Source organism: Achromobacter sp. JD-1, assembly GCF_038594925.1.
GTDB lineage: Bacteria > Pseudomonadota > Gammaproteobacteria > Burkholderiales > Burkholderiaceae_B > Achromobacter > Achromobacter spanius_C.
The window spans coordinates 172,342-284,514 of the sequence record NZ_JBCGCS010000006.1; the positions used below are offsets into that span (position 1 = coordinate 172,342).

Genomic DNA, 112,173 nt, shown 5'->3' on the forward strand with positions numbered 1-112,173 from the left:
TCAACCCTTTAGTGCTGGCCAGGGAACTGTAGTTGGTGACGTCGCTATTCAGGATCTGAGAATTCGGAATCGTGATTTCCTCATTCTTGTTCGTTCGAAGATGGGTCACTTGCAGGCGAACGGCAACGACCTCACCAATCACCTCCCCCACCTTGACGCGGTCACCCACCTTGAAGACCCTGCGATACGTCATCAGATACCCGGCGATGAAATTCGAAATCGCGGTTGACGAACCCAGCGACACCACCAGGCCGATGAAGATGGAAATGCCCTTGAAGGCCGGCGTTTCGGAGCCGGGAATGTAGGGGTACGCCACGATAAAGGCGAATGCCAGAATCAACACCCGCACCAGCTTGTAAGTCGGAAGCGCCCATTCCGCCTCGAACTGGGTAAATGCCACGCGGCGCTGGTCCACCGCCTCGAAGAATTTCCTGACTCGCCGCAGGACGAACCGTGCCAGGTAATAGATGAGGACAAGAATGACCAGATCGGGAATCACGGCCGCCAGGGATTTACCCAACCTTTCGCCGGCGCCCGCGGCCAGATCGAACAGGTCATTCGAGATAGCGCGAGTCCAGGGAAACAACGCCAGCACGTATTGCAGGTAGGCATACACGGATACGACGATGGTCACCGCGCCAACCGCCAGCACCAGGCCGTGCAAGGCTTTCCAGATGGTATCCATGCGCAGGATTTCAAACGACTGGATGTCGACCGAACGGACCCGGCTCTTCAGCAGCTTGGACACCGCCTTGTCCAGCCACCGGTTGAGCATCAGCAGAATGGCAATTCCCAGCGCCAGCAAGACGGTGGCCCCGGCGCTATACAGCCCCGCCTTCAGCAGCGTGTCGGGTTTGCGCGCCTGCCGGAAATCGTCAATGGCGCGTTGAATACGCAACAGGTGCAGCGCCGCAAGACTGTCGCGCGTGGTCTGCTCAAGTTGAGCATCCGCGTCGGTGACGAGCATCAAGGGGTTCCCGCCTGCCCTGATTACCGTGCCGTTCTCTATAACCTCGGTTCGCAGGTCGCCGCTGGGAAACGTGGCCTGGGCCGCCACGCTCTCGATTCTTTCCCTGATGGTCTCGGCGCGCTTCTCAGCTGGAAAAGAGGACAGCCCGCGCACCTTGAACAGCACTTGGCCATCGATCTCTACCGGGGCGGTTTCAAGCGTTACTTCAAGAGAAGAGGACGCTCCCGGACGCCCATCATCCGTCGCCGCGCGAAGCGGAGTCATCATCATCAACAACAGCAGCGCGGCAAGGATGGAGACTTGAATGGTTCTAGTCATGGTGTCCTCTCTTGCCGATATCGCTGTATTCGTCCGCCCGTAAGCGACGATTCTCTTGGCGGGCACGATCGCCCGCCGGCTGATTCAAGCAGTTTGATCTTAGCGCTATCGACGCGCAAAAACAGTTAATAATGCGGGTCCTCGAAACCAAAATAGAGAGACCCTGCGATATGAGTCAGCACACACCCGGCCTATGGCACCGACTGCGGCGCCCGTTGTTCGCCCTGCTCTTGGGCATGCTGCCTTTCTGGCTATTTCTGGGCACCACCCAGCAGGCCTCGGTGAACGGCATCAAGGTGCAAGATTCCAGCTTCAATATCCTGGGTTTGGTCCTGGCCATCGCCGGTCTGGTCATGGCGGTAAAAATGCTGAAGAACGACGGCTCGTATGGCGAGCCGTCGCGGTGGTGGGCACGCTCCGTGCTGTGCATTGCGGCGGCTTTGCTGTGCGTGTTCCAGATTGGCCAATCCGCGGGTCTCTACAACGTCAATGTCGGCCAGTCGATCCAGGAGTTGCAAGCCAGGCTCTTCGGCCCGAGCGAACCGCGTCCGCAATCATTGGCAAACGAGCTAGACAAGGAAATGCGCGCGCGCACCGAACAGCGCGCGGCGACCGTCAGCCAGGTACTGCTGCAAGACGACATCACCACATCACTGGCCCGCATTCACGCAAATGGCACGCTGTACAACCTGTATGCCGAAAAGTGCAACAACCCAGGCAAGCGCTTTGTGCTGGACGAGATCCCGGCACTGCTGAACGAACAAGACAAGACGTACATCGCCAACGCCCAGAAGTTGGCGGCGCGAAATGCGTCGGATCGCTTTGATTGCCAAGGCGCGCAGATGCGCGACTTCATGACGAACTGGCTGGCTGGCGACGTGCTGCGCGACCGTGCCAACCTGGCCGTGCAAACCGCCGCCTACCGCGAGCGCTTCGGCGACAATCCCGCCGGCGCGGGCGACGATGCGCTCACCACGAACGGACTGGGCGTGTGGCTGGGCGACACGATTGCCCAGGTGCAGACCGCCTTCGGCACCACCCGCATGCCCGAGCCAGCAGGCAAGTCCGGCAAGACCAAGCTTGACTTTCCCGAGCGCGGCATTGAACTGATGTTCAGCTTCGCCGGCCAGGTCGATTCCATTACCGTGCGCGCACCGTTCAAGGGCAGCATCGTGGGCCTGAAGGTGGGCGACAGCCGCCGCACCGTCAACCGCCTGCTGGGCGAAAGCTGGATAGACGTGCGCCTGCCCTACGACAACGCGGCGGCCGACTACGACATCCAGTTCCGCAAGAAAACGCCGGGCACCCTGTCGCAATGGCTGGACCGCCGCAACGGCAACCCGCAAACGGTGCTGCTGCTGCAAGGCGCCAGCTATGCCAGCCAGGTGGATGAGATCAGGCTAGTTACGCCGCGTAGGCCGGGATAAGTCGGGGGCAACTACGGGTGATTTCGGGGTAACTCCGGGGGCGCGGCAACCCGCGTCACCGTGATGCCGCGATGACTGCATTGATCAGATTTTTATATTCCGCGAGCGCTTTTTTATGTAGGCTACGAAACTGTATTGATTAGCAGATGCCCCTTCGCCATCACTCGAAACAATTAGTTTCGTCATATTGCCATTGCGTTTTCCTCTGCCAGGGGCTGCTGATTTCCACTCCGTAGTTGCGTGACTTTATTGCCCGATAGAACCTCGTTTACGACGCTGGCCCAGCCCGTCAATGTATGGAGAAATCGTCAACATGAAGCCCACTCGCGGTACGAACGCCCCCTGGTCAAACTCCCCTCATGTCGGCAGCCCGCTCAAGCGCGGCCGCTTGGCGTCCGCCACCTTGGCGGCGCTATTTTTTGCCACCGCAAGTTCGGCCTGGGCGCAACAGGCGCCCAAACCTGCCGAAGACGCCACCAAGCAGGCAAATGCCGCGCTGCTGAAAGAGCTGCCATTTTCAGACAAGACGTCTTTCGAACTTGCGCATAAGGGTTTCATCGCCCCGCTGCCCGCTGCCATGATCAAGGGCGAGCAAGGCAATCTGGTATGGGACCCCACCAAATACAACTTCATTAAAGAAGGCTCGGACGCCCCGGACACCGTCAACCCCAGTCTGTGGCGGCAATCGCAGCTTTTGAATATCTCAGGCCTGTTCCAAGTCACGGATGGCATTTACCAGGTTCGCAATCTGGATCTGTCCAATATGACGATCGTGGAAGGCAAGGAAGGCCTGACGATCATGGACCCGCTGATTTCTACCGAAACCGCCAAGGCGGCGCTGGATCTTTATTATCAGCATCGGCCAAAGAAGCCGGTGGTGGCGGTCATCTACACCCATAGCCATGTGGATCACTACGGCGGAGTGCGCGGCGTGGTGGACGAGGCGGACGTCAAGGCCGGCAAGGTCAAGATCTATGCGCCCCTGGGCTTTCTTGAACACGCCGTGGCCGAAAACGTCATGGCGGGTACGGCAATGAGCCGGCGCGCCAGCTACATGTACGGAAACCTGCTGCCGCCCAGCCCGACGGGCCAGGTAGGCGCGGGCCTGGGCACCACCACGTCCGCCGGCACCGTCACCTTGATCGCGCCGACGGACATCATTGAAAAGACCGGTGAAACGCGCACCATCGACGGCCTGACGTATCAGTTCCTGTACGCGCCGGGCAGCGAAGCCCCCGCCGAAATGCTGTACTACATCAAGGAAAAGAAGGCGCTGAATACGGCGGAGGACTCCACCCATACGCTGCACAACACGTATTCCCTGCGCGGCGCCAAGATTCGCGACCCGCTGGCGTGGTCTAAGTATTTGAACGAAGCCCTGGCGCTGTGGGGTGATGATGTGGAAGTCATGTACGCCATGCATCACTGGCCGGTGTGGGGCAAGAAGGCGGTCCAGGAACAGATCGGCATGCAGCGCGACATGTACCGGTACATCAACGACGAGACGTTGCGGCTGGCCAACATGGGCTACAACAAAGAGGAGATTGCCGAGCAGGTGAAACTGCCGAAGTCCATCGCCGACAAGTTCTCGAACCGGGGCTATTACGGGTCTTTGAATCACAACGTGCGCGCCACGTATGTGCTTTATCTGGGCTGGTTCAATGGCAACCCCGCTACCTTGCATACACTGCCTATCGAACAAGGGGCAAAGCGCTATGTCGACATGATGGGCGGAACCGACGCCTTGCTGAAAAAGGCGCGCGAGTATTACGCCAAGGGGGATTACCGCTGGGTAGCCGAAGTGGTCAATTACGCGGTCTTTGCCGACCCGAAGAACCAGGCCGCGCGCGACCTTCAGGCCGACGCGCTGGAGCAGATGGGCTATCAGGCCGAAAGCGGTCCGTGGCGCAATTTCTATCTGACAGGCGCCAAGGAGCTTCGTGAAGGCGTGAAGAAGCTGCCCGTGCCCGACACCGCCAGCCCCGACACAGTGCGCGCCATGACGCTGGACATGCTCTTCGACTATTTCGCCGTCCGATTGAATCGCGAGAAAGCCGCCGGCAAGCACGTCGTCCTGAATGTGGACTTCACCGACACCAAGCAGCAATACACGCTTGAAATGGTGAACAGCGTGCTCAACCACACCGAGGGCAAGCCGGCGAAAGAGCCTAGCGCCAGCGTATCGCTCACGCGAAACACCTTGAACGACATCATGTTGAAGCAGACGACCTTGAAGGACGCCATGGCCAAGGGCGACGTCAAGATCACCGGCGATCAGTCAAAGCTGAACGATGTGTTCGGCTCGCTGGATGACTTTGAATTCTGGTTCAACATCGTCACGCCGTAGCAAGGGCATTTGGCGTGAACGGGGCCGACGTGAACAAGCGTCGGCCTCGCAGTCCCTCCCCCGGATTGCGGTCAGTTGCTGTTGACCCAGTCCTTCGTGTCCTGGATGAACCAGGGCAGGTTCAACCTTTCGCCTTCGCCAGACTGTATGGTCAAGCGTTGGCCTGATGAGCCTGGGGTGCTGTTCTTGCCTTGCGCCGAGGAAGGCGGCCGGCTTTGATAGTCCATATCGGTCGACTGGGGTTGACTGCCCGCGCAGGCGGCAATCGATGCGCACGCGGCCGTGGCAAGCGCCAGGCGCAGTGCTAAACGAGTTATCTTCATGAATTCAGTTTCCGCTGATGGCACAGGCCCACGTGCCGGACAAGCCAGGCCTTGATTCCGTAACCTTACTCGCAATGCGGGACGGCTTGATAGTATTCACCCTGCCCCCGACTTAAGATCAGATCCATGCAGCCCATCATTTTCGAAGGCCTGGTTATCCGAGAGTTCCTTGATGACGACGCCGAAGCGTTCGCGAACGCCGCGCGCGAATCCGTCAATACCGTAGGCAAGTGGATGCCGTGGTGTACGTCTGCGTTTTCCGAGCAGAATGCGCTGGACTGGTTTGAGCTGTGCCGTAGCGGCCGCAGTTCCCAGGCTGGCTACGAATTCGGCGTGTTCGCCCAAGCGTCAGGCAAGCTGATGGGCGGCGTGGGCCTGAATTCGATCAATCATCAACATCTGTTTTGCAATCTTGGCTACTGGGTACGACAGTCCGCGCAACGACGCGGGGTGGCGTTGCGCACGGTGCAGGCGATGCTGCCCTATGCCTTCAACACCTTGGGCATGCAACGCGTTGAGATCGTCATTGCCGAAGGCAACACGGCAAGCGAGGCGCTGGCTCGGAAAATCGGCGCGCAATTTGAAGGCAAGGCCAGGAACCGGCTCCAGTTGCATGGGCGGCCGGTGTCGGCGGCAATGTTCTCGCTTGTGCCCTAGCCCGCAACAGCGGGTTTTGCCCGGCGTCAGGCTACCGCCTGCGCGTCCAGCAGGTGCGCCTGAAAGGCCGCCACGCTGCGGTTACGGGGTTCAACACGGCTGACCAACCCCAAAGGCGGCAGCGATTCGGCAAGCGTGCAGTCCAGCCGCACCAGTGTGCCGGCGTCCAGCCCTTCGCGCACGAAACTCAAGGGGCCCATCATCAAGGCCTGGCTGGCGCCCAGGTAATGCACCATGGTTGCAAATGACCGCGTACTAAGCGGCTGCTGGGCGGGCAGTTCGCCGCATGCGGCGAACAAGGCTTCGAACGCGCGATAGGTCTGGCTGTCCAGCGGCGGACTGGCCCAGGGAAAGCGCAGCAGGTCGGCGGCTTGCAGATTGCGGCGCCCTACCAGCGGATGCCCGGGGCCTGAAGCCACCACGCAGACGTCGGCCAGCAAGGCCTGGAACTGAGAATCCGGCGCCAGTTGCGCGGGTTCGCGCGTGACCAGGAAGTCCTGCTCGCCGTCGGCATAGCGCCCCAGCAGCACGGGCAGCGCGTCTTCAAACAATTCCAGCCGCACCTGCGGCTGGCTGGCAAAGAACGCCGGCAGCGCCGGGTTGATCACGCCCGTGACGCCGGCGGTGATTGCGCCCACGCGCACCGTGCCGTCAAAACCCGCCCCCGCCGCCGCCAATGATTCGGCGCAGCCCGTCAGGCTGTTCATGACGTTGCGCAGCAAAGGCAGCAAATCCCGGCAGGCAAAGGTGGGCCGCATGCCGCGCGCATGCCGTTCGAACAAGCGGGCTTCAAGCACGCGCTCTACCTCCAGCACCATTTTGGTGGCGGCCGACTGGCTCAGGCCGATCTGCGCCGCCGCGTGCTGCACGCTACCCAGTTCCGCCACCAGCACGATCAATTGCAAATGCCGCAAGCGCGTGCGCGCGAGCAGGCGGTTCAACAGGGTTGCGGCCGACGAGGGGCTGCTGGGAATGGCGGTGGACATGGGCTTATCTATTCCAAAACGGCATATCTATGCCTGATATTTCACTGTTCAAGTATAGCTATTCAGGGCGCAATAGCAGCCTGACACCAACAACACAAGGGGTTCCACATGCTGCATTTCCTTCGTCGTGCGCGCACGCGCGCGGTGCTGTCCGCCGCGCTGGTATTGGGTACTACGACCGCGCCCGTTCAGGCGCAAACCTGGCCCGACAGGCCGGTGACCATCGTCATTCCCTTCCCGGCGGGCGGGTCGATCGACGCCGTGATGCGGGCAATTTCGCCGCAACTGAGCGACCGGCTGGGCCAGACGGTCGTCATCGAGAACGTGGGCGGCGCCAGCGGTGCAATCGGGGCCGGCCGCGTGGCGCAGGCCAAGGCGGACGGCACGACGCTGCTGGCCGGCAGCATCAACGACGTGGTTTTGCAGCCGATGCTGAACCCCAACCTGCGTTACGGCACCGACAATTTCGAACCGGTTTCCCTGGTGTTCACCTCGCCGCTGATTCTGGTGGCGCGCAAGGACTTGCCGCAATCGAATATCGATGACGTGGTGCAGGCGCTGCGCACCAACCCCGAAAGCCTGAGCTACGGCAGCCCGGGCCAAGGCACGTTCCAGCAGGTGGTGGTCGAAGACCTGCAACGGCGCACTGACACGAAAATGCTGCACGTGCCCTACAAGGGCGCGGCGCCGCTGGTCAACGACCTGCTGGGCGGCCAGATCGACATGGCGGTGATGGCCCCGCCCACCGCGTTGCCGCACTTGCAGCAAGGCCGCATCAAGTCCTTGGGCGTCATCAGCCGTGAGCGTCTGGCGGCCTACCCCGACCTGGCCACCATCAATGAAAGCAAAAGCGTGCAAGGCATGGAGATGGTGGGTTGGGTAGGCGTGCTGGCGCCCAAGGGCGTGCCGCCCGAGCGCCTGCAACGGGTGCGCGAGGCGCTGGCCGCCGTGCTGGACAAGCCCGAGGTGCGCGAGCGCGTGCTGTCCATGGGCATGGTGTCGGCAACCGCCTACGACAAGGCCAGCTTCGACGCCCGCATCCGTGACGACCTTACCGCCCTGCGCGCCTTGAACCTGCCGACGCAGCCCTGAGGCCAGGCCGTTGCAGCAAGCCGGTTGCGGCAAGCCCCTTGAACCCTTAAGGACCCGAATGAACCCGCATCGCGACATTCAAGACATTCTGAAAACAATCAGCGCCACCCCCGCGTTTCGCGACATCCGCCGTGATCTGCACGCGCATCCGGAAATCGGCTTTGAAGAACATCGCACCGCCTCGTTGGTGGCGCGCGAGCTGACAGCCTGGGGTTGGCAGGTGACGACGGGCATCGGCGGCACCGGCGTGGTCGGCACGCTGACACGCGGCACGGGTTCCCGTCACATTGGCCTGCGCGCCGACATGGACGCGCTGGCCATGCCCGAAGCCAATGCCTTCGCGCACAAGTCGCAGCACGACAACCGCATGCACGCCTGCGGCCACGACGGCCACACCGCCATCCTGCTTGCCACCGCCTGGTACTTGGCGCACCACGCCGATTTCGACGGCACCATCCACTGCATCTTCCAGCCCGCCGAGGAAGGCGGCCAGGCGGGTGCGCGCGCCATGATCGAAGACGGCCTGTTCCAGCGCTTTCCCTGCGATGCCGTCTTCGCGTTGCATAACTGGCCCGACCTGCCCGTGGGCAGCCTGGGCGTGCGCGCTGGGCCGTTCATGGGGTCCAGCAACCGCTTCCGCATCGACATCGCCGGCAAGGGCGCCCATGCCTCGCAGCCCGAGTTAAGCGTCGACCCGCTAGTCTGCGCGGGCCACATCCTCTTGGCGCTGCAAACCGTCATCTCGCGCAATCGCGCGCCCGACGAACCGGCGGTGCTGTCCGTCACGCAGATTCACGGCGGTGACGCGGTCAACGTCATCCCGCAGCAGGCGTGGCTGGGCGGTACGGTGCGGACCCACCGCGACGACACACTGGACATGATCGAACGGCGCGTCGGTGAAATTACAGACGGCGCCGCCACCACCTTCGGCTGCACGGCAACGCTGACGTTTGAACGCTGCTACCCGTCGCTGGTGAACGACGAGGAACAGACGCGCTTTGCGGTGGACGTCATGCGCGAAGTGGCCGGCGCGGACCGCGTGTCGGACAACATGGCCCGGCTGATGGGGTCCGAGGATTTCTCGTTCATGCTGGCCGAAAGGCCGGGCTGTTATGTGCTGCTGGGCAACGGCGCCGGTGCGCACCGAGAGCCGGGACATGGCCCCGGGCCTTGCCGTTTGCATAACCCGTCGTATGACTTCAATGACGACGCCATCCCCTTGGGCGCGGCGTATTTCGTGCGGCTGGCGCAGCGGTTCCTGGCGCGGGACGAAGGCTGAAGCGGTCAACGCGGTAACGGTGGGGGCTGCGCAAGCCGCCGCTCACCGGCCGCCTTTATCCCTCAATTCCTGAAGCATCACCGGTATCTTTGCGCAGATATTGTTATGTTATAACGTTTTGAATTAGAATCCCTGCCGAGTTGGAGCGGCCCTTTCCCGTAGCCCTTCCCTTTACCGCCCCATGCACTCGCGCGATGAAAACAGACACCTCACTCTCTACCCAGAACAAGCTGCCCGTCACTGTCCTGTCCGGCTTTCTCGGCGCCGGAAAAACCACGCTGCTGAACCATATCCTCAACAATCGTGAAGGCCGGCGCGTGGCCGTGATCGTCAACGATATGTCCGAGGTCAACATCGACGCCGCGCTGGTGCGCGAAGGCGGTGCGGCGCTCTCGCGCACCGACGAGAAGCTGGTCGAAATGAGCAACGGCTGCATCTGTTGCACCTTGCGCGAAGACCTGTTGATAGAAGTCGAGCGCTTGGCTCGCGACGGGCGTTTCGATCACCTGGTCATCGAATCCACCGGCATATCCGAGCCGCTGCCGGTTGCCGAGACCTTCACCTTTGAAGGCGAAGACGGGCGCAGCCTGAGCGAAGTGGCCCGCCTGGACACGATGGTGACCGTGGTGGACGCCTTCAACTTCCTGCGTGACTACAGCTCGCAAGACAGCCTGCAAAAACGCGGCGAGTCGCTGGGCGAAGACGACGAGCGCACGGTGGTCGACCTGCTGATCGAGCAGGTTGAATTCTGTGACGTCATTGTGCTGAACAAGGTCGATCTGGTTTCGGCTGACGAGCGCGAGCGCCTGATGGCCATCTTGCGCACCCTGAACCCACGCGCCCGCATTGAAGTTGCCGAGTTCGGCAAGCTGCCGCTGGACCGGGTGCTGGAGACGGGGCTGTTCGACTTTGCGCAAGCGTCCGAAGCGCCAGGCTGGCTGCGCGAGCTACGCGGCCAACACACCCCCGAGACGGAAGAATATGGCATCCGCAGCTTTGTCTATCAGGCGCGGCGGCCCTTGCATCCCGAGCGCTTCTTGGCCTGTGTCGAAAGCGAATGGCCGGGGGTTGTGCGTTCCAAGGGTTACTTCTGGTTGGCCAGCCACCCTGACATGGCGGGTTCCTGGTCGCAGGCTGGCGCCGTCGCCCGCCACGGCGCGGCCGGCTATTGGTGGGCGGCGATGCCGCCCGAACAGTGGCCGGATGATCCCGAGGCAGCCGCCATGATCCGGCAAAAATGGGCGGACGGCGTGGGCGATGCGCGCCAGGAAATCGTGCTGATCGGTATCGACATGGATGAGCCGGCGCTACGCGCCAAGCTCAATGCCTGTCTGCTGACCGACGACGAAATGGCCCTGGGCCCGCTGGTGTGGAAGACCTGGAAAAACCCCTTTCCGAACTGGCCTTGAGCCTGCAACCCGCAAATACTTCATCGAATGCCGTGATCAAGGACGCGACACTGCGTCCTCAAAGGCCAGCCTTGCCTTTGCTCAATGCAGGATGCGCTCAAGAAATGCGCGCGTGCGTTCATGCCGAGGGTGGTCGAAGAATGCGTCCGGCGCGGCCGACTCCAGGATGCGGCCACCGTCCATGAACACGACCCGGTCGGCCACGCTGCGCGCAAAACCCATTTCGTGCGTGACGCACAGCATGGTCATGCCGTCGTCGGCCAGCGCAGTCATGGTGTCGAGCACCTCTTTGACCATTTCCGGATCCAGGGCGGACGTGGGCTCATCAAACAGCATGATGCGGGGCTGCATGCATAACGAGCGCGCGATGGCCGCGCGCTGTTGTTGGCCGCCGGACAACTGGCCGGGATACTTGTCCGCCTGGTCCAGGATTCGCACCCGCGCCAGGTATTGCAGCGCCAGTTCGGCGGCCTGCGCGCGCGCCATGCGCTTGACGTGCATGGGCGCCAGGATGCAGTTTTCCAGCACGGTCAGATGCGGAAACAGATTGAAGTGCTGGAACACCATGCCTGCATCCGCCCGCACCTCGTCAATGGCGCGCAGGTCGTCGGCCAGCGCCACGCCGTTGACCACGATGCTGCCTTCCTGATGGCGTTCCAGCCGATTGATGCAGCGGATCATCGTGGACTTGCCCGAGCCCGATGGCCCGCAGATCACCAGGCGTTCACCAGCGGCCACTTGCAGGTCTATGTCATGCAGCACCTGAAAATCGCCATACCATTTGCTCATGCCGGCAATGCTCACTGCCATCGGCGCAGCCGCGCCGCCTTGTTGTTGGTTCAACGCAGTTCCCCTTTTTTGAAGCGATGCTCCAGCCACATCGAATAGCGCGACAGGCCGAAGCAGATGCAGAAATAAATGCCCGCGATAAAGAGATAGGTCTCTACATAGGGCGTGGGCCAGGCCGGATCCGTCAAGGCGGCGCGCCCCGAACTGAGCAGGTCGAACAGGCCCACGATCAGCACCAGGCTGGTGTTCTTGATCATCACGATGGCGGTATTGGTAAGCGGCGCAATCACCTTGCGCATCGCCTGTGGCAACACCACCAGCCGCGTCATCTGCCACCACGACAGGCCCAGCGCGCGCGAGGCTTCCATCTGCCCCGCCGGCAGCGACTGCAAGCCGCCACGGATCACCTCGGCCAGGTAGGCGGCCGAAAAAATCGTCAGCGCGATGCCGGCGCGCAGCAGGCTGTCGATGGTCATGCCGGCCGGCAGCATGATGGGCAGCACGATGGACGCCATGAACAACAGGCTGATCAACGGCAGGCCACGGATCAGTTCGATGACGCAGGTCGCGATGAAGCGCGCCATCGGCAGCGACCCGCGCCGCGCCAATGCCAGCAGGATGCCCAGCGGCATGCCCAACCCCAGCGCGCACACGGCCAGCAGCAGCGTCACGGGCAGGCCGCCCCACGACGCGGTGGGCACTTGGGTCAGCCCCGCCCAACCGCCCAGCATCAGCGCCAGCGAACCGGCCATCCCCGCCAGCCACAGCCCGACCGTGCGCAGTCGCCATTGGCGCGGGTCGAGCGACACGACCACCATGGCCAGAATGGCCACGCACACCACGGCTGGCCGCCATTGCTCGGCGCGCGGATAAATGCCGAACAGAATCTGATTCAGCTTTTCGGCCAGGAACGCCCAGCACGCCCCGCTGGCCTGCCGGCACATGGCGCCGGGTTCGCCCGGCCACACGGCGTTCAACAGCGACCAATCAATGAACCGCCCCATGGCATAGAGCGCCAGGCCCAACGCCAGCACGGTGGCGATACTGCTGGGAATATTGCCAAACAGGCGCTGGGCCACGCCCGCCCGGCGATCCACCGGCGCGGGCCGCGACGGCATATCTGTAGAGATCACGGTCGTATTCATTTGCGTTCCGTTCGCAGGATGCGCCGGTTGTAGAGATTCATGAAGAGCGACACGCTCAGGCTGATGCACAGATACACGCCCATCAGAATCGCCAAGCCTTCGATGGCCTGCCCGGTCTGGTTGATGGTGGTCGTGATCACGAACGACAGGTCCGGATACCCCACCGCCAGCGCCAGCGTGGTGTTCTTCACGATAGACAGGTACTGGCTGGTCATGGGCGGCACGATCACGCGCAGCGATTGCGGCACGATCACGTGGCGCAGCGTGGTCCAGGGGCGCAACCCAAGCGACTGCGCCGCCTCCCATTGCCCTTGCGCGACGGCCTCGATTCCGCCACGGATGATCTCGCCCGAAAAGGCCGCCGAATACAACGTCAGGCCGACCAGCAGCGCGGTGAATTCGGGAGTCAGCGCGGTGCCGCCGACGAAGTTCAGCCCGCGTAGTTGCGGCGCGGTGCTGCTCAAGGTAAGGCCGCCCCACTGCCAGGCCGCCACACTAGCCAGCGCCGTCACGACGAGCAGGATGCGGCCTATCGGCAGGGCCGGACGCTGCTTGCGCAGCGGGCGCAAGCCCCACCAGGCCAGCAGCGCCGCCAACAGCACGCACAACAACGGCAGCCAATCGCCCTGCGACTGCACACTGGGAAAGAACAGGCCACGAATCGACAGGAATACGCCGGGCAACGGGTTGAGCGCTTGCCGCGGCGACGGCAGATTGATGGTGACCAGGCTATACCAGAACAGCAGTTGCACCACCAACGGCGTGTTGCGCGTGATTTCCAGATAGAGCGTGGCGATGCCATGCACCAGCGGATGCCGGCTGCGGCGCGCCAGCGCCAGCAGGAACCCCAGCACCGTCGAGGCCACGATCACCAGCGCCGAGATATACAGCGTGTTGACCAGCCCGACGACAAACGCGCGCCCATAACTGTCGGTGGGCCGGTAAGCCAGCAGGCTTTCCGACACCGGGAAGCGCGCCGCGTCCCCCAGATACCCAAAACCGGTGGTGATGCCGCGCTGGGTCAGGTTGGCGTGCGCGTTCCACACCAGCCAGGACAGCGTGCCGAAGAAAACGCAGGCAATAAGCACCTGCGCCAGCACGGACCGCGCCCGCGCGTCGTACCAAAGTCGCTTGAACATGAATCAGCCCCGCCCGGCACTCGGGTCAGTTGAAAACGTAGGGGTACATCAGGCCGCCATCGCGATACAGCCGGTTCAGGCCGCGCTCAAGCTTCAACGGGCTGTTCTTGCCGACGTTGCGTTCGAACATCTCGCCGTAGTTGCCCTGCGCCTTGACGATGTTGTAGGCCCAGCGTTCGTCCAGCCCCAGCGCCTTGCCGTTGCCCGGTTCCACGCCCAGGAAGCGGGCGATGCGCGGATCGCCCGACTTGAGCATGTCATCGACGTTGGCCTGCGTGATGCCCATGTCTTCGGCCGCGATCGGCACCTGGACCACGAACTTGACGATGTCGAACCAGCGGTCATCGCCATGGCGCACCGCGGGTGTCAGGGCTTCGCTGTTGCCGCTGGCAGGAAAGATGACGTAGTCATCCGGGTTCTGCGCCTGCGTGGCGCGCACCGCCGCCAGCGCCGACGAGTCCGTGATCAAGCCATCGCAGCGACCCGTGAAAAAGGCTTGGCGCGAAGCGGCCACGTTGTCGAACAACACGGTCTTCAGGCCCAGTTTGAACTTGCGCGACAGGTCGGCCACCGTCACTTCGTTGGTCGATCCGGTCTGCACGCAGATGGTGGCGCCCTGCATGTCCTTGGTGTGCGTGATACCCAGGTCCTTGCGCACCATGAAGGCGTCGTACTCGTAGTAATTGGGATAGGTGAAGTTGATGCCGTTGGCATCGCGCCGCAAGGTCCACGAGGTGGTGCGCGGCAGCACGTCGATCTGGCCCGTCTGCAATGCGGTCAGACGCTGCTGGCCGGTCAACGGCACGAAGCGCACCTTGGTGCCGTCGCCCAGCACGGCAATCGCGATGGCGCGGCAGGTTTCCACGTCCAGCCCCTTCCAGTTGCCGTCTTTGTCTGGCGCCGAAAAGCCGGTGGTGCCGTGGCCCGATCCGCAGATCACATAGCCACGGGCGCGGATCTGGTCCACGGTCGGGCTGTTGCTGGGCGCGGAGACCACCGGCGAGGCGGCGGGTGTGGCGGTGGGTGTGGCGGGTGTGGCATTTTGCGCGCCGGCCAAAGCGGGCAGCATGGCGGCGGCGCCCAGGATGAGCGCGCGCGACAGGGTACGGATACGGTACATGGCAATTCCCCTTGCAATGTGTTGGCGGGCCATGAAGCTCTTGTTGGCGGCTGGCCCAGGATGAATATCAGCGTGCCTGGCGGGCGTAGGCGTCAAGCGCCCGGCGCAGGTCTTCCTTCAGGATGTCGACACCTTCAAGTCCGATCGACAGGCGCACCACCGGCTGATCCGTGGCCGGATGCACGCGGCCGGCCTGCAATGGCGCCGGGTAGTACGCGGCCAGGCTGTGCACACCGCCCCAGCTCGCGCCAATGGCGAAGTGTTCAAGCGTGTCGAAGAAACCGTTGAATGCCTGCTCGGGCGCCGGCTTCAGGATCAACGAGAACAGGCAGCCGTTGGTGCGGAAATCACGCCGCCACAGGGCATGGCCGGCGTCGCCTTCAAGCGGCGGATACAACAGGCGTTCAACCTGCGGTTGCGCCTGCAGCCACTGCGCGATTTCCAGCGTGGCGGCGCTTTGCGCGCGCACGCGCAGGTCCAGCGTTTCCAGGCCGCGCAGCACCAGAAAGCAATCTTCCGGGCTGACCTGCTGGCCCAGAATGCTCTGCGTCTCGCGCAGCACGGCGTAGTGGTCGGCATCATTCAGGCTGATGCTGCCCATCAGTACATCGGAATGGCCGCTGAAGAACTTGGTGGCGGCCTCCACGCTGAAATCCACGCCATGCGCCAGGGGCTGGAACCCCAGCGGGCTGGCCCAGGTGTTGTCCATCATGGTCAGCACGCCATGGCGGCGCGCCACCTCGGCAATCGCCGGAATGTCGGCCATTTCCATCGTGACGGTGCCGGGCGCTTCCATGCAGATCATGCGGGTGGTGGGCCGGATCAGCGCCTCGATCTCGGCGCCAATGGCGGGCTGGTAGAGCTCGACTTCCACGCCCATGTGGGCGAGCCACTTCTCGGCAAAGGTCTTGAGCGCGCCATAGCAGGCCGCCGACACCAGCAGGTGATCGCCGCCGCGCACGAATCCCATCACCACGGTCATCAACGCGGACGCCCCCGAGGGGGTGATCACGCAGTGGCGGGCGCCTTCGAGCGCCGCGATGCGCTGCTCCAGGAGCCGCGCCGTAGGCGTGCCGGTAATGCCATAGCTATAGCCGTCGGGCTGGCGCTGCTTGCGGTTGACGAAGTCGGCGAGCGAGCCGAACACCACCGTGGAGGCGCGTTGGACAGCCGGCGACAGGCTGGCGAATTCAGTATTCGAGGGGTGTTTAGTGTTCATTTAAACTGTTTTCGGCACGTGGGAGAGATCTCGATGACACGCAGTCTGGACGCTCAGACCAATTCCCTCAACAATTGAACCGACTTAGTCGATAAGCAGGGCTTATATATGGATATGCGTGAAATCCAGGTCTTCCGCGCCGTCATGCAGGCCGGTACAACCAGCAAGGCCGCCAACCTGCTGGGGGTGTCGCAACCCGCCATCAGCCAGTCAATCCGCAAACTTGAAGACAGTTCGGGGCTGCGCCTGTTTGAACGGGTGCGCGGCCGGCTGGTCGCCACGCCCGAGGCCGGCGCGCTGATGGAAGAGGTAGATCGCTGCTTCGCCGGTTTCGAGTTGATCGAACACCGCATCCGCAGCCTTAAATCGTTTGGCGTGGGCCGGCTGGCGATTGGTTCGTTGCCCGCCTTGGGCACCGGCTTCATGCCACGCGCCATCGCCGCCTTCGGCCTGGCCGACCGCCGCCTGCAGATGTCGTTTCAGATCATGAGTTCGCGCGAAGTGCTGCGCCAGGTGGCGGCCGGCCAGCTCGACTTCGGGCTGATGGCCGACGAGCTCTCGGTGCTGGGCCTTGAACACTCGGAATTCCTGCGCACACCGGGCGTGATCGCCATGCACAACCGCCATCCGCTGGCGCGCAAGAAAGTGATCGACCCGCAAGACCTCGTTGAACACCCTTTCATTGCGCTCAACCCGGAAGACGCCAGCCGACGACGCCTGGAAGCCGCGATGCAGGCGGTGGGCCTGAATCTGCGGCCCATGTTGGAAACGCCCTATTCCAACTCGGTCTGCGAGTTCGCGCTCAATGGCGTGGGCATCGGCATGGTGCATCCCATCATGGCGTTGGATTATCTGTCGCGCGGGCTCACGATCAAGCGCGTGTCGTTGGAAATCAGCTTTACCAGCCTGCTGGTGTTCCGCTCGGGCATGCCCATGTCGGGCAACGCCCGCGAGTTGCTGAAGGTGATGCGCATCCAACTGCAAAACGATCTGAAGAAGATGCAGGCGGCCTTGGGCTAAACAGACGGCGCGACCGCAATCGCGATCTTTCCCTGTAGGCCATTGTTGGGCGCCTCAAGCCGGGCATGGGCCTGCGCAATGTCGGCCAGCGGATAGACGGCGCCCACATGCGGCCGCAACTGGCCGCGCTCGATCAACGCGCTCAGCTCATCAAGCTTGCCGCGGTTTTGCCGGGTGAAGACGAAGTGATAGCTGGCGTTCTTGCCCCAGGCTTGCAACAGGTTCTGCGGTTGCGCGATGTCCACGATCGAGACCACGCGGCCCAGTTGTGCAAGCACGTCGGCGCTGCGCGACAAGGTGTCGCCGCCGATGGTGTCGAATACCACGTCGACCCCACGGCCCCCGGTTTCCCGCAGGATGGCGTCGACATAATCTTCCTTTGCGTAGTCGATGACGGCATCGGCGCCCATGCGTCGCGCAAACTCGAAGTTGGCTTCGCGCGCGGTCGTGTACACCTTTGCGCCGATGGACTTGGCAAGCTGGATCGCCACATGGCCGACCCCGCCCGCACCTCCGTGTATCAAGATGCTTTCGCCGACTCTCAAGCCCGCGCGCACCACCAGCGCTTCCCACGCCGTTCCGCCAACCAGCGTCAGGCTTGCCGCTTCCAGGTGGCTCAGCGACGGCGGCTTCTTGCCGACTATGCTTTCGGCGGCAACGTGGTATTCGGCATAGCTTCCTTGTCCGTCGAATATCTGCGGCGTGTACCAGACCTCGTCCCCGGGCACGAATGCCGTCACGCCCGGCCCCACGGCTTCAACCACGCCGGATACGTCGTGCCCGGTAATGGCCGGCAGTGGCACCAGGTCGGGATAGTCGCCTCGCCGGACCTGGTAATCCAAGGGATTGATGGACGTGGCGTGGACGCGCACCAGAACTTGCCCCGCCTGCGGCACTGGCTTGGGCAGTTCTTGCAGCGCGAACGATTCCGGGCCACCAAATGCGTTCAGTACGACAGCTTTCATTGCATCACCTCTTATCGATAAAGTGGGATATCGGGATATTCCGATATCTAGGAGTAAAAAAATTACAGGTCTTTCCCGATGATCTCGGCAAGAGCCTTGATGTTTGCTTCGTTGCGTTTGTAATACGTCCACGGACCAATGCGCGTGGCGTCGACCAAGCCTGCGCGTTGCAACGTGGCCAGGTAATCAGACACCGTTGACTGCGACAGCCCGACGCCCTCTTGAATGCTGCTGACGCAGACGCCCACCGTATGAACATCGCCTTCGTCCTGGGGCGGGAAGCTGTTCACCGGGTCCTTCAACCCTTTCAGGATTTCCAGACGCGTACGGTTCGAGAGGGCTTTGAAGATGTCGAGTAATTCCATGGCGTGATGATATCTGGATTTCCCGATATGTCAATACGATGATTGTCGATGTTGTGGGGTTGGTCGCCCGTTATCATGGCCGCCCAATAAGGAGAAACGATGGAAGACAAATCGTACCGGGCGCGCATGGTCGCCGAACTGATGGTCAAGAACTTGGCGCGCAGCCGGCAATTCTGGATCGACCTGTGCGGCTTCGAAGTGGTCTATCAGCGCGAAGAGGAAGGCTTTGTCTTCCTGGATCGGGACGGCGCGCAATTCATGCTGGAAGAGGTGCGCGGCGACGACGGCTGGATCACCGCGCCGCTGGAAGCCCCCTTGGGCCGTGGCGTGAACTTCGAGATCAAGGTGAAGTCCATCGACGCGCTGCACAAACGCCTGGTGGATGCGGACTGGCCGCTGTACCGGCAGATGCAGGAACGCTGGTATCGAAGCGACGACGTCGAGATCGGCGTGCGGCAGTTCCTGGTGCAGGATCCCGACGGCTATCTGTTGCGATTTTCTGAATGGATTGGCGACCGCCCCGCGTGACGGGGGCGATCGGGCAACGGCGTAACGCGCTGCCTCACACCTAGGCAAACCGCTTCAACAACACCGCAGCGGCTTCCAGGGATGACGCCGGGTTCTGGCCGGTGATCAGCAGGCCGTCGCTGACGACATACGAGCCCCAGTCCGGGCCCTTCGAGTACACCCCGCCCTTCGCCTTGAGTTCGTCTTCCACCAGAAACGGCACGACATCGGTGAGGCCGACGCCGTCTTCCTCGGTGTTCGTGAAGCCGGTCACCTGCTTGCCGGCGACCAGCGGCTTGCCGTCGGCTGCCTTCACGTGGCGCAGCACGCCCGGCGCGTGGCAGACCAGCGCGACCGGCTTGCCGGCTTCGATAAATGATTCGATCAAGGAGATGGAATTGCCGTCTTCGGCCAGATCCCACAGCGGGCCATGACCGCCCGGGTAAAACACGGTGTCGAAGTCGGCTTGCGAGACGCTGTCCAGGCGCAGGGTGTTGGCCAGTTGTTCGTTGGCCGCCGGGTCAGCTTCGAAGCGGTGGGTGAATTCGGTCTGAAACGAGGGTTCGTTGCTCTTGGGGTCCAGCGGCGGCTGCCCGCCTTGGGGCGAGGCCAGCACGATGTCGGCGCCGGCGTCCTTGAACGTGTAGTAAGGGGCGGCCAACTCTTCGAGCCAGAAGCCGGTTTTGCGGCCGGTAGTGCCAAGCTGATCATGCGAGGTCAGAACGATGAGGACTTTCATGGTGATGCTCCTGTCTAGGAATGAACTTGAAATATTAGACCGGTCGTCTAGATTCCGGTGGATAAAAAAGCACTTCTGCCTGAAGTGCTATATAGGCTTGCTACATAGGCTTGCTTCACAAACCTGCTTCGTAAATCTGCGCGTCCTTAGCGAGCAAGATGCAAAACCTGTGTTGTCGTGCTCAAGGCGTTTTCAAAGGGCTGCGTGTTGCGCACGATCTTGACCATCACGCTCGCCCCCAACCAAAGTTGGTACAGGCTTTGCGCGGCGGCTGTTGAATCGCCCTCTACCGATAAAGAGCCCTCTTCCACGCCCGCCGCAATCGCGCTGGCCAGACGTTCGATGATTGCCGACGTGCCGCGTTTCAGGGCGGCGCGCATCGCGTCGGAAAGGTCTGCGACCTCGGCACCCAACTTCACCGCCAGGCACTTGCCCTGGCAGTCCTCGAAGGACTGGTTGTCTTTCCAGGCCAGGAAATAGTTGCCGAGCTGCTGCGCTTTGGTCTGATCCGCTTGGCTGAATATACCGTCCATGTCGGCCAGGTAATCCTGGAAGTAGTTCTCCAGCAAGGCCTCGCCAAACGCTTCTTTCGATCCAAAGTAGTGATAGAACGACCCCTTCGGCACCCCTGCGGACGTCAGCACTTCATTCAAACCCACCGCCGAAAACCCTTTGCCGCCCATGATCCGTTGGCCCGTGGCCAGGATCTTGTCGCGGACGTCAGTAGCTTGGGAGGTGGTGGCTGAGTTCATGGGTTCGCACTTTACATTCGATTAGACCGGTCGTCTACAAATATTTGCGCAAGTATTTTTCTACGACCGACTATCCACCAGCCAGAAGCAAGGACCGAAGACGCGGACGGATGGCGCCTTATGGCCCCTGCCCTGACCCTCCCACTACTGCGCCGCCGCAACCGGCTGCGGCGACTGCGCTGCCTGCGTTGGCGTTACGCGCCAGATGGTGTTCGACAGATCATCCGCAACAATCAGCGCGCCCTTCGGATCCACTGTCACGCCTACCGGACGGCCGCGTGTGGTGCCATCGCTATCGCGGAACCCGGCGACAAAATCGACAGGGTCGCCAGACGGCCGGCCGTCCTGAAACGGCACGAAGACCACTTTGTAACCGACCGGATCGCTGCGGTTCCAGCTACCGTGTTCCCCGACAAACACCCCGTTGGCGAACTTGGCGCCCATCGCCTCGTTCGAGAAATCCACGCCCAGCGCCGCCACGTGCGAACCCAGGCTGTAGTCCGGTTTGATGGCCGCGGCGACCTTTTCCGAATCTTGCGGCCGCACGCGCTCGTCCACGTTTTGCCCCCAGTAGCTGTAGGGCCAGCCATAGAAGGCGCCTTCCTGAACAGAAGTCAGATAGTCGGGAACCAGATTGGGGCCGATCTCATCGCGTTCGTTCACGACCGCCCACAATTGGTCGGTGCCGGGCTGGATGGTCAGCGCGGTCGGGTTGCGCAAGCCGGTGGCATACGACTTGTGTTCACCGGTTTGGGCGTTGATCCGCCAAATGCGGGCGCGGTCGACTTCCGCCGTCATGCCGCGTTCGGTGATGTTGCTGTTGGACCCGATGCCCACGTACAGGTACTGGCCATCGGCGCTGGCAGTCATGGCCTTGGTCCAGTGGTGGTTGATTGCCGATGGCAGGGGCGTCACGGTTTCGGGGGGGCCGCTGGCCTTGGTCTGCCCTGGCTGGTAGTCGAATCGCACCACGGCGTCCTGGTTGGCGACGTACAGATTGTTGTCCACCAAGGCCAGGCCGTAGGGTGCGTTCAGGTTCTCGGCGAACGTTGATACTTCATAGGTGCCGTCGCCGTCGGCATCGCGCAGCAAGGTCAGGCGGTCTCCGCCCTTGACCGAGCTGGTGCCTTGGGCCTTGATGATGCCGGCGATCACGTCTTTGGGTTTCAGGCTTGGGGCATTGCCGCCCTTGCCCTCGGCCACCAGAATGTCGCCGTTGGGCAGTATCAAAGTCTGCCGTGGGATTTTCAAATCGGTGGCGATGGCGGTGATCGTATAACCGTCAGGCACGGTCGGCGTCTTGTCTCCCCAAGGGGCGGGCTCTGCAATGACCATATTGGGTAGCAGCCCCCTCTCGGGCTTGGGCAGTTCAGGGTTGGGGCCTACCTGCGACGGTCCGGCCTGGCCGACACATACGCCCATCATGGCGGACAAGGGGATAGCGGCAAGCCAGTTGGCGGTTTTGGTTTTCATGCGCGTGTATTTCATACGGCTCCCCTGATGTGCGGAGTGCGAAAGCCCAGCCATACCGCCACAAAGGCCAGCACCACAACGATGACCGACAAGACCAGGCCGGCAGGCATGCTTGCCCAGGCGTCGCGGGCATGAATCAGCGCATTCACAACGCCCACGACCCACGTCGCCAGCAAGACCACGACGTACGGAATGATTCCTCGCGCGCGCTGCGTGGGCCGGAACACATCGATAACGGCAAAGAGCAGCGCGATGGCGCCGAACACCAAACCGCCCACCAGAAACCACGAGGCGAAATTGTTCCACTGGATGTCAAAAGACTTCGCATAGGCAGCGTCCGCCAAGGCTGCGCCAAGAAACCAGGGCAGCATCCCCGCCAGAAATACCGCATGGACCGGATGCACGGTCAGGGCATACCGATGTTCAATGATTGGGTTCAATTGGATTGCCTCCTGGGTAACGGACTGGAAAGCACGCTTGGCAAAACGCAGCAAATGCCGTTCCCGTGGCGCGCGGTGGCGGGCAAAGGGCGAGTCAATGGATGAAATGCCGTAAATTCTTGCCCTGTGGGCAGGGTTTACCGGCCTGCCCTTTCTGCCGTGCACGCCCCTGCATACCCCCCAACAACCACTCAAAGCGGAAAATTCACCATGCCATCGCTGCGCCTGGACAGTCTGGAAATCTTTGCGGACGTGGTGCGGCACGGCGGTTTTCGGGCGGCGGCGCTCAGGCGGGGCGTCTCGTCGTCGGCCATCAGCCAATCCATCACGGCGCTTGAGGCCACGTTGGGCATTCGGCTGTTGAACCGCACCACCCGCAGCGTGGCGCCCACCGAAGCGGGCGAGCGCCTGCTTGAACGGCTGACGCCCGCGCTGCTCGACATCCGGGCCGCCGTTGACGAGCTGAATCAGTTTCGTGAGAACCCGACCGGCACCTTGCGCATCAACGCGCCGGGTCCCGCCGTGGACCACGTGCTGTGTCCGTTGGCGTTCCGCTTCATGGAGACGTACCCGGACGTGAAGGTCGAGATCATCAGCGACGCGGCGATTGTCGACATCGTGGAGCAAGGTTTCGATGCGGGGGTGCGCTTTGGCACGCAGTTGGCGCAGGACATGGTGGCCATGCCCTTGGGCGCGGCACTGCGCTATGCAATCGTGGCGTCGCCTGCCTATCTTCAGAAATACCCGCGCCCTGCCCTGCCCGGCGACCTGGCGGCGCACGATTGCATCCGGCGCCGCTTTCCCGGCGGCACCACGGTCACATGGAAGTTCGCTAAAGATGGCAAGGCAGAAGAGATCACGCCCCAAGGACGGTTGACGCTAAGTTCAGCCCAGCAAGAGCTTCAGGCCGCGCTGGCGGGGGCCGGCGTCGCGCATTTGTTCGAGGATTACGTGCGCGAACATATCGAACAAGGCAGCCTGGTTGAGCTGCTGGTCGACTGGAAGCAGACATTGCCAAGCTGGTGCCTGTACTACCCCAGCCGCCGCCACCCTAGCGCGGCAATGCGCGCATTTCTGGCCTACGTCCGCGATTACGACTGGTCGTGATGCCTGCCGTGCGCGGACCGGGCCTACGACCAGGCCTACGCTTCGGGCAGCACCAGCACTTCATGCACGGCGCTGGCATGGTCGCCGCCGACGCGTGTGCCGCCCCCGATCACATGGATGCGATTGCCCAGCGTGGCCGCACCCAGGCCGTGCCGGGGCGTGGGCAGCGGCGGCAGCACGCTCCAACGATCGCTTGCCGGATCGTAGACCCAGGCGTTGTCGAAAACCTTCTGCTGGGGCACCCATTGTTCCCCGCCGAACACGTACAGACGACCGCCATGGGTGGCAGCGGCCAGCCCGCCCTGGGCCTGCGGCATCGGCGCGCGGACGGTCCATCGATTGGTCTTCGGGTCGTAGACCTCCAGCACCGGCACATTGACCTGGCGCAGTGATCCATCGGCTTGCTTGATGGCCTGCCGCCCGCCCACGACGAAGAGACGCCCGTCAATGACCGTCGCCGCCGCGCTATTGCGCGCGGTGGGCGCATCGGCAATGGCCGACCAGCGCCCGGTGGCGGGGTCGAACATCAAGGCTTGCGCGGTATCCATGTGGTCGTTGAAATGGCGCGCGTCCTCGTGGGCGCGGATGCGTCCGCCCACCAGGTAAAGCCGGTCGGCGATAGCCGCGAATACGCCTTCGGCCGAGGGATAAGGAATGGCAACGCCGTCACGCCAGCGGTTGTTTCGGGGATCGTAGACGTAGACCGAAGCCTGGGCGCGCCAGTTCGGAAACCCGCCGCTGAAGCCGCCCGCGCCGTAGATCAGGCCGTCCGCAGCGGCTAGCGCGATGTGGTGGCGGGCTTCGGGCAGCGTCGCCAGCCGCGTCCACTTGTCCGTTGCCGGGTCATAGGATTCGAAGTGCGCGGAATACCCGGTGTTGGGCGTCAGCAATCCGCCGGCCACATAGATGCGGCCGTCGAGCACCTCGGGATAGAGTTCCTGGCGGGCCAGGGACGGCGCGGCCGCCGTGGTCCAGTGCGGCGCGGCGGACTGCGCGTAGGCGGAGCGAAGAAATGGGGCTGCGGCCAAAGTGGCGGCCAGGGCGGCGCCCTGGCGCAGGATGTCGCGTCGTTGCATGGTCGAACCTCGTAAATGGTAGGTAGGACCATGGTAGGTAGCCCGCGCTTGGCGCACTAGATGCGCGATGCTTAGCAAGGTGTTCAGCCTGGATTAACAATCCGGCAAACTCACACCCCTGCAAGCTTGCCTGGCCTTCCATCGGCTACGCAGGCGGCGTCCAGCCATCCAGATGCGTGTAGATCGCGTCACGCAATTGCCGAATCTGCGTATTCAGTTCGGCGAGTTCGGCGGGCGATTGGCCGGACGCGGCCAGCAAGGATTCGCCCAGACAGCCTGACGTATTTTGAAGCTGACGGCCGCGCTCGGTCAGCGCCACCACCACCTGGCGCTCGTTGTCGGGGTTACGCACGCGGCCAAGAAAGCCGGCGGCTTCCAGCCGCTTCAGCAGTGGCGTCAGCGTGCTGGGTTCCAGGGCCAATTTTTCCGCGATGCCGCTGACGGTCTGGCTGTCTTCCCGCCAAAGCACGTTCAGCACCAGATATTGCGGATAGGTCAGCCCCATCTTGTCCAGCAAGGGCTTGTAGATCCGTTGGATAGCGATGCCGGCCGAGTACACGGCGTAGCAAAGCTGGCCATCCAGCGGCGGCGGGGAGGTGTCTTTTTTGGCGGTCATTGCTTCGCTCCAGGGTGCGTGAAGAATAGCATGCCGCGAGAATACATATCGCAATAATAATTATCGCTTGACAGCACTAAAAACGAGTCCTAGCATTCGTTCGTCGCACTTAATTATCGCGATAATTCTTATCACAACACACAAAGGACCTAGCCATGAAGATCAAAGCCCTCCTCGCCGCCACGACCGCCATCGTGGGTATTGCAGCGGCCAGCCTCACCCACGCGGCCGAGCCCATATCCCCCAAGCAGGTAGTGCGCAACGTGGTGCTGGTGCACGGCGCGTTTGCCGATGGTTCAGGATGGCGCGGCGTCTATGACGAGCTGACCGGCCGCGGCTATCGGGTCACGGTGGTCCAGAACCCCCTGACGTCGTTGGCCGATGATGTTGCCGCCACGAAGCGCGTGCTGGATCGCCAAGACGGCCCGACACTTCTTGTCGGCCACTCTTATGGCGGAACGGTCATCACCGAAGCGGGTGTGGACCCCAAGGTGGCTGGCCTGGTCTATGTGTCCGCGCTGGCGCCCGACGTCGGTGAAACCACGGGGTCGCAGTTCAAGGACATTCCGCCGCCCGCTGAATTCGTGATCGACACGCAGAAAGACGGCTACGGTTTCGTCAACCTTGAAAAATTCAAGCAAGGCTTTGCGGGCGACACAAGCCCTGCCGACGCCGCCTTCCTGCGCGATTCACAGGTGCCCATCAACATGGCCATTTTCAATGCCAAGGTGACTCACGCCGCGTGGAAAACCAAGCCAAGCTGGGCCATTATCGCCACGCAGGACAAGGCGATCGACCCGAAGCTGCTGCGTTATACGGCCAACAAGATCGGCGCCACGCGGTCCGAGGTCGTGGGCAGCCACGTAGCGTTTTTCACGCAGCCCAAGGCAGTGGCCGACTCGATTGACGACGCCGCACGTACCATCGCCCGTTGAAGCCGCGGCGCGGGTGACGCCTACGCAGGGTGCTTGGCCTGCTCGCAATATTCAATCAACAGCTCGGTCAGCTCCCGGATCTTTCGCGCGGGATGCTGCCCGGGCGGCCTGACGACATAGGCGCCCGCTGGCGGCGGCGGATAGCGGGTCATGATCGGCACCAGCGCCCCGCAAGCCACGTAGTCGTGCGTCAGCCAATCAGGCAGGTAGGCAATGCCAAGCCCCGCCACCGCTGCCGCCACCAGGGCGCTGCCGTTGTCGGCCTTGAAGCGGCCTTGCGGACGCACCGTAATGGTCTTGTCGCCATCCATCAGCTGCCAGGCTTCGGTGCCTTGCATCAGGGCCTGATGATTGGCCACCAGCGCTTCGGGTGTCTGGGGTTCGCCATGCGCCTTGAGGTAGTCCGGGCTGGCGACCAGCTTTCCATAAAGTGGGCCGATGCGCCTTGCGATCAGGTTGGAGTCTTGCAGATAGCCCACCCGTATCGCGCAGTCGTAGCCTTCGGCGATCAGATCAACGAAGCGGTCGCTGTAGCAGGTCTGCATATGCAGTTGCGGATGGCGTCGCGCCATTTCGGCCAGCGCGGGGGCAAAGTGGGCCGCCCCGAAAGACAATGGCGCGGACACGCGCAAGCGGCCACGCAGCTCGCCGGCAGGCAGGATGGCTTCCCTGGCCGCGTCCATCTCGGCGCAGACGCGGGCGGCATGGTTGCGGAACGTGGCACCGGCTTCGGTCAGCGACGCGCCGCGCGTGGAACGCGCCAGCAGCAAGACGCCCAGTTCCGATTCCAGCCCGGCAAGCCGACGGCTGACGATTGATTTCGACACCCCCAGCCGCAGCGCGGCAGGCGAAACGCCACCCGCGTCGGCAACTTCCACGAATGTCCGTAGCGCTTCGATGTCCACGTCGGCGTTCCTCTTTCCGCAACACAGCTCAGCGCGAAATGGTACTACCGCATCGATTGCGGGAACAACAGAATATGGCTTCCGGGCAGTGCCGCCGCTGGCGCGTGTTTCCCGGAGCCAACCTCTGACCCACTGCATAAGGATGCATCAATGACTTTCCGCAACGGCCTTGCTTCGCTGCTTCGTCCCGAGGATTCGGTACTTGTCCTGATCGACCACCAGCCCTACCAACTGGCGAACGTGAACAGCCACGAACCGCAGATGGTGATCAACAATACGGCGGGCCTGGCAAAAGCCGCCAAGGCTTTCGGCGTTCCGACCATCTTGACGACAGTGATCGCCGAGCGCGGCGGACTGCTCTTTCCGCAGATCACCGACGTGTTCCCAGGCCAGGAAGTGATCGACCGCACGCTCATCAACACTTGGCAAGACCCGCGCGTGGTGGACGCGGTCAAGGCAACCGGCCGCAAGCAACTGGTCATTGCCGGGTTGTGGACCGAAGTCTGCGTGGCCATGCCCACCATCCAGGCCCTGGGTGAAGGCTGGGACGTTACCGTAATCACCGACGCATCGGGCGCGGTGTCGGTCGAGGCCCATCAAGTGGCCATCCAGCGCATGATCGCGGCGGGCGCCAACATGATGACCTGGCTGGCGCTGGCGGCCGAATGGCAGCGGGACTGGGCGCGCGCCGAACAGGCCGCGGCCCTGACGGAAGTGATCACGCAACACGCTGGCGGCAGCGGCATCGCCTACCTGTGGGAGCAGCAGTTGCTGAATACGCCGGTGCCGGGCAAGGCCGGCTGATCGGAAATAACAGCCAGCGGAACAGCAGCTAGGGGAATAACACCTGGTCCAGCCAGTCAAGAACCCTGCGGTTCAACAGCGACCTGTTCCGCATCTCGCAATGCATGCCGGCGCCTTCGGCCGCGCTGAACCGAAGCAAGGTTTTTGTCGGACTTTGAAGCTGATCGAAGAACGCCTGGGTGCCTGCTGACAAGCCATCATGCTCGGCAAGCGTCATCAGCACCGGGCAAGCAATGGCGCCGGCGCGGCCGTCCATGGTGAACTGGTCCGCGCTGCGCAGGAAGGCGCTTAGCGTATCCACGCCATGGGTCCAGAACCCGCGCTGGTGGACCTTCCACTTCAGGCCAGGGTCGTTTGCGATGACGTGTTCAAACTGCGCCAGAATCTGTTCGTCAAGGCCGCCCAGGTCCGCCACCGCATCGGGGGCCGCGCCAAGCTTGATGGCCAGCGCGCGAAACGGCCCGGCGATGCCCCACAAGCCGGGGTCGGCGATGCATGCGGCCAGGCGATGCTCTTGGGATGCGGCGCGCGGCGCAAAGTAACCACCCAGGCTCCAGCCGCTGAGCACGATGCGTTCCGGATCGACGACGTTGAGTTGCAGCGCGAAGTCGACCACCGCCGCGATGACGGTTTCCCAATCGGGGCGCAGATACAGGCACTGCTCAACCAACATCTCGCCCTGCCCCGGTCCATCGAAAATCAGGCAATGGTAGCCACGGCGCGATGCCGCTACGGCGGACGCGAAATAAAGATCCGTGATGGTGCCGTCGTACCCATTCGTGAAGATGACAAGAGGCCGGGTGGCGCGCTCCTGCCCGGCCGCGGGAATCAGGTAGGCCGGCATGGAGGTGCCTTCGAACGGAATCCGCATCGGCAGGACAGGCACGTCTGACAACGCCAGCCCCTGGTCCAACGCATCGACCTGCTTACGAAAGGCCGCCAGCAGGCGCGGGTCGCGTTGCGGCCCATAAAGCGGATGGTAGGACGCCGAATAGAACGCGCTGGCGCGCAGAAACAGCTCTCTTGCGCTAGCGCGCAGGCCACGGCGTTGCGTTTGCGCGGCTTCGTCGGCCAGGCGGTCACCCGCTGCCATCCAGGCCTCATGAAAGGCGCTGTCGTCGCCGTCGCCCACCGCCTGGCCCACGGCAAGAATCTCGCCCATGTCCGCCCCGCCATACGGAATGTAGGCAACCGGCCAGGTACCGAATTCGTCATGCAACGGGTTGTTGAATGCCAAGCCCATCGGGTTCTCCTTGGTTCCATTACGGCAACGGGATCTGTGCTGACCATCGCATGCAAGCTTACGCCTGAACGTCGGCAAGGTGGGCCCGAAGCGCCTCGGACGCCTTGCCCGGGGGCAACCCGAACATTCGCCGATATTCCCTGGTGAACTGCTGCACGCTTTCGTAGCCCACTGAAAACGCGGCGCTGCTGGCCGATACGTCCCCCGCCGCCATCAGCCGCCTGGCCTCGATCAAACGCAGTTGCTTCTGAAATTGCAGCGGCGACAGGGATGTGGCGGCGCGGAAATGTTGGTAGAACGACGACGGGCTCATGCCGGCCTCGGCCGCAAGCCGCTCCATCGGCAGCGGCCGCGCGAATTCGGTGCGAAGCAGGACGATGGCCCGAGCGATGCGCCGGGCGTGCTTTTCCGGCCCGCCCAACTGACGAATGGCCCCGCCATGCCGTCCCGCCAACAGCCAGTAGTGCAGCTCGCGCAGCAGTTGTGTTTGCAGCACCGGCAAGGCGTCGGGGCGGTCGATCAGGCGCATCAGCCGAAGCGCGGCATCCGCGACTTCAGCATCGGTGGGTTCGACCAGCACGGGGACATCTTGCGCCAGCGGGCGCAGTTTCATTTCCACGGCCAGTTCCGCAATGACCGCCATGTCCAGATCCAGCACCAGCGACAGGTAGGGCTGGTCGCCGCTGGCGGCAGTGATCTGGCTGACGGTCGGCACGTCCGCCGTGATCAGCAGCGAATCGCCCGCCGAGAATTCGAAGGTTCGGGTGCCCATCGAAACCCGTTTACTGCCCTGCAACACCAGGCAGGCCAGCGGCCGAGAGATGGCATATTCCAGCCCGCTGGGCCGGATGCACCGAATGACGGCCAAACCCGGGATGGGGGTTTGGGCCAGGTCCGTGGGGCCGCCGTGTGCCTCGACGTAACGCCGGACAGTTCGGAGTAATGAGTCGTTCATACGCAGGCGCCGTGGCTTTGTGGTTTTTGCTGTCGTTTTGTCCGCAGCGTGATCGTAGCGGACATTCAAAGCCCGGCCGGCATCTTCGTAGAAACAGGCCAAGGACATCACGATTCAGGCAAAGGCCGCGGCGTGCAGACGGCTCAGAATCACTCCCGGATTCAACTTCAACCAAGGAGCCTTAGCATGACGACAATTTCCTTCATCACTGGCGGCAGCCGCGGGCTGGGCCGCAACGCCGCCCTGAATATCGCGCGCAAAGGGGGCGACGTCATCTTCACCTACCAGCGCCGCGAAGCGGACGCCCACGCCGTGGTCGCCGACATCGAACAGATGGGCCGCAAGGCCGTCGCCCTACCGCTTGACGTAGGCGACACCTCGGCCTTTCCGGACTTCGCGCAGCGCCTGAAGGCAACGCTGCGCAACACATGGCAGCGCGACACGCTGGATCACCTCATCCACAACGCCGGCCATGGCGATGTAGCCCTGATTGCCGATACGACCGAGGCGCAGTTCGACCGCTTGGTCGACGTGCATTTCAAAGGCGTGTTCTTTTTGACCCAGGCGCTGCTGCCACTGTTGGCGGACGGCGGCCGCATCGTGAACCTGTCCTCTGCCCTGACGCGAATTTCCACCCCGGGCTGGTCGGTCTATGCCGCGGTCAAGGGCGCGATCGAAGTGCTGACCGTCTATCTGGCCAAGGAGCTGGGCAGCCGCAACATCGCCGTCAACGTGGTGGCGCCGGGCGCGATCGAAACTGATTTCTTCGGCGGCGCGGTGCGCGATACGCCGGAATTCAATCAATTCTTCGCGGAAATGACGGCGCTGGGGCGCGTGGGCGTGGCGGACGACATCGGGCCGGCAGTTGCGAACCTGCTTGCCGAGGACAACCGCTGGATCAACGCCCAGCGCATTGAAATATCCGGCGGCCAAGGCATCTAGAGACGACAACAACGGGGGAAGGCGCCGGCGGTCGGCGCCGGGTAGGCTACAGTGCCGGTCTGCAAGCAGACGAATCCAGGAGCAGTACCGCAGTGAATGACACCTCCCACCCCGACGACGACGCTATCCCCGAGGCCCGCAAGGAACAGGAAGCCAGGCTTTGGCGCGATGACGGCTGGACGGCGCGGATCATCAAGAATGAAGACGACGACGGTTGGGCCGTCGAGATGACGTTGGATGGGCAGGCGGAGCCGGCCCTGGTGGGTCCCTGGACCATGGGCCGTGACAAAAAGAACCCCAAGCCGCTGGACTCCCCCGCCTTCTTCACGCTGGTGAAAACCGCCAACGAAGTGCTGCGCCGCCATGAACAGCAATTGCATGCGACGCTGCACAAGAGCGTGAAGATCGACGCTGCCGCTGGCCGGCTGACCATCAAGCTGGATATCGTGCCCGACGACTACGAGCCTTATGCCGTGCTAAGCGCCTACGACGAATCGGGCGAACAACTGGCGCAGGTCCACGTCGCGCCAACCTACAAGCTGACGGTACAGCGCGCGTCGGAGTGGGCCAGCGGCGGCTTCGGCAAGGAAGGCTGAGGCGCAGGAACACGCAGGGGCAGGCAGGGGTCAGGCAGGGGCCAGGCAAAGCCAAAAAATCCCTGTCCACCAGGAGGCCATTCGAGGGTTTTCCCGCGTTCATTTGGTGACAAATTGAGATGTAATACTAACTTCTTATTACATCCTGCGATAACCATGCCTCCGCGTAACCGCCCCTCCCTGCCTTACCGGGTTCTTCCCGCCCTGCTTCTTCTGGGTTCTACTCCGGTGTTTGCCGTGCCCGCGGCGCTGGAGGGGTGTTCCGCCACCGGCAGCGTCGTGGCCTTGCAATGCGGACCGACCGAAATCGAATTGCGCGGCGGCGCGGGCACCTCGTCGCTGTTCGTCGAGGATGTCACCGCTTCATCTGTGTCACTGCGTAACGATCCGTCGGTCACCACGGGCCCGTTCGTGCAAAACCTGAGCATTACCGGCAGCACGACGCTTGAACGCAATGACTATCCCGCCGTATTCCTGAATTCCAGCGCGGATGACTGGAGCGTCAACGTAAAGCTCGGCTCAGGCGTGACCTTGCGCTCGGCGGGCCTGTTCGGCGCACTATGGGTACGGTCCGAAAGCGCGAACACGGCATTTCGCAACGACATCTATATTGACAGCGCCGCCACCGTGGTCGCCACGGGCAGCGACACCGTCGGGATTACCGCCACGTCCAACAACGGCAAGGTGACCTTGATCAACCGGGGCTCGGTGACCTCGACCCAGTCGCGCGGCCTGTATGCCGACGGCGGCAACGTCACCAAACCCGACACCGTTCTCATCCGCAACGAAGGAACGGTGCAGGCCTATCAGGCCGCCGCGCGCGCCATCAACTATGCGGGCACGTCGCGCATCGAAAACACGGGCAGCGTGCGCTCGACGACCGCGCAAGGCCTGGTGGCATGGTCCAACATGGGCGGTGCCGAAATCATCAACAGTGGCACGGTGGTCGCCGACAACTACGACGCGTTGGTGGCAGGCGGCACGGGCGCCGACACGCTGGTCTACAACAGCGGGACCATTACCGCCAACCACCAAACCGTGCTGCGTCGGGTCGCGGTGTCGGGCTATTCCGCCATCCGCGCCTACACCGACGGCACCGGCAAGCTCACCGTCACCAACGACGCCACGGGCGTGTTGAATGCCGCGTCCAACGCCGGCATGATGGCCAACACCGAGCTGGGCAGCATCACCCTTTTGAACGCCGGTCGTATCGATGCGCGCTATGGCATCCAGGCCGATTCCACGGGCGGCGCAGTCAGCATTACCAACCAGGGCCTGATCAACGTCACCGACGCAAGCGGCGCCGGCGTCTATGTCACAGCGGCCGCGGGGGGCAGCCTGGCCAACAGCGGCACCATCACCAGCGCGGGCGACACGGTGCGCGTGGATGACGGCGTCAAGTTCACCGTCAACAACGAAGCAGGCGGCGTGCTGGCGGGCGGACTGTCGCTGGGCAACCAGGCCAGCCTGTCGAACGCTGGCGTCGTGCTGCTTAAACAAGGGGCCGACCTGAACAACCCGCGCAACACGGGTTCGTCCACGTCGGGCAAGATTGGCGGCAACTACACGCAGACCGCCGGCGGCACGCTGCGCATTGCGGCGGCCAGCGCGAACGATTACAGCAAGCTGGCCGTGGGCGGCAGCGCCGCGCTGGGCGGCACGATCGACGTGGACGTCAAATCCAGCTATGTCGGCGGCACCTTGGCCAATGTGGTGACGGCCGACGGCGGCGTGACCAACAACGGTCTGGCCCTGACCGACAACTCGCTGCGCTACGCGTTCTCGGCAGTGTTCGGCGCCAATGGCGTTGATTTGGCGGTGCGCGATACGGGCATGCGAAGCATCCAGGGCGCGGTCGACCCGCGTTCGCCCGGCGCCAGTGGCGCCGCCGCGGTCTTTGACCAGCTTTTGGCCCAGGGCACGACGTCCCCCGAACTGCAGCGCGCGCTTGATGCGTTCGTCAACAGCAGCAGCGCCGAGGAAGTCAGCGCGGCGGTGCAACAGACGCTGCCGTTGCTGACGGGCAATGGGCTGTCGCTGGCCAACAACACGATGAACACGGTGAACGGGGTCGTGCAATCGCGCATCGACGCTACCCGCGGCATGGCTTCCGGAGACGGTTTCTTCAGCGATCGCCACGCCTGGATCAAACCTTTCGGCACCCACTCGCGCCAGCAAGACCAGGACGGCGTGCCCGGTTACAGCGCAGACACCGGCGGCCTGATCATCGGCGTGGATGGCAGCGTGCGCCCGGGCACCAACCTGGGCCTGGCATTTGCCTACGCGCATACCGACGTGTCGAGCAATTCCAGCGGCCCGCGTCAGAAAGCCGACATCGACAGCTATCAGTTGATCACCTACGGTTCGCAGGCGCTGGACAGCCGCTCTGACGTGTCGTTCCAGCTGGACGGCGGCCGCATGCGCAACAAGGGGCAGCGCGACATCGACTTCCTGGGCTTGACGGCCAATTCCCGCTATGACAGCAAGACGGTGCATGCCGGCGTCTCGGTGGACCGGCGCTTTGCGCTGAGCGAGCAGACGGTGTTCGCCCCGGCGCTGCGCCTGGATTACACCTGGATCAAAGACGACGCTTACCAAGAGCAAGGCGCCAACGGCTTGGGCTTGCAGGTCAAGTCGCGCAGCACGGACGCGCTGGTGCTTGGGCTGGACGGCAAGTTCACGCATGCGCTGTCGGATCGCTTCAACGCCTTGGCCAACATCGGCGTCGGCTATGACCTTTACAACCGCGACGCCAGCATCACATCCGCCTTCGCGGGCGCCCCGGATGCGGCTTTCGTAACCTACGGCACCAAGCAGTCGCCGTGGCTGGTGAGAGCGGGCGCCGGCCTGTCCTACACCACGGAAGGCGGCACCGAAATCACCGGGCGCTACGACGCCGTGCGCCGTGATCGTTTCTTCGGCCAGACGGCCTCGTTGCGTGTGCGCTGGTTCTTCTAAGCCAACGCAGCGTTTCGGGGGCTGGCCAGGATGGCGGCCCCTGATCGCCGCGGCGGCGCTTGCGCTGGCCAGCGGCTGCGCCACGCCGCCAACGCCGGCCAAGCGCGCCCAGCACGCCGACGCACTTGCCGCCGCGCATGGCTGGTCGGCCCTGACGCTGGAAGCGGCCGGTTTTTCCTTGCGGGCCTATGTCCCGCCGCCGCCCGCCGCACAAACGGGATGGTTGACCGTGTATATCGAAGGGGACGGCTTGGCGTGGCTGACGCCGTCCCAGGTTTCGCCAGACCCCACGCCCATTGATCCCGTGGGGTTGCGCCTGGCGTTGGCGCAACCGGAAGGTCAGGCCGCCTATCTGGCACGGCCCTGCCAGTTCACCGGCGCGCAACGCTCCCCCTGCTCCCCCGCGCTCTGGACCACGCGCCGCTTTGCGCCGGAAGCGGTGGCGGCGACGAACCAGGCTCTGGACGCGTTGCAACGCAGGCTGGGCCCCCGTGGCCTGGTGCTGGTCGGCTATTCGGGTGGCGCCGCGATCGCCGCGCTGGCCGCGGCCCGCCGCCACGACGTGGTCGCGCTATTGAGCGTGGCCGGCAATCTTGATCCCAACGCCTGGGTCCGTCTGCACGGTTTGTCGCCGCTGACCGGCTCGCTTGACCCCGCCACGGAAACGGACCGGCTGATTAGGCTGGCGCAGTATCACTTTGCCGGCGCCAGCGATACCGTGATTCCGCCGGCGCTGGCGCACGGCTACGCGGCCCGTTATCCCGCCACCCGTCGACCAACCGTGGAGAGCGTGCCGGGCATGACTCACGCCTATTGTTGGGCAGAACAATGGCCAACGCTATGGCGTCGCGCGATGGCTGGACTCAAACCGTAGGATGGGTGAAGCGCGGCAGGGCCTGCCCGCGAAAACCGGCGTCTGCCGCGCGTAACCCATCGCCAACGTCTGCGCGATGGGTTACGGGAACGTCTGCATGATGGGTTGCGCGCGATTGTTGGCGGGGTTCTTGCGGAGCGAATGACGCGCTTCACCCATCCTACGGATGGTGGATCGTAGGATGGGTGAAGTGCGGCAACGCCGGCCCGCGAAAACAAACGCCTGTCGCACGGAACCCATCGGCGGCGGCGGCCATGGCACACAACCCCGCGCCAAGGTAGACAATCCCGTGCTGCGGTAGACTTGCCTGCAATTCCGCGTCGCCGACGCGGCACGACACGACGCCACGACGAACGCGTTGCCCCAGGAGTCCCCCGATGTCATTGGAAAAGCACTACACCGCCATTCTCGAAGCGCTAGGGGAAGACCCGTCCCGCGAAGGCTTGGCCGATACGCCCGCCCGCGCGGCCAAGGCCATGCGCCATCTGTGCCGTGGCTACTCGCAAGACCTGGACGAAATCGTCAACGGTGCGCTGTTCACGTCCGACACGCGCGAAATTGTCCTGGTGAAAAACATCGAACTGTATTCGCTGTGCGAACACCACATGCTGCCCTTCATCGGCAAGGCCCACGTGGCCTATCTGCCGGCCGGCAAGGTGCTGGGCTTGTCCAAGGTGGCACGCATTGTGGAAATGTATGCGCGCCGCCTGCAAATCCAGGAAAACCTCAGCCGCCAGGTGGCCGAGGCCGTGCAAAGCGTGACCGGCGCGGCCGGCGTGGCCGTGGTGATCGAGGCCCAACACATGTGCATGATGATGCGCGGCGTGGAAAAACAGAATTCGTCCATGGTCACTTCGGTGATGTTGGGCGAGTTTCACGACAACCCGTCCACGCGGGCAGAGTTCCTCAGCCTGATCCGCTGATATTTCCCCCATCCCCACAACGGGCGGTGCGGCCAGGCAGGCTGCACCGCCCGTTTCACTTGGCATTGAATCGGCAGAGATAGCCCGCCCCACAGCTCTTGCTTGCTCAATTGCCCGCCGGCCTTTCGCGCCCCCCAGGCCGGTTTCGCGCGGCACGCGCGCACCAGGATAAAAATCAGACCAAACCGCCACTTTGAGGCGCCTGATTTCGGCCAATTGAAATGGCTCAAATCCCTGCGGCAAGCGGCTGTTTTCATGCGACCGACTGGCGAAAGCGGGCTGTACATTGAAGTCATTCGCAGCCCCCTCACAATCATTACGCTGCGAACCGCGACCAAGCGATCGGAGCCGCCACAGCCTTCGAAAGCAAACGTCGTGAGATGTCTAGTTGTTGTTTGAAGTTGCAGTCGTCGCAGCAAAAACGGTGTTGCCGCCTTCCCCCCCCGATCTGGCGCGCCGTTCGCAGCAACTTTACCCCGGCCGGCCTGCCGGCCGGGGCACTTTTAAGACTCTTCCAATTCACAAGAGCGTTATTAGCCGTCAGCATGACGGGTCGCCTGGCGTGCATGCCTTACCGCTGCATTTCGTTGCGCCAGTCCGTGTGAGGAACGCCGTCAGTTTGCAAACCGCGTCTTGGCGCGGCCCCGCAAGCCCATGGTGTCCATTCGATGCAGTAACCCATGAAAGTCCTCGTAATCGACAATGACAAGACCTCGGCTGAAGCACTGAGCCACACGCTTGCCGAGCAAGGCCAAATCGTTCACATTGCCACCGATGGCGCAAGCGGTCTTCGCATCGCAAAAACGTTTCCGTACGACCTGATCCTGCTGGATGTGCAGCTACCCGTCATGGATGGCTTTACGGTGCTGCGGGAACTGCGCAAGGAAAGCAATGTGCCCGTGCTGATCGTCTCGGCCCGCGACGAGCTGCAAGCCCGCGTGCAAGGCTTGAGCGAAGGCGCGGACGACTACCTGGCCAAACCCTACGCCACCTGCGAGCTCGTCGCGCGGATGAAGGCCATCAGCCGACGGTCTTCGCCCATCGACGACGCCGGCGCGCAGCATGTCTTGCGCGTGGGTGATCTTGAACTTCAATTGCTAAGCCGCAAGGCCTTGCGCGAAGGGCAGCGCATCCGGCTCACGGCGATTGAATTCGCCCTGCTTGAACGACTGATGCGCAAGCACGGCGAAGTGCAATCTCGCATGAACCTGGCCGCGCATGTGTGGGGCATCAATTTCGACCGTGGCACCAATGCCATCGACGTCGCCGTGCGCAGGCTGCGCATGAAGATGGACGACCCCTTCAGCACGCGCCTGCTGCATACCGTATGGGGCCTGGGTTACGTCATGGAACAGCGAGAGCCGTCGAACTGACGCGCTTGGCGCATCAGTTCACCATCACATCACCGTGGCGCCGTGGCCTTCCCTGGACACGGCGCGCGGTCGAAGGTAATGGCCAGTGCCCGGCTCGCCGTGCACACGCCTGCCGTCATACACCAATTGGCCGCGCCGCCACGTCCCAAAAACATGCACGGTATGCGGCTGCCCGACGTGCTCGGTTTGCCGCGAAGCCGAACGTCCGGGCGCCAGCACAACGAAGTCCGCGTCCTTGCCTATGTCCAACGACCCCTTGCGGTCGTCCAGCAGGAAATGTTCGGCGGGCTTTTGCGACAGCAGGCGCACCACCAAGCACGGCGACAGGCCACGCGATTCGCAGCCGGACCACAGCGCCGGCAGAAGCAGGTCGGGGCCGTAATCGACCATGGGCGCCGGCCATTCGCCGCCATCGTCGCCGCGGGCCAGGTAGCCCGACGATACGAAAGTACCCATGTCGGTCGCCAGACGCCGCCACAGTGCGTCGACCTCCACACGCGGACGCAGCAGCGGATAGTCGTCAGGCGTCCCGCCAAACTGCTGCAGCGCGTCTTCGATGCTCATCATCAAGCTGCGCAGGCTGGTTTCGATCGTGACCCAATGCCCGGCCTGGCGGTAACGGGCGCACAAGGCATAGCCCTGTTCGGACCAGACATCGGCGGCTTGCATGCGCACGCCAGCCGCCGCACCCACGCGGCACAGCAACCGCGTCGTCAAGCCCTCGATCAGCGGCAGATTGGCGCGGGCCAGCACTTCCCTGCCCGGCCTGCCGGCGTTCAGAAGCCGCCGCGCATTGCGGCTGACGGTCAGGCGCGCATGGTTGTGCATGCTGCAAGCCAGCCCAAAGCGCGCAATGCCCTGGAAGGCCTGAAGCAAATCGCTTTCGTGGTGGGCGAAGCGCTGCCGTTCGGCCTCGAATGTGGGGATGGAAAACGCGCATACCCCACCCCGCGCCAAGGCGTCCGCCGCGTCCAGGCCATGCTCGGTGTTGACGGTGCCGGCCACTGCCACATCCACATGCGCCTCGCGTCCGATGCGCGAGACCATCGCATCCAGCTGCGCGCGGCTGGCTACCACTTCAGCGTGCTCGTAGGGCATGTCCACCAACGTCGTCACGCCCCCTGCCGCCGCCGCGCGGGATGCCCGGCCAATGCCGCAACCGTCTGCCCAACCGCCTATATAGGTACGGCTATCGACAGCGCCCGGCAGCACCCATAGCCCGCGGGCATCCACCTGATCGCGCGCGGCGGGCGGGCTGTGGCTGCCCATTGCCGCGATCCTGCCGTCCATGATGCCTAACCAACCGTCTTCCAGAATGCTATCGGCGCTGACCAGCGAACCGCGTATCACCATGTCGAAATCGCTCATTGTTTTCTTCTTGTCGTGAGAGCACACGCTTGCCCCGATCCCCGGGGACGCACGCATGCGTAGCGTTGATCGACCGTCGGCCTGCTCCCCGCGGAAACGGGCCACCGGATACTACCGGGCAGGCGCCAGATCCTCCTTCCGGCGCCGCTTCGTCAGAACACTTGCCAATCGTCTTGCACGTCGGCCCCGGCGCCGGCCGCCTTGGGCCGTTGCAAGGCCACGCGGCGGCGCGCTGCCGGGGCCCTGGCCTGAGCCTGGACCTGGTGGGCCTGGACCGGTTCGCGCGCGACAGGCATGTCGATCACCACGCGCGGCGACACGTTGAAGATGGCGACGGTCTGCGCCAGGCCTTCGGCCTGGTCACGCAAGGCCCGCGCGGATGCGGCTGCCTGCTCGACCAGCGCGGCGTTCTGCTGCGTGGCCTCGTCCATGCTGGAGACCGCCAGGTTGACCTGGTCGATGCCTTGCGCCTGCTCGCTGGACGCGGCGGCGATTTCTCCCATGATGTCGGTCACGCGGTGCACGGCGTTCTCGATTTCGCGCATGGTGGCCCCCGCAAGCTCCACCTGTTGCGCGCCCGCCTGGACCCGGCCAGCCGAATCGGCGATCAATTGCTTGATTTCACGGGCCGCCAGGGCGCTGCGTTGCGCCAGCGCGCGCACTTCGCCTGCCACCACCGCAAAACCCTTGCCCTGGTCGCCGGCGCGAGCCGCCTCGACCGCGGCGTTGAGCGCCAGGATGTTGGTCTGGAAGGCAATGCCGTCGATCACCGACACGATGTGCGTGATCTTGGCCGAACTGGCGCTGATGTCCTGCATGGTGCCGACCACGTCCGCCACCACCGCCGCGCCGCGCCCCGCCACTTGCGACGCGCCCTCGGCAAGCTCGTTGGCGCGCAGCGCGTTGTCGGCGTTTTCCTTGACGGTTACCGCCAACCGACCCATCGACAACGCGGTTTCTTCAAGCGTGGCGGCTTGCTGCTCGGTACGCGACGACAACAACACATTGCCGTCCGCAATGTCGTGCGTACCCCGGCTGATCTGCTGCACGCTTTGGCGGACGGCGGCCACCGTCTTGGCCAGGCTGGCCTGCATGCGTTGCAGGCCAAGAAAAAGCTGACCGATTTCATTGTGGGACTTGATCTCGATGTGGTTGGTCAAATTGCCGTCGGCAATGCTCTGGAAGTGGGTGCCGGCGCGCAGCAAGGGGCGCAGCACGGACCGGCTGACAAACAGCGCGGCGCCAATGCTCTGCAACACGGCGGCGGCAAGCAGCACCGCGATCAGGATGTTGGCGCGCAGGTGCTGGCTGGCCGCCGCCGCGACATAAGCATTGGTCTGCGCATCGACATAGGCCAGGTAGTCGGCCACCTCGTGGTCGAACGCCAGGTGCGCGCCCTGCACCGCATCCATCTGCAAGGCGAAGGCGCGGGCATCCTGGCCGCGCATGGATTCGAACTGCTCGGCGGCCAGCGCGTCATAGTGTTTGAACGCGGCCGCCACGGGGGCGGCTTTCTCTTGCAGCGCGGGGGCTCGGACCTCATTGGAGAAGGCCTCGAAGCGCGCGCGCGAACGGCGCCACAGGTCTTCGGCGCGGGCAGCGTCGGCATCGCTTTGCTGGGTGCGGCCGACCTGCCGGTTGATCATGGCCGCGTCCATCGCCAGCCGCGCCCGCAGCATCAGCGTGTAGGCCTCGTAGGCGGGCACGACGCGCATCGAATAGGCTTCGTTGACCTGGTCCAGCTTGGCATTGCTGGACCGGGTGTCCAGCCAGGCCGCGCCGTTGGCGGCCAACATGCCAATAAAAAACAGCGCGAGCAAGATGCCCAGGCAGCTGCGGATTCTTAGATTGGTGAACATACGACCTCGACGGAATTCATGGCCCCGGGGGCTGCGGCCAGGCGCCAGCGGAACACCGACACTCCAGGCCCTCCATCGCACCCGCATGGCCGGACGAAACGACTGTATCCCAGCACGCCAGACAAATCGTTAACAAATGAATGACATTTCCGTCACTGGAAAATCCAGCGCTGCTGGTAACTCGTGCTGCTATGGCGGCATCGGGCATTTGGCCGATACCCGATGCCGCGGCCCCGGCACACCCTGAGACCCACCCGCCGCCACGCGGTTTGGCTCCTACTGAACCGCCCATCTGGACCTAGCGTTCTGGCCCTATCCGGGCAAACTGGCACCAGGCCGCACCGGCACAAAGCCGGTCGCGTCGGGGCGCGGCCCACTCTCTTTCGGAGATCACCATGAACGCGATTTACCGCCTCATCCGCCGCTACACCCTGGCCGGCCTTGCCGCCGCGCTATTGGCGGCGCCTGCCTACGCGCAGACCAAGCTGGTCGTTGGCTACCAGCTCATCGTCGGCCCCTTCCTGTCCGCCATTGCCGACGGCAGTTTCGACAAAGCCTTGAAAGACGCCGGTTACCAGGTCGACTGGCGCCAGTTCACCTCGGGCGGCGACATTTCCACCGCGCTCGCCTCGGGCAATGTGCCGGTCGGCGTACTGGGTTCCACGGGCATTACGTCGGCCGCGACCCGCGGCGTGGACCTGCAACTGTTCTGGATCCTGGACAATATCGGCAAGTCCGAAGCCCTGGTGGCGCGCAACGGCTCGGGCATCAACAGTACGGCCGACCTCAAGGGCAAGCGCGTGGCGACGCCGTTCGTGTCGACCTCGCACTTCCACTTGCTGGTGGGCATGGATCAGGTCTGGAAAATCAACCCGCGCGACGTGCGCATCCTAAACATGCAACCGCCACAGATCGTGGCCGCCTGGCAGCGCGGCGACATCGATGCCGCCTATGTGTGGCCGCCCGCGCTGACCGAAATCGAAAAAACGGGCAAGGTCATCGCCGACTCCGAAGCCATTGGCCGCGCCAGCGTGCCCACGTTTGACGGCATCGTTGTGGACCGCGCCTGGGCCGCCAAGAACCCGAAATTCATGGCCGCCTTCACCAGCGTGCTGGCCAAGTCCTACGCCGACTACCACGCCAACGGCGCCAAATGGACGCCCGAATCGCCCGAGGTCAAGGGCATCGTGCGGCTGATCGGCGGCAAGCCGGACGACATTGTCAGCGCGCTCAAGCTGCTGGTGTTCCCGACCGCGCAGGAACAGGCGTCGCCGACCTGGCTGGGTGGCGGCAAGGACGCGGGCGCGGTGCGCGCGCTGGACGCCAGCGCCAAGTTCCTGAAAGACCAGAAGCAGATCGACCGCGCGCTGACCGACTACAGCCCGCACGTTACGGACCAGTACGCGAAGGCCGCCGCCAAATAGCCGCGCCGTCTTTGCCCAGCACGCCCGCCTTGCCGCGGGCGTGCCGTCATAAGGGGAATCCGCATGACCCAGCCATCCCACCCCGCCGCCCTGGCCTTGCGCGCGGACCACGTCGGCGTTACCTACCCCGGCATGCATGACAGCGGCCCGGTGGTGGCGCTGCACGACGTCAACCTGACCATCGAGCCCGGCGAATTCGTGGTGGCGCTGGGCGCGTCCGGCTGCGGCAAGACTACCTTGCTGAGCCTGCTGGCCGGCTTCCTGTCGCCAACCGAAGGCGAGATCACGCTGGGCGGACGGCCCATCACGGGCCCGGGCGCCGAGCGCGGCGTGGTGTTCCAGAAGCACGCGCTGCTGCCCTGGCTGAACGTGCTGGAGAACACCGAGTTCGGCCTGAAACTGCAAGGCGTGGACAAGGCAACCCGGCGCGCCCGCGCCCGCCGCAACCTGGAACTGGTGGGCCTGCAGGACTTTCACCGTCACATGATCTACCAGTTGTCCGGCGGCATGCAGCAGCGGGTGGGCATTGCCCGCGCCCTGACCTGCGACCCCGCCATGCTGCTGATGGACGAACCGATGGCGGCGCTGGACGCGCTGACGCGCGAAACCATCCAGGAGCTGCTGCTGGACATCTGGCGTCAGACCAACAAGATGTTTTTCTTCATTACCCATAGCGTGGAAGAGGCGCTGTTCCTGGGGTCGCGGTTGATCGTCATGTCGCCGCGCCCGGGCCGCATCACACACACCTTCACGCCGGACTTCAACCGGCGCTACCTGGAGACCCGCGATGGCCGCCGCATCAAATCCAGCCCCGACTTCATCGCCATGCGCGAGCAAGTCCTTGGCATCATCTACGGCGACGAGCTTGCCGCCCACGAGCCCGCTCATGCATAAAGCGCGCGGCGGCCACAAGCCCGCCGCACCCGGCAAGGTGTATGGCGCGCCGGGCGCGGGCTACAGCAGCCACATCAGCCTGATCACCACCATCGCGCTGATTGCACTGTGGTTCCTGGCCACCAGCACTGGCTGGGTCAAGCCGCTGTTCCTGCCGTCGCCCTTTGCGGTCTACGACAAGTTCATCTCGGCCATGACTGACGGCGTGGCCAATTCCACGCTGGCCGAACACGCCATGGCCAGCCTGACGCGGGTGTTCTCGGCGTTCTTCCTGGCATGCGTGACGGCCGTGCCCATCGGCATATTGATGGGCGTGAACCGCTACGCGCGCGGCATCTTCGACCCGCCCATCGAGTTCTACCGCCCGCTGCCGCCGCTGGCCTACCTGCCGCTCATCATCATCTGGTTCGGCATCGGCGAATTTCCGAAGATCCTGCTGATCTATCTGGCCATCTTCGCGCCGATGGCGATCGCGGCGCGCGCCGGGGTGCGGTCGGTATCCATCGAACAGATCCATGCGGCTTACGCCATGGGCGGCACGCGCATGCAGATCGTCTGGCATGTGATTCTGAAGGCGGCCATGCCCGAGATCTTCACGGGCCTGCGCATCGGCATCGGCGTGGGCTGGACCACCTTGGTGGCGGCGGAAATGGTGGCCGCCGACCGTGGCCTGGGCTTCATGGTGCTGAACGCCGCGCAGTTCCTGGCCAGCGACATCGTCATCATGGGCATCATCGTGATCGGCGTGTTCGCCTTCGCGTTCGATCTGCTGGTGCGCTACGTGGAAAAATTCGCCATTCCGTGGAAGGGGCGCGTCTAGACAGCCGGCAGGGCAATCCCCCATTCCGCCCCATTTTTGCGTCCTCTATTCTGGAAAGCGGATTGCGCTGCCCCCGCCTTGGGGGCCCGCGCCGCCTTCACAAGGAGCCGTCATGTCCAGCCAGGCCGCCATGCAAAAGCCTGTGTTGTGGGATCGTCTGTTCGAACGGGAAAGCGCGCCCAACCTCAGTCTGCAAGGCCGCGTGCGGCAGATGTTGGTGTCGGCCATTCTTAGCGGGCATCTGCCGCCCGGCATGCCCGTGCCCTCCAGCCGCCAGTTAGCCGATCAGTTGCGCATTGCGCGCAACACCGTCGTCTTCGCCTACCAGCAACTGGTCAGCGAAGGGTATCTGGTGTCACGCGAACGCAGCGGCCATTTTGTCTGCGATTCCGTCATGCAGGGGCATTCGGGGTCGGCCAGCGAAGCGGCGGCGGCCGTGTCCCCTGCTGAGGAACCGCAACAGATCCGCTGGGACGAACGGCTGCGCTTTCGCCCGTCGCGCCAGCGCAATATCAGCAAGCCGCAAGACTGGCAGAAGCAGCCCTACCCTTTTGTGTACGGGCAGTTCGACCCCGACCTGTTTCCCACGGCGGAATGGCGCGAGTGCTGCATCAAGGCGTTGTCGGTGCTGGACATCCGCAGTTGGGCGCCCGACCTGATCACCCACGACGACCCCGCGCTGATCGAACAGATCCGCACGCAAGTGCTGCCGCGCCGGGGGGTGTGGGCCGACGCCGAGGAAATCGTCATCACCGTCGGCGCGCAGCATGCGCTGTATCTGCTGGCCGACCTGCTGGTCAACGAAGACACGGTGGTGGGCATGGAAGACCCCGGCTACCCGGACGCCCGCAACATCTTCGCCAGCCATACGCGCCACCTGCTGCCCATGCCCGTGGACGAAGGCGGCTTGTGCACGGGCACGCACCTGCTGGGCTGCGACTATGTCTTCGTGACACCGGGCCATCAATGCCCCACCACCGTCACGCTGTCGATGGAGCGCCGCGAAACCCTGCTGGCCCTGGCGCGCCAGGCCGACAGCATGATCATTGAAGACGATTTCGAAAGCGAAAGCCGCTGGGGCGAAGGCGCCATCCCGGCCTTGAAAAGCCTGGACCGCGATGGCCGCGTCATCTACGTGGGCAGCCTGGCAAAGTCGTTCGCGCCCGGCTTGCGCATCGGCTATATCGTCGCGCCGCGCGAACTGACCCGCGAACTGCGCGCGCTGCGCCGGCTGATGCTGCGCCATCCTTCAGCCTACATCCAGCGTGCGTTTTCCCTGTTCATTTCACTGGGCCATCACCATTCGCTGCTGCGCAAGCAATCGCAGGCCTACCAGAAGCGCGGCGCCGAACTGACCCAAGCGCTGGCCCGCCACCTGCCCGACTTCACCCCCACCCCCATCACGGGTTCTTCGTCCTGCTGGCTGCAAGGCCCGCCGTGGCTGAACGCCACCGAATTGTCAGAAGCCGCACTGGCCGAAGGCGTGGTCGTGGAACCCGGCGGCGTCTTCTTCATGAACGGCGCCAACGCCCCCGGCAATGTCTTGCGCGTGGGCTTCACGTCGATCCGCCCGGAACTGATCGAACCGGGTATCGCGAAACTGGCGCAAGTGGTGCGCCGATTTCGGTTGCGGGCGGCGGCTTAGGGGGCAGACAACGCCGTCGCCGATGGGCGGCAAGGCGCGGTGCGCGTCGGGGCTTAACGAGTGACGAAGGGCGTTAGATGAGCCAATTTTCAACGGCAAGGCCACGGATACGTTCAAATTCTCGGGTGTTCCCGGTCACGAGCGTAAGGCGCAAGGCATAGGCCTGGGCACCAATCAACATATCGTTGGCCCCGATGGTTTTCCCTTCGGCTTCGAGCTCGGCGCGAATGCCGCCGTACTCGGCATCAGCCGGCACATCGAGAGGCAGGATCGGAATCGTCTCCAACAAGCTCTCAACCTTGGCTGTCAGCTTGGGAGACCCTTTCTTGGCGCAGCCGTAACGCAACTCGGCCGCCACGACGATGCTGGTGCAAATTTCCTGATGACCGACCCGCGCTATATGACGCGCAGCGGGACCATCGGGGTCACGAACCAGGGCACTGATGATGTTGGTGTCCAAGAGATAGCCGCTCACAGAATGTCCTCCGGCTGAGGCGGCATGTCAGCGATATCGGGAAATTGATCGTCGGGCCCGAGCGGCTCATCCTTTCGCCATTGAGCTAGCAGTTCAACAATGTTCCTCGGTCCCGCCACAGGTTCAATGATGAGCTTGGTGCCCTCACGACGGATCAGCACTCGGTCGCCAGGCAGTTCGAATTCAGCGGGAATACGGACGGCCTGGCTCCGATTATTTCGGAAGAGTTTGGCCTCGCGTGGCCGGGACGCGATAACTGGGATGGGCATGGCACTGGTCTCGCTCAGGTTGCATATGCCACATTGTATATGCCAATCTCAAATTTGCACTACAAATGCTCATCCCGCAGGTGATACCAGCGGTACAGCAAGCCCTGCCCCAGTCGTCTGAACGGGGCGAACAGATGGCCGGGTAGCGGGGAATCGTAGATGGGCAGGTTCCACGGGGCGCCGTCCTTGCCCATCATTCGCTGGGCCAGCCGTTTGCCGGCTTGCGCGGAAAAGGCTACGCCGTTGCCGCCGTAGCCGAAGGCGTAATACACGGGCTGGGCGGGGTCGGGTTGCGTGACGCGCGGCATCATGTCGTGGCTGACGTCTACCCAGCCCCACCACGAATACGCCACTTCGACGTCACGTAGCGACGGGAACTTCCTGGCCAGGCCTTCGCGCAGCAGCGCCAGATGGCGCGGGTGTTGCGCGTCGGCGCCGTGCAAGGCGCTGCGGCTGCCGATCTGCATGCGGCCGTCGGGCAGCAGGCGGTAATAGAAGCGCAGCGTGCGGGTGTCGGTGATGAAGACCGTGCTTTTCAGGCCGGCGGCGGCGCGTTCGGCGTCTGTCAGCACGCGCGTGACCATGGAGTTGGACAGCACCGGCATGATGCGGTTGTCCAGCAGCGGGTTCACGCCCTGCGCGGTGTAGCCGCCCGTGGCGAAGGCCACGCGGCGGGCGCGCACCACGCCGGCTGGGGTGCGCAGCAGGATGGCGCCCTGGTCCATGCGCCAGCTCAGCACCGGGCTGGACGGATGCACCCGCACGCCCAAGGCACGTGCCTGGCGCAAATAGCCGTAGGCCAGTTTCAAGGGATGCACGCCCACGCCGTCGGGCTCGTGCATGGCGCCGACCGCCTCGTGGTCGTGCACATAGCGCTCGCGCAGCTCGGCCTGGGTAAGCATCCTGGCGTCGTAGCCAAACACTTCCCGCATCACGCGCGCTTCGTTGGCCAGGAACGCCATTTTCTTTTGGCGGTGCGCGGTGTACAGGTGCCCGCCCGGCTGCGCGTCGCAATCCACCTGCGCGACCAGGCTTTTCCAATACTCAAAGCCCTCGCGGATTTCCGCGTCCAGGCGCTTGGCGGTATCCAACCCCCAACGGCTGATCCATTGCGACCGGTACAAGCGTCCCGAGGCATTTTGCCCCTGGCCCCCGTTGCGGCTGGTGCAGCCCCACACGGCGCGGTTGGCTTCCAGCACCAGCGCGCGTACGCCGAAGTCGCGCGCCAAGGTCAGTGCCGCCGACAGGCCGGTAAAGCCCGAGCCCACGATCACCACATCAGCATCGACGTCGCCCTGGATAGGGCCATCATCTTCGGGCGGCGCGCCGGCCGTGGCGACCCAGTAGGTGGGCGCATAGTCCTGCCCCTGCCCGGGTGGCGACACCAGCGGGTCGTAGGTGGGGTTGTAGGCGGCGCGCGCGGCAGCACCCGGCGTCGGGCGCGTAGGTTCGAAGGACATTTGGGTATCCATGCGCGCCTCACGCACGCGCGGGCAAGGCGGGGCGCTGCTTGCGGAACGCATTCTTCACGCGGATCTTGCCGTCCCGGAACGTGAAGATGTCGACCATGTCGGCCTCTACGCGCGAGCCGTCGGCGGCGGTGCCCGTGAACGTGCATTCCGACACGCCGCGATCGCCCGCGACCCAATGCCGGCCGTTGTTCCATTGCGCGTCGGGGAAGTTCTTCCAGGCCGCCGCGAACGCCGCCCGCACCGCTTCCGTGCCCGTGTGCCGGCTGCCGCAGGCGTCGGGGCCGCCCACGGTTTCGAACACGCAGTCTTCGCTCATGAAGCCCATCAAGGCGTCGATATCGTGGCGGTTCCAGGCGGCCGCGAACTCGGCCAGCATGTCGGCGGTGACGGTGTTTTGCATTGCCTACCCCTCTACTTGAAAGGCCGGCGCGAAGCGCGCGCGGGCGTCTGGATTCAAGGTACGTGGCGGGGGTGGCAGGGTCTAGAACCAGACGCGGGGAATCGGTTGCACCAGAACCATCACGCGGCGCGTGCCGCCAGCATCGCGCGCGCGTGCAGCACCGCAATGGCGCAACTGTTGACGCGCGCCTGCACGGAATCGGACCGGCTGGTCAGCAGCACCGGCACGCGCGTGCCCAGCACCAGCCCGGCGGTGCCCGCGCCCGCCAGCCAGGTCAGTTCCTTGTAGAGCATGTTGCCCGCCTCGATATCCGGGGCCAGCAGAATGTCAGCGTCGCCCGCCACCCGCGACTCAATGCCCTTTTCCCGCGCCGCCTCGCGCGAGATCGCGTTGTCGAACGCCAGCGGGCCGTCGATGTCGCCGCCCCGGATTTGCTGGCGGTCGGCCATCTTGGACAAGGCCGCCGCGTCCAGCGTGGCCGGCATGGCCGGGTTGACCGATTCCGTGGCGCACAGCACCGCCACCTTGGGCCGGCCGATGCCCAGCGACTGCGCCAGGTCGATGGCGTTCTGTGCAATGTCGGCCTTTTCCATCAGCGTGGGCGCGATGTTGACCGCCGCGTCCGTCAGGATGAAGAGCTTGGCATAGGCCTCCACCGCCATCACGAAGGCGTGGCTGATGCGCCGATTCGTGCGCAGGCCAGATTCACGCGACACCACGGCCGCCATGAAATTATCGCTATGCAGGCTGCCCTTCATCAGCATCTGCACCGCGCCGTCACGCGCCAAGCCGGCCGCCGTCTGCGCGGCCAGCCGTTCATCGTCGGGCGTATCGACGATGTCAAAATCCCCCGGCCGCAAGCCCGCTTGCGTCAGGCGTTCCAGCAACTTGCGCGCCGGCCCGACCAGCACCGGCTCGATATGGCCGGCCCGTTGCGCCTCGACCGCGGCCTCAAGACTGGACGGGGACAGGGGATACGCCACCGCCGTGCGCAGGCGCCCCGCCGACAGCGCGGCATCGCGCAGCGGCGCGAACAATCGATCGCTAGCCATACACCGTGCTCCCAGAGCCAGGAAAGGAACGCCCGGCGCGAAGGCGCCGGGCGCAGAAGCCGCCTGCGATCAGCGCCGCGCCGGATCAATCGGCAAGGGCACCTCACCCGCCTGGAACGGCTGGTTCACGTAAGGCTTGTACTTGTCCAGGAAGCGCACCGGCTGCTTCAGGGCGTCGCGCCGGAAGGGGTCGCCCAGTTCCTGGCTGACCATCATTTCCAGCACGGTGGTCTTGCCTTCGGATTGCGCCTGGCACGCGGCCTGCAACGCGGCGCCCACCTGGTCCGCGTGCTCGACCCGGATGCCCTCGGCCCCCATGGCGCGCGCCAGTTCAGAGAAGTTGGGGTTCAGCAGGTTGCTGCCCACGAAGCGGCGGCCGTAGAAGTCCACCTGGTTTTTCTTTTCGGCGCCCCACTGGCCGTTATGGAAGACGACGGCGGTGACGGGAATTTTCTCGCGCACGCAGGTCAGCAGTTCCTGGAAGCTCATGCACCAGGCGCCGTCGCCCACATAGGCCACGGCCGGCCGGTCGGGCCGGCCCAGCTTGGCCCCGATCAGCGCCGGCAAGGCGTAGCCGCAGTTGCCAAAGCTCATGGCGGCCAGCATGGAGTTCGGTTCGTCAAAGCGCAGGTAGCTGTTGGACACCGAGCAGATGTTGCCAATGTCGGTGGACACCATCACATGCTTGGGCATGGCGCGTTCCAGCTCGCGCAGCATGCGCCGGGGGTGCATGCGGCCGCCGCCTTGTTCAATGATGTCCAGACTCCAGTCGTCGCGTTCGTGCGACCAGCCGTCAAGCTCAGCTTCCCAGGCCGCCTTTTGGGACGCAATGTCGTCGCCGCGCGCGGCCTTGGTGCGCACGCACGCCACCTCGCGCGATTTGAGTTTGGCGGTCAAGGCGGCGGCGGCCGGCTTGGCGTCGCCGCAGATGCCCACCGACACCGGGCGCACCAGCCCCAGCATGCGGTGGTCGGCATCCACCTGGATGATGCGTGCGCCTTGGGGCCAGTAGTCCAGCCCGTGCTGGGGCAAGGTGCCAAAGGGACCCAGGCGCGTGCCCAAGGCCAGCACCACGTCGGCCTGCGACAGCAACTTCATGCCGGCCTTGGCGCCCTGGTAGCCCAACGGGCCGCACCACAGCGGATGGCTGGCGGGAAAGGCGTCGTTGTGCAGATAGCTGGTGACGACCGGCGCACCCAACAATTCGGCCAGCGCCACGCATTCGGCCTGGCCTTCCGAGAACAACACGCCGCCGCCCGCCACGATGACCGGGAACTTGGCCTCGGCCAACAGGCACGCGGCCGCTTCCAGGTCTTCTTCCGCGCCCGGCCCGCGCCGGATGCGGCGCGGCTCGGGGATGGCGACGTCGATTTCGCCGTAGAAATAATCGCGCGGAATGTTCAGTTGCGTCGGGCCGCGTTCGGCCAGCGCGTTGTCAAAGGCCTTGGCCGTGAACTCCGCCATGCGGTCGGGGCGGTTCACGTGCGCCTGGTACTTGGTGATGCGCGAAAAAATGGGCAGTTGCTCGGTTTCCTGGAAGCCGCCCAGGCCCATGCCGGCCGTGCCGGTTTCGGGTGTGATCGCCACGACGGGGCTGTGCGCCCAGTAGGCGGCGGCCACCCCGGTCACGAAATTGGTGATGCCCGGCCCGTTCTGCGCAATGCAGACGCCATGGCGGCCGGTCACCCGCGAATAGCCGTCGGCCATGTGGGCGGCGCCTTGCTCGTGCACGGTGGGTACAAAGCGGATGCCGGCGGCGGGAAACAGGTCCAGCGCGTCCATGAAGGCCGAACCGACAATGCCGAATACGTCTTTGACGCCCTGCGCGACCAGCGTTTCAACGAACGCTTCACTGGGGGTCATGTGTTGCTTGCTGCTCATGGTCTCTCTCCTGGCAGGCCGGCGCCGTGGGAGGCTTGCGCAAAGCGTGCCGGGGGGCTCGCTTCGTGCTTGCATCATGGCCGGGGTGATTCGATACTGCCGGAGAAATCCCGCGTTTCCCATACCGCCGCGTTCCATTTTCTGCAAAATCCGTGCAACGCTGCCCCCACCGCCGCTGAATCTTCAATTATTGAAAGATGAAAGACGAATCCTCCGCCGCCTTGCGCGCGCTGACCCTGCTGGAACAGGTGGCCCAATCCGACGCGCCCGTGTCGCTGGCGGCGCTGACCGAGGCCACGGGCCTGCCCAAGCCGTCGGTGCTGCGCATCCTGACGCGCCTGGTCGATGCCGGCATGCTGCTGCGCGAGCCCGCCGGCAAAAGCTATGTCAGCGGACCTCGGCTAAGCGCCCTGGCGCGCGACACCCTGCTGAATTCCCCGCTGCGGGGCGAACGCCATCGCATCCTGGACAGCCTGGTCGACGAGATCGGAGAAACCTGCAACTGCACGATGGTCGACGGGGACGAAGTCATCTACCTGGACCGCGTGGAAACCGCCTGGCCGCTGCGCGTGAACCTGCAAACGGGGTCGCGCGTGCCCCTGCATTGCTCGGCCAGCGGCAAGCTGTTTCTGGCCCACATGCGGCGCGAAGCGCGCGCGCGGCTGCTGGCCGCCGCCCCCTTGCCGCGCTATACGCCCAACACCCTGTGCGACGTAGGCGCCTTGGAACAAGAGCTAAGCGCCATCCGCAAGGAAGGCGCCAGTTTCGACCGCGAAGAATTTCTGCTGGGCATCGTCTGCATGGCGGTGCCCATTTTGCGCGGGTCGCGCGTGATTGCCGCGGTGGCGCTGCACGCCCCGGTGGCGCGGCTGTCCATCGACGGCGCGCGTGCCTGGCTGCCCCGCATGCAAGAGGCCGCCCAGGCGCTTGCCGGCACCTACGACGCCGAGGGCTAGGGCCTGGGCATGGCAGGCCTTACACTGTCGGTCGACTTTGTTTTTTCGCGGATTTTGCGATCCGCTTTATTGTGACCAACACGCCCTTTTCCACCCTGCCCCTCTTGCCCGCCCTGCTCGACAACCTGCAAAGCCTGGGGTTCGAGCAAATGACGCCTATCCAGGCGCAAAGCCTGCCGCTGATCCTGGAAGGCCGCGACATCATTGCGCAAGCCAAGACCGGCAGCGGCAAGACCGCGGCGTTCGGCCTGGGCGTGCTGCAAAAGCTGGACACCACCACGCTGACGCCGCAAGCCCTGCTGGTTTGCCCCACGCGCGAACTGGCTGACCAGGTTGCGCAGGAACTGCGCCGCCTGGCCCGCCTGATTCCCAACGTCAAGATCCTGACCCTGTGCGGCGGCGCGCCCGCTCGCCCCCAAGCCGAATCGCTGGCGCGCGGCGCGCATCTGGTCGTGGGTACGCCCGGCCGCATTCAAGACCACCTGGAACGCGGCAGCCTGGACCTGGCCGGCCTGACCACGCTGGTGCTGGACGAGGCCGACCGCATGGTCGACATGGGCTTCTACGACGACATCGTCGCCATTGCCTCGCATTGCCCACCGAAGCGCCAGACGCTGCTGTTTTCGGCCACCTACCCGGACAACATCCGCAAGCTCAGCGCGCGATTCCTGCGCAACCCGGCCGAAGTCAAGGTGGAAGCGCAGCACGATTCCAGCCGCATCGAACAGATCTTCTACGAGATCGACGGCAAAGACCGCCTGGATGCCGTGGCCCGCCTGCTGGCGCATTTCCGCCCGGTATCCACACTGGCCTTCTGCAACACCAAGATCCGCAGCCACGACCTGGTTGAACGCCTGCGGGCCGACGGCATCAGCGCGCAAGCCCTGAACGGCGACCTGGAACAACGCGAACGCGACGAAATCCTGATCCAGTTCGCCAACCAGAGCTGCGCCGTGCTGGTGGCCACCGACGTGGCCGCCCGTGGCCTGGACATCCAGAACCTGGGCGCCGTGATCAACGTGGACGTCACCAAAGACACCGAAGTGCACGTGCACCGCATCGGCCGCAGCGGCCGGGGCGACCAGAAAGGCCTGGCGCTTAGCCTGTGCTCGCCCGACGAGATGCGCTGGGCGAACCTGGTTGAGCAATACCAGGGCTCGCCCTTGAAATGGGGCGACATCAAATCGCTCAAGCCCAAGGCCGACCGCCCCCTGCGCGCACCCATGGTCACGCTGTGCATCCAGGGCGGCAAGAAAGACAAGCTGCGCCCGGGCGACCTGCTGGGCGCGCTCACCGGCGACGGCGGGCTGACCTTTGAACAGGTGGGCAAGATCAACATCACGGAATTCAACGCCTATGTGGCGCTGGACCGCCAGATTGCCAAGCAGGCGTTTTCGCGGGTATCCAACAGCAACATCAAGGGCCGACGCTTCCGTATGCGCTTTCTTGAGGAATTCTGATTTCTGGCTTGACCGGATATTTGGACGGACTTCGCGCGACGCATCGCGATGTCAGCGTGACGAAAGCTTGATGATTTCGCTGGGCATTTGCCATAATGGCGCCGCTTGACGCAGCCGCCACGCTTGGCGCGCGGCGGTGTGGACTTGGAACCATGGGTTCGCGGTGGGTTCCAACGAAGCCTTGTCCCTTATCAACCATCACAAGAGAAACTCACCATGATCAAGTCCGACGATACCGGCAAGCTGATCCTGCGCCTGACCCTCGGCATTCTGATTCTGCTTCACGGCCTGTCCAAACTGATGGGCGGCGGCGTGACGGGCATCAGCGGCATGCTGTCTTCGCATGGCCTGCCTGGCTTTCTGGCCTATGGCGTGTATGTGGGCGAAATCATCGCACCCGTGCTGCTCATCATTGGCGTCTACACGCGCCTGGGCGCTTTGATCATCGCCATCAACATGGTGGTTGCCATTTTGCTGGCGCATGCCGGCCAACTGGGCAGCCTGAGCAATAACGGCGGCTGGGCGCTGGAACTGCAAGGCATGTTCCTGTTCACCGCGCTGGCGCTGGCCTTCATGGGCGCTGGCCGTTTCAGCCTGGCTGGCAACGGCGGTCGCTGGAACTGACGCCAGGCGCGCCATGCGCCATCGCCGTAACGCCGCATGACGCGACGTTACGCAACACGGGGCCGCTCATGCGGCCCCGTTGCTTTTGCGGCAAAGATTGATACCAACGACATGCGCCGTCACGCAGGCGCAAACATCGGTCACGCGAAAGCTGTTTCGGATCGATTACAAAGACGAACCGCTGTCATCCGGTATGGCCTAATCCTTACCAGCGCACCAGGGCGTAAGCCACGCTTGGCGCTGGTTGGGAGTCATGAAATGAAAAAGAGCCTTCTGTTGATGATGGTGATGGCCAGTTCGCTGACTGGTTGCGTCGTGGTGCCCGCGCGCCCCGCCCACTATCGACCGGCACCGGTGTATTACACGCCGCACTACTACTATCCCGCGTATCCCGCGCCGCATTATTACTACCGCGGATATTGACCGCGCGTTATTGACCGTCGCGTTATTGATCATCGTGTGCGACGTGTCTCAGGAGCAGCCATGACGCCCTCTATCCGGATTTTCCGCTTGCGGCCCGCCGTGGCCACCGTTGCGCTATTGACGATAAGCGCCGGCGCGATGGCGCAAACCTATGCGCCGCCCCCCGCGCCCGCGGCGCCCGCCTATGACGCTGGCGACCCCGCCAACGCCAACCTGGCGCTGGTGGACCGCAGCCCCGAGCCGCCCCCGCCCCTGCCCGTCTATGTGCAGCCCCCCGCCCCGGCCGACGGCTATATGTGGGTGCCCGGCTATTGGAGCCGCAACCGCTACGGCTATTTCTGGGTACCTGGCGCCTGGGTACAGGCGCCGTACATCGGGGCGCTATGGACGCCCGGATACTGGGGGTACACGAATGGCCTGTACGTGTGGAATGCCGGTTATTGGGGGCCCCACGTCGGCTTTTATGGCGGCATCAACTACGGCTTCGGCTATGTGGGCCTGGGGTATGTGGGCGGCTACTGGAAGCGCGACCGCTTCTACTACAACCGCTCGGTGACCAACGTGAACGTCACGCGCGTCACCAACGTGTACAACCACACCGTGGTGGTCAACAACGTTGATAGGCGACGCGTCAGCTATCACGGCGGCCCCGATGGCATCCGGCGCGCGGCGGACCCGCGCGAACTGGCCGCGCGCCATGACCGCCACGCGCCGCCCACCGACATGCAACGCCGCTACGTGCGCGACGCCGGCAGCAACCGTGCGCAGTTCTACGACCACAACAAGGGCCGCCCGCCGCAAGCGTTCGTCGACCATCGCGACAATGACCGTCCGCCCCAAGGCCAACGGCCCGGCGGCGACGGCAGGCGCCCCGACACGGATCGCGGCAACCCGAATCGCGGTGATCAAGCGCGGGGTCCTGCGCCGTCGCAGGCACGCGGCCCGTCGCAGCGAGACCAGCAGCGAGACCAACAAGCCGCCTTGCAGCAGTCGCGCCAACAGCAGTCGCGAGATCAGCAGGCCCGCCCGCAGCAAGATCGACAGCAGCACGATCGACAACAACAGGCCCGCCCGCAGCAGGAACGCGAGCAACGCCAGCAGCAAGGCCGCGAACCGCAACACCAACAGGCTCGCCAGCAACCTGCACGGGAACAGCCGGCGCGCCCGCAGCAGGCAAGAGAACAGCCCCGGCAGCATGCGCAAGATCGCCCGCAGCAACAAGCCCGCCCGCAGCAGGCACGAGAGCAACCCCCGCAGCGGCAGCAAGGCGGCGAAGGCCGAAGCGGCGGGCCGAACCGTGACTGAACTGGACCCCTCGCCGCGCGCGGACTACAGTAGGCCACTTGCCGCCAACCGTCGCGCGCGCCACTGATTTATTGGAGACTCCCATGAAGCGCCTCGTACCCTGCCTGATGTTCTGCGGCCTGCTTGCCGCCGCGTCCGCCCAGGCCGCCTTGAATGTCGGCGCCCCCGCTCCCGACTTCAGCACGCAGGCGTCCTTGGGCGGAAAGGTCTTCACCTTCAAGCTGAACGATGCGCTCAAACAAGGCCCGGTCGTGCTGTATTTCTTTCCCGCCGCGTTCACGCAGGGCTGCACGATCGAAGCGCACAACTTTGCCGAAGCCACGGACGAATACAAGTCCTTGGGCGCTACCGTCATTGGCGTGTCCACCGACGACATCGATACGCTGAACAAATTTTCGGTCAGCGAATGCCGTGGCAAATTCGCCGTGGCGGCCGATGGCGACGGCAAGATCATGAAAGCCTACGACGCCGTCCACGACAAGCGCCCGGAATACGCCCAGCGCGTGTCCTACGTGATTTCGCCGGAAGGCAAGATCCTGTATGAATTCACTGACATGAGCCCCGAATCACACGTGGCCAACACCATGCGCGCCTTGCGCGACTGGAAAGCCAAGCAATAAAGCAAAAACAAGGCGCCCGCGGGCGCCTTGGCATTGAAACGGGGTGGCCGGCCTAATTGAACGGCCACACCGTGGGATGCGATCCGGGCGGGTTCGACGGACGCGTCCAACGGGCCGGCGTATCAGAGAAACGCGCGGCGTGGCGCACCGCCACCAATTCACCGAAACCCGACGCCTCGGTATCCAGCAAGCCGTCAAAGCCAGGCATGCGACAGCTTAGCCCGCCATCCACCCTGCCCAGGCCACGCAGCCAGTGCGCGGTTTGCGCCAGCGACACGCGCACGTGCCAGCTACCGCCTTCCGTCGCCTGGCGCGCCAGCGCCGCCTGCGCGCCAAACGCCATCAGATACCCCGAGGCGTAGTCCAAAATCTGCACGGGCAAGGGCTTGGGCGCGTCCTGGCCCGCCGCCTGGGCTTCGGCATGATTGAAGCCCGTGGCGGTTTGCACCAGGGAATCAAAACCACGGCGATTCGCCCACGGGCCCACGGTGCCATACGCCGACAGCGACACATACACAATGCCGGGGCGGATACGCGCGGCATCCTGCGGGCCAAAGCCCAGGGCGGCCAGGCCGCCCGGCCGGTAGCCCTGCACGAACACGTGCGCGCTACGCAGCAGATTGCCCAACGCGATACGTCCGTCCGCGGTGTCCAGGTCCGCCAGCACCGACAGCTTGCCTCGGCTGGTTTCGATGATGTTGTCGATGTTGGGCAATTGCGGTGAATTCACCAGCATCACATCAGCGCCATAGGCGGCCAGCGTGCGTCCGCAGACCGGGCCGGCGATGATGCGCGTCAGGTCCAGCACGCGGATGTCTTTCAACGGCCGCGCGTCATGGCCGTACTTGGGCAAGGGCCGGGGGTCGGCCTCGCCGATGCGTTCGATCGTCATCAGGGGCTGGGCAGCAATGGCCTGGCCCTGGGGATGGCGGTCCCACTCGTCAAAGCTGCGCATGGCGGACACCACCAGGCCCGCGTCGGCGGCCACCTGTTCAAAGTCCAGCGCTTTCCAGCGGCTCAATGCGGCTTCGACCGTTTCGCGCGTGGTGCCTTCGCCCGTGGGGCAGCCCAGCAGCGCCAACGCGCCATCGCGATGATGCGCAAAGTTGGCATGGATGCGGACCCAGCCGCCGTCGCCACAGCGGTACAGGCCGCTGATGGGGTCCCAGATGTTGGGCGTGACGCCGTTGATCGTGAAATGGCTGCGGCATTCCTGCGCGGCATGCAGCATGTCGACGCTGACCTGCTGGCGCGTGCCGCCACGCAAATACCAAAGTTCCGCCGCGGCCAGCGCCGCGGCCGCCATGCTGGTTTGCGCCGCGGTCCCTACCGCAAAAGACGAGGGAAGCACCGGGTCGGCGCCGGTCAGCATCACGTGATCAAGCGATTCGCCGGGCAAATCAAGTGAACGCCACAATGTCTGGAGGGCGTCGCGGGAGGTCGTGCCGGCGGATGAGCGTCCTCGTAGAAAGGACGGGCGAAGGTCCATCAGATTTCCCATAGCGTTCAACTTTTCTTAGTCGTTGAACTGATTACATGGCGACGGCCCAGGCGCGTCAATACAAACCTTGGGCCAGCGTGTTTCACGGTTTGACCGCTATCAGGGCCGTAGCGGGTGCGCTACCCGCACGGGTCCGTCACATCTACTCGTAGTTTTTACATCGTCTTCCATGACTCTGGCCAATATAGAATGCCAGCCTCGACGGTCAGCGCTGCTGTCCGCCCTCTGTTTTCTGCTTTCTTTTCCGCCCTCTTTCGCCCTGGACCCGCCATCCATGAATACGCTGCTCTGGCTACGCACCGACCTGCGCATGCACGACAACCCCGCGCTGGCGGCCGCCGCCGAAAACGGCACGGTCACCGCCCTGTTCCTGGCCGCCCCCGAGCAATGGCGCCTGCATGGCGATGCGCCGGCCAAGGTGGACTTCTGGCTGCGCAACTTGCACGAATTGTCGCGCAGCCTGGGTGAACGCGGCATCCCTCTGAAGCTGCTGACCGTGGCCGACTGGAGCCAGGCGCCCGCAGCCATCGCGGCCTTCTGCCAAGCGCACGCCATATCCCAAGTGCACGCCAACACCGAGTGGGCCATCAACGAGCGCCGCCGCGATGCGGCCGTGGCGAACGCCCTGGAGGCGATCGGCGTGGACTGGACGCTGCACCATGGCGCGACGCTGCTCAGGCCTGGCACCGTGCAAACGGGCAAGGGTGATTGCTATCGCGTCTATACGCCGTATGCGCGCACCTGCCGCGAACGCCTGCGTAGCGCGCCCATTGCCGCGCTGCCCGCCCCCCGCGCGCAGACCCCGCCCGACTGGCAGGCAGACCCCTTGCCCGACGCTTTCGAAGGCTACGCGCCGCCCAGCGACGCCGTGCGCGCGCTATGGCCCGCGGGCGAAGCGGCGGCCACCGACAGGCTGGACGCCTTTGCCGACGGCGTGATCGACGCCTACAAGGATGAACGCGACTTCCCGTCCCTGCCCGCCACCAGTTGCCTGTCGCCGTATCTGGCGGCGGGCGTGCTGTCTGCGGGCCAGGCGCTGCGCGCCGCGCTGGTCGCCAATCAGGGGGAACTGGACAGCGGCCGGGCGGGCGCGGCCACATGGATCAACGAACTGCTGTGGCGCGAGTTCTACCTGCATCTGCTGGCCGCCTATCCGTCGCTGTCCATGCATCAGCCCATGAAGCCGGAAACCGCCGCCGTGCCGTGGCGTGACGCGCCCGACGACCTGCGCGCCTGGCAGCAGGGCAAAACCGGCATCCCCATCGTGGACGCGGCCATGCGCCAGTTGCTGACGCTGGGCTGGATGCACAACCGCCTGCGCATGGTGACGGCCATGTTCCTGTCGAAGAACCTGCTGATTGATTGGCGCTTGGGCGAAGCCTGGTTCATGGAGCATCTGGTGGACGGCGACCTGGCCGCCAACAACGGCGGCTGGCAGTGGAGCGCATCCACGGGCGCCGACGCCGTGCCGTACTTCCGCGTGTTCAACCCCTTGTCGCAATCCAAGCGCTTTGATCCGCGCGGAGTGTTCCTGCGGGAATGGCTGCCTGAGCTGGCGCATCTGGATGACCAGGCCATCCACGACCCCAGCCCCATGGAGCGCGCGGCAGCCGCTTACCCGTTGCCCATCGTGGACCTGGCCCAAAGCCGGTTGCGGGCGCTGGAGGCCTTTGGCAACCTGCCCGCTGCGTGACACGGGGCGCCCCCCCCTGCGGGGGTTGGGCGTTCCCTGGCACTCCTGGCGAATCAGGAATTCGCCGCCGCCTGCTTGTCCAGGCGCCGGATGAACACTTGTATTTCCTTTTCGACCTGCTTGTCGCCGCGCGCCTGGGCAGCCGCCAAGCCGCTGTTCCAGGCCGCGCGCGCGCCGTCCTGATCGCCCCGCCCCAGGCAGGCTTTGCCCAGCCATTTCCAAGCCACCGAGTACGCCGGGTCAAAAGCCAGCGCCGCGCGCAGATGCGCTTCGGCTTCGCGAAAGCAATCCTGTTCGGCGTAGGCCTTGCCCAACGAAAACCGCAACAGCATGTTGTCGGTGCCCTTGGCCAGCATCGCCTCCAGGCGTTCGATCATTCCTTCCATCACTGCGCTCCCAGTCGTTTGCATCCGCGGCTTGCCTGCCTTCAATGCGGCCATGATAGGACGGCGCGCGAGCTGGCCGGGGCAATGGCCCCATCGCCCGCCCGGATAAGCGCCAACGCGACAGCAAGCGGTCAGGGCGGCACGCGCAGCGCTACACTCAGCGCTTGATCGGCACCCCGCCGCGTCCGCGCATCTTGCCCGACACAGGAGCCCACATGAGCACCATCTTTGATTTCTCGGCCCGCGACATTCAGGGTGCGGACCAATCTCTGAGCCAATATCGCGGCCGTGTGCTGCTGGTGGTCAACGTGGCATCCAAGTGCGGCTTCACGCCCCAGTACGCCGGGCTGGAAGAACTTTACCGTTCGCTGCGTGACGACGGCCTGACGGTGCTGGGCTTTCCCTGCGACCAGTTCGGCCATCAGGAACCGGGCGATGAAGCCGAGATCCGCAATTTCTGCGCCACGCAGTACGACATCACCTTCCCGCTTTACGCCAAGATCGACGTCAACGGCGCCGACGCGCATCCGCTGTACCGCTGGCTCAAAGGCGAAAAGCCCGGCGTCTTCGGCACCGAAGGCATCAAGTGGAACTTCACCAAGTTCCTGGTCGGCCGCGACGGCCAGGTCATCAAGCGCTATGGCCCCACCGATACTCCGGCCAGCCTGAAGGAAGACATCGTGCGGGCGCTGTCCGCCCCCGTCTGAGGCCACGCCGCCGCAGCTTGTCTTCAGCCCGGGCTTCGACTGCCAGCGACGGCAAGCCCTAGCGCAGCGGCGGCAGGCGGCGCGGCACCGTGTGCGCCTTGACGATGGCGGTATTGGTCTCGGCGAACTCGGTTACCCGTTCCAGGATGCCGTCCAGATGCAAGATCGAGCGCAACACCACGCGGGCAATAAAGCAGTCGTCGCCGGTCACCTTGTCGCATTCGACAAACTCCGGAATATCCTTGATCAGCCCCTCCACATGGCGTAATTGCCCTGGCAAGGGGCGGATGCGCACGATGGCTTGCAGCGTGTAGCCCAGCGCCACCGGGTCCACATCCACCGTGTAGGCGCGGATCACCCCCGATTCCTCCAGCCGCCGCAGCCGGTCCGCCACGCTGGGCGCCGACATGCCCACCTGCCGCGCCAGGTCTGCCGTGGTCGTGCGCGCGTTGGCCGCCAGGGTCTGCACCAGGCGGCGGTCGATACCATCCAAGACCGGATTTTCGTTCTTTAGGTCATTTTGCATAGTTTCCACCTAAATGAAGGCATCAAGATAAAATCACCACCAAATGATCATATAACCGCCTTGATCTGCCTGGGATAATTTCTCCATCGAAATCGTGGCCCACCTCGCGGCCCGTCGGAGAAACTCCATGTCCCCTGCATCAGAACGCCTTGGCCTGGCGCAAATGGCCGCCGCCATGACCTTATCCGGCACGCTAGGCGTGTTTGTTTTGGAGTCCGGCCAAAACGCGTGGAACGTCGTTTTCTTCCGCTGTGTCTTCGGCGCCCTTGCCTTGCTGTTGTATTGCTGGGCGCGCGGTCTGCTCAAGCCTGGCCTGTTCACCGGCAAGACGCTGGCCTTGGCGCTGGCGGCCGGCGCCGCGCTGGTCATGAACTGGGTGCTGCTGTTTTCCGCCTACCGGCTGGCGTCCATCTCGCTGGCCACCGCCGTCTACAACGTGCAGCCCTTTTTCCTGATCGGGCTGGGCGTGCTGTTCCTGGGGGAACGTCCGTCGCGCGGCAAGCTGGCCTGGTCGGTGGTGGCGTTCGCTGGCCTGCTGCTGGTGCTGCGCCTGACCAACGCGCAGGCCCCGGGAGGCGCGTATCTGTCGGGGCTGCTGCTGGGCCTGGGCGCGGCCGCGCTGTACGGGGTGACGGCGGTCATCGTCAAGCGCTTGAAAGGCATACCGCCCCAAGTGCTGGCGCTGGTGCAAGTGACACTGGGCGCCTTCATGCTGCTGCCCATGGCGGACTTCAACGCCCTGCCGGCCGCGCCCTTGCAATGGGGCTATCTGGTGGCGCTGGGCCTGATCCACACCTGCCTGATGTACATCCTGATGTACTCAGCCATCCAGAAGCTGCCAACGACCTCCACCGCCGCACTCAGTTTCATCTACCCGGCCGTGGCCATCATGCTGGATCTGCTGGTCTACGGCCAGCGCATGGAGCCGCTGCAAGTGCTGGGCGTGGCGCTGATCTTCCTGGCCGCGGCGGGTGTCAGCCTGAATTGGACGTGGCGCCTGCCGGGGCGGGCACGCCCCGGCACCGGGGCGGTATAGGCGGCCGAGCGTCCTTGCCTGGCCAGCAGGTAGAAACCCGGTCCTGGCCCCGGTTATTCGGGACCGGGGACAAGGCCTGCCGCTATCATGGCCTTCCATCCGCCGGCACGGCCGGCGGCGCCTTGATTCCCAGGACGCACCCCATGATCGATCTCTACTACTGGACCACCCCCAACGGCCACAAGATCACGCTGTTCCTTGAAGAAGCCGGCCTGCCCTACAAGATCCACCCGGTGAACATCAGCCGCGGTGATCAATTCAAGCCCGAATTTTTGGCCATCGCGCCCAACAACCGCATCCCCGCCATCGTGGACACCCAGCCCGCCGACGGCGGCGCGCCCATCCCGATGTTCGAATCCGGCGCCATCTTGTTGTACCTGGCGGAAAAGACCGGCCAATTCCTGCCGGCCGACCTGCGCGGCCGGGCAGACGCCCTGCAATGGCTGTTCTGGCAAATGGGCGGCCTGGGTCCCATGGCGGGCCAGAACCACCACTTCTCCGGCTATGCGCCCGAACGCATTCCCTACGCCATCGAGCGCTACGTGAAAGAAACCAACCGCTTGTACGGCGTGCTGGACAAACGCCTGGCAGACCGTGAATTCGTCGCGGGCGATTACTCCATCGCGGACATGGCGGCCTACCCCTGGATCGTGCCGCATGCCAAGCAGGGACAGGACCTGAACGACTTCCCGCACTTGCAGCGCTGGTTCAACGCCATCGCGGCCCGCCCCGCCACGCAGCGCGCCTATGCGCTGGCGGACACCATCAACACCACACCCTCCATCAGCGACGACGAATCGCGCCGCATCCTGTTCGGCCAGACCGCGCAGAACATCGCCCGCTAAAACGTCAGACCCCCAGGATGCCGACCATGTCCGACCCGCACTTGGTCTTTCGCCGCGCGCGGCAGGAAGACTTGCCGCACCTCATCGCCATGCTGGCCGACGATGAACTGGGCGCAACTCGCGAAGATACGTCCGTTCCGCTCAACCCCCGCTACATCGCCGCCTTCGCCGCCATCGCACAAGATCCCAACCAATTCCTTGCCATCGTTGTGCAAGGCCAAGACCGGGTCGGCTGTTTGCAGTTATCGTTCATACCCGGCCTGTCGCGCCTGGGACAATGGCGCGGGCAGATCGAAAGCGTCCGCATCGCGTCGTCGGCGCGGGGCCAGGGCCTGGGACGCGCCATGTTCGAATGGGCCATTGAACAGTGCCGCGCCCAGGGCTGCGGCCTGGTCCAGTTGACGACCGATCGCGCGCGCCCCGATGCGCGCCGGTTCTATGAAAGCCTGGGTTTCAAGGCCAGCCACGACGGCATGAAGCTCAGCCTATAGTTTTTGATATTGATTTCGAAGGAGCCCCCCATGCATGGTGAATACAAAGTCCCCGGCGGCAAACTGGTCGTCGCGGATCTCGATGTGCAAGATGGCCGCCTGGCCAACGTGCGCATCAGCGGCGACTTCTTTCTAGAGCCGCCCGAAGCGTTGGAGGCCATCAACCAAGGCTTGAACGGCATGCCGGCCGACGCCGGCGAACTGGAACTGGCGGTGGCGGTGCAATCCGCCCTGCCCGCCGACGCCGAATTGTTCGGCTTTTCGGCCGAGGCCGTGGCAGTGGTGCTGCGGAGGGCGCTTGCATGACGCGCACTGACTGGAACGACTACGACTGGCAATTGATCCACGAGGGCCCGCAGGCGCCGTCGCTGCATATGGCGCTGGACGCCGTCATTACGGATGAAGTCGGTGCGGGCCAGCGCCCGCCCACGCTGCGCATCTGGGAATGGGCCGCCCCCGCCGTCGTCATCGGCCGTTTCCAATCCCTGAAAAACGAAGTGGACCCCGACGGCGCGCAGCGCCACGGCATTGAAGTCGTGCGCCGCGTCAGTGGCGGCGGCGCCATGTTCATTGAACCGGGTAACTCCATCACCTACTCGCTCAGCGCGCCGCAAGCCCTGGTCCATGGCATGAGCTTCCAGGAATCGTATGCGTTCCTGGATGCCTGGGTGCTGACGGCATTGCAAGGGCTGGGCATCAAGGCCTGGTATCAACCGCTGAACGACATTGCCTCCGACATCGGCAAGATCGGCGGCGCGGCGCAAGCCCGACGCGCTGGCGCGGTGCTGCACCACGTGACCATGTCTTACGACATCGACGCCGATAAAATGGTCGAGGTCTTGCGCATCGGTCGCGAGAAACTTTCCGACAAGGGCACCACCAGCGCCAAGAAGCGCGTGGACCCTTTGCGCACGCAAACGGGCCTGGCGCGCGAAGTCATCATCGAACGCATGCTGGAAACTTTTGCCGGCCTGCATCGTCTGACTCCGGGGCAAATCGGCAGCGACACGCTGGCGCGCGCCCAGCAACAGGCCGACGAAAAGTTCTCCACGCCGGAATGGACGGGCGTGGTGCCTTGACGGCAAGCGTTAGATTTAGCGGAGGTAGTTCAATGCGTCGCACGTTCACGCCGCCAGGCGCGATAAGCGGTCTGATCCTGGGCGCCGCCCTGCTGGCCCTGGCCGGCTGCGGCAGCGCGCCCCCAGCCAACATCACCTTGGCCGAGTCTGCCTCGACCACGTCCGAAAAGGTGGGGGACCTGTCCACCGAGCGCATCAAGTGGGCCTCGAGCAAGCCGGGCTGCGAAGGCGACTGCCCGCGCATCGAAATCGACAGCGTGGCATTTCCTGGCATACCCAAACTGACCGCCTTGGTGGACCACGTGCTGGCCTATATGACCGGCACCGACGCCAACCGCCGCGGCCCCTACAACACGCTGTCGGAATACACGCAGTATTTCTGGTCCACGGCGCGCCCGCGCGACGCGACCTATTTCAAGGCCTCGGTCAAGGATACGGTGGGCGACATCGTGTCGATTGAACTGCACACCGAACAGTTCCTGACCGGCGCCGCGCACGGCATTCCGGCCACGCAATACCTGAACTGGGAACGTTCGCGCGGCCGCGTGATGAGCCTGGACGAAGCGTTGATACCGGGCCGCCGCGCGGAATATGTGGCGGCGCTGAAAGCCGCCCATGCCAAATGGCTGGCCGAAAATCCCGACGCCAAACGAGACCCCGCCGCCTACAACAAGATGTGGCCGTTCCAGGAAAGCGATAACTTCGCGCTGACCCGTGACGGCATGGTGGTGAAGTACGACGCGTATTCCATCGCGCCCTACTCGCATGGCGAACCGGAACTGAGCATTCCTTACGCCGACTTGCGCGGCGTGTTGAAGCCCGAGCTGTTGCAGGCGTCGTAGGGCCTTCGCGACGCAGCGCAAAGACCCCACGGACGCCACGGTTCAGGTGAGCGGACTGAGGATGGAGCTAGGGAGGTGGCCGCTTTTTTCGCGTCTGTGGCCGGGTAAGACGCCCAGTCCGCTCAGTACAACCGCGGCATGAAAGCGCCGGCGGCGCGCATGTTGCTGCCGCCGGCCTGCCTTGCACGCTTAGAAGCGGTGGCGCACACCCACGATGCCGACGGTGCTCTTGACGCCGTCAACAAACGCGTAGTCGGTGGCGTACGAACCCAGCGCGTACAGGTTGGTGCGCTTGGACAGGTTGTACGTGTAGCCGATGCTGTAGACGTTCATCGTCGACTCGTTATCGGCGGTCAGCGGGTTGCCGTTGGGGTCGGCACGCTGCCACGACGCCATGATGTTGCTGGCGCCCAGCGGCACGCTTAAGCCCACCAGATACGAATTGGCCTTGAAGCCCGACACCGCAACGTTCGTGCCGAAGCCGCTGGCCGTGGGGCTGCCGCTGCCGAGCGCGTTGACGCCCTGACCGGCGAACCAGCCGTCACGCGTCTGGCCAAAGCCCAACGCCAGCTTGACCACTTCGAAGTCATAGGCGCCGGCAATCGACCACGACTTGGGCGTGGCGTCGTTGCGCAACTGATTGGCGGGGTTCAGTTGGTCGTAGGTGGCGGCCACGTTCAAGGGGCCGTTGACGTAGCGCAGGCCGGTGGTGATGGCGCGGGTGTTGTCGGCGGTCTTGAAGCCGGTTTGCGCGGCGGTCGTGTCAGCCGCGTTGAACGAGTAGCCAACGCCAAACTGGAAGCCGCTGAACGACGGCGTCGAGTACTGCACCATGTTGTCGTAGCGGACCGTGTTGGCGGCGCTGAAGGCCACGCCCACGTTGGCTTGGCCATAGCTGCCGCCGAACGGATCAATGGATCCCAGGTACTTGGACGCGATGTTGGTCTGGCGGCCCAATTCCAGCAGGCCCCACGACGCCGACTTCAGGCCGACGGTGGCTTGGCGGCCGAACAGGCGGCCGCTTTGGCCCGATTGGCCATTACCCGAATTGAAGCCGCTTTCCAGCGTGAACACGGCGCTCAGGCCGTCGCCCAGATCTTCGGCGCCGCGCAAGCCCCAACGCGAGCCGCTCGACACGCCGTTGGCCATGCCGACCTTCGATTCGTGATAACCGTCGCCCTTGATGCGCTGGTAGCCGATACCGGTATCGATCAAGCCATACAAGGTCACCGAGGTTTCGGCGTGCGCCACGCTGGACACGGCGGCCAACAGCGCGGTTGCGAGCAGAGTCTTTTTCATTGCTTATTCCTTAGATTGAACATGCCTGCGCAGCGGGCTTGCTGGCATCGCAAGCAGCGCGTGGCGCATGGCAGAAACGAATTCTAGGGACGCAATGTGTCAGAAACTGGTACGCAAGGACTAACGGCCCCGATTCGCAGAAAAAACCCCATTCGTGGTTTGCGCTCTACAGTCGGGCTTGAAAGTCTGCACGGCAGCAAGCACGTCACGTCAGCATGTTAAGAAGGCGCGACGCACAATGCAATCACGGCATCCGTTTCAGCGCGTTCCTGTCAAGGGCAGCAGTCGGCGATACCCCTGCGGCAACGGATGCGCGGCATGTTCCGTCACAGTGCGGGCGAGCCGCTGCGCCAGTTCGGCGGGAAACGGCGTGGACCGGCGCGTGTTCAGGTCCACGTGCAAGGACAGTTGCTCCATCGTGGCGGCCAGATAGCCGTCGCGCGTCTGCGTCAATTCCATCAGGCAAAGCAACCGCTTGTTGTCGGCCTCAAGCAAGCGCACGCGCAGCATCAGCGGGTCGTCGGCCAAGACCTCGCGCAGATAAGCCACATGCACGTTCATGGTGTAGATGCCGCAGCGGGTGGCCTCGGTGTAGTCCAGGCCCACGCCAACCTGGCTTAGCAATTCGAATCCCACGCGGTCAAAGATGCCGACGTAATGCGCGGCATTCAAATGGCCGTAGGCGTCAATCCAGGCGGGGTCCACGGCAAGCGTGGTGGACGGCAGGGCTTGGGTCATGCATTCCTCCAGAGGGCTTCAAATCCGGCTTGGGCGGGTAGCGGCCGGTTGGGCACATTCTATGTGAGCACGCCTGTGAACAAGCCATTGCCCCCCGAAATGGAAATCGCCCCTTGCGGGGCGATTTCCTGGTTTGTCTACCTCGGCCTCCTCGGCGATACGTCAGTGACGCATCGCTGAGTCTTCATCACGGATACAGGCCGCGCACCTGGCGTGCTTGCAGGATGCGCGTGCACGCCACGATGAACGCCGCCGTGCGCAGCGTCACCTTGTGTTCCTTGGCCACTTGCGACACGGCGCCGTAGGCTTCGCGCATGATGCGTTCAAGGCGCTGATTGATTTCTTCTTCGCTCCAGAAGAAGCTGGAGAAGTCCTGCACCCATTCGAAGTAGGACACCGTCACACCACCAGCGTTGGCCAGCACGTCCGGCACCACATATACGCCGTGTTCAAACAGGATGTCGTCCGCTTCCGGGGTGGTCGGGCCGTTGGCGCCTTCCACCACCACTTTCGCGCGCACCTTGGTGGCGTTTTCAGCGGTGATCTGGCTTTCCAGTGCGGCGGGAATCAGGAATTCGGTTTCCAGCGTCCAGAACTCGTCCTTGTCGAACGCCTCGCCACCCGAAAAACCGCCCACGCCGCCGTGTTGCGACACGTGCGACAACAGTTTGTGGACGTCCAGGCCGGCGGCGTTGTGCACCGTGCCGGTATGGTCCTGCGCGGCAATGACCTTGGCGCCGGCTTCATGGAACAGGCGGGCGGCGGTGCCGCCCACGTTGCCAAAGCCCTGCACCACCACGCGCGACTTGGAGACGTCGATGTTGAGGTCGCGGGCGGCTTCGCACGCCACCACGAACACGCCACGGCCGGTAGCTTCCACACGGCCCAGGCTACCGCCCAGGGCGATAGGCTTGCCGGTGACCACGCCGGTGGCGGTGGCGCCTTCGTTCATGGAATACGTGTCCATCATCCAGGCCATGGTCTGGGCGTTGGTGCCGACGTCGGGGGCGGGAATGTCCTTGGCGGGTCCGATGATGACGCCGATTTCGCTGGTGTAGCGGCGGGTCATGCGTTCCAGTTCGGAGTGCGACAGCGTGCGCGGATCGACGCGGATGCCGCCCTTGGCGCCGCCATAAGGCAGGTTGACCGCGGCGTTCTTGACCGACATCCAGGCGGCCAGCGCCATGACTTCGGACAGGGTCACGTCCTGGTGGAAGCGCACGCCACCCTTGCCGGGGCCGCGCGACACGTTGTGCTGCACGCGATAGCCTTCGAAGTGGGCGATGGTGCCGTTGTCCAGTTCGATCGGCACATCGACGATCAAGGCGCGCTTCGGACGCTTCAGCGTCTCGACCCACCGACCCAAGGTGCCGAGATACGGCGTCACACGGTCGACTTGTTGCAGGTAATTACCCCAAGGACCGAGGTCATCGGCATTCAGATAAGACGGCAAGACATGGGTGGGAGTGTGAGACATGAGCATGATCTCCTGACAAAGTTGCGCCATTTTATCCACGAAAATCATATCGTCCCCATTTAAACACTAAATATTTTAAATGGGGACGTATTATTATCGTGAACACCGTGCGGGTCACAAGCCCGGCTCGAAAACTGCCCTATCCTATGCCGCCAAACCGGAAGCGTCCAGCCTCGGGCGACCGCAAGCCGCGGCGGCGCGATGCCTGCCGCCCAGCAATGAAAAAAGGGGCAGTCTCGATAGAGAACAGCCCCTTTGCCTTGCCTGCCCCTGGGTAGCCGCCGTTGACCTTCAGGCGCTACCGCTTCAAGGCGTCATCAGATGCCAGGCCAGCCTTGCCGCGGCGCGCGCGCCGTGGCCGTCCACGTCGAAGCGCGGGCTGTATTCCGCCATGTCGGCCAGGCGCAGCTTGCCGCTGGCCTTGACGCGCAACACGATTTCTTCGATGACGGCCATCGGCACGCCATAAGGCGCCGGGGCCGACACGCCCGGCATGACCGCCGCCGGCAGCACATCCAGGTCAATCGTCAGGTAGACGTGGCGGGCTCGAGCAAGCAAGGCGTCCACATTGGCAAGGCGCGCGTTCAGGTGACGCTCCTGCATGTCGCGGTCTTCCACCCACACGGCGCCCACCTCGGCGGCCCGCGCGTAAAGTGCCGGCGTATTGGCCAGCCGCGACACACCCAGGCAAGCGTATTGCAACGCCCGTCCACGCGCTTCGCAGTCGCGCGCGATCTGGTCGAAAGGCGTGCCGGAACTGCCGGGGCGGCCGGTGCGCAGGTCGAAGTGCGCGTCCAGGTTCAGCACCAGCACCGGCTCGGTGTCGCCCCGGGCTTCCAGCCAGCGGGCCAGGCCCTGGAAGCTGCCCCAGGCAATTTCATGACCGCCGCCCAGCACCAGGGGCCGGGCGCCCTGCTCCAGAAGCTCGGCCACGCGCAGCCCAAGCTGCTCTTGCGCGGCTTCCAACTGGTCGCCCTGGCAGACGACGTCGCCGGCGTCCAGCAAGCGGGTCAGGCCATGCGCGGGCAGCCCCGCCATGAATTTGCGGATGCCGGCCGGGCCCTCGGCAGCGCCCACGCGCCCCTGGTTGCGCGCCACGCCGGCATCGCAGGCAAAGCCCAACAGCACGGCTTCGCCGGCTTCCACTTGGCCCGAGGCGGGTTCGACAATATGCGCCAGCCGGCGCGTGTCGCCCTGCTCGGCGCTGTCGTCGCGCGCCTTCCACAGGCTCTTATCCAATTGCGGCGCGCTCACGTCGTCGCCCCTTTGCTCAGCACCGCTTGCAGGAATTCCCGGGTACGCGGTTCACGCGGCTCGGTGAAGATCACTTCGGGCGGGCCGGATTCCAGGATGACCCCGCCGTCCATCACCGCCACCACGTCGGCCACGTCGCGCGCGAAGCCCATTTCGTGCGTCACGACCATCATCGTCATGCCTTCGCGGGCCAAGAGCTTCATCACTTGCAGCACCTCGCCCACCAACTCGGGGTCCAGCGCCGAGGTCGGCTCGTCGAACAACATGACCTTAGGCTGCATGGCCAGCGCGCGGGCAATGGCCACGCGCTGCTTCTGCCCGCCCGACAGGCTGGCCGGCATGGCCGACGCCTTCTGCAGCAAGCCCACTTTTTTCAGCAGGTCTTCGGCCAGCGCATTGGCTTCGTCGCGGCCCAGGCCACGCAGCTTGCGCGGCCCCACGGTCACGTTTTCCAGCACCGACAAATGCGGGAACAGGTTGAAGCCCTGGAACACCATGCCCACCTGCATGCGCAACTGGTTGAGCGCCGCTTCGGGCAAGAGAGTGCCTTCGTCCAGCAAGGTCTGACCGCAGATGTCCACGGTGCCCGCCTGAGCCACTTCCAGACCATTGCAGCAGCGCAGCAAGGTGCTTTTGCCCGACCCGCTGGGTCCGATCACCACGACCACCTGCGAAGGCAGCACGTCGAAATCGATGCCCTTCAGCACGGCATGATCGCCAAAGGATTTTTCCAGGCTGCGGATACGGATCATTTCCTGCGGTTTGCCAAACTGGTTCATTGCACCATCCCCCCGGCGCGCAAGCGTTGTTCAACCCTGCGCAAAATCAACATGGCGGTCGTCGTCAGCACCAGATAAATCAAGGCCACCACCAGATAGGTTTCCAGCGAGCGGTACGACACGCTGATGATCTTCTGCCCTTCGTGCATCAGATCGTGAATGGTCAGCAGCGACACCAGCGCCGAATTCTTGATCAGCGCGATGAACTCGTTGCCCAACGGCGGGATCATGCGCACCACTGCCTGCGGCAGGATGATGACGCGCATGGCCTGGCCCGACGACATGCCCAGCGAACGCGCCGCTTCGGTCTGGCCACGGTCCACCGACTGGATGGCGCCGCGCACGATTTCCGACACGTAGGCGCCCGAATACATGCCCAGGCCCAGCACCCCGCAGGCAAACGCCGGCAAGGTCAGACCGAACTGCGGCAGGCCGAAAAACCAGATGAACAACTGCACCAGCAAGGGTGTGCCGCGAAAGAACAGCAGGTAGACACTGCACAGGTTGTAGACGATCCAGCGCTGCGGGTTGAGGCGGCCAACGCCGACCAGCAGGCCGATGACGCAGCCCAGCAGCAAGGCGCCGGCAGTCACCTCGACGGTGACCACCGCGCCCCGCAGCAACGCGTCGAAGTCGGCGAAAACGGGGGCGAATTCCAGGTTCATTTCTTGGGGGCCTCGAACCACTTGTTCACGATGGCCTGGTAGGTACCGTCACCCTTGAGCTTTTGCAGCGCGGCGTTCAGCTCGCGGGTCAGCTCGGGCTTGTTCTTGGGCACGGCAATGCCGTAGTCCTCGGTGGTGATCTGGTGGTCCAGCACCGTCAGGTCCTTGGTGCTTTGCGCGAACAGCTTGGCGGCCGGCTTGCCGGTCACGGCGGCATCAGCGCGGCCGATCTGCACCAGGTTGAACATTTCCTGGTTCTTCTCGACTTCCACGCGCTGCACGGCCGGGAAGTTGTCCTTCAGATAGTTGACCGACTTCGTGCCCACCTGCACCGACACCTTGCGGCCGTCCAGGTCCTTGAGCGTCTTGATGGGACCATCGGTCTTGGTCAACACGACCAGGCCGCCGGCGTAGTACGGGTCGGTGAAATCCACCACCTTGGCGCGCTCGGGCGTGATGTAGATGGCGGACACGGCGATGTCGGCGCGGCCGGCTTGCAAGGCGGGAATCAGGCCCTTGAAGTCGATGTCGATCCATTCGACCTTCTTGCCCATCGCGCCGGCCAGCGCTTCAACCAATTCAATATCAAAACCGGTGCGCTTGCCGTCTTTGACAAACTCCATCGGGGGGAAGGTGGCGTCGGTGACGGCGCGGATCGTTTCCTGGGCGTGCGCGGCGCCCGCGCTCCAGGCGAGGCCCAACGTCAGGGCGGCGGTCAGCAGTGTGCGGCGAGTGGTCATGGTCTAGTCCTATGCGTAAGAGATACGGCGGTGGGTACGTCGGAAGATTGAAGCCGGGATGCGGTACAGCGTGGAATTCGGGGAAAGATCGGATCAAAAGCGGTCAATGGCGAGCGGCGCGCCGTCAGTGCACCTTCAGCCGTTCGGAGATGCGTCGAGCCGCGGCGACCGTCATGGCGATCAGGGCATCCGGGCGTTGCGCCGCCCGCGTGGAAGGCGCCATCAAGGTGATCGAGGCCACTGCCTGGTTGGGACGCTGGAAGATCGGGACGCTGACGCCCCACACGCCGGCGTCCACTTCACTGTCCGTGACGGCATAACCCTGGCCGCGGATCAGTTCCAGTTCGTCGCTCAGGCGGGAAGCGTCCACGCCGGCCTCACCGGCCAGGTAGTCCAGGGCAGTTTGCAGGCGGGCCAAGGGCATGAAGGCCAGCAGTGATTTGGCGGACGCGCCCCGCGCCAGCGGCAGGCCACGGCCTTTCGTGAAAGAGCAACGCAGCGGGTGCTGGCTTTCCACCATGTCCAGGCAAACGGCCTGGTCCTTGACGGCTACCAGCAGGCCGATGGTTTCGCCGGAAGCGGTAGCCAGCGCCGCCATGTCGGGCTGCGCTTCGTGGATCAGGAAGGAAGATTGGTCAAAGCCCCAGGCCAGTTGCACACACAGCGGGCCGGGGCCGTACTCACCTTCGTGCTCGGCCACGAAACCCCAGCGCTTGAGCAAAGCCACCTGGCGATACAGGGTGCTTTGCGCCAGGCCGGTTTTTTCGGCCAGCGCGGCAATCGTAAGGGGGCCATCGTGCCGGGCCAGCGTGGCCAACACGTACAGGACACGATCCGCGCCCGCCCCAACCGAGGGTTCCGACATGAAACTCAGCTCCAAGCAATGAGGGGCCGAGATTATCAATTTATGGTGGTCGTTCCAGGAATTATTCCCACTTAGTGAGAATAAACAGGGAAAACCCCAGATAAGTACGAAAAATAATGACGAAAACCGTACGAAAAATGGGCAAAAAAAAGACCGCTAAGCGGTCTGCGTCAGTCTGGTTGGGGTCTTGGCTGGGGTCTTGGCTGGGGCCTTGGCTGGGGCCTGCGCCGGACTGCGTCGCGGACGCCCCAAGCATGAGCCCGGGGCGTCTGCCTGCCACGCAATCAGGGCGCGGCGGGGGTGTCGTAGTTGTTCAGGCGCACGCCCGACACACCACCCACGCTGGGCGTCGCCGCTGGAGCAGACGCGGCGGGCGTCGGCTGTGCAGGCGCCGGCGAAGCCGCTTGTTCCGTGGCGGCGGGAGCCGAGGCGCCATTGGCGTCGACGGGCGCGGTGCCAGTTGCACGGCGAACGCGCTTGGCCTCGTCCGCCTGCGCCACCACCGTGGTCAGGTAGGTGGCCAACGATGCCGACTTGCCGTTGCGGGCCCAGTCGGCCGCGCTTTGGCCTTTCAGGTCACGGGTGGTGACGTCCGCCCCGGCTTTCACCAGCAGGTCCACCATGTCGCGGTAGCCGCCCAAGGCCGCCATCATCAACGGCGTTTCGCCGCCCGGCGCAGGCGCGTTGACCATGGCTTTCTTGCCCAGCAGCATGCGCGCCATTTCCATCTGGCCCTTGGACGCGGCATAGTGCAGCGGCGTCCAGCCCAGGCGGTTGACCTGCGCGCCTCGCGCGATCAGCTTTTTCGCGCGTTCGGTCTGGCCGGCAATCGCCAGGTACATCAGCGGCGTCTCGCCGGCCGGGTTCTCGGCGTTGACGTCCGTGCGCTTGTCGGCGGCGATCACGTCAAACACCTTCCAGGCGCCGTCCACCACCGCGCGCATCAGGGCGGGCTGGCCGTTCTGGTAGCGGACGTTGGGGTCGGCGCCTTGCGCCAGCAGACTTTTGACATCGTCGGGATAGTCGTTGGCCACGTACACCCACCAGTCGCCCGGGCTGGCTGCGTGCGCGGTCGGCGCGGCCAGGCCGACGGCCAACGCCAACAGCGCGCCTCGGCACCGCGCCAGGACAAAACGGGAAATCAGCGTGCGGGTAGCCATGGCTATCCTGGAATCAACATTTAAGGTGTTAAGTGAGATTATTTCTTTATCTTATTGAAAAGATTAAAGAAATTATCCGTCGACGCGCGAGCCACGTCCGCCACCGGAATGCCCTTCAGGTCGGCAATCTTTTCGGCTACGTGGATGACCTTGGACGGGTCGTTGAGCTTGCCACGATACGGCACGGGCGCCAGATACGGTGAATCCGTTTCGATCAGCAAGCGGTCCAGCGGCACCTTGGTGGCCACTTCGTGCACCACCTGGGCGTTCTTGAAGGTGACGATGCCCGACAGGGAAATATAGAAATTCTGGTCCAGCGCTGCCTGGGCCACTTCCCAGTTCTCGGTAAAACAGTGCATGACGCCGCCCACTTCCGCCGCCTTTTCTTCCTTCAGCATGCGCACGGTGTCTTCGGCGGAGGCGCGCGTATGCACGATCAGCGGCAGGCCCGTGTCGCGCGCGGCGCGGATGTGCCGGCGAAAGCGTTCACGCTGCCAGTCCAGCGGTTCAGACAGGCGGTAGTAGTCCAGCCCGGTTTCGCCTATGGCCACGACCTTGGGGTGTTCCGACAGGCGTACCAGTTCTTCCGGCGACGGGTCCGGCGTGTCTTCGTAATCGGGGTGGACGCCCACCGAGGCCCACAAATTGGCGTGCGGCTCAACCAGGGACATCAGGCCCGGCCAATCGGGCATGTTGACGCTGACCACCAGCGCGTGGGTGACCTGGTTGGCGGCCATCCGGTCAAGAATGCCGGGAAGATCGGCCGCCAGCTCGGGAAAATTCAAATGACAGTGCGAATCAACGTACATGATGTGACTACATAAAGTGACCGCGGCGCCCGGCCTGCCGCCAGGCAAAACGCCGCTGGATCAGAGACTTAAGCCTGGCAGGATAGCACCACGCGTTGCAGGGTGGCATGCGCGAAAAGCTTGGCGTTCAGGGGGTGCGTGGCCAGCGCGCGCTGCCGCGTCAGCCAGCGCGCCGCCTCGGCCACGCGGGCCGTGTTCATGCGCGCGGCAACCTGGGCCACGCCCGTGGCCAGGGTGGGAAAGTAGCGCACGGGCGCGCCGGCACTGGCCAGCATCAGGTCGGTGTATACCCGTTGCAAGGCGTCGATCCATTCAGTGGCGGGCACCTTTTCCAGGCTTTCCGCCAAGGTGCCGACGTCGGGCGCCTGCCCTTGCGCCAAGGGGCTGATCAATTGCGACAGCCAGGGCGGGCAAGGCGTGTCGCTGGCCTGCGCCAGCCGCAAGGCGGCCAGGGGCGCGCCGCCGGCCGCCGCCAACCATTCGCGCGCCGGCTCCACGTTCTGGGCGCGCAGCCATTGCAGCGCGGTATCGGGGTCGGGCGCCGGCAAGGGCAAGCGCCGGCAACGCGACACCAGGGTCGGCAGCAAGCGGTCGGGCGCGTCGGCAACCAGCAAAAAAATGGTATGGGGCGGCGGCTCTTCCAGCACCTTGAGCAAGGCATTGGACGACACCACGTTCAGCGCGTGCGCCGGGTACAGCAAGGCCACGCGCCATCCGCCCCGGTGGGTCGCGGTGTTGAACCAGGACTCCAGCGAGCGGATCTGGTCAATACGAATTTCCTTGGACGGCGCGCGCTTGGCGGTGCCCGAGGCGGGCTCGGCGTCCTCGGCAGGTTCGGCGGCATCCGCCCCCTCTTCCACAGCGACCGCTTCAGGCCGAATGCGGCGCAGATCGGGGTGATTACCGCTGGCGAACCAGGCGCAGGCAGCGCAATGGCCGCAGGCCAGGCCGTTGTCCGGCGTCTCGCAAAGCAGGCTGGCGGCGGCGGCCACGGCAAAATCCAGCTTGCCGATGCCGGCCAGCCCATGCACCAACCATGCATGCGCGAAACGGTCACGATTGCCCAGCCAGGCGCGTGCCGTCTCCATCTGCCACGGCAGAAACTGGGGTGCGCTCATGCCGAAACCGCCAGCAGCGCGCGCAGCCCGGCTTCGAGCGCCGCGCGAACCTGGGCGATGGACTGGGTGGAATCGACAATATGGATGCGGCCGGAGTCGGCCTTGGCGCGCGCGTGATAGGCCTGGCGGGTGCGTTCAAAGAACGCCGCACCTTCGCGCTCGAAACGGTCGGGCTCGCGTGCGTCCGCCAGGCGGGCGCGCGCCACCTCCAGCGGCACATCAAAGAGCCAGGTGCGGTCGGGCTGGCCCGCCCCCATCCATTGCTCCAGCACCGCCACGCGCTCGGCGCCCAGTTCGCGGCCCCCGCCCTGGTAGGCATAGGTGGCATCGGTAAAACGGTCGCACACCACCCACGCGCCCCGCGCCAGCGCCGGCTCGATCACCTGCCGCACGTGCTCGCAGCGCGCCGCGAACATCAGCAGCGTTTCGGTATCCAGGCCCATCTGATCCGTCAGCACCAGGGCGCGCAGCTTTTCGCCCAGGGGCGTGCCGCCGGGTTCGCGCGTGGAGATGACTTCCCGCCCTTGACCGCGCAGGAAGTCCGCAATCCAGTCGGTGTGCGTGCTTTTGCCCGCGCCGTCAACGCCCTCCAGCGTAATGAAGCGTCCGCGAGGGGTCATTGCTCTTGTCCTTGTGCTGATTCGGGTGTGGATCCAGAGGCGGAATCCGGGCTGGCGTCAGGTACGGTGACCGGCGCTGTAGCTGCTGGCGTCGCAGGCGTCACGGAAGGAGCAGGTGCGGGCGGCGTGCTGGGGCGGGAGTTCTGCCCGAGGATGTAGCGCGACACGTTGCGGTTGTGTCCGGACAGGTTCTCCGCGAATTCGCTGGTGCCGTTGCCGCGCGACACGAAGAACAGGTACTTGTGCTGCTCGGGCTGCACCGCCGCCAGCAGCGCAGCGCGCCCCGCCGCCGCGATCGGCGTGGGCGGCAGGCCCGGCCGCGTGTACGTATTCCAGGGCGTGTCGGTCTGCAGGTCGCGCTTGCGGATGCGGCCCTGGTAGGCCTCGCCCATTCCATAGATGACGGTGGGGTCCGTCTGCAGCAACATGCCGATCTTCAAGCGATTCGTGAACACGCCGGCCACGCGGCGGCGGTCGGGGCCGTGGCCCGTTTCCTTTTCAATGATGGACGCCAGCACCAGCGCTTCGTAAGGCGTGGCCACCGGCAGGTTCGGCTGGCGCTTGGCCCAGGTGTCCTGCAGGATGCGCTGGCCTTCCTGGTAGGCGCGACGCAGCAGGTCGTAGTCAGTGCTGCCCGGCGTGAAGATATAAGTGTCCGGAAAGAACATGCCTTCCGGATGCTTGATGTCCGACCCCAGCCGCGTCATCAACTCTTCGTCGCTGACGTCGTTCAGGGTTTGTTTGACGTCGGGGTTCTCGCGCAGCGCCTGGCGAATCTGGCGGAACGTCCAGCCTTCCAGGAACGTGATCTGGCGCTGGGTCATGTCGCCGCGCGCCATGCGTTCCAGCAGCAGCCAGGGCGTGTCACCCTCGATGGCCTGATAGCCGCCCGCCTTCAGCAGCTTGTCCTGTTCGGACAGCCGCGCCATCCAGACGAATCCGGGCTCCCAGATCGGCACGCCCGCTGCGTTCAAGGCGCGCGCAACCGTACGCGGGCTGCTGCCCGGGTCCACCACGAAATCGATCCTGTCAGCTGACAGAGGTATGGGCCGATGCATCCAGCTCCAGGCGGCGCCCACCGCTGCCGCGGCGGCAATCACGATAAGCAGGAATAACCACAAGACGTAGAAACTGAGTCGCTTTTTCATAAGTCCCGGAAGTTTAATGGATCGCGAGAATCTGGCGTGGCAAAAACGGGGCCAGCGCCCATGGCGCGGCCCTTTGCCCGTCGGGGGCATGGGCCATGGCCCGCGGGAAGGCGGCTATCATCTGCACTTTGATGACGTGATCACACCGCCGCCATGCACGCTTTCTATTCTTCGATTCCCGTCCGCGCCGAAGGTTGCGCGCCGTGCGCGCCGCTGGATGACTTTCTGGTTTTCAGCGCATCCGGCGCCGATGCACTGACTTTCCTGCACGGCCAACTGACGCAAGACGTCACCGGCCTGCCCGCCGATGCCGCCCGCCTGGCGGGCTATTGCACGGCCAAGGGCCGGCTGCTGGCCACGCTGGTCATGTGGCGCGCCGCCCCCGGCGCGGACGATGACCCGCAGCTTTATGGCCTGGTGCGCCGGGACCTGTCCCAAGCCCTGCTCAAGCGCCTGTCCATGTTCGTGCTGCGCGCCAAGGTCAAGCTTGCCGCCACAGCGCTGAACGTGGCCGGCGTGCAGGCAAGCAGCGAACAGGCAGCCGCGCTGGAAGCCGTGACCGGCGCCTTGCCGCGCGCGGACTGGCAGCGGGTGGACCTGCCGTCCGGCACCTGGATCGCGGCGCCGTCGGCGGATGCGAACTTGCGCTGGTGGTGGATCGCGTCCGACGAACAGCTGGAACAGTCCCAAGCCTTGGCCAGCGTGCTGGGGCTGGCGCCCGCCGCGCAATGGCAGATGGCGGATCTGGCCGCCGGCATCCCCTGGATTGCCACCGCCACGCAGGATGTATTCATCCCGCAAACCGTCAACCTGGAACTGGTGCAGGGCGTGAGCTTCACCAAGGGCTGTTATCCGGGCCAGGAAGTGGTGGCGCGCAGCCATTACCGCGGCACCGTGAAGCGGCGCATGGCGTACGGCACCATCGCCGATGCCAGCGTGCAAGGCGCGGCGCTGGCCGGGGTGGACGTCTTCGACGCCACCCAGCCGGGCGAGCCCATTGGCCGCATCGTGGATGGCGCCAGTAACGCGGGCGTGGCCGCCGTGCTGTTCGAAACCACGCTTGCCGCGCTGCCCCAGGGCGATCTGCGGCTGGGCGCGGAAGACGGCCCGCGCATTAGCACCACGCCGCTGCCCTACTCTATTACGCCCTGAACCAGGGTTCCAGCGGGCAGCCGCGCTAGACTGCCACGCCGAACAACGCGCCTACGGCGGCCGTGGCCGCCATGGCGAACGCGCCCAGTATCGTCACGCGCAAGGCGGCCGGCCCCTTGGGCGCGCCGCCCGCCCCCGCGGCCAATGCCCCCAGCGCGGCCAGGCACGCCACCGATGCACCGATCACCCAAGCGATCAAATGCGGCAGGGGCGCCGTCACCGCGACAACCAAGGGCAAGGCCGCGCCGGCCGCGAACGAAGCGGCGGACGCCACCGCCGCCTGCACGGGCTGCGCGCGGTTATGCACGGAAATGCCAAGTTCGTCGCGCGCGTGCGCGTCCAGCGCGTCGTGGCGCGTCAGTTGGCGCGCCACCTGCGTCGCCAGATTCCGCGTCAGGCCGCGGCCCACGTAGATATCGATCAGTTCGGCCAACTCTTCTTCTGAATTGCCTTTCAGTGACCGCTGCTCCATCCGCAGATCGGCTGCCTCGATATCGGCCTGGGACCGCACGGACACATACTCGCCAGCCGCCATCGACAAGGCTCCGGCCACCAGCCCGGCCAGACCCGACGTCAGGATGGCCCCATGCGAGGCCTGCGCCGCCGCCACGCCGGTAATCAGGCTGGCGGTGGAAACGATGCCATCGTTGGCCCCCAACACAGCGGCGCGCAGCCAGTTGCTGCGGAAAATTCGGTGGTGTTCTTTTGCAGGCATTGCCCCATACCCATGCGACGCGTGACAAGCGCGCCGCGCGCCCGCCCCGTCAAGGGCGACACGCGCGGCGCGCCGGATTCATCGCGGCGTCACGCGTACCGCGGTGAGCAAGCCTATCACGCAAAGCGTGGCCTGCTCGCCTTCGTAGGCGTGTACTTCAACCTGGCAGACAGACAAACGCTTGCCCGGCTTGACGACGCGGCCACTGGCCACGTAGCGGTCGCCTTTGGCGGGCGCCAGGAAGTTCATCTTGAACTCCGAGGTCAGCACGTCTTCGCCCGGCCCAAACAGCGTGTAGGCGGCATAGCCGCCCGCGCTGTCGGCGATCGTGGTGGAAATGCCCGCGTGCAGAAAGCCGTTTTGCTGGCAGAGATCGGCGCGGTAAGGCAGCACGATGTCCACCCTGCCCGGCTCCACCACGTCCAGCCCGGCGCCCAGCAGCCGCATGATGCTTTGCCGGTCGAAGCTTTCCTTGACCCGCGCGGCGGGGTCGGTCAGCGCCTGGGGTGCGCTCATGTCAGTCTTGCTCGCGCTTGACCAGGTTGACGATGCTGGAGAAGTCCAGCTTGCCCGAGCCGCCCGCGCTATGCAGCGAATACAGGTTGCGCGCCAACTCGCCCAACGGAATCGAGGCACGCGCCGACAGCGCCGCTTCGGCCGCCAGGCCCAGATCCTTCAACATCAAGTCCACGCCGAAGCCGCCGGCATAGCCCTTGGAGGCGGGCGCGTGCTCCATCACGCCCGGCCAGGGGTTGTAGAGTTCGGTGGCCCAGTTGCGGCCCGAGCTCTTGGCGATGATGTCGGACAGCACCTTCGGGTCCAGCCCGTTGGCCACGCCCAGCGCCAACGCTTCGGACGTGCCGGCCATCAGGATGCCCAACAGCATGTTGTTGCAGATCTTGGCCACTTGGCCGGCGCCGGCGGGACCAGCGTGGAAAATGTTCTTGCCCATTTTCTCGAGCACGGGGCGCGCACGCTCCAGCGCTTCCGCCTGACCACCCACGATGAAGGTCAACGTGCCCGCCGCCGCGCCGCCGGTGCCGCCCGAGACGGGCGCGTCGATCATGGTGATGCCGCGCGCCTCGGCCGCCTGCGCCACCTTGCGCGCCGAATCCGGCGCGATGGTGCTGCATTCGATGACCAGCGCGCTGGACGAGATCTTGCCCAGCAGGTCTTCGCCCAGGTACAGCCCTTCAACGTGCTTGCTGGCCGGCAGCATGGACACGACCACGTCAGCGCCCTTGACCGCTTCCGACGCCGATGCCGCGGCTTGCGCGCCAGCGTCGGTCAACAGCTTGACCGCTGCCGGGACCAGGTCAAAGACCGTCAGGCTATGGCCGGCCTTGACCAGATTCAATGCCATGGGCGCGCCCATGTTGCCCAAACCGATAAACGCGATACTGCTCATGATGTTTTGTCTCCTGTTGCTATTGCTATAGGTATGGATTCATCGTGACCTGCATGACGGGTGCCCGGGCTGTTTGCGTCAGCGCCCTTCCTGGCCCAGATCGGCCAACGGATGCGCCTGGCCCTCGGGCCAGGGCTCGTCGAAAAACTTCTGTACCCAGGCGTCGGTGGCCATGTCCATGACGGCGGGATTCCAGCGCGGATTCTTGTCCTTGTCGATCAGCAAGGCGCGGATGCCTTCGGCGAAATCGCCATGGGCGGTACACGCCAGCGCCGCGATGTACTCGGCACGGAACACGTCGTCCAGCGAGCGCAGGCGCGTGCGTTGCTGCAAGGCGAAAGCCAGGCGCACCGAACCCGGCGAACCGGCCAGCATGGTGGATGCCGCGCGCGCCAGCCAGGGGTCGTCGTGGTCTTTCAGCAGCGCCAGCTCTTCGTAGATCTCGTCCAGACGGTTGCCGTTGCACAGGTTGTTGATCAGGAAGGAATGCTGGCGCAGGTGGCCGGGGTCCAGCGGCGTCTGCGGCTCCAGCGCGGTCAACGCGCGGCGCAGCAGTCCGTCATTGATGGAACGCGGCGCCATGGCCTCTTCCGATGCGCCCGCCGTCAGCCCGGCCCAGGGCTGTTCTTCCAGCGACGCCAGCAACTTGGGCCAGTCCGCGTGGTTCAGGCGGAAATCCGCCAGGCCCGCGAAGAAGGCGTCCGCCGTATTCATCTGGGCGCCGGTCAGCGCCAGGAACAGGCCAATGCGGCCCGGCATGCGGTTCAACAGCCAACTGCCACCCACGTCCGGGAACAGGCCGATCGACACTTCCGGCATCGCCAGCCGCGAACTTTCGCTGACGACCCGGTGGCTGGCGCCCATCATCAGGCCGATGCCGCCGCCCATGACAATGCCATGGCCCCAGCACAGTACGGGCTTCGGATAGGTGTGGATCTGGTAGTCCAGGCGGTATTCGTGCTCGAAGAAGCGACGCGCGTAGGCATTGCTCCAGCCGCTCTTGCCGGCGTTTTCGGTCATGCTGCGATACAGGCCGTGCAGGTCGCCGCCCGCGCAAAACGCCTTTTCGCCCGCACCTTGCAACACCACCAGCGCCACGCCGGGATCGCGCGCCCATTCATCCAGGCGCGCCGCCAGCAAGTCCGCCATTTCCAGCGACAGGCCGTTCAGCGTCTGCGGCGCGTTCAGCGTCGCAATCCCGAACCGCACACCGTTCGCGGCGCTTCTTTCTTCGAACAACACCGGGGCATTCATCTTATGTCGGCTCCTTTTTCCAACAATTGGCGGGCAATGATCACGCGCATGATCTCGTTGGTGCCCTCCAGAATCTGATGAACGCGAGTATCGCGCACCAAGCGCTCCAAGGGATAGTCCTTCAGGTAGCCGTAGCCGCCATGAATCTGTTGCGCGTCCAGGCAGATCTGAAAGCCCATGTCGGTGGCGAAGCGCTTGGCCATGGCGCAATAGGTGGCCGCGTCCGGCGCGCCGGCATCCAGCTTGCACGCGGCCAGGCGCACCATCTGACGCGCGGCGACCAGGTGGGTGGCCATGTCCGCCAGCTTGAATTGCAGGGCCTGGAATTCCGCCAGGCGGCGGTTGAACTGGCGGCGTTCGTCCATGTAGCGGCGCGCGGCATCCAGCGCGCCCTGGGCCGCGCCCACCGAGCAGGTGCCGATATTGATGCGGCCGCCATCCAGGCCTTTCATGGCGATCTTGAAGCCTTCGCCTTCCTGGCCCAGCAGGTTGCCGGCCGGCACGCGCACGTTCTCGAACGTGATGGGGCGCGTGGACTGGCTGTTCCAGCCCATTTTTTCTTCCTTGCGGCCGTAGCTGATGCCCGGGCTGTCGGCGGGCACCGCGAACGCGCTGATGCCGCTTGCCCCCTCGCCCCCCGTGCGCGCCATGACCACCAGCAGGTCGGTGTCGCCGCCGCCCGAAATAAAGGCCTTGGCGCCGTTCAGCACGTAATCGTCACCGTCGCGCTGCGCGCGCGTGGACAGCGACGCGGCGTCGGAACCCGCGCCGGGTTCGGTCAGGCAGTACGACGCCAGTTTCTGGCCGCTGGCCAGCAGCGGGCCCCAGGCCTCGCGCAAGGCGGGCTGCCCCCATTTGCCGACCATCCAGGTAGCCATGTTGTGGATGGTCAGGAAGGCCGTGGTCGACGGATCCACCGCGGCCATTTCCTCGAACACCAGCGTGGCGTCCAGGCGCGGCAGGCCCAGGCCGCCGATCTCTTCGCTGGCGTAGATGGCGCAGAAGCCCATCTCGCCGGCCCGGGCGAAGGCCTCGCGGGGAAAGATGCCCTCGGCGTCCCAGCGCGCGGCATGAGGGGCCAGTTCACCCTCGGCATAGTCGCGGGCGGCCTGCGCAAACGCGCGCTGCTCGTCGGTCAGTTCCAAGTCCACAGCCTGTCTCCTGATGGTGTCGGTGTTGTCTGTTGGCGTTGCGGGTCGTCTCGTAAACGCTCGCCAGCCGATTTTGGCATGACGTTAACGTAAACGTAAATATGAAACCGCGTTTATGTTACGCCGGATGCCTCGGCGGAATTTGTCTTATTAGTGACAATGTCGGCGCGGGCGAATGCCCCGGAAAAGCCGGAGGTGCCGCGCATGCCGGGCGATGTCCGGCACGCCGGCCGCGTTACAGCAGCCCGGCTGGCCGCACCCGGCCATTTTTGGCCGTCTTGGCGCGTCGGTGTTCGGCGCGGCGGCGGCGTGATTCCTTGGGGTCGAAGCTCAGGCCGCGATAGATCTCAACGCGGTCGCCCTCGGCCAGCCTGGATTGCGGCTCAGCGGCCTTGCCAAAGATACCCACGCCGCGCTCCCACGGCTGCACCACGGGAAACGCCTGCGCGAACCCGCTGGCCGCCAGGGCATCCGACACGGTCGCGCCCTCGGGCACGCGCAGTTCTCGCAACCACACATGGCCCGGCAAGGCATAGCAGACGCTGACGTTGATCAGCGCGGCCACGGAGGGCTCATTCGCCATACTTGGCCTGCGCCCGCTTGGTGAAGGAATCAATGAAGCTGGTGGCGATACGGTTGAAGACGGGTCCCACCACCATTTCCAGGGCACGATTTGAAAATGCGTACTCCATGGTGAACAGAACCTTGCAAGCGTCTTCCGCCAGGGGTTGGAATTCCCAGTGCCCGACCAGGCTGGAAAAGGGGCCATCCACCAGTTCCAGGTCGATCCGGTCGGGATAGACGTGGGTGTTGCGCGTGGTGAAGCGCTGCTTCATGCCCGCGAAACTGATCAGGATGGAGGCCTGCATGCCGTGTTCATCGCGGCTTTGCACCTCGGCCCCGCCGCACCACGGCATGAACTCGGGGTACTTCTCCACGTCGGCAACCAGGTCGAACATCTGGGCGGCGCTGTAGGGCACCAGGACGGATCGTTGTACTTTGTGCATCGACTATCGCAAATGGCTAGAATGGCAAGATTTTACCGGCACCGCGCACCATGAGCCTAATGTGGCGCTTTGCAGCAAGCAAATTGGCGTTATCAGCAAAAAGGCGTTATGAGCATTATCGACAACCGCAAGGCCTCGCACGACTATTTCATTGAAGACCGCTATGAAGCCGGCCTTGTCCTGCAAGGCTGGGAAGTCAAGGCGATCCGTGATGGCCGCGTGCAGCTAAAGGAAAGCTACGTCATCGTACGCGATGGCGAACTGTACCTGCTGGGCATGCACGTCAGCCCGCTGCCCACGGCGTCCACCCATATTCATCCCGATGCCATGCGCACGCGCAAGCTGCTGCTCAAGGCCGAGGAAATCAGCAAGCTGATCGGCAAGGTCGAGCAGCGCGGCTACACCTTGGTGCCGCTGAACCTGCACTACAAGAACGGGCGCATCAAGCTGGACTTCGCGCTGGGCCGTGGCAAGAAGCTGTTCGACAAGCGCGACACCGCGCGCGAAAAAGACTGGCAGCGTGAAAAAGAACGCATCATGAAGCACGACACGCGCGCCCCGCGCAAAGACAAAGACGATTGACCACGCCCCCTTGATTCAGGCCGCGGCCGGCAAACGGTCGGCCGGCTCGCCCGGCCCGACGATGCGGTTGCGCCCCGCCTCTTTGGCTCTATAGAGCTTGCGGTCGGCGCGTTCAAAGAACACCTGAAGGTTTTCTCCGGGCACCCATTCCGCCACGCCCGCGCTGAACGTATAGGAAATGGTGCTGCCGCCATGCGAGCAAGGGGTGCGCCGCACGGAATCGAGCAGCCGGGCCGCCACGTCCATCACCGCATCGGCCCGCATGTCGGGAAACAACACACCAAATTCCTCGCCGCCCACGCGGCCGACATGGTCACCGGTGCGCAACGTGGCCGTGGCCAGCAAGCCGAAATGGCGCAGCACGGCGTCGCCCGCCACATGGCCATGCGTGTCGTTGATGCGCTTGAAATAATCGACATCCAGCAGCAGCAAGGTCAAGGGACGGCGCGTGCGCAGCGCCTGCGCGCAATAGCGTTCGGCCTGCAGCCACCACGCCTTGCGCGACATCAGCCCCGTCAGGAAATCCGTGTTCGCCTCTTGCTCGCGGTCAGCCAGCATGCGGTCGTGGATGATCATGATGGTGCCCAGCGTCAGGCACGGCATGATCAGCACGCCCAGGGTCAGGAAGGCGATGTTCCAGGCGCTGGGTTCCAGCAAGGGCAAGGGCAGCGCCAGGTCCAGCAGATAGACGGCGGCCCGCAACGCGCAGAGCGCCGCGGAAATGGCCGACACCGCCCACACAAAGCGATAGCTATAGCGGGAACGGTGCGTGGGCATGTTGCGCTGAACCGTGACCGCCACCGCCAGCAGAAAGCCCATTTGCAACAGCGACATCACTACGATGCGCGGCCCCACCCGCCAATCCACATAGGTGTAGGCCAGCAGCACCACCAGCGCCAGCAGGCAAGCCAGCGTCATCAGGTGCTTGGGCACGCTCAAGCCCAACAGCCGCCGCAGGCCCGAATAGTACGAGAACAGCGCAAGCCCGATCGCCGCGTTCGGCACCACCACCGACAACCACCAGGGCGCCGAGGTGTTCTGCAGCGCAAACGTAAAAAACGCCAACAGCGTGAGCAAGTTGGCGCGTATGGTTTCGCGGATGCCGGCCATGCCGCTGCGAGCCAGCGACCCCAGCACGCAGAGCGATAGCACCCCCGCCAGTGCTGCTATCAAAAGCAAATTAACGGGAGCGATCATGGGTGGCGCGCCGCGAAGCGCGGGGTCAGGTGTTGCGCGTGGCTTTCACGATGGTCATGGCCGAGGCGATCATGCCGCCCACGTCCGACATATTGGCCGGCAGGATCAGCGTGTTGCCTTCCTTGGCCACATTGGCGAACGCTTCCACGTAGCGCTCGGCCACCTTCAGGTTGACGGCTTCCATGCCGCCCGGCTGACGCACCGCGTCGGCCACCTGCGTAATGGCCTTGGCGGTGGCTTCGGCAATGGCCAGCACCGCGGCGGCCTCACCTTGCGCCTGGTTGATCTGCGCCTGTTTTTCGCCTTCCGAACGGGCGATGGCGGCTTCGCGTTCGCCGGTGGCGATGTTGATCTGTTCCTGGCGGCGGCCTTCCGAGGCCGCGATCAGCGCGCGCTTTTCACGCTCGGCGGTAATCTGCGCCTGCATCGAACGCAGGATCTCGTTGGGCGGCGTCAAGTCCTTGATCTCGTAACGCAGCACCTTCACGCCCCAATTCAGCGCGGCCTCGTCCAGCGACGACACGATGTTGCTGTTGATCGAATCGCGTTCTTCAAAGGTGCGGTCCAGTTCCATCTTGCCGATGACCGAACGCAGCGTGGTTTGTGACAACTGCGTGATGGCGGAAATGTAGTTCGACGAACCGTACGACGCGCGCATCGGGTCGGTCACCTGGAAGTACAGCACGCCATCCACCTGCAGTTGCGTGTTGTCGCGCGTGATGCAAACCTGGCTGGGCACGTCCAGCGGGATTTCCTTCAGCGAATGCTTGTAGGCCACGCGCTCAATAAACGGAATGACAAAGCCCGCGCCAGGCGACAGCACGCGGTCGAACTTACCCAGGCGTTCGACCACCCAGGCATGCTGTTGCGGCACGATGGCAATCGACTTGATGACGATCAGGACCGCCAGCGCGACAACAACGAGCAGGACGATAGTGGATGTATCGATCATGATTTGGAACCTCTCCTGGAGTAAATGCGTTGGCGCTCTGGCCAGAAGCCAAGAACGCCTTGCGGACCGCGCGTGGCGCGGTCCGGTTCTACCTAGCCGTACCCGGCGCGCCCAGGGGCGTCAGCACCAGGGTCGAACCGCGCAGTTCGGTAATGATGTATTCGCCGGCGGCGGGTGCTTGCCCCGGCGCCAGTTCGGCCTGCCAATGGGCGCCGCGATACCAGACGCGGGTGGTGCCGTGTTCGGACCACGAATCCACGGAAACCGTCTGGCCGATGTCCAGATTCACATCGGCGTTACGCGCGGAATTGACTTCGCGCTTTTTCAAGACGCGTGTCTTGCGCAACACCAGCAAGCCCAGCAGCAACACCACGCCGCACGCCACCAATTGCCATTCCAGGCCACTGCCAAACCAGGCGGCGGCCCCTGCCGCCGCGAGCCCCAAGGCCACCAGCAGCAGATAGAAAGTACCCGTCGCCAATTCCCCGATAAGGGCCAGCGCGGCCAATCCCAGCCAGATCCACATAGTTGTAATGCCGCCCGAAAGGATGAGTCGTGTGCGGATTGTACGTATTTCCGGGACGCAACGGGTAAGGCGGCCACATCAAGAACATTTGCGCTGGATTATGATGTGCCCTGGCGCGCCGATCCCACCCGGATTGCCCGTGTCGGCCTATTCCAAGCACACCTATCCATGACCGCTGCAATATCCCCTGCCCTGCCCGTCTTGATCCTGCACACCGGCGATCCGGAAGACATGCTTAAAAGCCAGTTCGGCGGCTATGCCGAACAATTGAAAGAAGCCGCTGGCCTGGCCGCCGACGCCGTCGAGATTGTCTCGGTGCATGAAGGCCAGCGCCCCCAGCCCCCCGCCCACTACCGCGCTGCGCTGATCACGGGTTCGCCCGCCATGGTCACGGACAAGGAACCCTGGAGCGAAGACACCGCCGCCTGGTTGCGCGAAGCGGCAGCGGCAGAACTCCCCATGTTCGGCGTGTGCTACGGCCACCAGTTGCTGGCGTATGCGTTGGGCGGCAAGGTGGGCTATAACCCGGCGGGCCGCGAAGTCGGCACGCAAACCGTCGAACTGCTGCCGCCAGCCTCCGGCGACAAGCTGCTGGCTGGCCTGCCCCGCACCTTTCCCGCGCAGATGCTGCATGCCCAGACCGTGCTGCAACCGCCGCCCGGCTCGGCCGTGCTGGCGCGTTCGGACCTGGACGAGCACCAGATGATCCGCATCGGCCGCAACGTCTTTTCCACCCAGTTCCATCCCGAATTCGGCCCTGATTTTGTTCGGGCCCATCTGGACCGCTACAGCCGCCGTTACGCCGCCGAAAACCTCGACATGCCCGACTTGACGGCCAACGTGCGCGCCACCCCCGTGGCGGGCGAGCTGCTGCGCCGCTTCCTGGACGCCTACGCGCCCGCCTGAGCGGCCGCGCGCAACATCCGGAGTGCGGGGCTGGACGGCGCCTGAGACCATGAACCTAAAGCGCAATCCATTACGCGCATGTCAGGAGTCATCGATGAGCCCCGCCGCAGCCCCCTCGAGCACACAGCAATCCGCCGCCGCCTCGTTAAGCAAGCAACACGCCAGCGTGGTCGAACGCGCCTGCCGCGCCCTTGAGGCGGAGCAGCCGCCCGACCTGACCACGCTGGCCGAACAAGCCGGCATGAGCCGCTTTCACTTTCACCGCGTGTTCAAGGCGGCCACGGGTGTTACGCCCAAGGCCTACGCCAACGCGCTGCGCGCTGCCCGGGCGCGCCAGCAACTTGAAAGCAGCGCCAGCGTCACCGACGCCATGTACGACGCGGGCTTCAACTCCAGCGGCCGGTTCTACGAAGCCGCCCCCGCCATTCTGGGCATGACCCCCACCGCCTTTCGCAAGAACGGCGCAGGCATCGACATCCGCTTCGCCGTGGCGCAATGTTCGCTGGGCGCGCTGCTGGTGGCGGCCACCGGCACGGGCATCTGCGATATATCGCTGGACGCCGACCCCGAACAATTGGTTCGTAACCTGCAAGACCGCTTCAAGGCCGCCCGCCTGATCGGCGCGGACGCTGAGTTCGAAACCTGGGTGGCCGCCGTGGTGAGCTTCGTCGAAGACCCGTCGCGCGGGCTGGACCTGCCATTGGACGTGCGCGGCACCGCCTTTCAGCGCCGTGTGTGGGAAGCGTTGCGGGACATTCCCGTGGGCACTACCGCCACGTACACGCAGGTGGCCGAACGCATCGGTGCGCCCCGCGCCGTACGCGCGGTGGCGCGCGCCTGCGCCACCAACAGCATCGCGCTGGCCATTCCCTGCCACCGCGTGGTACGCACCGACGGGTCGATGGCGGGTTACCGCTGGGGCATCGACCGCAAGCGCGAATTGATCGCGCGTGAATTGAAAGCGGCCTAATACACGCCCGTTCTTCGCGCCCGTTCTTCGCGCCCACAAGCAAAAACCCCGCGTCCTGATCGGACGCGGGGTTTTTTTGTTGGAACCGCCAGCCGCTTATTGCTTGGCCAGGCGCTGCCAGGTGTCGACAACGGTATCCGGGTTGAGCGACATCGACAGAATGCCCTCGTCCTTCAACCATTGCGCGAAGTCAGGGTGGTCGCTGGGGCCCTGGCCGCAGATACCCACGTACTTGTTGGCGGCCAGGCAAGCCTTGATCGCGCGGCGCAGCATGAACTTCACGGCTTCGTCGCGTTCGTCGAAGTCAGCGGCCAGGAGCTCCATGCCGGAATCGCGGTCCAGGCCCAGCGTGAGCTGGGTCATGTCGTTGGAACCGATCGAGAAACCGTCGAAGAATTGCAGGAATTCGTCGGCCAGGATGGCGTTGGACGGCACTTCGCACATCATGATCAGCTTCAGGCCGTTTTCGCCACGCGCCAGACCGTGCTTGGCCAGCAGGTTCACAACCTTTTCGGCCTGACCCAGCGTGCGCACGAACGGCACCATGATTTCAACGTTGGTCAGGCCCATGTCGTCGCGAACCTTCTTCAGCGCTTCGCATTCCATGCGGAAGCACTCGGCGAAGTCCTCGGCGATGTAGCGCGATGCGCCACGGAAGCCCAGCATGGGGTTCTCTTCCTCGGGCTCGTAGCGCGAACCGCCCACCAGCTTGCGGTATTCGTTGGACTTGAAGTCCGACATGCGCACGATGACCGGCTTGGGGTAGAACGCGGCGGCAATCGTGGCCACGCCTTCCGCCATCTTTTCAACGAAGAACGCGCGCGGGCTGGCGTGCCCACGGGCAGCCGATTCCACGGCCTTCTTCAGTTCGCCGTCCACGTTCGGGTAGTCCAGGACTGCCTTCGGGTGGATGCCGATGTTGTTGTTGATGATGAATTCCAGGCGCGCCAGGCCGACACCGCCGTTCGGGATCTGCGCGAAGTCGAAGGCCAGTTGCGGGTTGCCCACGTTCATCATGATCTTCAGATCGATGGCGGGCATTTCGCCACGGCGCACTTCTTCCACTTCGGTTTCGATCAGGCCGTCATAGATGCGGCCTTCGTCGCCTTCCGCGCAAGACACGGTCACGGCCTGGCCTTCCTTCAGCAGGTCGGTGGCGTTACCGCAACCCACCACCGCCGGAATGCCCAGTTCGCGCGCAATGATCGCGGCGTGGCAAGTACGGCCGCCACGGTTCGTCACGATGGCCGCGGCACGCTTCATCACAGGTTCCCAGTTGGGGTCCGTCATGTCGGTGACCAGCACGTCGCCCGGCTGGACCTTGTCCATGTCGGAGATGTCGCCCACCACGCGCACCGGGCCGGCGCCGATCTTCTGGCCGATTGCGCGGCCGGTGATCAGGACCTGGCCGGTGGCCTTCAGGCGGTAGCGTTGCTGCACATCGTTCACGCCTTGCTGCGACTTCACCGTTTCCGGGCGCGCTTGCAGGATGTAGATCTTGCCGTCGACACCATCACGGCCCCATTCGATGTCCATCGGGCGCTTGTAGTGCTGTTCGATGATCACGGCGTAGCGGGCCAGTTCATTGACCTCGTCGTCGGTCAGCGAGTAGCGGTTGCGCTCGGACACGGGCACGTCCACGGTACGCACGGCGCGGCCTTCCGGACGCTCCGGGTCGAATTCCATCTTGATCAGCTTGGAGCCAATGCGGCGGCCAACGATGGGGAACTTGCCTTGCGCCAGCGTGGGCTTGAAGACGTAGAACTCGTCGGGGTTGACGGCGCCTTGCACCACGGTTTCGCCCAGGCCATAGGACGACGTGATGAACACGACGTCTTCAAAACCCGATTCGGTGTCGATGGTGAACATGACGCCGGCGCTGCCCTTGTCGGAACGCACCATGCGCTGGATGCCGGCCGACAAGGCCACATCGGCGTGGGCGTAACCCTTGTGCACGCGATAGGAAATGGCGCGGTCGTTGTACAGCGACGCGAACACGTGGCGGATCTTGTCCAGCACGTCGTCGATGCCCACGACGTTCAGGAAGGTTTCCTGCTGGCCGGCGAAGGACGCGTCGGGCAGATCTTCCGCCGTGGCGGACGAGCGCACGGCAAACGAGCCCTTGCCGTCAGCGTCGAGCTTGGCAAAGGCTGCACGGATTTGTGCTTCGAATTCAGCCGAGAACGGCGCTTCGACGATCCATTGGCGGATCTGCGCGCCGGCGTTGGCCAGTTCGCGCACGTCTTCGGGGTTCAGCGTGGTCAGGCGTTCAGCAATGCGCTGGTCCAGGCCCGAGGCTTTCAGGAAATCGCGGAAAGCGTCGGCGGTCGTGGCAAAGCCGCCCGGCACGCGGACGCCCGCGCCAGACAGCTGGCTGATCATTTCGCCTAGTGATGCGTTCTTGCCTCCTACCGAGTCCACGTCCGTCATGCGGAGCTGCTCGAACAAAACAACATACGACATTGAAGTCACCTTTTACAATGGAATGAAAGCGAGTTAGGTCAAAGCACGAATCGGCGGAAAATTCCGCTTTTTCAGACGCTGACCAAACTGGCCTTGGACCGCCCTTGGGGTGACTTATAGGGGCCTGATTGTACTCGGTGGAGTACCCTCGGCTATCTGACTGGTTGGAATTTTTTACACATGACATCTACCCCGATCGCACGCACGGTATACATCGTTTCCGACAGTACCGGCATCACCGCCGAGACCTTCAGCCAGTCGGTGCTGTCCCAGTTCGAAGAGGTGGAATTCAAGCCGATACGGCTGCCTTTTGTCGACACACTGGAAAAGGCGGCCGAGGTCGCCATGCGCATCGACCGCAGCGCGCTTGAAGCCGGCGTGCCGCCCATTGTGTTCAGCACCTTGGTCAACCCCGAGATCCTGGCGCGCGTTCGCCAGGCGAACGGCATTTTCATGGATCTGTTCGGCACCTTCGTCAGCCATATCGAACAGGCGCTGGGCTTGAAATCCAGCCATTCCATCGGCCGCTCGCACATGCAGGCCAATTCCGAGAAATACCGCACCCGGATCGACGCCATCAATTTCAGCCTGGCGCATGACGATGGCCAGTTCGTCAATCAACTGGACCAGGCCGACGTCATCCTGGTGGGCGTGTCGCGCTGCGGCAAGACGCCCACCAGCCTGTACCTGGCCATGCAGTACGCCATCAAGGCAGCCAACTTCCCGCTGACGCCTGATGACTTCGAGCGCGGCACCCTGCCCTCAACCATCGCTCCGCACCGCGGCAAGCTGTTCGGCCTGTCCATCCAGCCCGAACGCCTGGCCGAAGTGCGCAATGAACGCCGTCCCAACAGCCGCTATGCGCAGCTTGAGCAGTGCCGCTACGAAGTGGCCGAAGCCGAACGCATGATGCGCCGCGAGGGCATTTCGTGGCTGTCCAGCACCACCAAGTCAATCGAAGAGATCGCCACGACGGTGCTGCAGGAAGTGGGGCTGGATCGGGGTTGAGCGGGCTGAGCGGGTTGACCGCTCATTGCCTTACAGGCCTGGCACCCGTTCGGGGCTGGCAGCCCCCCAATAGCGCAGGCCGCGCATTTCGCTTTCCGCCAGTTCGGGCGGATCAACCAGGCGCATCGACAAATTGCCCACGGCCCCCGTGGCGCCATACACCTCGGCCATGACCCGGATATAGCGCGACTGGCCGGGGTCCAGCATGAAGCTCACGCCGTCGCCGGTCCAGTACAGGTTGGTGACGACGTAGCTGCCAGCGGGCCGGTCAACAAAGAAGAAGGCGCCCGGCTTGTTACGCCCGACCACTTCACCATTGACGCGCATCTTCTGCTGCGCGGCTGCCAGATTGGTCGCCTGCGGCTGATAGAAATAGATGCGGCCATTTCCCTGCGCAATAGGCGGGATGCTGCCTTGCAGCGCTTCATACTTGCCTCCGGCGCAACCCGCCAGCACGGTGACGATGGCGGCTGCCGCCAAGCCTTTGAACCACGACTTCATTGACGCATCTCCACGGGCAAAGTCACAGGACGGGTAAGCGGCAGGTATGCACTTTCGCCCGGCAAGTAAAAACCGAGCAGTCGGCCAGACGAGGCAACCAGATAGGCCTCGCCCTGGCGCCGGGTTTGAATCGTGAACAAGCCATCCTGGGCGCGGTAGACATCGCCCTGCGGCAAGGCGCCCACACGGCGCCACTGTGAGCCCGCCCGCAGCGTTACGCTGCTTTCGTTCGGCAACGCCGCGATGACCAGCCTGGAGAGTTGAATCGTATAGACGGGATCTGCCGCGGCCACGGGAACCATGCCGATCTTCTGCGTGCTGACCGACATGCATCCCGCCAGCGCGACGACGCAAGACGCCAGCAGCAGGCCCTGCGCGCGCCGCGCAAAGCGCACCTGAAATCTATGAAACAGCGATGACGCCATAGCCACCTCGGATTTGCAAAGCGCGAAGTATATGAGTACGACGGACTTTTACAAAACATGCCGCGTCGCGACAGAGTCCGGTACGGCGGTGCTGGATGGCGCGTATCAGCCGGGCGAAGCGGTCAAGGCCTGACGGCGTTGCTCGAACAGGCAAACCGCGGCCGCCGCGCCCACGTTCAAGGACTCCACCGCGTCCATGTCATGCGGGATGCAGACCTTGAGGCTGGCCGCGGCCAGCAGCGCCGGCGCCACGCCTTGGCCTTCATGCCCGAAAACCCACGCACACCGTTGGGGCAGGCTTCCTGAATACAGGTTTTGCGCGCCATCCAGGGCCGTGGCCACCAAGGGCACCCGCAACTGCGCAAGCAGATCGGTCAGGTCAACGTGCTCGTGGATGGACAGCGAAAAATGGGCGCCCTGCCCGCTGCGCAAGACTTTCGGCGACCAGGCGGCGGCCGTGCCGGTTGCCAGGAACACCCGCTTCACACCGGCTGCGGCACAGGTGCGCAGCAAGGTGCCAACGTTGCCGGGATCCTGAATCCGATCGAACAAAACGCAGTTCTCTTCCACGTTGGCCGGCATGTCCAGAACAGGCGGCGTAACCAGGAACGCCACCCCCTGCCCGCTTTCCACGCTAGCCAGGGACTGCATCAGCCGCGCGTCCAGCGCCAGGCAGCGCGCGTCCGGCACGGCAGCCGCAAGCGCGGCGATGTCGGGCTGGGACAGGCGATCAACGTCGAAAATCGCTTGATCGGGCGCGCCATGGTGCTGCAACCAGGCTTGGCACAGGTGCACGCCATCAAGCAGGACGGGCGCACCGCGCTTGCCGGCCGTGCCGGCCAGCTTGGCCAGGGCCTTGACGGCTGGGTTCTCGCGGGAACTGATGTGCTTCATGTCGCCAGGCCGAATGCCTTGATGGGCGCAAAACTGCGCCGATGTTCGGCGCAGGGCCCATGTTCGCGCAGCATTTGCAGGTGCAGCGCGGTGCCGTAGCCCTTGTGCTGGTCGAAGGCATATTGCGGATACAAGCTGTGCAGGCGCAACAGATCGGCGTCGCGCGCGGTCTTGGCCAGGATGGAGGCCGCCGAAATGGCGGGCACCAGCGCATCGCCCTTGATGACGGTCTGCACCGTGCAGCCCAGCTTGGGCGCCTGGTTGCCGTCCACCAGCGCAAGCTGCGCCGGTATGGACAGCCCCTGCACTGCCCGCTGCATCGCCAACATGGTGGCGCGCAGAATATTCAGGGTGTCGATCTCTTCTACGCTGGCGCTGGCCACGCACCAGGCCAAGGCGTATTCCTGGATTTCAAGCGCCAGGGCTTCGCGGGTGGCCGCCTTCAGCACCTTGGAATCCGCCAGCCCGGTGATGGGCCGCGCGGGGTTCAGGATCACCGCCGCCGCATAGACGGCGCCCGCCAACGGGCCACGGCCCGCCTCGTCAACGCCGGCAGTCACCATGGCGGGCTGCACCGGGGCCGCGAACAGGTCAGGCTGCTCCACCCGCCACCTCCAGGATCGCCTGGGCAGCCAGGGCTGGCGTGTCGCGCAGCAACTCCTGGTGCATGGCGGTAAAGCGGGCCTCGACGCGGGCAATCAACGCATCGTCAGTCAAGGACGCCCAACAAGCCTCCGCCAGTTTTTCAGGCGTGGCATCGTCTTGCAGCAATTCAGGCACGGCGAAGTCGCGCAGCAACACGTTGGGCAGCCCCACCCACGGCAGATACGGCCGTTGCTGCCCCGACTTCCACGTCATGATGCGGCGCATCCACGGCGACAACACATAGGAAATCACCATGGGCCGCTTGTACAGCGCGGTTTCGAGCGTGGCCGTGCCGCTGGCCACCAGCACGGCGTTGGCCGCTTCCATGACGGACCATGCCACCGGGGCCTTGCGATCGCCACCGGCGCCGTGCAGATCGTCAGCGGTAATGCAGCGCAGGCCGGGCACGGGGTGCTCGGCCAGAATCGCCTGGAATTCGGCGCGCCGCTGATCGTTGACCATGGGTACGACGCACTGCAAGGTGGGATCTTTCTTCAGCAGCAATTGCGCCGCTTGAAGAAAGCGCGGCGCCAGCAGGCGAATTTCGGACGAACGGCTGCCGGGCAGGATGGCCAGCACGCGCGCGTTCGGATCGATACCCAGGCTTGCGCGCGCGGCGGCGCGGTCCGGCTGCATCGGAATGGCGCCGGCAAGCGGGTGGCCCACATAGGTCACCGGAATGTTTTCCTTCCGGTAGATCTCTTCCTCGAACGGGAACAGCACCAGCATGTGCGACACCGACTCACGGATCTTGTGGATGCGTTCATAGCGCCACGCCCAGATGGACGGACCCACGAAATGCACCGTGGGCGTACCGGCCAGGCGCAGTTGATGCTCGAGCCGCAAATTGAAGTCGGGCGCGTCGATGCCCACGAACACCTTGGGCGGCTCGGCCAGCCAGCGTCGTTTGACGTCGCGATAGGTGGAAAGCAAGCTGGGCAGGCGCTTCAGTGCATCGACGTAGCCGAACACGGTCAGCGCATGCATGGGATGCCAGGTATCGAATTCGCGCGCCTGCATTTGCGGCCCGCCTATGCCTTCGCAGCGCACGCCAGCGTCGCGCGCTTGCAGACCGGCAATGATACGACCGGCCAGCAAGTCGCCCGAAGGCTCGCCGGCCACCATGCCGATCCGCGTGTTCATGGACGAATGATGCCGCGCGATGCGACGTCCAGAAAATCGAGCAGCGTTTGCAGGTGCTCGGCCGCTTCGGGAATTTCTTGTTGGCGCTTGTGCAATTCAGCGCGCGCCGCGTCCAGCTGCAAGCCACGGCGATAAATGATCTTGTAGGCTTCGCGCAGGGCCGAAATCATCACGGGCGTAAAGCCGCGGCGCTTCAAGCCTTCGACGTTGATGCCAACGGGGCGGCACGGGTTGCCGGCCGCCAGCACGAAAGGCGGCGAGTCCTGCATGAGCGAACTGTTGCCGCCCGTCATCGTGTGCGCGCCCACACGCGCAAATTGATGCACACCGGTCAGGCCACCGATGATGGCCCAGTCGCCCACGTGCACGTGGCCGCCCAGTTGCACCGCGTTGGCCAGGATCGTGTGGTTACCCACGTGGCAATCATGGGCAACGTGCACATACGCCATGATCCAGTTATCGCTGCCCAGCGTGGTTTCGCCGCCATCCTGCACAGTGCCCGTGTTCAGCGTGACAAATTCGCGCACGGTATTGCGGTCGCCAATCGTCAAGCGCGTTTTTTCGCCTGCATACTTCTTGTCTTGCGGCATGCCGCCGATCGAGCAGTAGCGATAAAAACGATTGTCGCGCCCGATGGTGGTCACGCCATCGACTATGCAATACGGACCAATCTCGGTGCCGGCGCCGATGGTGACGTCTGGTCCCACCACGGCAAACGGGCCGATCACGGCGCTCGGGTCGATCTTTGCCGCCGGATCAACGACAGCGGTAGGATGGATGTTTCCTGCCATTTACTCTTCCAGGCTGCGAATCGCGCACATCAGCTTGGCGGACGCGACTTCCTGTCCGTCAACCGTTGCACGCGCAGCGTACTTACAGATGCTGCGGCTCAGGCGTTCGGCTTCGACTTCAAGGCGCAGCTGATCGCCAGGCACCACAGGACGGCGGAAGCGCGCGCCATCGACGCCAACCAGGTAGTAGGCAGTCTTGGAGCTATCGCACTTCAGCCCGCCGTTTTCGTCAGTAAACGAGAACAGCGCCGAGGCCTGGGCCATGGCTTCCACGATGAGCACGCCCGGCATCACCGGATGATGGGGAAAGTGGCCATTGAAAAACGGTTCATTGATCGAGACATTCTTGATGGCGACGATAGATTTGCCGGGCACCATTTCGACGACGCGATCAATCAGCAGCATCGGATAACGATGCGGCAGCCTCTCCATGATCCCCTTGATGTCGAGTTCCATTTTTCTATGCTTTCCTGCGAGATGAAATTATTCTGGCGCGTGCACGCCGAGGCGGCAATCGCGCCCCTTAATCTTTTTCGAGCGTGCGCACGCGGCGGCGCAGTTGCGCCAACTGTTGTATCACGGCGGCGTTGCGCTGCCATTCACCATGCTCGGCATACGGGAACACGCCCGTATAGCGGCCTGGCTTGCTAATGCTGGACGTAACCGCCGTACCACCTGAAATGTGTACGTCGTCGCCCAAGGTCAAATGGCCGGACAGCATCGCGGCGCCGCCGATGGTGCAGCGTTCGCCGATGGTCGTGGACCCTGCGATGCCGACGCATGCCGCGACCGCCGTATGCGCGCCGATGCGCACGTTATGCGCCACCATGATCTGGTTGTCCAGCTTGACGCCGTCGGACACCACGGTGTCGTCCAGGGCTCCCCGGTCGATGGTGGTATTGGCCCCGATTTCGACATCGTTGCCCACCGACACGCCACCCAGTTGGGGAATCTTGCCCCACGCGCCCTGCCCTAGCGTCGGGTCCGGCGCAAAGCCGAAACCGTCCGCGCCCAACACGACGCCGCTGTGGATGATGGCCCGTTCGCCCACTTTCACGCCCTCGTAAAGGGTGACGTGTGCGTGCAGGCGGCTGCCCGCACCGATGGACGAGCCCACTCCCACCACGCAGCCCGGCCCAAGAATCGTGTCGCGGCCAATGCGCGCACCGGCCTCCACCACGCAATTAGGGCCAACGCGCACGCCCTCTTCAAGGACGGCATCAGGCGCGATCACAGCGGAAGGATGCGTGGAACCCGGCAGCGCCGGCCGACGCGCGGCGTCGAACCATTGCGCCACACGGGCGTAAAGCAGATAGGGATGCTTGCAAACGACCAGCGCAAAAGGCGGCCGCTCGGCGCCATCGGCTTCCAGCGTCTCGGCCACATCGGCCGAGACGATGACCGCTCCGGCCTGGGTGGACCCAAGTTGGCTCTGATAGCGGGGGTTGGCCAGGAAGGTAATTTCCCGGCTACTCGCCGAAGACAACGTACCGATGCCGCAAACCCTTAAAGGTTGCGCCCCGGGAGGCGCGCTGACGCGCCAGTCCATACCCTGGGTATTGGCGGCGCTCAACAGTGCTTCAAGGGTGGGCGCGCGAGCAAGATCCAGTAAAACCGGCATGGTGCGACGGGTACTGCTTACTTGCCCAGGCTCTGAATCACCTTGTCGGTGATGTCGATGCGCGGGTTGACCGTCACGGCGTCCTGGATGATCAGGTCGTAGTTTTCTTGCTCGGCGATACGCTTGATGGCCTCATTGGCCTTCGTCACGATGCCCGAGAATTCTTCATTGCGGCGGCGATTGAAGTCTTCTTGGAATTCGCGACGCTTGCGTTGCAGGTCGGTATCCAGATTGGACAGCTCGCGCTGGCGCTTGACGCGATCCGACTCCGACAGCACGGGGGCGTCCTTGTCGAACTTCTCGGCTTGCGAACGCAGGCTGTTGTTCAGGCGCTGGAGTTCGTCGTCGCGCTTCTTGAATTCGGCTTCGATCTTGCTTTGCGCCGTCTTGGCCGGACCCGATTCACGCAGAATCCGTTCAGTGTTGACGAAGCCGATCTTGGTATTTTGAGCCTGCGCGGGAATCGCAGCAGCCGAACCGAGAATGAGCGCACCCACCAGGGCAATGGAGCCGCCCAGCTTGCCACGGCGCTTGGCGCGCGGCGTATTCGATGATTTAAGTGCGAAATCAGACATCATGAAAATCTCACCTTCCGTAAGGCAAAGCCAAAGTGTGTATTGTGCCACTAAACAGCAAGGGAGCCGGCCCACGGGACCCCTCCCTTGTTTTCAAGCGTAACGGCGCGCTTAGAATCCGGTCCCGATCTGGAACTGGAAGCTTTGCTTGTCGTCGCCTTGCTTGGAGTTGAGCGGACGAGCGTAAGACAACTGCAACGGCCCCATCGGCGACTGCCACGACAGGCCGATACCGGCCGAGAAACGCCAGCCGCAAGGATCTTCGACCTCGGTGTTGTCGCGGCCGCGGGTGCAGCTCAGCCCACTGCCGGCGGCAACCTGGCCCGCATCGCTGAAGATGAACCAGCGCAGCGTGCGGTCCTTGGTGGCGCCCGGGAACGGCAGATACAACTGGGCGTTGGCGACGATACGGCGCGTGCCGCCCAGATAATCGCCCGTGAGCGTATCGCGCGGACCCAGCGACGAGCCTTCGTAGCCGCGCACGGTACCGATACCGCCGGCATAGACGTTCTTGATGACCGGGTAGTCCTTGCTGCCGTAGCTGCGGCCCCAATCCACCATGCCGTTCAAGGCCAAGGTATAGGAACCGCCCAAGGGCAGGAAATACTGCTGCTGACCCGTCAGCATGGTGTATTGCAGGTCTACCGTGGACACGTCGGCCTTCAGACGCGTGTACGAACCACTGGTGGGCGCCAAGGCGCTGTCACGGGTGTCCTTGGACCAGCCGGTGCTGAAGATGACCGAGTTGGTCGAATCGCCGTACTGCCCCACAAAGTCCCTGTAGGCCTGCGGCGAGTTCGTGAACAGGTCGATCTGGTTGTGCTCGAAGTTCGCGCCCAGGAAGATCCGGTCGTACTCGGAAATCGGAACACCGAAGTTCATGCCCAGGCCGATGGCCTTGACGCGGTAATCACCGTCGTTGTTGTTCCAGGGCTCGGTCACACGGTAGTACGCGGACGTGGTGCGGCTGATGCCGTCCTTGGTCCAGTACGGGTCCGTGTGCGACAGCACGATCGCGCGGTTGCTCTTGCTGGTATTCAATTGCAGCGTCAGGTTGGTGCCGCTGCCGAATACGTTGTCTTCGCTGATACCGGCCGACAGAATCGCCTTTTCAGACGAGCCGTAGCCCACGCCCAGGTTGATCATGCCGGTGGGCTTTTCTTTCACGTCGACGTTCACGTCGACCTGGTCGGGCGAGCCCGGAACCGGATCCGTCTTGACGTTGACGTCGCTGAAATAGCCCAGGCGGTCGACGCGGTCGCGGGACGTCTTGATGTCCTTGGCGTCGTACCAGGCAGCTTCCTGCTGGCGCATTTCGCGGCGCACGACTTCGTCGCGCGTACGGGTGTTGCCCCCGATCTGGATACGGCGCACGTAAACGCGGCGGCTCGGATCGACGTAGAACGTCAGGTCGGCTTCGTGCTTGGCGCGGTCCAGTTGCGGGTTCGGGTTGACGTTGGCGAAGGCGTAGCCCAGTTCACCCAGGTAATCGGTAATGGCCTTGGCGGAATTGTTGGCCTTGGCGGCCGAGAAGGTCTCGTCCGGCTTGACCTGCACCAGTGCGTTGATTTCCTTGTCCAGGCCCAGCAGATTGCCGGCCAGCTTCACGCTGCGCACCTTGTAGGGTTCGCCTTCGTGGACGGTGATCGTGATGCGGATATCTTTGCGGTCGGGCGAAATCGTGACCTGCGGAGGCTCGACGGAAAACTCCAGGTAACCCTGGTCCAGGTAGAACGAGCGCAGGGTTTCCAGGTCGCCTTCGAGCTTTTCGCGGGAATACTTGTCGGTATCCGTATACCAGGTCAGCCAGCCCGGGGTGGTCAGCTTGAATTCGTCGAGCAGGTCGCTTTCCGAGAAAGCCTTGTTGCCCACGAAGCGGATTTCCTGGATTCGAGCGACATCGCCTTCAAACACGTCGAAGCTCACGCCGACGCGGTTGCGCGGCAGCGGCGTCACGGTGGACGTCACTTCGACGCCGTACTTGCCCTTGGACAGGTATTGCTGCTTCAGTTCGTATTCCGCGCGTTCGAGCATGGATCGGTCGAAAATGCGACCTTCGGCGAAACCGACCTGCTGCAGCGACGTGGTGATCGCCTTGGAATCGAATTCGCGCATGCCGTTGAAATTAACGGAGGCGATCGTCGGCCGTTCCTGCACCACGACGACAACGACGTTGTTATCCGTCTGGATCTGCACGTCGGTGAAAAAACCCGTGCCATATAGGCGGCGGATGGCCTCGGTCGCTTCTTCTTCGGTGAATTTCTCGCCCACCTTCACGGGGAGATAACCGAAAACGGTACCGGCGTCAGTCCGTTGAATACCTTCTACGCGGATATCCCGCACGACAAAAGGGTCGAAGGCTTGGGCCATGGCCGGCAGCATTAATGCGGCGATCAGACCCGGCAGTACACCCTTTTTGTGATGAAACATCCGGCGAAAAGACATCCTTGACTATCCTCGGTCGTGCAAATGGCGGGGGATTTTATGCTAAATCGCGATTAGGTGAATAAACGCGTGAAATCGTTAAACAGCGCAAGCCCCATGAGGCCTGCCAATAAACCTATGCCGGCGCGCTGTCCAATATCGATCCACCTCGCTGGCGGCGGGCTACCCCGCACAATTTCGACGAGATAGTACAGCAGATGGCCGCCGTCCAGCATAGGAATGGGAAGCAAATTTAATACGCCCAGGCTGATACTGATCAAAGCAATATAGGCGATATACGCAACAATGCCGATTCTGGCGGTCTGGCCGGCGTAGTCGGCGATGGTGACCGGCCCGCTGATATTGCGCCACGAAACATCACCCGTGACCATGCGGCCCATCATGCGCAGCGAAAACCAGGCCGTATCCCAGGTGCGCACCGCGCCTAGCCATACGCTTTCGAACAGACCATAGCGCACGGTCACCATGGGCACGTCGCCGCCCAACTGGACGCCAAGGCGCCCGATTTCCTGGCCGTTCACCATTTCGGGACGCGGCGTGACATTCAGCGAGATATTGGCGCCGTCGCGCAGTACGGTCAGCGCCAGAGTCTTGCCGGCGCTTTGCTGGATCTGCTTGATGACCAAGCCGGTTTCCGGCGTGGGCTGGCCGTTGATCGCGACGATGGTGTCGCCGGCACGCAGCCCGGCCGCCTGGCCTTCGCCGCCGTCATTGACGGCGCGCACGCCCGGCTTGGGCTGTGCCAGGCGGATACCGGCCGCCGCAAGCGGGTCGCCGGCGGAAGGATCCATGGCATTGGGCGGCAAGTTCAATTCACGCTGCTGGACCGCGCCCGACGGCGTGCTGACTTCGACCTGCGCGCGGCCGCCGGAGGACATGACGTCCATCAGGCGCCAGCGCGCGTCTGACCACGACGCGACCTCTTGACCGTCGATGGCAAGGATGCGGTCGCCCGCCAGCAGGCCAGCCTGCGCGGCGGGTGATTCCGCCGTGGGTTGGGCGATGATGGCCTGCGGCTCGTCCGTGCCAGCCAGGTTCAGGCCGGCATACAGGACTACCGCAAGGATCAGATTGAATAGCGGGCCGGCCGCGACGATGGCGATGCGCTGGCCGACCGGCTTGTTGTTGAACGCGCTGGCGGCCTCGGCCGGCGTGGCGCCGGCGGGCGCGTCATCCTGCATCTTGACGTAGCCGCCCAGCGGCAAGGCGGACACAGCCCATTCCGTGCCATGTTTGTCCGTGCGGCGCAGAATCACCTTGCCGAACCCCAACGAGAACCGCAGCACTTTCACGCCGCACAAGCGGGCCACCCAATAGTGTCCCAGCTCATGGAAGGTGATCAGTGAGCCAAGCGCTACCGCAAAGGCCAGCAGGGTGAAAAGCATGGGGATCGGGATCTAGGGAATCAGAAGCAAGCGGGGCCAGCCGTCAGGCCAGCCCAAGGTTACCTGCGAAGGTGCGCGCATCTGCATCCAGCGCGAGCACTTCGTCAAGACTGTTGAGCGTAACAGATGCTTGCCCCGCCTGCCACTCCAGGGTGGCTTCGATCACGCGCGCAATCCACGTATAGGGAAGGCGGCCGTCCAAGAACGCGGCAACGGCGACTTCGTTGGCGGCGTTGAGCGCCACGCAGGCGCCCTGCCCCGCCCGCAAGGCGTCAAAGGACAAGGCCAGGCAAGGAAAACGGGCCAGATCAGGTTTTTCGAAATCCAGACGGCCAAGTCGGGTCAGGTCCAGTGGCCCGACACCGCTTTCCAGGCGTTCAGGAAAGCCCAGCCCGTAGGCAATAGGAGTCCGCATGTCGGGCTGGCCCAACTGCGCCAGCACGGATCCATCGTCGTACTCGACCATGGAATGCACGACGCTTTGCGGGTGCACCACTACTTCGATCCGGTCGGCGGGCATGGCGAACAGCCAATGCGCTTCAATCACTTCCAGCCCCTTGTTGAGCATGGTCGCCGAGTCCACCGAGATCTTGCGGCCCATGCTCCAGTTCGGGTGGGCGCAGGCTTGAGCGGGGGTCACATCGTGCAGGTCTTCGAGATCGCGCCCCCGGAACGGACCGCCGGATGCCGTCAGCAACAGGCGGCGTACGCCTGGCGCGGGCGCATCGGGCGCCTGGGCCCGCCCGCCATGAGGCAGGCACTGGAAAATGGCATTGTGTTCGCTATCGATGGGCAGCAGTTCGGCGCCGTTGTCGCGCACGGCCCGCATGAAGAGCGAGCCCGCGGCGACCAGCGCTTCCTTGTTGGCCAGCAACACACGCTTGCCGCTACGGGCGGCGGCCAGCGCGGCGGGCAAGCCGGCCGCGCCCACGATGGCGGCCATGACCGAATCGCACTGCGGGTCCGCCGCTGTGTCGGCCAGCGCCTGCGCGCCCACCCGGATGTCGGGCATGGGCTGGGAGCCCGTCCAGGCGGCAATGAATCGCTTGCGGGCGGCGGCATCAGGCACCACCACGACAGCGGCGCGGCTAGCCAGCGCCTGCTCGGCCAGACGCTCCATCCGGCTGTGGGCGGACAGCGCATAAACCCCCAGGCGCTCGGGGTGGCGGGCAATCACATCCAGCGTGCTTTCACCGATCGATCCGGTCGACCCGAGCACGACGACGCGTTGAAAAACCGTCAAAACAGCACTCCAGACAAAATTAGCGCAAGCGGCGCGACCGGAAGAATCGCGTCGATTCGGTCATACACCCCGCCATGGCCGGGCAACAGCGTGCTGGAATCCTTGCGGCCCGCGCGGCGCTTGAGCAGCGATTCGAACAAGTCGCCCACGATGGACACCACGCCCAGCAGCGCGGCAATAGGCAGGGCCAGCCAGAAGGTCCAGCGTTCCACCAGCGCGTGGCCGAACGACCCGGCCCACAGGCTGGACAGCCCGATCCAGATCACGGCGCCCAGCACCCCGGCGACGGCGCCTTCGATGGTCTTGCCCGGACTGACGCGCGGGGCCAGCTTACGCTTGCCGAAGGCGCGGCCGGCGAAATACGCGGCAATGTCGGCCACCCAGACCAGCGCCAGCAGCGAGACCACAAACCCCGCGCCGCGCGCGACGAACATCTGCGCCAGCACGGCCCAGGCGGCAAAGGCGGCGGGTACGGAAAAGACGGACCAGCCCAGGCTGGCGGCCGGCGCATCGGAACGGCCACGGACCACGGCGGTAACGCCGCCAAACAGCCAGACTGCCGCCACCCCGGGCACCACATAGCGCATCACCCAGGCCGGATCGCGCCAACCCACGCCGCCGCCAGCAAGCCAGGCCGAGGCAAGCGCCAGCATGCCGCCGAACAGCAGCACGGCAACGCCGATGGAAATCAGGGGGGACGGAGGCTGGGGCAGCGTCAAGCGCAGCCATTCCCAGTTGGCGCACGCGGCGGCCAAGGCCAACAACGCGACGAACCACCAGGGGTTGGCGCTGATCATCGCGGCGGCCAGAATGGCCAACAGGATGACTGCGGTAACGATACGCTGGCCCAACATATGACGGTCTCCTCGTGTGCTGCTCTGGAAAGACGCGCTTGTCGCCGTCTGCTTACTGCTCGCCGCTTTCGTTGACTTGCGCGCTGGTACGGCCGAAGCGGCGTTCGCGGGTGCGATACCAGTCAAAAGCCGCTTGCAGTTCAGCAGCGCCGAAATCCGGCCAATAGCGATCCGTGAAGTAGAACTCCGCGTAGGCCATCTGCCAGATCAGGAAATTGGAAATGCGCTGTTCGCCGCCGGTGCGGATGAACAGATCGGGTTCAGGCGCCCACGACATCGACAGATGCCGCGCCAGCCGATCTTCATTGACTTGCTCGGGGTGGGACGCCAGCCCGGGCTCGGCGGCAAGCATTGCGCGGGTGGCCTGAAGAATATCCCAGCGTCCGCCGTAGTTGGCGGCAACCGTCAGGTGCAGGCGGTCATTGTGCGCGGTGCGTGCCTGCGCAGCCGCGATCAGCTCTTGCAGGCGGGGTTCGAACGCGCTCAGGTCGCCAATGACATGCAGCCGCACGCCCTGCTCGTCCAACTTGCCGATCTCGCGCTCAAGCGCCTGTACGAACAGGCGCATCAGCAAGGAGACTTCTTCAGCGGGTCGGCGCCAGTTCTCGGAACTGAAGGCGAACAACGTCAGGTAACGCACCCCGGCACGCCCACAGGCCTCGACCACGCGGCGCACGGCCTGCACGCCCTTGGCATGGCCCGCCGTACGAGGCAGCAGCCGCCGCGTAGCCCATCGCCCGTTGCCATCCATGATGATGGCGACGTGTTCGGGAATGTCGCGAGTATCGGGAACCGCCTGGGTCGAACTGGTTGCCATGGGTGTGGGGCTGCGCGCGGAAGGCCGGCGAAAATCAGAAATACGGTAGAAAAACCTGCGCCGTCGTTCCATTGCTGCATAGCGGTGCTGCGAAGCAATGGTAAGGACGGCGCATAGGCAAGAAAATCCTGACGCCGGGGAAGACAGCCTGGCCGACTACCCCGAAACAATCACGGATTATACGGTCATGATTTCCGCTTCTTTCTGAACGACCATCTTGTCGATGTCCGCCACGGAGCGATCGGTCAGCTTCTGGACATCGTCCTGGGCGCGACGCTCGTCGTCCTCGGAGATTTCCTTGTCCTTGACCAGCTTCTTCAACGCTTCGTTCGCTTCACGGCGCAGGTTGCGCACGGCGATCTTGGCGTCTTCGCCTTCGCTGCGCACGACCTTGGTCAGGTCACGGCGGCGCTCTTCGGTCAGGGCCGGCATCGGCACGCGGATGGTGTCGCCCATCGAGATCGGGTTCAGGCCCAGGTCCGATTCACGGATTGCCTTTTCGATCGGGCCAGCCATCTGCTTTTCGTAGGGCTGCACGCTGATGGTGCGGGCGTCCACGAGGTTGACGTTGGCGACCTGACCGACCGGCACGGGCGAACCGTAGTAGTCAACCTGTACGTGGTCCAGGATGCCGGTGTGGGCGCGGCCCGTCCGGATCTTGCCCAGGTTGATCTTGAGCGTATCAAGCGACTTGGCCATCCTGGCTTCGGCGGATTTGCGGATTTCTGCTGCGCTCATGAAATTTCCTTTTCTTTAAACGTGTACCAACGTGCCTTCGTCTTCGCCGCTGACCACTCGCTTGAGCGCGCCGGACTTATTGATCGAAAACACTTTGATCGGCAGTTTCTGGTCACGGCACAGCGCGAAGGCCGTGGCGTCCATGACTTCCAGACGGCGCACGATCGCTTCATCGAAGCTGATCCGCGCATAGCGCGTCGCGGTGGGATCCTTGTTGGGATCCGCGCTGTAGATGCCGTCCACTTTGGTGGCTTTCAACACGATCTCCGCGCCGATTTCGGCGCCACGCAAGGCGGCGGCGGTGTCGGTCGTGAAGAAGGGGTTGCCCGTGCCCGCGGCGAAGATGACGACCTTGCCCTCTTCGAGGTAACGCAAAGCCTTCGGGCGGATGTAGGGTTCGACGACCTGATCGATGTTCAGGGCCGATTGTACGCGGGTGTCGATCCCCTTGTGCTTGAGCGCGTCTTGCAGCGCAAGCGCGTTCATGATGGTGGCCATCATGCCCATGTAGTCGGCGGTGGCGCGGTCCATGCCCTGCGCACCCGGGGCGACGCCACGGAAAATGTTACCTCCGCCGATGACGATGGCCAGTTCGACGCCGGTGGCGGCGACTTCGGCGATCTCATCGGTCATGCGGACGATGGTGGAACGATTGATGCCAAAAGCATCCTCGCCCATCAGCGCCTCGCCGGAAAGTTTGAGAAGAACCCGTTTGTATGCTCTGCTGCTCATAGGTGATATCCCGAAGAACAATCCGACGAAAGTGTAAGACAAGAATGAGGGAACCCCCTCAATGCCGCGAGTTCACGCTCTGCCCAGGAGGTTTCCCCCCCTGAACCGGCATCGCGGCGTAAAAAGGCCGGACTAGAATTTAATCTAGTGCCGGCCTTTAAGCACTACCCCTGAAGGTTAGGCTGCGCCGGCGGCGGCAGCGGCAACCTCAGCGGCAAAGTCGCTGGTCTTCTTCTCGATACCTTCGCCGACAACGAACAGCACGAACTTGCTGATCGAAGCGCCATTGGCCTTCAGGTGCTGTTCGACCGTGTGCTTGTCGTTCTTGACGAAAGGTTGCGACAGCAGGGTCACTTCCTTCAGGAACTTGGCGACCGAACCTTCAACCATCTTGGCGACGATATCAGCCGGCTTGCCGGATTCGGCGGCCTTCTGCTCGGCAACCGAACGCTCGGCGGCGATGTCGGCCGGGTTCACGCCGTCGGCGTTCAGGGCCTTGGGCTTGGTGGCGGCAATGTGCATCGCCAGGTCCTTGCCCACTTCCTCGGCGCCGGAGTATTCCACCAGCACGCCGATCTTGCCGCCGTGCACGTAGCTGGCCAGCGCGTTCGGCGTCTCGATGCGCTCGAAGCGGCGGATCGAGATGTTTTCGCCGATCTTGCCGATCAGGGCGGTGCGGGTCGTTTCAACGGTGCCTTCACCGAACGGCAGGGCCGACAGAGCGGCGACGTCGGCCGGGTTCTGCGTGGCAACCAGTTCAGCCAGCTTGTTCACGAAGCCGACGAAGTCGTCGTTCTTGGCGACGAAGTCGGTTTCGCAGTTGATTTCAACGACGGCGCCTTGCTTGGCATCGGCGGAGATGAACAGACCGATCAGGCCTTCGGCGGTGACGCGGGCAGCGGCCTTGCTGGCCTTGTTGCCCAGCTTGACGCGCAGGATTTCCTCGGCGCGAACCAGGTCGCCTTCGGCTTCCGTCAAGGCCTTCTTGCACTCCATCATGGGCGCGTCGGTCTTCTCGCGCAGTTCCTTGACCAGGGCAGCGGTAATTTCAGCCATGTTTGCTCCAAATTTTGCTAAGACACGCCCCGGCTCGCCGGGGCAGTGATTTGATTCGATGGGACGCCCGCCAGTGGCGGGCCAGGAAGATGGGAGCCCACCTTCGCAGTGCCGGCGAGGCGGGAGCGGTTCTGTTTCAAAAGCCGCTCCCGGACACTAACCGCCGGACATGACAACAGGCTTAGGCCTGGTTGTCCTGCACTTCGACGAACTCTTCCTGACCTTCACCCAGCTCTTCGACCAGACCATTCATGTTCTGTTCGCGGCCTTCCAGCACGGCGTCGGCGATGCCCTTGGCGTACAGCGCGATGGCCTTGGCCGAGTCATCGTTACCCGGGATGACGTAGTCGATGCCGTCGGGCGAGTGGTTGGTGTCAACCACGGCGACCACGGGGATACCCAGCGTCTTGGCTTCGGCGATGGCAATCTTGTGGTAGCCGACGTCGATGACGAACATGGCGTCAGGCAGACCGTTCATGTCCTTGATGCCGCCGATCGACTTGTTCAGCTTGTCCAGTTCGCGTTGGAACAGCAGGCCTTCCTTCTTGATCATGCGCTCGGCGCCGCCTTCGGCAACGACGACTTCCATGTCCTTCAGGCGCTTGACCGAGGTCTTGACCGTCTTGAAGTTGGTCAGCATGCCGCCGAGCCAGCGGGCGTCGACGAAGGGCATGCCGCAACGGGCGGCTTCGGAGGCGACCAGCTCGCGAGCAGCGCGCTTGGTGCCGACAAACAGGATGTTGCCGCCGCGAGCAGCGATCTGCTTCACGAACTTGGTGGCTTCCTGGTACTTATCAACCGTCTTTTCCAGGTTGATGATGTGAATCTTGTTGCGGTGACCGAAGATGTACGGAGCCATCTTGGGGTTCCAGTAACGGGTTTGGTGACCAAAGTGGACACCCGCTTCCAGCATTTCGCGCATCAAAGACATGTAATTCTCCAAGGGTTGATTTCTTGCGCCGCACCTGCATCAGCCTCTGACTGACACCCTGGGTGGTGAGACGCGCGATTTCCCGCAACACGCGGGATGGACAAAATTTTAACCGGGCCGACCGATCACTGCCGCAATAAAACTACTGCTTCCGCGATAAACCCAGACGACCGACACGACGAGAGCCTTGCACTTGACGCTTGTTCTGCATACACAGGCGCTGAGCCAGACACTCCAGGAAATTCCTGGAAGTTTCCGGGGTTCAGCGCACCCGGACTTGTTTTGTTGGCAGCGAAATCCAGCTCTTCGCATTCAGGCTTGACGCCATCTTACGCATCAGACCACCAGGGCATTTCTTCAAAAAACCCGAAGGTTTTCAAGAACTTAATCTGGCGCCCATACCGAACCTGCATCGCCGCTCAAAAACATGACCGAGCTTACAAGCACGCCGTGCCCCGGCTTGGGTAAGATTCCAGCCAATTCCACTTCAGACTCCCGGCCCGTCATCACCCCGCCCGCTGCGCCTCAGAACCTGACAGCCTGCCCGATTTCGCTCCACAACCTTCGCTTGCGGTGAAACTTCAGGGCTTGCCGCCGATCTCATGAAACAAATCGGTGGACCAATGAAATGGCCTTGAGAAAGTGGACTTTAGTTTTCGTCCTACCTTCGCGGGATCGGCTCTTGCCGTAACCCGATTGCTCCCCAAAATTTTAGGGAAGCCTATAATTCTACTATTCTTTCAAGCAGACATTCAAGCGAGAGATCGTCAAGTTACTCCATGGGCACAATTACCAATCCGGCCGACCTGGCCAAGATGCGCGCCGCCTGCCAGGACGCCGCCAAAGTTCTCGATTTCATCACTCCTTACGTGAAACCGGGCGTCACCACCGGCGAGCTGGACCGCCTGTGCCTGGAATACCTGACTGACGAATTGAAGGTCAAGTCCGCCACGGTGGGCTACGCCCCGCCCGGCTACCCGCCCTTCACCGGCGCCATCTGTACGTCGGTGAACCACCAGGTCTGCCACGGGGTTCCGGGCGACAAGGTGCTGAAAAACGGGGACTCGCTCAATATCGACGTCACCATCATCAAAGACGGCTGGTTCGGCGACACCAGCCGCATGTACGCCGTGGGCGAACAGTCCATCTTGTCGCGCCGCCTGACCGAGATCACCTTCGAATGCATGTGGAAGGGAATCCAGCAGGTGAAAAACGGCGCCACCCTGGGCGACGTGGGCAACGCCATCCAGAAGCACGCGGAATCCAACGGCTTTTCGGTGGTGCGCGAATTCTGCGGCCACGGCATCGGCCAGCGTTTCCATGAAGATCCGCAGGTGCTGCACTATGGCAAGCCGGGCACGGGCGTGAAATTGGTGACGGGTATGTTGTTCACCATCGAACCCATGATCAACGCCGGCCGCCGCGAAATTCGCCAGCTTGCCGATGGCTGGACGGTCGTGACCCGCGATCACAGCCTGTCGGCCCAGTGGGAACATGCCGTCTGCGTGACCGATACCGGCTACGAAGTGCTGACACTGTCGCCCGGCATGCCACCGCCGCCCGCTTTCATCAA

113 protein-coding genes (2 of these 113 cut by a window edge) are annotated in these 112,173 nt (G+C 64.0%); 41 read left to right on the forward strand and 72 right to left on the reverse strand.

The genetic code is table 11. The annotated features are described in order from the left end of the window. On the reverse strand, window positions 1-1,354 hold the 5' portion of the coding sequence (locus WBR68_RS11905) for a mechanosensitive ion channel family protein (RefSeq protein WP_230694353.1). Its footprint begins 401 nt before the window's first position; only the first 1,354 of its 1,755 coding nucleotides appear in the window; it begins with the start codon at window positions 1,352-1,354; its stop codon lies off the left edge, out of view. A gap of 104 nt (window positions 1,355-1,458) precedes the next feature. Here WBR68_RS11905 and WBR68_RS11910 point away from each other — a divergent pair, with 104 nt between their 5' ends. Together WBR68_RS11910 and WBR68_RS11915 are read left to right on the forward strand one after the other, a co-directional pair. Continuing rightward, window positions 1,459-2,715 (forward strand): hypothetical protein, encoded by a 1,257-nt coding sequence (locus tag WBR68_RS11910; RefSeq protein WP_230694354.1) that lies wholly within the window; start codon window positions 1,459-1,461, stop codon window positions 2,713-2,715. Between the two features lie 313 nt (window positions 2,716-3,028). Next, on the forward strand, window positions 3,029-5,062 hold the full coding sequence (locus WBR68_RS11915) for an alkyl/aryl-sulfatase (protein WP_050446463.1): 2,034 nt from the start codon (window positions 3,029-3,031) through the stop codon (window positions 5,060-5,062). A 71-nt stretch (window positions 5,063-5,133) separates the two neighbouring features. Here WBR68_RS11915 and WBR68_RS11920 read toward each other — a convergent pair whose 3' ends face one another. Then, the gene (locus tag WBR68_RS11920; RefSeq protein WP_230694355.1) at window positions 5,134-5,385 is read right to left on the reverse strand and encodes a hypothetical protein; all 252 of its coding nucleotides are present in this window, start codon (window positions 5,383-5,385) and stop codon (window positions 5,134-5,136) included. A gap of 126 nt (window positions 5,386-5,511) precedes the next feature. On the opposite strand from WBR68_RS11920, the gene WBR68_RS11925 reads away from it, so the two are divergent. Continuing rightward, window positions 5,512-6,042 carry a GNAT family N-acetyltransferase gene (locus tag WBR68_RS11925; RefSeq protein WP_230694356.1) on the forward strand — a complete coding sequence of 177 codons (531 nt, stop codon included), beginning with the start codon at window positions 5,512-5,514 and terminating at the stop codon, window positions 6,040-6,042. 26 nt (window positions 6,043-6,068) lie between these two features. On the opposite strand, the gene WBR68_RS11930 is transcribed toward WBR68_RS11925, so the two are convergent. Further along, window positions 6,069-7,028 carry a LysR family transcriptional regulator gene (locus WBR68_RS11930; protein WP_230694357.1) on the reverse strand — a complete coding sequence of 320 codons (960 nt, stop codon included), beginning with the start codon at window positions 7,026-7,028 and terminating at the stop codon, window positions 6,069-6,071. A 108-nt stretch (window positions 7,029-7,136) separates the two neighbouring features. On the opposite strand from WBR68_RS11930, the gene WBR68_RS11935 reads away from it, so the two are divergent. The 3 genes from WBR68_RS11935 to zigA all read left to right on the forward strand — a co-directional run bounded on the left by WBR68_RS11935 (window position 7,137) and on the right by zigA (window position 10,808). Further along, on the forward strand, window positions 7,137-8,120 hold the full coding sequence (locus WBR68_RS11935) for a Bug family tripartite tricarboxylate transporter substrate binding protein (protein WP_230694358.1): 984 nt from the start codon (window positions 7,137-7,139) through the stop codon (window positions 8,118-8,120). Between the two features lie 58 nt (window positions 8,121-8,178). Further along, window positions 8,179-9,399, forward strand: coding sequence for a M20 aminoacylase family protein (locus WBR68_RS11940; RefSeq protein WP_230694359.1), 1,221 nt, complete (start codon window positions 8,179-8,181; stop codon window positions 9,397-9,399). A gap of 194 nt (window positions 9,400-9,593) precedes the next feature. Beyond that, entirely contained in the window at window positions 9,594-10,808 is a 1,215-nt protein-coding gene (zigA, locus tag WBR68_RS11945) for a zinc metallochaperone GTPase ZigA (protein ID WP_230694360.1), read from the forward strand. A gap of 81 nt (window positions 10,809-10,889) precedes the next feature. On the opposite strand, the gene WBR68_RS11950 is transcribed toward zigA, so the two are convergent. From WBR68_RS11950 to metC, 5 genes are all read right to left on the reverse strand, one after another. Continuing rightward, on the reverse strand, window positions 10,890-11,597 hold the full coding sequence (locus tag WBR68_RS11950; protein ID WP_304505222.1) for an amino acid ABC transporter ATP-binding protein: 708 nt from the start codon (window positions 11,595-11,597) through the stop codon (window positions 10,890-10,892). Between the two features lie 50 nt (window positions 11,598-11,647). Then, window positions 11,648-12,742 carry an amino acid ABC transporter permease gene (locus WBR68_RS11955; RefSeq protein WP_230694361.1) on the reverse strand — a complete coding sequence of 365 codons (1,095 nt, stop codon included), beginning with the start codon at window positions 12,740-12,742 and terminating at the stop codon, window positions 11,648-11,650. Then, a complete protein-coding gene (locus WBR68_RS11960; protein ID WP_230694362.1) occupies window positions 12,739-13,881 on the reverse strand; it encodes an amino acid ABC transporter permease in 1,143 nt (380 codons plus the stop codon). The genes WBR68_RS11955 and WBR68_RS11960 overlap by 4 nt, the downstream gene beginning before the upstream one ends. A gap of 25 nt (window positions 13,882-13,906) precedes the next feature. After that, a complete protein-coding gene (locus WBR68_RS11965; RefSeq protein WP_198158159.1) occupies window positions 13,907-15,001 on the reverse strand; it encodes an amino acid ABC transporter substrate-binding protein in 1,095 nt (364 codons plus the stop codon). Window positions 15,002-15,068: 67 nt separating this feature from the next. Further along, window positions 15,069-16,220 carry a cystathionine beta-lyase gene (gene metC, locus WBR68_RS11970; RefSeq protein WP_230694363.1) on the reverse strand — a complete coding sequence of 384 codons (1,152 nt, stop codon included), beginning with the start codon at window positions 16,218-16,220 and terminating at the stop codon, window positions 15,069-15,071. A 108-nt stretch (window positions 16,221-16,328) separates the two neighbouring features. Between metC and WBR68_RS11975 the strand changes: the two genes are divergently transcribed. Further along, on the forward strand, window positions 16,329-17,240 hold the full coding sequence (locus tag WBR68_RS11975) for a LysR substrate-binding domain-containing protein (protein WP_127184374.1): 912 nt from the start codon (window positions 16,329-16,331) through the stop codon (window positions 17,238-17,240). On the opposite strand, the gene WBR68_RS11980 is transcribed toward WBR68_RS11975, so the two are convergent. Beyond that, window positions 17,237-18,205, reverse strand: a complete 969-nt coding sequence (locus WBR68_RS11980; RefSeq protein WP_230694364.1) for a zinc-dependent alcohol dehydrogenase family protein — start codon at window positions 18,203-18,205, stop codon at window positions 17,237-17,239. The genes WBR68_RS11975 and WBR68_RS11980 overlap by 4 nt on opposite strands. Before the next feature lie 62 nt (window positions 18,206-18,267). Beyond that, window positions 18,268-18,570, reverse strand: a complete 303-nt coding sequence (locus WBR68_RS11985; RefSeq protein WP_230694365.1) for an ArsR/SmtB family transcription factor — start codon at window positions 18,568-18,570, stop codon at window positions 18,268-18,270. A 99-nt stretch (window positions 18,571-18,669) separates the two neighbouring features. On the opposite strand from WBR68_RS11985, the gene WBR68_RS11990 reads away from it, so the two are divergent. Further along, complete coding sequence (locus WBR68_RS11990; RefSeq protein WP_050446476.1) at window positions 18,670-19,098, forward strand: bleomycin resistance protein; 429 nt, start codon at window positions 18,670-18,672, stop codon at window positions 19,096-19,098. 40 nt (window positions 19,099-19,138) lie between these two features. Here the strand turns inward: WBR68_RS11990 and WBR68_RS11995 are convergent, their stop codons facing one another. From WBR68_RS11995 to WBR68_RS12010, 4 genes are all read right to left on the reverse strand, one after another. Next, entirely contained in the window at window positions 19,139-19,816 is a 678-nt protein-coding gene (locus WBR68_RS11995; RefSeq protein ID WP_230694366.1) for a type 1 glutamine amidotransferase domain-containing protein, read from the reverse strand. A 146-nt stretch (window positions 19,817-19,962) separates the two neighbouring features. Next, entirely contained in the window at window positions 19,963-20,568 is a 606-nt protein-coding gene (locus tag WBR68_RS12000) for a TetR/AcrR family transcriptional regulator (RefSeq protein WP_230694367.1), read from the reverse strand. 144 nt (window positions 20,569-20,712) lie between these two features. Continuing rightward, complete coding sequence (locus WBR68_RS12005; protein ID WP_230694368.1) at window positions 20,713-22,041, reverse strand: PQQ-dependent sugar dehydrogenase; 1,329 nt, start codon at window positions 22,039-22,041, stop codon at window positions 20,713-20,715. An 11-nt stretch (window positions 22,042-22,052) separates the two neighbouring features. Further along, entirely contained in the window at window positions 22,053-22,481 is a 429-nt protein-coding gene (locus tag WBR68_RS12010) for a DUF2231 domain-containing protein (protein ID WP_050446582.1), read from the reverse strand. A 210-nt stretch (window positions 22,482-22,691) separates the two neighbouring features. Between WBR68_RS12010 and WBR68_RS12015 the strand changes: the two genes are divergently transcribed. Further along, window positions 22,692-23,588, forward strand: coding sequence for a LysR family transcriptional regulator (locus tag WBR68_RS12015; protein WP_230694369.1), 897 nt, complete (start codon window positions 22,692-22,694; stop codon window positions 23,586-23,588). Between the two features lie 35 nt (window positions 23,589-23,623). On the opposite strand, the gene WBR68_RS12020 is transcribed toward WBR68_RS12015, so the two are convergent. Both WBR68_RS12020 and WBR68_RS12025 read right to left on the reverse strand, forming a co-directional pair. Next, the gene (locus WBR68_RS12020) at window positions 23,624-24,664 is read right to left on the reverse strand and encodes a Kelch repeat-containing protein (RefSeq protein WP_230694370.1); all 1,041 of its coding nucleotides are present in this window, start codon (window positions 24,662-24,664) and stop codon (window positions 23,624-23,626) included. Between the two features lie 145 nt (window positions 24,665-24,809). Continuing rightward, window positions 24,810-25,280 carry a MarR family winged helix-turn-helix transcriptional regulator gene (locus tag WBR68_RS12025; protein WP_050446482.1) on the reverse strand — a complete coding sequence of 157 codons (471 nt, stop codon included), beginning with the start codon at window positions 25,278-25,280 and terminating at the stop codon, window positions 24,810-24,812. Window positions 25,281-25,435: 155 nt separating this feature from the next. Between WBR68_RS12025 and WBR68_RS12030 the strand changes: the two genes are divergently transcribed. After that, complete coding sequence (locus WBR68_RS12030; RefSeq protein ID WP_127184368.1) at window positions 25,436-26,215, forward strand: alpha/beta fold hydrolase; 780 nt, start codon at window positions 25,436-25,438, stop codon at window positions 26,213-26,215. 20 nt (window positions 26,216-26,235) lie between these two features. On the opposite strand, the gene WBR68_RS12035 is transcribed toward WBR68_RS12030, so the two are convergent. Beyond that, window positions 26,236-27,120 carry a LysR family transcriptional regulator gene (locus WBR68_RS12035; RefSeq protein ID WP_050446484.1) on the reverse strand — a complete coding sequence of 295 codons (885 nt, stop codon included), beginning with the start codon at window positions 27,118-27,120 and terminating at the stop codon, window positions 26,236-26,238. Between the two features lie 150 nt (window positions 27,121-27,270). Between WBR68_RS12035 and WBR68_RS12040 the strand changes: the two genes are divergently transcribed. Further along, window positions 27,271-27,924, forward strand: coding sequence for a hydrolase (locus WBR68_RS12040; protein WP_050446485.1), 654 nt, complete (start codon window positions 27,271-27,273; stop codon window positions 27,922-27,924). 28 nt (window positions 27,925-27,952) lie between these two features. On the opposite strand, the gene WBR68_RS12045 is transcribed toward WBR68_RS12040, so the two are convergent. After that, a complete protein-coding gene (locus WBR68_RS12045; RefSeq protein ID WP_230694371.1) occupies window positions 27,953-29,167 on the reverse strand; it encodes an alpha/beta hydrolase family protein in 1,215 nt (404 codons plus the stop codon). Window positions 29,168-29,225: 58 nt separating this feature from the next. Then, complete coding sequence (locus WBR68_RS12050) at window positions 29,226-30,122, reverse strand: AraC family transcriptional regulator (RefSeq protein WP_050446583.1); 897 nt, start codon at window positions 30,120-30,122, stop codon at window positions 29,226-29,228. A 186-nt stretch (window positions 30,123-30,308) separates the two neighbouring features. On the opposite strand from WBR68_RS12050, the gene WBR68_RS12055 reads away from it, so the two are divergent. The 6 genes from WBR68_RS12055 to WBR68_RS12080 all read left to right on the forward strand — a co-directional run bounded on the left by WBR68_RS12055 (window position 30,309) and on the right by WBR68_RS12080 (window position 37,788). Continuing rightward, the gene (locus WBR68_RS12055) at window positions 30,309-31,064 is read left to right on the forward strand and encodes an SDR family NAD(P)-dependent oxidoreductase (protein ID WP_050446487.1); all 756 of its coding nucleotides are present in this window, start codon (window positions 30,309-30,311) and stop codon (window positions 31,062-31,064) included. A 92-nt stretch (window positions 31,065-31,156) separates the two neighbouring features. Next, on the forward strand, window positions 31,157-31,660 hold the full coding sequence (locus tag WBR68_RS12060) for a hypothetical protein (RefSeq protein WP_050446488.1): 504 nt from the start codon (window positions 31,157-31,159) through the stop codon (window positions 31,658-31,660). Between the two features lie 156 nt (window positions 31,661-31,816). Continuing rightward, complete coding sequence (locus WBR68_RS12065; RefSeq protein ID WP_127184364.1) at window positions 31,817-34,618, forward strand: autotransporter family protein; 2,802 nt, start codon at window positions 31,817-31,819, stop codon at window positions 34,616-34,618. Then, a complete protein-coding gene (locus tag WBR68_RS12070) occupies window positions 34,599-35,492 on the forward strand; it encodes an alpha/beta hydrolase (protein WP_230694372.1) in 894 nt (297 codons plus the stop codon). The genes WBR68_RS12065 and WBR68_RS12070 overlap by 20 nt, the downstream gene beginning before the upstream one ends. 377 nt (window positions 35,493-35,869) lie before the next feature. Beyond that, window positions 35,870-36,415: a GTP cyclohydrolase I FolE gene (gene folE, locus WBR68_RS12075; protein ID WP_050446490.1), complete on the forward strand. Its 546-nt coding sequence runs from the start codon at window positions 35,870-35,872 to the stop codon at window positions 36,413-36,415. A 680-nt stretch (window positions 36,416-37,095) separates the two neighbouring features. Next, window positions 37,096-37,788: a response regulator gene (locus WBR68_RS12080; RefSeq protein WP_127184363.1), complete on the forward strand. Its 693-nt coding sequence runs from the start codon at window positions 37,096-37,098 to the stop codon at window positions 37,786-37,788. A gap of 24 nt (window positions 37,789-37,812) precedes the next feature. On the opposite strand, the gene WBR68_RS12085 is transcribed toward WBR68_RS12080, so the two are convergent. Next, a complete protein-coding gene (locus tag WBR68_RS12085; protein ID WP_230694373.1) occupies window positions 37,813-39,156 on the reverse strand; it encodes an amidohydrolase family protein in 1,344 nt (447 codons plus the stop codon). 152 nt (window positions 39,157-39,308) lie between these two features. After that, entirely contained in the window at window positions 39,309-41,015 is a 1,707-nt protein-coding gene (locus tag WBR68_RS12090) for a methyl-accepting chemotaxis protein (RefSeq protein WP_275066970.1), read from the reverse strand. Window positions 41,016-41,410: 395 nt separating this feature from the next. Between WBR68_RS12090 and tauA the strand changes: the two genes are divergently transcribed. The 4 genes from tauA (at window position 41,411) to pdxR (ending at window position 45,798) form a co-directional block, all read left to right on the forward strand. Then, window positions 41,411-42,439: a taurine ABC transporter substrate-binding protein gene (tauA, locus tag WBR68_RS12095; protein ID WP_230694374.1), complete on the forward strand. Its 1,029-nt coding sequence runs from the start codon at window positions 41,411-41,413 to the stop codon at window positions 42,437-42,439. Between the two features lie 63 nt (window positions 42,440-42,502). After that, window positions 42,503-43,333 carry a taurine ABC transporter ATP-binding protein gene (locus WBR68_RS12100; protein WP_050446495.1) on the forward strand — a complete coding sequence of 277 codons (831 nt, stop codon included), beginning with the start codon at window positions 42,503-42,505 and terminating at the stop codon, window positions 43,331-43,333. Continuing rightward, window positions 43,326-44,153: an ABC transporter permease subunit gene (locus tag WBR68_RS12105; protein WP_050446496.1), complete on the forward strand. Its 828-nt coding sequence runs from the start codon at window positions 43,326-43,328 to the stop codon at window positions 44,151-44,153. Before WBR68_RS12100 ends, WBR68_RS12105 begins: the two co-directional genes overlap by 8 nt. 112 nt (window positions 44,154-44,265) lie before the next feature. Continuing rightward, window positions 44,266-45,798 carry a MocR-like pyridoxine biosynthesis transcription factor PdxR gene (pdxR, locus tag WBR68_RS12110; RefSeq protein WP_230694375.1) on the forward strand — a complete coding sequence of 511 codons (1,533 nt, stop codon included), beginning with the start codon at window positions 44,266-44,268 and terminating at the stop codon, window positions 45,796-45,798. 73 nt (window positions 45,799-45,871) lie between these two features. Here pdxR and WBR68_RS12115 read toward each other — a convergent pair whose 3' ends face one another. From WBR68_RS12115 to xsc, 6 genes are all read right to left on the reverse strand, one after another. Next, a complete protein-coding gene (locus tag WBR68_RS12115) occupies window positions 45,872-46,273 on the reverse strand; it encodes a type II toxin-antitoxin system VapC family toxin (protein WP_230694376.1) in 402 nt (133 codons plus the stop codon). Continuing rightward, entirely contained in the window at window positions 46,270-46,542 is a 273-nt protein-coding gene (locus WBR68_RS12120) for an antitoxin (RefSeq protein WP_127184356.1), read from the reverse strand. Before WBR68_RS12120 ends, WBR68_RS12115 begins: the two co-directional genes overlap by 4 nt. 59 nt (window positions 46,543-46,601) lie before the next feature. Then, window positions 46,602-48,014, reverse strand: coding sequence for an NAD(P)/FAD-dependent oxidoreductase (locus WBR68_RS12125; protein ID WP_230694377.1), 1,413 nt, complete (start codon window positions 48,012-48,014; stop codon window positions 46,602-46,604). 7 nt (window positions 48,015-48,021) lie between these two features. Further along, window positions 48,022-48,414 (reverse strand): nuclear transport factor 2 family protein, encoded by a 393-nt coding sequence (locus WBR68_RS12130; protein ID WP_230694378.1) that lies wholly within the window; start codon window positions 48,412-48,414, stop codon window positions 48,022-48,024. 119 nt (window positions 48,415-48,533) lie between these two features. Continuing rightward, entirely contained in the window at window positions 48,534-49,466 is a 933-nt protein-coding gene (locus WBR68_RS12135; protein ID WP_230694379.1) for a bifunctional enoyl-CoA hydratase/phosphate acetyltransferase, read from the reverse strand. Between the two features lie 69 nt (window positions 49,467-49,535). Beyond that, the gene (gene xsc / locus WBR68_RS12140; RefSeq protein ID WP_230694380.1) at window positions 49,536-51,347 is read right to left on the reverse strand and encodes a sulfoacetaldehyde acetyltransferase; all 1,812 of its coding nucleotides are present in this window, start codon (window positions 51,345-51,347) and stop codon (window positions 49,536-49,538) included. Between the two features lie 197 nt (window positions 51,348-51,544). Between xsc and WBR68_RS12145 the strand changes: the two genes are divergently transcribed. The 6 genes from WBR68_RS12145 (at window position 51,545) to WBR68_RS12170 (ending at window position 56,735) form a co-directional block, all read left to right on the forward strand. Next, window positions 51,545-52,303: an IclR family transcriptional regulator gene (locus tag WBR68_RS12145; RefSeq protein WP_127184351.1), complete on the forward strand. Its 759-nt coding sequence runs from the start codon at window positions 51,545-51,547 to the stop codon at window positions 52,301-52,303. A 71-nt stretch (window positions 52,304-52,374) separates the two neighbouring features. Beyond that, a complete protein-coding gene (gene dbpA / locus WBR68_RS12150; protein WP_050446504.1) occupies window positions 52,375-53,763 on the forward strand; it encodes an ATP-dependent RNA helicase DbpA in 1,389 nt (462 codons plus the stop codon). Between the two features lie 216 nt (window positions 53,764-53,979). Beyond that, window positions 53,980-54,387, forward strand: a complete 408-nt coding sequence (locus WBR68_RS12155) for a DoxX family protein (RefSeq protein ID WP_050446505.1) — start codon at window positions 53,980-53,982, stop codon at window positions 54,385-54,387. 258 nt (window positions 54,388-54,645) lie between these two features. Then, entirely contained in the window at window positions 54,646-54,810 is a 165-nt protein-coding gene (locus WBR68_RS12160; protein WP_164741246.1) for a hypothetical protein, read from the forward strand. A 60-nt stretch (window positions 54,811-54,870) separates the two neighbouring features. After that, window positions 54,871-56,115 carry an adenylate cyclase gene (locus tag WBR68_RS12165; RefSeq protein WP_230694381.1) on the forward strand — a complete coding sequence of 415 codons (1,245 nt, stop codon included), beginning with the start codon at window positions 54,871-54,873 and terminating at the stop codon, window positions 56,113-56,115. Window positions 56,116-56,198: 83 nt separating this feature from the next. Continuing rightward, window positions 56,199-56,735: a peroxiredoxin gene (locus WBR68_RS12170; protein ID WP_230694382.1), complete on the forward strand. Its 537-nt coding sequence runs from the start codon at window positions 56,199-56,201 to the stop codon at window positions 56,733-56,735. Between the two features lie 52 nt (window positions 56,736-56,787). On the opposite strand, the gene WBR68_RS12175 is transcribed toward WBR68_RS12170, so the two are convergent. Continuing rightward, window positions 56,788-58,236: a CoA transferase gene (locus tag WBR68_RS12175; protein ID WP_127184348.1), complete on the reverse strand. Its 1,449-nt coding sequence runs from the start codon at window positions 58,234-58,236 to the stop codon at window positions 56,788-56,790. 274 nt (window positions 58,237-58,510) lie between these two features. Here WBR68_RS12175 and phrB point away from each other — a divergent pair, with 274 nt between their 5' ends. Then, on the forward strand, window positions 58,511-59,929 hold the full coding sequence (phrB, locus tag WBR68_RS12180) for a deoxyribodipyrimidine photo-lyase (protein WP_230694383.1): 1,419 nt from the start codon (window positions 58,511-58,513) through the stop codon (window positions 59,927-59,929). A gap of 53 nt (window positions 59,930-59,982) precedes the next feature. On the opposite strand, the gene WBR68_RS12185 is transcribed toward phrB, so the two are convergent. Beyond that, window positions 59,983-60,315, reverse strand: a complete 333-nt coding sequence (locus WBR68_RS12185; protein ID WP_083447338.1) for a hypothetical protein — start codon at window positions 60,313-60,315, stop codon at window positions 59,983-59,985. A gap of 215 nt (window positions 60,316-60,530) precedes the next feature. Between WBR68_RS12185 and WBR68_RS12190 the strand changes: the two genes are divergently transcribed. Continuing rightward, on the forward strand, window positions 60,531-61,022 hold the full coding sequence (locus tag WBR68_RS12190) for a glutathione peroxidase (protein ID WP_050446509.1): 492 nt from the start codon (window positions 60,531-60,533) through the stop codon (window positions 61,020-61,022). A 58-nt stretch (window positions 61,023-61,080) separates the two neighbouring features. On the opposite strand, the gene WBR68_RS12195 is transcribed toward WBR68_RS12190, so the two are convergent. After that, window positions 61,081-61,548, reverse strand: coding sequence for an Lrp/AsnC family transcriptional regulator (locus WBR68_RS12195; protein WP_050446510.1), 468 nt, complete (start codon window positions 61,546-61,548; stop codon window positions 61,081-61,083). A 127-nt stretch (window positions 61,549-61,675) separates the two neighbouring features. Between WBR68_RS12195 and WBR68_RS12200 the strand changes: the two genes are divergently transcribed. The 6 genes from WBR68_RS12200 to WBR68_RS12225 all read left to right on the forward strand — a co-directional run bounded on the left by WBR68_RS12200 (window position 61,676) and on the right by WBR68_RS12225 (window position 65,841). Further along, window positions 61,676-62,584: a DMT family transporter gene (locus tag WBR68_RS12200; RefSeq protein WP_050446511.1), complete on the forward strand. Its 909-nt coding sequence runs from the start codon at window positions 61,676-61,678 to the stop codon at window positions 62,582-62,584. Between the two features lie 143 nt (window positions 62,585-62,727). Then, window positions 62,728-63,429, forward strand: coding sequence for a glutathione binding-like protein (locus WBR68_RS12205; RefSeq protein ID WP_050446512.1), 702 nt, complete (start codon window positions 62,728-62,730; stop codon window positions 63,427-63,429). 26 nt (window positions 63,430-63,455) lie between these two features. After that, entirely contained in the window at window positions 63,456-63,920 is a 465-nt protein-coding gene (locus tag WBR68_RS12210) for a GNAT family N-acetyltransferase (protein WP_230694384.1), read from the forward strand. 30 nt (window positions 63,921-63,950) lie between these two features. After that, a complete protein-coding gene (locus tag WBR68_RS12215; RefSeq protein WP_050446514.1) occupies window positions 63,951-64,226 on the forward strand; it encodes a lipoate protein ligase C-terminal domain-containing protein in 276 nt (91 codons plus the stop codon). Further along, a complete protein-coding gene (locus tag WBR68_RS12220; RefSeq protein ID WP_050446515.1) occupies window positions 64,223-64,999 on the forward strand; it encodes a lipoate--protein ligase family protein in 777 nt (258 codons plus the stop codon). The genes WBR68_RS12215 and WBR68_RS12220 overlap by 4 nt, the downstream gene beginning before the upstream one ends. A 32-nt stretch (window positions 65,000-65,031) precedes the next feature. Continuing rightward, entirely contained in the window at window positions 65,032-65,841 is an 810-nt protein-coding gene (locus WBR68_RS12225) for an RsiV family protein (protein ID WP_127184347.1), read from the forward strand. A 189-nt stretch (window positions 65,842-66,030) separates the two neighbouring features. Here the strand turns inward: WBR68_RS12225 and WBR68_RS12230 are convergent, their stop codons facing one another. From WBR68_RS12230 to mltG, 13 genes are all read right to left on the reverse strand, one after another. Beyond that, a complete protein-coding gene (locus WBR68_RS12230; protein WP_230694385.1) occupies window positions 66,031-67,140 on the reverse strand; it encodes a porin in 1,110 nt (369 codons plus the stop codon). A 258-nt stretch (window positions 67,141-67,398) separates the two neighbouring features. Further along, window positions 67,399-67,878, reverse strand: coding sequence for a thioesterase family protein (locus WBR68_RS12235; protein ID WP_127184346.1), 480 nt, complete (start codon window positions 67,876-67,878; stop codon window positions 67,399-67,401). 187 nt (window positions 67,879-68,065) lie between these two features. Continuing rightward, the gene (locus WBR68_RS12240) at window positions 68,066-69,355 is read right to left on the reverse strand and encodes a Glu/Leu/Phe/Val family dehydrogenase (protein WP_050446519.1); all 1,290 of its coding nucleotides are present in this window, start codon (window positions 69,353-69,355) and stop codon (window positions 68,066-68,068) included. 306 nt (window positions 69,356-69,661) lie between these two features. Continuing rightward, window positions 69,662-70,609, reverse strand: coding sequence for a formimidoylglutamase (gene hutG, locus WBR68_RS12245; protein ID WP_050446520.1), 948 nt, complete (start codon window positions 70,607-70,609; stop codon window positions 69,662-69,664). Further along, window positions 70,606-71,388, reverse strand: coding sequence for an amino acid ABC transporter ATP-binding protein (locus WBR68_RS12250; RefSeq protein ID WP_304505224.1), 783 nt, complete (start codon window positions 71,386-71,388; stop codon window positions 70,606-70,608). Before WBR68_RS12250 ends, hutG begins: the two co-directional genes overlap by 4 nt. Beyond that, entirely contained in the window at window positions 71,385-72,053 is a 669-nt protein-coding gene (locus WBR68_RS12255; protein ID WP_127184345.1) for an amino acid ABC transporter permease, read from the reverse strand. Before WBR68_RS12255 ends, WBR68_RS12250 begins: the two co-directional genes overlap by 4 nt. Beyond that, entirely contained in the window at window positions 72,050-72,793 is a 744-nt protein-coding gene (locus WBR68_RS12260) for a transporter substrate-binding domain-containing protein (RefSeq protein WP_050446523.1), read from the reverse strand. The genes WBR68_RS12255 and WBR68_RS12260 overlap by 4 nt, the downstream gene beginning before the upstream one ends. 124 nt (window positions 72,794-72,917) lie before the next feature. Next, window positions 72,918-73,658 carry an IclR family transcriptional regulator gene (locus tag WBR68_RS12265; RefSeq protein ID WP_050446524.1) on the reverse strand — a complete coding sequence of 247 codons (741 nt, stop codon included), beginning with the start codon at window positions 73,656-73,658 and terminating at the stop codon, window positions 72,918-72,920. Window positions 73,659-73,942: 284 nt separating this feature from the next. Beyond that, window positions 73,943-74,818, reverse strand: coding sequence for an ankyrin repeat domain-containing protein (locus WBR68_RS12270; RefSeq protein ID WP_050446526.1), 876 nt, complete (start codon window positions 74,816-74,818; stop codon window positions 73,943-73,945). Between the two features lie 38 nt (window positions 74,819-74,856). Beyond that, complete coding sequence (locus tag WBR68_RS12275) at window positions 74,857-75,627, reverse strand: TatD family hydrolase (protein WP_050446527.1); 771 nt, start codon at window positions 75,625-75,627, stop codon at window positions 74,857-74,859. Window positions 75,628-75,695: 68 nt separating this feature from the next. Further along, the gene (holB, locus tag WBR68_RS12280) at window positions 75,696-76,745 is read right to left on the reverse strand and encodes a DNA polymerase III subunit delta' (protein ID WP_050446528.1); all 1,050 of its coding nucleotides are present in this window, start codon (window positions 76,743-76,745) and stop codon (window positions 75,696-75,698) included. Further along, the gene (tmk, locus tag WBR68_RS12285) at window positions 76,742-77,365 is read right to left on the reverse strand and encodes a dTMP kinase (protein ID WP_050446529.1); all 624 of its coding nucleotides are present in this window, start codon (window positions 77,363-77,365) and stop codon (window positions 76,742-76,744) included. The genes holB and tmk overlap by 4 nt, the downstream gene beginning before the upstream one ends. Beyond that, window positions 77,362-78,513 carry an endolytic transglycosylase MltG gene (gene mltG, locus WBR68_RS12290; protein WP_050446530.1) on the reverse strand — a complete coding sequence of 384 codons (1,152 nt, stop codon included), beginning with the start codon at window positions 78,511-78,513 and terminating at the stop codon, window positions 77,362-77,364. Before mltG ends, tmk begins: the two co-directional genes overlap by 4 nt. 153 nt (window positions 78,514-78,666) lie before the next feature. On the opposite strand from mltG, the gene ygfZ reads away from it, so the two are divergent. After that, on the forward strand, window positions 78,667-79,665 hold the full coding sequence (ygfZ, locus tag WBR68_RS12295) for a CAF17-like 4Fe-4S cluster assembly/insertion protein YgfZ (RefSeq protein ID WP_230694386.1): 999 nt from the start codon (window positions 78,667-78,669) through the stop codon (window positions 79,663-79,665). 25 nt (window positions 79,666-79,690) lie between these two features. On the opposite strand, the gene WBR68_RS12300 is transcribed toward ygfZ, so the two are convergent. The 7 genes from WBR68_RS12300 to WBR68_RS12330 all read right to left on the reverse strand — a co-directional run bounded on the left by WBR68_RS12300 (window position 79,691) and on the right by WBR68_RS12330 (window position 85,200). Then, window positions 79,691-80,380 carry a VIT1/CCC1 transporter family protein gene (locus WBR68_RS12300; protein WP_050446532.1) on the reverse strand — a complete coding sequence of 230 codons (690 nt, stop codon included), beginning with the start codon at window positions 80,378-80,380 and terminating at the stop codon, window positions 79,691-79,693. Window positions 80,381-80,458: 78 nt separating this feature from the next. Beyond that, window positions 80,459-80,896: a PaaI family thioesterase gene (locus WBR68_RS12305; RefSeq protein ID WP_050446533.1), complete on the reverse strand. Its 438-nt coding sequence runs from the start codon at window positions 80,894-80,896 to the stop codon at window positions 80,459-80,461. Between the two features lies 1 nt (window position 80,897). Continuing rightward, window positions 80,898-81,788, reverse strand: a complete 891-nt coding sequence (gene mmsB / locus WBR68_RS12310) for a 3-hydroxyisobutyrate dehydrogenase (protein ID WP_050446534.1) — start codon at window positions 81,786-81,788, stop codon at window positions 80,898-80,900. A gap of 78 nt (window positions 81,789-81,866) precedes the next feature. Then, window positions 81,867-83,042: an enoyl-CoA hydratase/isomerase family protein gene (locus WBR68_RS12315; protein WP_230694387.1), complete on the reverse strand. Its 1,176-nt coding sequence runs from the start codon at window positions 83,040-83,042 to the stop codon at window positions 81,867-81,869. Beyond that, window positions 83,039-84,193, reverse strand: a complete 1,155-nt coding sequence (locus WBR68_RS12320; protein WP_050446536.1) for an acyl-CoA dehydrogenase family protein — start codon at window positions 84,191-84,193, stop codon at window positions 83,039-83,041. The genes WBR68_RS12315 and WBR68_RS12320 overlap by 4 nt, the downstream gene beginning before the upstream one ends. Before the next feature lie 235 nt (window positions 84,194-84,428). Beyond that, entirely contained in the window at window positions 84,429-84,776 is a 348-nt protein-coding gene (locus WBR68_RS12325; RefSeq protein WP_127184338.1) for an RnfH family protein, read from the reverse strand. Further along, the gene (locus tag WBR68_RS12330) at window positions 84,766-85,200 is read right to left on the reverse strand and encodes a type II toxin-antitoxin system RatA family toxin (RefSeq protein ID WP_006219125.1); all 435 of its coding nucleotides are present in this window, start codon (window positions 85,198-85,200) and stop codon (window positions 84,766-84,768) included. Before WBR68_RS12330 ends, WBR68_RS12325 begins: the two co-directional genes overlap by 11 nt. Window positions 85,201-85,269: 69 nt before the next feature. Here WBR68_RS12330 and smpB point away from each other — a divergent pair, with 69 nt between their 5' ends. After that, window positions 85,270-85,782 carry an SsrA-binding protein SmpB gene (gene smpB / locus WBR68_RS12335; protein ID WP_255696013.1) on the forward strand — a complete coding sequence of 171 codons (513 nt, stop codon included), beginning with the start codon at window positions 85,270-85,272 and terminating at the stop codon, window positions 85,780-85,782. A 15-nt stretch (window positions 85,783-85,797) separates the two neighbouring features. Here the strand turns inward: smpB and WBR68_RS12340 are convergent, their stop codons facing one another. The 3 genes from WBR68_RS12340 to WBR68_RS12350 form a co-directional block, all read right to left on the reverse strand. After that, window positions 85,798-86,979 (reverse strand): GGDEF domain-containing protein, encoded by a 1,182-nt coding sequence (locus tag WBR68_RS12340; protein ID WP_050446538.1) that lies wholly within the window; start codon window positions 86,977-86,979, stop codon window positions 85,798-85,800. 25 nt (window positions 86,980-87,004) lie between these two features. Continuing rightward, the gene (locus WBR68_RS12345; RefSeq protein WP_050446539.1) at window positions 87,005-87,931 is read right to left on the reverse strand and encodes an SPFH domain-containing protein; all 927 of its coding nucleotides are present in this window, start codon (window positions 87,929-87,931) and stop codon (window positions 87,005-87,007) included. Window positions 87,932-88,019: 88 nt separating this feature from the next. Beyond that, window positions 88,020-88,457 (reverse strand): NfeD family protein, encoded by a 438-nt coding sequence (locus WBR68_RS12350; protein WP_050446540.1) that lies wholly within the window; start codon window positions 88,455-88,457, stop codon window positions 88,020-88,022. 168 nt (window positions 88,458-88,625) lie between these two features. Here WBR68_RS12350 and WBR68_RS12355 point away from each other — a divergent pair, with 168 nt between their 5' ends. Further along, window positions 88,626-89,363, forward strand: coding sequence for a glutamine amidotransferase (locus WBR68_RS12355; protein ID WP_127184336.1), 738 nt, complete (start codon window positions 88,626-88,628; stop codon window positions 89,361-89,363). Window positions 89,364-89,457: 94 nt separating this feature from the next. Further along, window positions 89,458-90,333, forward strand: a complete 876-nt coding sequence (locus WBR68_RS12360; RefSeq protein ID WP_230694388.1) for a bifunctional transcriptional activator/DNA repair enzyme AdaA — start codon at window positions 89,458-89,460, stop codon at window positions 90,331-90,333. A gap of 96 nt (window positions 90,334-90,429) precedes the next feature. On the opposite strand, the gene ppsA is transcribed toward WBR68_RS12360, so the two are convergent. Further along, complete coding sequence (gene ppsA, locus WBR68_RS12365; protein WP_050446543.1) at window positions 90,430-92,796, reverse strand: phosphoenolpyruvate synthase; 2,367 nt, start codon at window positions 92,794-92,796, stop codon at window positions 90,430-90,432. A gap of 180 nt (window positions 92,797-92,976) precedes the next feature. Between ppsA and ppsR the strand changes: the two genes are divergently transcribed. Then, complete coding sequence (gene ppsR / locus WBR68_RS12370) at window positions 92,977-93,804, forward strand: posphoenolpyruvate synthetase regulatory kinase/phosphorylase PpsR (protein ID WP_050446544.1); 828 nt, start codon at window positions 92,977-92,979, stop codon at window positions 93,802-93,804. Between the two features lie 30 nt (window positions 93,805-93,834). Here the strand turns inward: ppsR and WBR68_RS12375 are convergent, their stop codons facing one another. The 18 genes from WBR68_RS12375 to rpsB all read right to left on the reverse strand — a co-directional run bounded on the left by WBR68_RS12375 (window position 93,835) and on the right by rpsB (window position 110,600). Further along, entirely contained in the window at window positions 93,835-94,305 is a 471-nt protein-coding gene (locus WBR68_RS12375; RefSeq protein WP_050446545.1) for a DUF2846 domain-containing protein, read from the reverse strand. Continuing rightward, window positions 94,302-94,730 carry a hypothetical protein gene (locus WBR68_RS12380; RefSeq protein ID WP_050446546.1) on the reverse strand — a complete coding sequence of 143 codons (429 nt, stop codon included), beginning with the start codon at window positions 94,728-94,730 and terminating at the stop codon, window positions 94,302-94,304. Before WBR68_RS12380 ends, WBR68_RS12375 begins: the two co-directional genes overlap by 4 nt. Before the next feature lie 105 nt (window positions 94,731-94,835). Beyond that, the gene (locus tag WBR68_RS12385; protein WP_230694389.1) at window positions 94,836-95,624 is read right to left on the reverse strand and encodes a TrmH family RNA methyltransferase; all 789 of its coding nucleotides are present in this window, start codon (window positions 95,622-95,624) and stop codon (window positions 94,836-94,838) included. Beyond that, window positions 95,621-96,229 carry a ribonuclease HII gene (gene rnhB / locus WBR68_RS12390; RefSeq protein WP_050446548.1) on the reverse strand — a complete coding sequence of 203 codons (609 nt, stop codon included), beginning with the start codon at window positions 96,227-96,229 and terminating at the stop codon, window positions 95,621-95,623. Before rnhB ends, WBR68_RS12385 begins: the two co-directional genes overlap by 4 nt. Next, complete coding sequence (gene lpxB, locus WBR68_RS12395; protein WP_230694390.1) at window positions 96,216-97,412, reverse strand: lipid-A-disaccharide synthase; 1,197 nt, start codon at window positions 97,410-97,412, stop codon at window positions 96,216-96,218. The genes rnhB and lpxB overlap by 14 nt, the downstream gene beginning before the upstream one ends. Next, complete coding sequence (lpxA, locus tag WBR68_RS12400; RefSeq protein ID WP_050446550.1) at window positions 97,409-98,203, reverse strand: acyl-ACP--UDP-N-acetylglucosamine O-acyltransferase; 795 nt, start codon at window positions 98,201-98,203, stop codon at window positions 97,409-97,411. Before lpxA ends, lpxB begins: the two co-directional genes overlap by 4 nt. Continuing rightward, a complete protein-coding gene (gene fabZ, locus WBR68_RS12405; protein WP_050446551.1) occupies window positions 98,204-98,659 on the reverse strand; it encodes a 3-hydroxyacyl-ACP dehydratase FabZ in 456 nt (151 codons plus the stop codon). It abuts the gene before it with no gap. Window positions 98,660-98,726: 67 nt separating this feature from the next. Further along, window positions 98,727-99,824, reverse strand: coding sequence for a UDP-3-O-(3-hydroxymyristoyl)glucosamine N-acyltransferase (lpxD, locus tag WBR68_RS12410; protein ID WP_050446552.1), 1,098 nt, complete (start codon window positions 99,822-99,824; stop codon window positions 98,727-98,729). A 17-nt stretch (window positions 99,825-99,841) separates the two neighbouring features. Beyond that, on the reverse strand, window positions 99,842-100,402 hold the full coding sequence (locus tag WBR68_RS12415) for an OmpH family outer membrane protein (RefSeq protein ID WP_006219105.1): 561 nt from the start codon (window positions 100,400-100,402) through the stop codon (window positions 99,842-99,844). A 108-nt stretch (window positions 100,403-100,510) separates the two neighbouring features. Next, complete coding sequence (bamA, locus tag WBR68_RS12420) at window positions 100,511-102,844, reverse strand: outer membrane protein assembly factor BamA (RefSeq protein ID WP_050446553.1); 2,334 nt, start codon at window positions 102,842-102,844, stop codon at window positions 100,511-100,513. A gap of 53 nt (window positions 102,845-102,897) precedes the next feature. After that, a complete protein-coding gene (gene rseP, locus WBR68_RS12425) occupies window positions 102,898-104,229 on the reverse strand; it encodes an RIP metalloprotease RseP (RefSeq protein WP_050446554.1) in 1,332 nt (443 codons plus the stop codon). A 43-nt stretch (window positions 104,230-104,272) separates the two neighbouring features. Continuing rightward, window positions 104,273-105,472: a 1-deoxy-D-xylulose-5-phosphate reductoisomerase gene (locus tag WBR68_RS12430; RefSeq protein ID WP_127184330.1), complete on the reverse strand. Its 1,200-nt coding sequence runs from the start codon at window positions 105,470-105,472 to the stop codon at window positions 104,273-104,275. Further along, window positions 105,469-106,326 carry a phosphatidate cytidylyltransferase gene (locus WBR68_RS12435; protein WP_230694391.1) on the reverse strand — a complete coding sequence of 286 codons (858 nt, stop codon included), beginning with the start codon at window positions 106,324-106,326 and terminating at the stop codon, window positions 105,469-105,471. Before WBR68_RS12435 ends, WBR68_RS12430 begins: the two co-directional genes overlap by 4 nt. A 52-nt stretch (window positions 106,327-106,378) precedes the next feature. Next, window positions 106,379-107,143, reverse strand: coding sequence for a polyprenyl diphosphate synthase (uppS, locus tag WBR68_RS12440; protein ID WP_050446557.1), 765 nt, complete (start codon window positions 107,141-107,143; stop codon window positions 106,379-106,381). 177 nt (window positions 107,144-107,320) lie between these two features. Then, entirely contained in the window at window positions 107,321-107,881 is a 561-nt protein-coding gene (frr, locus tag WBR68_RS12445; RefSeq protein WP_050446558.1) for a ribosome recycling factor, read from the reverse strand. 15 nt (window positions 107,882-107,896) lie between these two features. Then, on the reverse strand, window positions 107,897-108,613 hold the full coding sequence (gene pyrH / locus WBR68_RS12450; RefSeq protein ID WP_006219097.1) for a UMP kinase: 717 nt from the start codon (window positions 108,611-108,613) through the stop codon (window positions 107,897-107,899). Between the two features lie 177 nt (window positions 108,614-108,790). Next, window positions 108,791-109,669, reverse strand: coding sequence for a translation elongation factor Ts (gene tsf, locus WBR68_RS12455; RefSeq protein ID WP_050446559.1), 879 nt, complete (start codon window positions 109,667-109,669; stop codon window positions 108,791-108,793). Window positions 109,670-109,850: 181 nt separating this feature from the next. Beyond that, window positions 109,851-110,600 carry a 30S ribosomal protein S2 gene (gene rpsB / locus WBR68_RS12460; protein WP_050446560.1) on the reverse strand — a complete coding sequence of 250 codons (750 nt, stop codon included), beginning with the start codon at window positions 110,598-110,600 and terminating at the stop codon, window positions 109,851-109,853. 779 nt (window positions 110,601-111,379) lie between these two features. On the opposite strand from rpsB, the gene map reads away from it, so the two are divergent. After that, a protein-coding gene (map, locus tag WBR68_RS12465) for a type I methionyl aminopeptidase (protein ID WP_050446561.1) crosses the window boundary here: on the forward strand, window positions 111,380-112,173 show its 5' portion. It continues 28 nt past the right edge of the window; the window shows 794 of its 822 coding nt (coding positions 1-794); its start codon is at window positions 111,380-111,382; its stop codon lies beyond the right edge, outside the window.

Bases quoted from the DNA above. Each gene is read 5' to 3' on its own strand.
- rpsB (WP_050446560.1), bottom strand. From the start codon at position 110,600: ATGTCTTTGATGCGCGAAATGCTGGAAGCGGGTGTCCACTTTGGTCAC.
- WBR68_RS12275 (WP_050446527.1), bottom strand. From the start codon at position 75,627: ATGTACGTTGATTCGCACTGTCATTTGAATTTTCCCGAGCTGGCGGCC.
- WBR68_RS12165 (WP_230694381.1), top strand. From the start codon at position 54,871: ATGACGCCCTCTATCCGGATTTTCCGCTTGCGGCCCGCCGTGGCCACC.
- WBR68_RS12200 (WP_050446511.1), top strand. From the start codon at position 61,676: ATGTCCCCTGCATCAGAACGCCTTGGCCTGGCGCAAATGGCCGCCGCC.
- WBR68_RS12105 (WP_050446496.1), top strand. From the start codon at position 43,326: ATGCATAAAGCGCGCGGCGGCCACAAGCCCGCCGCACCCGGCAAGGTG.
- WBR68_RS12255 (WP_127184345.1), bottom strand. From the start codon at position 72,053: ATGAACCTGGAATTCGCCCCCGTTTTCGCCGACTTCGACGCGTTGCTG.
- WBR68_RS12005 (WP_230694368.1), bottom strand. From the start codon at position 22,041: ATGAAAACCAAAACCGCCAACTGGCTTGCCGCTATCCCCTTGTCCGCC.
- tsf (WP_050446559.1), bottom strand. From the start codon at position 109,669: ATGGCTGAAATTACCGCTGCCCTGGTCAAGGAACTGCGCGAGAAGACC.
- WBR68_RS12355 (WP_127184336.1), top strand. From the start codon at position 88,626: ATGACCGCTGCAATATCCCCTGCCCTGCCCGTCTTGATCCTGCACACC.
- WBR68_RS12145 (WP_127184351.1), top strand. From the start codon at position 51,545: ATGAAAGACGAATCCTCCGCCGCCTTGCGCGCGCTGACCCTGCTGGAA.
- WBR68_RS12225 (WP_127184347.1), top strand. From the start codon at position 65,032: ATGCGTCGCACGTTCACGCCGCCAGGCGCGATAAGCGGTCTGATCCTG.
- WBR68_RS12375 (WP_050446545.1), bottom strand. From the start codon at position 94,305: ATGAAGTCGTGGTTCAAAGGCTTGGCGGCAGCCGCCATCGTCACCGTG.
- rseP (WP_050446554.1), bottom strand. From the start codon at position 104,229: ATGCTTTTCACCCTGCTGGCCTTTGCGGTAGCGCTTGGCTCACTGATC.
- mltG (WP_050446530.1), bottom strand. From the start codon at position 78,513: ATGAAAAAGCGACTCAGTTTCTACGTCTTGTGGTTATTCCTGCTTATC.
- WBR68_RS12045 (WP_230694371.1), bottom strand. From the start codon at position 29,167: ATGGGCTTGGCATTCAACAACCCGTTGCATGACGAATTCGGTACCTGG.
- WBR68_RS11925 (WP_230694356.1), top strand. From the start codon at position 5,512: ATGCAGCCCATCATTTTCGAAGGCCTGGTTATCCGAGAGTTCCTTGAT.
- WBR68_RS12435 (WP_230694391.1), bottom strand. From the start codon at position 106,326: ATGTTGGGCCAGCGTATCGTTACCGCAGTCATCCTGTTGGCCATTCTG.
- WBR68_RS12350 (WP_050446540.1), bottom strand. From the start codon at position 88,457: ATGTGGATCTGGCTGGGATTGGCCGCGCTGGCCCTTATCGGGGAATTG.
- WBR68_RS12170 (WP_230694382.1), top strand. From the start codon at position 56,199: ATGAAGCGCCTCGTACCCTGCCTGATGTTCTGCGGCCTGCTTGCCGCC.
- WBR68_RS12205 (WP_050446512.1), top strand. From the start codon at position 62,728: ATGATCGATCTCTACTACTGGACCACCCCCAACGGCCACAAGATCACG.
- WBR68_RS12080 (WP_127184363.1), top strand. From the start codon at position 37,096: ATGAAAGTCCTCGTAATCGACAATGACAAGACCTCGGCTGAAGCACTG.
- WBR68_RS12185 (WP_083447338.1), bottom strand. From the start codon at position 60,315: ATGGAAGGAATGATCGAACGCCTGGAGGCGATGCTGGCCAAGGGCACC.
- WBR68_RS12120 (WP_127184356.1), bottom strand. From the start codon at position 46,542: ATGCCCATCCCAGTTATCGCGTCCCGGCCACGCGAGGCCAAACTCTTC.
- WBR68_RS12030 (WP_127184368.1), top strand. From the start codon at position 25,436: ATGAAGATCAAAGCCCTCCTCGCCGCCACGACCGCCATCGTGGGTATT.
- WBR68_RS12190 (WP_050446509.1), top strand. From the start codon at position 60,531: ATGAGCACCATCTTTGATTTCTCGGCCCGCGACATTCAGGGTGCGGAC.
- WBR68_RS12000 (WP_230694367.1), bottom strand. From the start codon at position 20,568: ATGAACTCAGCCACCACCTCCCAAGCTACTGACGTCCGCGACAAGATC.
- WBR68_RS12040 (WP_050446485.1), top strand. From the start codon at position 27,271: ATGACTTTCCGCAACGGCCTTGCTTCGCTGCTTCGTCCCGAGGATTCG.
- WBR68_RS11940 (WP_230694359.1), top strand. From the start codon at position 8,179: ATGAACCCGCATCGCGACATTCAAGACATTCTGAAAACAATCAGCGCC.
- ppsR (WP_050446544.1), top strand. From the start codon at position 92,977: ATGACATCTACCCCGATCGCACGCACGGTATACATCGTTTCCGACAGT.
- WBR68_RS12155 (WP_050446505.1), top strand. From the start codon at position 53,980: ATGATCAAGTCCGACGATACCGGCAAGCTGATCCTGCGCCTGACCCTC.
- WBR68_RS12250 (WP_304505224.1), bottom strand. From the start codon at position 71,388: ATGAACCAGTTTGGCAAACCGCAGGAAATGATCCGTATCCGCAGCCTG.
- WBR68_RS12315 (WP_230694387.1), bottom strand. From the start codon at position 83,042: ATGAATGCCCCGGTGTTGTTCGAAGAAAGAAGCGCCGCGAACGGTGTG.
- WBR68_RS12260 (WP_050446523.1), bottom strand. From the start codon at position 72,793: ATGACCACTCGCCGCACACTGCTGACCGCCGCCCTGACGTTGGGCCTC.
- WBR68_RS12220 (WP_050446515.1), top strand. From the start codon at position 64,223: ATGACGCGCACTGACTGGAACGACTACGACTGGCAATTGATCCACGAG.
- phrB (WP_230694383.1), top strand. From the start codon at position 58,511: ATGAATACGCTGCTCTGGCTACGCACCGACCTGCGCATGCACGACAAC.
- ppsA (WP_050446543.1), bottom strand. From the start codon at position 92,796: ATGTCGTATGTTGTTTTGTTCGAGCAGCTCCGCATGACGGACGTGGAC.
- WBR68_RS12210 (WP_230694384.1), top strand. From the start codon at position 63,456: ATGTCCGACCCGCACTTGGTCTTTCGCCGCGCGCGGCAGGAAGACTTG.
- WBR68_RS11990 (WP_050446476.1), top strand. From the start codon at position 18,670: ATGGAAGACAAATCGTACCGGGCGCGCATGGTCGCCGAACTGATGGTC.
- WBR68_RS12235 (WP_127184346.1), bottom strand. From the start codon at position 67,878: ATGACCCAAGCCCTGCCGTCCACCACGCTTGCCGTGGACCCCGCCTGG.
- WBR68_RS11915 (WP_050446463.1), top strand. From the start codon at position 3,029: ATGAAGCCCACTCGCGGTACGAACGCCCCCTGGTCAAACTCCCCTCAT.
- WBR68_RS12100 (WP_050446495.1), top strand. From the start codon at position 42,503: ATGACCCAGCCATCCCACCCCGCCGCCCTGGCCTTGCGCGCGGACCAC.
- WBR68_RS12015 (WP_230694369.1), top strand. From the start codon at position 22,692: ATGCCATCGCTGCGCCTGGACAGTCTGGAAATCTTTGCGGACGTGGTG.
- mmsB (WP_050446534.1), bottom strand. From the start codon at position 81,788: ATGAGCAGTATCGCGTTTATCGGTTTGGGCAACATGGGCGCGCCCATG.
- WBR68_RS12020 (WP_230694370.1), bottom strand. From the start codon at position 24,664: ATGCAACGACGCGACATCCTGCGCCAGGGCGCCGCCCTGGCCGCCACT.
- tauA (WP_230694374.1), top strand. From the start codon at position 41,411: ATGAACGCGATTTACCGCCTCATCCGCCGCTACACCCTGGCCGGCCTT.
- WBR68_RS12230 (WP_230694385.1), bottom strand. From the start codon at position 67,140: ATGAAAAAGACTCTGCTCGCAACCGCGCTGTTGGCCGCCGTGTCCAGC.
- WBR68_RS12305 (WP_050446533.1), bottom strand. From the start codon at position 80,896: ATGAGCGCACCCCAGGCGCTGACCGACCCCGCCGCGCGGGTCAAGGAA.
- WBR68_RS11960 (WP_230694362.1), bottom strand. From the start codon at position 13,881: ATGTTCAAGCGACTTTGGTACGACGCGCGGGCGCGGTCCGTGCTGGCG.
- WBR68_RS12325 (WP_127184338.1), bottom strand. From the start codon at position 84,776: ATGGCGAATGAGCCCTCCGTGGCCGCGCTGATCAACGTCAGCGTCTGC.
- WBR68_RS12270 (WP_050446526.1), bottom strand. From the start codon at position 74,818: ATGGCTACCCGCACGCTGATTTCCCGTTTTGTCCTGGCGCGGTGCCGA.
- WBR68_RS12175 (WP_127184348.1), bottom strand. From the start codon at position 58,236: ATGGGAAATCTGATGGACCTTCGCCCGTCCTTTCTACGAGGACGCTCA.
- folE (WP_050446490.1), top strand. From the start codon at position 35,870: ATGTCATTGGAAAAGCACTACACCGCCATTCTCGAAGCGCTAGGGGAA.
- WBR68_RS11935 (WP_230694358.1), top strand. From the start codon at position 7,137: ATGCTGCATTTCCTTCGTCGTGCGCGCACGCGCGCGGTGCTGTCCGCC.
- pdxR (WP_230694375.1), top strand. From the start codon at position 44,266: ATGTCCAGCCAGGCCGCCATGCAAAAGCCTGTGTTGTGGGATCGTCTG.
- WBR68_RS12300 (WP_050446532.1), bottom strand. From the start codon at position 80,380: ATGCCTGCAAAAGAACACCACCGAATTTTCCGCAGCAACTGGCTGCGC.
- WBR68_RS12130 (WP_230694378.1), bottom strand. From the start codon at position 48,414: ATGCAAAACACCGTCACCGCCGACATGCTGGCCGAGTTCGCGGCCGCC.
- WBR68_RS12240 (WP_050446519.1), bottom strand. From the start codon at position 69,355: ATGTCTCACACTCCCACCCATGTCTTGCCGTCTTATCTGAATGCCGAT.
- WBR68_RS12090 (WP_275066970.1), bottom strand. From the start codon at position 41,015: ATGTTCACCAATCTAAGAATCCGCAGCTGCCTGGGCATCTTGCTCGCG.
- metC (WP_230694363.1), bottom strand. From the start codon at position 16,220: ATGAACACTAAACACCCCTCGAATACTGAATTCGCCAGCCTGTCGCCG.
- WBR68_RS11950 (WP_304505222.1), bottom strand. From the start codon at position 11,597: ATGAGCAAATGGTATGGCGATTTTCAGGTGCTGCATGACATAGACCTG.
- pyrH (WP_006219097.1), bottom strand. From the start codon at position 108,613: ATGAGCAGCAGAGCATACAAACGGGTTCTTCTCAAACTTTCCGGCGAG.
- zigA (WP_230694360.1), top strand. From the start codon at position 9,594: ATGAAAACAGACACCTCACTCTCTACCCAGAACAAGCTGCCCGTCACT.
- WBR68_RS12055 (WP_050446487.1), top strand. From the start codon at position 30,309: ATGACGACAATTTCCTTCATCACTGGCGGCAGCCGCGGGCTGGGCCGC.
- WBR68_RS12065 (WP_127184364.1), top strand. From the start codon at position 31,817: ATGCCTCCGCGTAACCGCCCCTCCCTGCCTTACCGGGTTCTTCCCGCC.
- bamA (WP_050446553.1), bottom strand. From the start codon at position 102,844: ATGTCTTTTCGCCGGATGTTTCATCACAAAAAGGGTGTACTGCCGGGT.
- WBR68_RS12125 (WP_230694377.1), bottom strand. From the start codon at position 48,014: ATGGATACCCAAATGTCCTTCGAACCTACGCGCCCGACGCCGGGTGCT.
- WBR68_RS12050 (WP_050446583.1), bottom strand. From the start codon at position 30,122: ATGAACGACTCATTACTCCGAACTGTCCGGCGTTACGTCGAGGCACAC.
- WBR68_RS11920 (WP_230694355.1), bottom strand. From the start codon at position 5,385: ATGAAGATAACTCGTTTAGCACTGCGCCTGGCGCTTGCCACGGCCGCG.
- lpxB (WP_230694390.1), bottom strand. From the start codon at position 97,412: ATGAACACGCGGATCGGCATGGTGGCCGGCGAGCCTTCGGGCGACTTG.
- WBR68_RS12265 (WP_050446524.1), bottom strand. From the start codon at position 73,658: ATGTCGGAACCCTCGGTTGGGGCGGGCGCGGATCGTGTCCTGTACGTG.
- lpxA (WP_050446550.1), bottom strand. From the start codon at position 98,203: ATGGCAGGAAACATCCATCCTACCGCTGTCGTTGATCCGGCGGCAAAG.
- WBR68_RS12135 (WP_230694379.1), bottom strand. From the start codon at position 49,466: ATGGCTAGCGATCGATTGTTCGCGCCGCTGCGCGATGCCGCGCTGTCG.
- WBR68_RS11910 (WP_230694354.1), top strand. From the start codon at position 1,459: ATGAGTCAGCACACACCCGGCCTATGGCACCGACTGCGGCGCCCGTTG.
- frr (WP_050446558.1), bottom strand. From the start codon at position 107,881: ATGAGCGCAGCAGAAATCCGCAAATCCGCCGAAGCCAGGATGGCCAAG.
- WBR68_RS12385 (WP_230694389.1), bottom strand. From the start codon at position 95,624: ATGAAGCACATCAGTTCCCGCGAGAACCCAGCCGTCAAGGCCCTGGCC.
- WBR68_RS11930 (WP_230694357.1), bottom strand. From the start codon at position 7,028: ATGTCCACCGCCATTCCCAGCAGCCCCTCGTCGGCCGCAACCCTGTTG.
- lpxD (WP_050446552.1), bottom strand. From the start codon at position 99,824: ATGCCGGTTTTACTGGATCTTGCTCGCGCGCCCACCCTTGAAGCACTG.
- holB (WP_050446528.1), bottom strand. From the start codon at position 76,745: ATGAGCGCACCCCAGTTTCTGCCGTGGCAGATGGAGACGGCACGCGCC.
- WBR68_RS12415 (WP_006219105.1), bottom strand. From the start codon at position 100,402: ATGATGTCTGATTTCGCACTTAAATCATCGAATACGCCGCGCGCCAAG.
- WBR68_RS12345 (WP_050446539.1), bottom strand. From the start codon at position 87,931: ATGATCGATACATCCACTATCGTCCTGCTCGTTGTTGTCGCGCTGGCG.
- WBR68_RS12215 (WP_050446514.1), top strand. From the start codon at position 63,951: ATGCATGGTGAATACAAAGTCCCCGGCGGCAAACTGGTCGTCGCGGAT.
- WBR68_RS11955 (WP_230694361.1), bottom strand. From the start codon at position 12,742: ATGAATACGACCGTGATCTCTACAGATATGCCGTCGCGGCCCGCGCCG.
- xsc (WP_230694380.1), bottom strand. From the start codon at position 51,347: ATGAGCAGCAAGCAACACATGACCCCCAGTGAAGCGTTCGTTGAAACG.
- WBR68_RS12380 (WP_050446546.1), bottom strand. From the start codon at position 94,730: ATGGCGTCATCGCTGTTTCATAGATTTCAGGTGCGCTTTGCGCGGCGC.
- fabZ (WP_050446551.1), bottom strand. From the start codon at position 98,659: ATGGAACTCGACATCAAGGGGATCATGGAGAGGCTGCCGCATCGTTAT.
- WBR68_RS11985 (WP_230694365.1), bottom strand. From the start codon at position 18,570: ATGGAATTACTCGACATCTTCAAAGCCCTCTCGAACCGTACGCGTCTG.
- WBR68_RS12160 (WP_164741246.1), top strand. From the start codon at position 54,646: ATGAAAAAGAGCCTTCTGTTGATGATGGTGATGGCCAGTTCGCTGACT.
- WBR68_RS12025 (WP_050446482.1), bottom strand. From the start codon at position 25,280: ATGACCGCCAAAAAAGACACCTCCCCGCCGCCGCTGGATGGCCAGCTT.
- tmk (WP_050446529.1), bottom strand. From the start codon at position 77,365: ATGACCCCTCGCGGACGCTTCATTACGCTGGAGGGCGTTGACGGCGCG.
- WBR68_RS11965 (WP_198158159.1), bottom strand. From the start codon at position 15,001: ATGTACCGTATCCGTACCCTGTCGCGCGCGCTCATCCTGGGCGCCGCC.
- WBR68_RS11975 (WP_127184374.1), top strand. From the start codon at position 16,329: ATGGATATGCGTGAAATCCAGGTCTTCCGCGCCGTCATGCAGGCCGGT.
- WBR68_RS12360 (WP_230694388.1), top strand. From the start codon at position 89,458: ATGAGCCCCGCCGCAGCCCCCTCGAGCACACAGCAATCCGCCGCCGCC.
- WBR68_RS12085 (WP_230694373.1), bottom strand. From the start codon at position 39,156: ATGAGCGATTTCGACATGGTGATACGCGGTTCGCTGGTCAGCGCCGAT.
- uppS (WP_050446557.1), bottom strand. From the start codon at position 107,143: ATGGCAACCAGTTCGACCCAGGCGGTTCCCGATACTCGCGACATTCCC.
- WBR68_RS11995 (WP_230694366.1), bottom strand. From the start codon at position 19,816: ATGAAAGTCCTCATCGTTCTGACCTCGCATGATCAGCTTGGCACTACC.
- WBR68_RS11980 (WP_230694364.1), bottom strand. From the start codon at position 18,205: ATGAAAGCTGTCGTACTGAACGCATTTGGTGGCCCGGAATCGTTCGCG.
- ygfZ (WP_230694386.1), top strand. From the start codon at position 78,667: ATGCACGCTTTCTATTCTTCGATTCCCGTCCGCGCCGAAGGTTGCGCG.
- WBR68_RS12330 (WP_006219125.1), bottom strand. From the start codon at position 85,200: ATGCACAAAGTACAACGATCCGTCCTGGTGCCCTACAGCGCCGCCCAG.
- WBR68_RS12195 (WP_050446510.1), bottom strand. From the start codon at position 61,548: ATGCAAAATGACCTAAAGAACGAAAATCCGGTCTTGGATGGTATCGAC.
- WBR68_RS12340 (WP_050446538.1), bottom strand. From the start codon at position 86,979: ATGATCGCTCCCGTTAATTTGCTTTTGATAGCAGCACTGGCGGGGGTG.